113 protein-coding genes, 2 tRNA genes, 1 pseudogene and 1 riboswitch (1 of these 117 only partly in view) are annotated in these 114,828 nt (G+C 67.0%); of the genes and pseudogenes, 36 read left to right on the top strand and 80 right to left on the bottom strand.

The genetic code is table 11. The features are described from left to right. The 3 genes from N2652_11370 to N2652_11360 form a co-directional block, all read left to right on the top strand. A protein-coding gene (locus N2652_11370) for a DUF1080 domain-containing protein (protein ID MCX7819784.1) crosses the window boundary here: on the top strand, positions 1–273 show its end. The gene continues 357 nt to the left of window position 1, outside the view; 273 of the gene's 630 nt are visible here — the last part of the coding sequence; its start codon lies beyond the left edge, outside the window; it ends in the stop codon at positions 271–273. A 9-nt stretch (positions 274–282) separates the two neighbouring features. Next, positions 283–564 carry a DUF503 domain-containing protein gene (locus N2652_11365; GenBank protein ID MCX7819783.1) on the top strand — a complete coding sequence of 94 codons (282 nt, stop codon included), beginning with the start codon at positions 283–285 and terminating at the stop codon, positions 562–564. Positions 565–652: 88 nt separating this feature from the next. Further along, positions 653–1,681, top strand: a complete 1,029-nt coding sequence (locus N2652_11360; protein ID MCX7819782.1) for an NAD-binding protein — start codon at positions 653–655, stop codon at positions 1,679–1,681. Here the strand turns inward: N2652_11360 and N2652_11355 are convergent. From N2652_11355 to N2652_11345, 3 genes are all read right to left on the bottom strand, one after another. Further along, entirely contained in the window at positions 1,669–2,700 is a 1,032-nt protein-coding gene (locus N2652_11355; protein ID MCX7819781.1) for a sugar phosphate isomerase/epimerase, read from the bottom strand. The two genes, N2652_11360 and N2652_11355, sit on opposite strands and share 13 nt — an antisense overlap. 91 nt (positions 2,701–2,791) lie before the next feature. Beyond that, positions 2,792–3,484 carry an endonuclease III gene (locus N2652_11350; protein ID MCX7819780.1) on the bottom strand — a complete coding sequence of 231 codons (693 nt, stop codon included), beginning with the start codon at positions 3,482–3,484 and terminating at the stop codon, positions 2,792–2,794. Continuing rightward, on the bottom strand, positions 3,481–4,755 hold the full coding sequence (locus N2652_11345; GenBank protein MCX7819779.1) for a DUF362 domain-containing protein: 1,275 nt from the start codon (positions 4,753–4,755) through the stop codon (positions 3,481–3,483). The genes N2652_11350 and N2652_11345 overlap by 4 nt, the downstream gene beginning before the upstream one ends. A gap of 231 nt (positions 4,756–4,986) precedes the next feature. Between N2652_11345 and N2652_11340 the strand changes: the two genes are divergently transcribed. After that, positions 4,987–6,093 (top strand): putative porin, encoded by a 1,107-nt coding sequence (locus tag N2652_11340; GenBank protein MCX7819778.1) that lies wholly within the window; start codon positions 4,987–4,989, stop codon positions 6,091–6,093. A gap of 29 nt (positions 6,094–6,122) precedes the next feature. Continuing rightward, the gene (gene phoU, locus N2652_11335) at positions 6,123–6,803 is read left to right on the top strand and encodes a phosphate signaling complex protein PhoU (GenBank protein ID MCX7819777.1); all 681 of its coding nucleotides are present in this window, start codon (positions 6,123–6,125) and stop codon (positions 6,801–6,803) included. Positions 6,804–6,854: 51 nt separating this feature from the next. Here phoU and N2652_11330 read toward each other — a convergent pair whose 3' ends face one another. Further along, positions 6,855–8,171 carry a PQQ-binding-like beta-propeller repeat protein gene (locus tag N2652_11330; protein ID MCX7819776.1) on the bottom strand — a complete coding sequence of 439 codons (1,317 nt, stop codon included), beginning with the start codon at positions 8,169–8,171 and terminating at the stop codon, positions 6,855–6,857. 292 nt (positions 8,172–8,463) lie between these two features. Between N2652_11330 and N2652_11325 the strand changes: the two genes are divergently transcribed. The 5 genes from N2652_11325 (at position 8,464) to N2652_11305 (ending at position 13,552) form a co-directional block, all read left to right on the top strand. Next, on the top strand, positions 8,464–8,919 hold the full coding sequence (locus N2652_11325) for a thioredoxin family protein (GenBank protein ID MCX7819775.1): 456 nt from the start codon (positions 8,464–8,466) through the stop codon (positions 8,917–8,919). A gap of 43 nt (positions 8,920–8,962) precedes the next feature. Beyond that, entirely contained in the window at positions 8,963–9,190 is a 228-nt protein-coding gene (locus N2652_11320; GenBank protein MCX7819774.1) for a DUF2905 domain-containing protein, read from the top strand. Between the two features lie 302 nt (positions 9,191–9,492). Then, positions 9,493–11,052 carry a sulfatase gene (locus N2652_11315; GenBank protein ID MCX7819773.1) on the top strand — a complete coding sequence of 520 codons (1,560 nt, stop codon included), beginning with the start codon at positions 9,493–9,495 and terminating at the stop codon, positions 11,050–11,052. Between the two features lie 41 nt (positions 11,053–11,093). Further along, on the top strand, positions 11,094–12,362 hold the full coding sequence (locus N2652_11310) for a PQQ-binding-like beta-propeller repeat protein (GenBank protein ID MCX7819772.1): 1,269 nt from the start codon (positions 11,094–11,096) through the stop codon (positions 12,360–12,362). A 296-nt stretch (positions 12,363–12,658) separates the two neighbouring features. Continuing rightward, entirely contained in the window at positions 12,659–13,552 is an 894-nt protein-coding gene (locus N2652_11305; GenBank protein ID MCX7819771.1) for a hypothetical protein, read from the top strand. Positions 13,553–14,428: 876 nt separating this feature from the next. On the opposite strand, the gene N2652_11300 is transcribed toward N2652_11305, so the two are convergent. After that, positions 14,429–16,798 (bottom strand): DUF1080 domain-containing protein, encoded by a 2,370-nt coding sequence (locus N2652_11300; GenBank protein ID MCX7819770.1) that lies wholly within the window; start codon positions 16,796–16,798, stop codon positions 14,429–14,431. Positions 16,799–16,955: 157 nt separating this feature from the next. Beyond that, a riboswitch (TPP riboswitch) is annotated at positions 16,956–17,066 on the top strand. A 43-nt stretch (positions 17,067–17,109) separates the two neighbouring features. Here N2652_11300 and thiC point away from each other — a divergent pair. The 3 genes from thiC (at position 17,110) to N2652_11285 (ending at position 19,690) form a co-directional block, all read left to right on the top strand. After that, the gene (gene thiC, locus N2652_11295; GenBank protein MCX7819769.1) at positions 17,110–18,411 is read left to right on the top strand and encodes a phosphomethylpyrimidine synthase ThiC; all 1,302 of its coding nucleotides are present in this window, start codon (positions 17,110–17,112) and stop codon (positions 18,409–18,411) included. Between the two features lie 51 nt (positions 18,412–18,462). Then, on the top strand, positions 18,463–18,906 hold the full coding sequence (locus tag N2652_11290) for a universal stress protein (protein MCX7819768.1): 444 nt from the start codon (positions 18,463–18,465) through the stop codon (positions 18,904–18,906). A gap of 94 nt (positions 18,907–19,000) precedes the next feature. Next, on the top strand, positions 19,001–19,690 hold the full coding sequence (locus tag N2652_11285; protein MCX7819767.1) for a hypothetical protein: 690 nt from the start codon (positions 19,001–19,003) through the stop codon (positions 19,688–19,690). A 5-nt stretch (positions 19,691–19,695) separates the two neighbouring features. Here N2652_11285 and N2652_11280 read toward each other — a convergent pair whose 3' ends face one another. The 4 genes from N2652_11280 to N2652_11265 form a co-directional block, all read right to left on the bottom strand. Next, positions 19,696–20,967, bottom strand: a complete 1,272-nt coding sequence (locus N2652_11280; GenBank protein MCX7819766.1) for an ROK family protein — start codon at positions 20,965–20,967, stop codon at positions 19,696–19,698. Between the two features lie 202 nt (positions 20,968–21,169). Then, a complete protein-coding gene (locus tag N2652_11275; protein MCX7819765.1) occupies positions 21,170–21,733 on the bottom strand; it encodes an NAD(P)H-dependent oxidoreductase in 564 nt (187 codons plus the stop codon). Between the two features lie 74 nt (positions 21,734–21,807). Continuing rightward, positions 21,808–23,049, bottom strand: coding sequence for a type II secretion system F family protein (locus tag N2652_11270; protein ID MCX7819764.1), 1,242 nt, complete (start codon positions 23,047–23,049; stop codon positions 21,808–21,810). A gap of 13 nt (positions 23,050–23,062) precedes the next feature. Then, complete coding sequence (locus N2652_11265; GenBank protein MCX7819763.1) at positions 23,063–24,820, bottom strand: GspE/PulE family protein; 1,758 nt, start codon at positions 24,818–24,820, stop codon at positions 23,063–23,065. Positions 24,821–25,010: 190 nt separating this feature from the next. On the opposite strand from N2652_11265, the gene N2652_11260 reads away from it, so the two are divergent. Beyond that, positions 25,011–27,131 carry a glycoside hydrolase gene (locus N2652_11260; GenBank protein ID MCX7819762.1) on the top strand — a complete coding sequence of 707 codons (2,121 nt, stop codon included), beginning with the start codon at positions 25,011–25,013 and terminating at the stop codon, positions 27,129–27,131. Between the two features lie 929 nt (positions 27,132–28,060). On the opposite strand, the gene N2652_11255 is transcribed toward N2652_11260, so the two are convergent. From N2652_11255 to N2652_11235, 5 genes are all read right to left on the bottom strand, one after another. Beyond that, positions 28,061–30,256, bottom strand: coding sequence for a hypothetical protein (locus tag N2652_11255; GenBank protein MCX7819761.1), 2,196 nt, complete (start codon positions 30,254–30,256; stop codon positions 28,061–28,063). Continuing rightward, positions 30,253–30,993 (bottom strand): ATP-binding cassette domain-containing protein, encoded by a 741-nt coding sequence (locus N2652_11250; GenBank protein ID MCX7819760.1) that lies wholly within the window; start codon positions 30,991–30,993, stop codon positions 30,253–30,255. Before N2652_11250 ends, N2652_11255 begins: the two co-directional genes overlap by 4 nt. Positions 30,994–31,015: 22 nt before the next feature. Then, a complete protein-coding gene (locus N2652_11245) occupies positions 31,016–31,831 on the bottom strand; it encodes an ABC transporter permease (GenBank protein ID MCX7819759.1) in 816 nt (271 codons plus the stop codon). A 15-nt stretch (positions 31,832–31,846) separates the two neighbouring features. Next, a complete protein-coding gene (gene mfd / locus N2652_11240; protein MCX7819758.1) occupies positions 31,847–35,125 on the bottom strand; it encodes a transcription-repair coupling factor in 3,279 nt (1,092 codons plus the stop codon). 143 nt (positions 35,126–35,268) lie between these two features. Then, the gene (locus N2652_11235; protein ID MCX7819757.1) at positions 35,269–36,495 is read right to left on the bottom strand and encodes a hypothetical protein; all 1,227 of its coding nucleotides are present in this window, start codon (positions 36,493–36,495) and stop codon (positions 35,269–35,271) included. Positions 36,496–36,653: 158 nt separating this feature from the next. Here N2652_11235 and N2652_11230 point away from each other — a divergent pair, with 158 nt between their 5' ends. The 7 genes from N2652_11230 to N2652_11200 all read left to right on the top strand — a co-directional run bounded on the left by N2652_11230 (position 36,654) and on the right by N2652_11200 (position 43,179). Next, positions 36,654–37,607: an NAD(P)-dependent oxidoreductase gene (locus N2652_11230; protein ID MCX7819756.1), complete on the top strand. Its 954-nt coding sequence runs from the start codon at positions 36,654–36,656 to the stop codon at positions 37,605–37,607. Between the two features lie 186 nt (positions 37,608–37,793). After that, positions 37,794–38,747: a GDP-L-fucose synthase gene (locus N2652_11225; protein MCX7819755.1), complete on the top strand. Its 954-nt coding sequence runs from the start codon at positions 37,794–37,796 to the stop codon at positions 38,745–38,747. Beyond that, positions 38,744–39,550, top strand: coding sequence for an NAD(P)-dependent oxidoreductase (locus N2652_11220; GenBank protein ID MCX7819754.1), 807 nt, complete (start codon positions 38,744–38,746; stop codon positions 39,548–39,550). The genes N2652_11225 and N2652_11220 overlap by 4 nt, the downstream gene beginning before the upstream one ends. Beyond that, positions 39,547–40,533, top strand: a complete 987-nt coding sequence (locus tag N2652_11215) for a hypothetical protein (protein MCX7819753.1) — start codon at positions 39,547–39,549, stop codon at positions 40,531–40,533. Before N2652_11220 ends, N2652_11215 begins: the two co-directional genes overlap by 4 nt. A gap of 5 nt (positions 40,534–40,538) precedes the next feature. Beyond that, positions 40,539–41,549 carry a glycosyltransferase gene (locus N2652_11210; protein ID MCX7819752.1) on the top strand — a complete coding sequence of 337 codons (1,011 nt, stop codon included), beginning with the start codon at positions 40,539–40,541 and terminating at the stop codon, positions 41,547–41,549. 59 nt (positions 41,550–41,608) lie between these two features. Continuing rightward, a complete protein-coding gene (locus tag N2652_11205; protein MCX7819751.1) occupies positions 41,609–42,400 on the top strand; it encodes a class I SAM-dependent methyltransferase in 792 nt (263 codons plus the stop codon). After that, the gene (locus N2652_11200) at positions 42,397–43,179 is read left to right on the top strand and encodes a sugar phosphate nucleotidyltransferase (GenBank protein MCX7819750.1); all 783 of its coding nucleotides are present in this window, start codon (positions 42,397–42,399) and stop codon (positions 43,177–43,179) included. The genes N2652_11205 and N2652_11200 overlap by 4 nt, the downstream gene beginning before the upstream one ends. A 41-nt stretch (positions 43,180–43,220) precedes the next feature. Here the strand turns inward: N2652_11200 and N2652_11195 are convergent, their stop codons facing one another. The 5 genes from N2652_11195 to N2652_11175 all read right to left on the bottom strand — a co-directional run bounded on the left by N2652_11195 (position 43,221) and on the right by N2652_11175 (position 48,260). Further along, a complete protein-coding gene (locus N2652_11195) occupies positions 43,221–44,216 on the bottom strand; it encodes a retroviral-like aspartic protease family protein (GenBank protein ID MCX7819749.1) in 996 nt (331 codons plus the stop codon). A gap of 55 nt (positions 44,217–44,271) precedes the next feature. After that, entirely contained in the window at positions 44,272–45,348 is a 1,077-nt protein-coding gene (locus N2652_11190) for a hypothetical protein (GenBank protein MCX7819748.1), read from the bottom strand. Next, complete coding sequence (locus N2652_11185; protein ID MCX7819747.1) at positions 45,345–46,367, bottom strand: NAD(P)-dependent glycerol-3-phosphate dehydrogenase; 1,023 nt, start codon at positions 46,365–46,367, stop codon at positions 45,345–45,347. The genes N2652_11190 and N2652_11185 overlap by 4 nt, the downstream gene beginning before the upstream one ends. Before the next feature lie 3 nt (positions 46,368–46,370). Further along, a complete protein-coding gene (plsY, locus tag N2652_11180; GenBank protein ID MCX7819746.1) occupies positions 46,371–47,012 on the bottom strand; it encodes a glycerol-3-phosphate 1-O-acyltransferase PlsY in 642 nt (213 codons plus the stop codon). 66 nt (positions 47,013–47,078) lie between these two features. Next, positions 47,079–48,260, bottom strand: coding sequence for a M20/M25/M40 family metallo-hydrolase (locus N2652_11175; protein MCX7819745.1), 1,182 nt, complete (start codon positions 48,258–48,260; stop codon positions 47,079–47,081). Between the two features lie 242 nt (positions 48,261–48,502). Between N2652_11175 and N2652_11170 the strand changes: the two genes are divergently transcribed. From N2652_11170 to N2652_11160, 3 genes are all read left to right on the top strand, one after another. Further along, the gene (locus N2652_11170; GenBank protein ID MCX7819744.1) at positions 48,503–49,654 is read left to right on the top strand and encodes a hypothetical protein; all 1,152 of its coding nucleotides are present in this window, start codon (positions 48,503–48,505) and stop codon (positions 49,652–49,654) included. Between the two features lie 81 nt (positions 49,655–49,735). Beyond that, positions 49,736–50,482: an SDR family oxidoreductase gene (locus tag N2652_11165; protein ID MCX7819743.1), complete on the top strand. Its 747-nt coding sequence runs from the start codon at positions 49,736–49,738 to the stop codon at positions 50,480–50,482. Positions 50,483–50,488: 6 nt separating this feature from the next. Next, positions 50,489–51,025, top strand: coding sequence for a Mut7-C RNAse domain-containing protein (locus N2652_11160; protein MCX7819742.1), 537 nt, complete (start codon positions 50,489–50,491; stop codon positions 51,023–51,025). Between the two features lie 39 nt (positions 51,026–51,064). Here N2652_11160 and N2652_11155 read toward each other — a convergent pair whose 3' ends face one another. Further along, positions 51,065–52,189: a hypothetical protein gene (locus tag N2652_11155; protein MCX7819741.1), complete on the bottom strand. Its 1,125-nt coding sequence runs from the start codon at positions 52,187–52,189 to the stop codon at positions 51,065–51,067. 146 nt (positions 52,190–52,335) lie between these two features. Here N2652_11155 and N2652_11150 point away from each other — a divergent pair, with 146 nt between their 5' ends. From N2652_11150 to N2652_11140, 3 genes are all read left to right on the top strand, one after another. Next, entirely contained in the window at positions 52,336–53,394 is a 1,059-nt protein-coding gene (locus N2652_11150) for an acetylserotonin O-methyltransferase (GenBank protein MCX7819740.1), read from the top strand. 107 nt (positions 53,395–53,501) lie between these two features. Further along, complete coding sequence (locus N2652_11145) at positions 53,502–56,588, top strand: tetratricopeptide repeat protein (protein ID MCX7819739.1); 3,087 nt, start codon at positions 53,502–53,504, stop codon at positions 56,586–56,588. Between the two features lie 63 nt (positions 56,589–56,651). After that, on the top strand, positions 56,652–57,740 hold the full coding sequence (locus N2652_11140; GenBank protein MCX7819738.1) for an LptF/LptG family permease: 1,089 nt from the start codon (positions 56,652–56,654) through the stop codon (positions 57,738–57,740). Positions 57,741–57,837: 97 nt separating this feature from the next. Here the strand turns inward: N2652_11140 and rplQ are convergent, their stop codons facing one another. From rplQ to N2652_10915, 45 genes are all read right to left on the bottom strand, one after another. After that, complete coding sequence (gene rplQ, locus N2652_11135) at positions 57,838–58,236, bottom strand: 50S ribosomal protein L17 (protein ID MCX7819737.1); 399 nt, start codon at positions 58,234–58,236, stop codon at positions 57,838–57,840. A gap of 21 nt (positions 58,237–58,257) precedes the next feature. Then, complete coding sequence (locus N2652_11130) at positions 58,258–59,313, bottom strand: DNA-directed RNA polymerase subunit alpha (protein MCX7819736.1); 1,056 nt, start codon at positions 59,311–59,313, stop codon at positions 58,258–58,260. Positions 59,314–59,392: 79 nt separating this feature from the next. Further along, positions 59,393–60,031 (bottom strand): 30S ribosomal protein S4, encoded by a 639-nt coding sequence (rpsD, locus tag N2652_11125; protein MCX7819735.1) that lies wholly within the window; start codon positions 60,029–60,031, stop codon positions 59,393–59,395. A gap of 20 nt (positions 60,032–60,051) precedes the next feature. After that, positions 60,052–60,501 (bottom strand): 30S ribosomal protein S11, encoded by a 450-nt coding sequence (gene rpsK, locus N2652_11120; protein ID MCX7819734.1) that lies wholly within the window; start codon positions 60,499–60,501, stop codon positions 60,052–60,054. Positions 60,502–60,552: 51 nt separating this feature from the next. Continuing rightward, positions 60,553–60,954, bottom strand: coding sequence for a 30S ribosomal protein S13 (gene rpsM / locus N2652_11115; protein MCX7819733.1), 402 nt, complete (start codon positions 60,952–60,954; stop codon positions 60,553–60,555). Positions 60,955–60,974: 20 nt separating this feature from the next. Further along, positions 60,975–61,088: a 50S ribosomal protein L36 gene (rpmJ, locus tag N2652_11110; GenBank protein MCX7819732.1), complete on the bottom strand. Its 114-nt coding sequence runs from the start codon at positions 61,086–61,088 to the stop codon at positions 60,975–60,977. Next, positions 61,085–61,306, bottom strand: a complete 222-nt coding sequence (gene infA, locus N2652_11105; GenBank protein ID MCX7819731.1) for a translation initiation factor IF-1 — start codon at positions 61,304–61,306, stop codon at positions 61,085–61,087. Before infA ends, rpmJ begins: the two co-directional genes overlap by 4 nt. Further along, the gene (map, locus tag N2652_11100) at positions 61,296–62,057 is read right to left on the bottom strand and encodes a type I methionyl aminopeptidase (GenBank protein ID MCX7819730.1); all 762 of its coding nucleotides are present in this window, start codon (positions 62,055–62,057) and stop codon (positions 61,296–61,298) included. The genes infA and map overlap by 11 nt, the downstream gene beginning before the upstream one ends. Further along, the gene (locus tag N2652_11095) at positions 62,054–62,707 is read right to left on the bottom strand and encodes an adenylate kinase (protein MCX7819729.1); all 654 of its coding nucleotides are present in this window, start codon (positions 62,705–62,707) and stop codon (positions 62,054–62,056) included. The genes map and N2652_11095 overlap by 4 nt, the downstream gene beginning before the upstream one ends. Positions 62,708–62,728: 21 nt before the next feature. Next, positions 62,729–64,078, bottom strand: coding sequence for a preprotein translocase subunit SecY (gene secY, locus N2652_11090; GenBank protein ID MCX7819728.1), 1,350 nt, complete (start codon positions 64,076–64,078; stop codon positions 62,729–62,731). A gap of 13 nt (positions 64,079–64,091) precedes the next feature. After that, positions 64,092–64,538, bottom strand: coding sequence for a 50S ribosomal protein L15 (gene rplO, locus N2652_11085; protein MCX7819727.1), 447 nt, complete (start codon positions 64,536–64,538; stop codon positions 64,092–64,094). Then, positions 64,535–65,056 carry a 30S ribosomal protein S5 gene (gene rpsE, locus N2652_11080; protein MCX7819726.1) on the bottom strand — a complete coding sequence of 174 codons (522 nt, stop codon included), beginning with the start codon at positions 65,054–65,056 and terminating at the stop codon, positions 64,535–64,537. Before rpsE ends, rplO begins: the two co-directional genes overlap by 4 nt. Positions 65,057–65,073: 17 nt before the next feature. Then, positions 65,074–65,436 carry a 50S ribosomal protein L18 gene (gene rplR, locus N2652_11075; GenBank protein MCX7819725.1) on the bottom strand — a complete coding sequence of 121 codons (363 nt, stop codon included), beginning with the start codon at positions 65,434–65,436 and terminating at the stop codon, positions 65,074–65,076. A 14-nt stretch (positions 65,437–65,450) separates the two neighbouring features. Further along, on the bottom strand, positions 65,451–65,987 hold the full coding sequence (rplF, locus tag N2652_11070; protein MCX7819724.1) for a 50S ribosomal protein L6: 537 nt from the start codon (positions 65,985–65,987) through the stop codon (positions 65,451–65,453). Positions 65,988–66,002: 15 nt separating this feature from the next. Next, entirely contained in the window at positions 66,003–66,410 is a 408-nt protein-coding gene (rpsH, locus tag N2652_11065) for a 30S ribosomal protein S8 (protein MCX7819723.1), read from the bottom strand. Positions 66,411–66,429: 19 nt separating this feature from the next. After that, the gene (locus N2652_11060; GenBank protein MCX7819722.1) at positions 66,430–66,615 is read right to left on the bottom strand and encodes a type Z 30S ribosomal protein S14; all 186 of its coding nucleotides are present in this window, start codon (positions 66,613–66,615) and stop codon (positions 66,430–66,432) included. A gap of 4 nt (positions 66,616–66,619) precedes the next feature. Further along, a complete protein-coding gene (gene rplE, locus N2652_11055; GenBank protein ID MCX7819721.1) occupies positions 66,620–67,168 on the bottom strand; it encodes a 50S ribosomal protein L5 in 549 nt (182 codons plus the stop codon). Between the two features lie 21 nt (positions 67,169–67,189). After that, positions 67,190–67,477 (bottom strand): 50S ribosomal protein L24, encoded by a 288-nt coding sequence (rplX, locus tag N2652_11050; GenBank protein ID MCX7819720.1) that lies wholly within the window; start codon positions 67,475–67,477, stop codon positions 67,190–67,192. A gap of 1 nt (position 67,478) precedes the next feature. Beyond that, positions 67,479–67,844 (bottom strand): 50S ribosomal protein L14, encoded by a 366-nt coding sequence (gene rplN, locus N2652_11045; GenBank protein MCX7819719.1) that lies wholly within the window; start codon positions 67,842–67,844, stop codon positions 67,479–67,481. After that, entirely contained in the window at positions 67,841–68,140 is a 300-nt protein-coding gene (gene rpsQ, locus N2652_11040) for a 30S ribosomal protein S17 (protein MCX7819718.1), read from the bottom strand. The genes rplN and rpsQ overlap by 4 nt, the downstream gene beginning before the upstream one ends. Then, complete coding sequence (gene rpmC, locus N2652_11035; protein MCX7819717.1) at positions 68,137–68,334, bottom strand: 50S ribosomal protein L29; 198 nt, start codon at positions 68,332–68,334, stop codon at positions 68,137–68,139. Before rpmC ends, rpsQ begins: the two co-directional genes overlap by 4 nt. Positions 68,335–68,353: 19 nt before the next feature. Then, positions 68,354–68,776, bottom strand: coding sequence for a 50S ribosomal protein L16 (rplP, locus tag N2652_11030; GenBank protein ID MCX7819716.1), 423 nt, complete (start codon positions 68,774–68,776; stop codon positions 68,354–68,356). Continuing rightward, positions 68,760–69,440, bottom strand: a complete 681-nt coding sequence (gene rpsC / locus N2652_11025) for a 30S ribosomal protein S3 (GenBank protein MCX7819715.1) — start codon at positions 69,438–69,440, stop codon at positions 68,760–68,762. The genes rplP and rpsC overlap by 17 nt, the downstream gene beginning before the upstream one ends. A gap of 27 nt (positions 69,441–69,467) precedes the next feature. Continuing rightward, positions 69,468–69,812, bottom strand: coding sequence for a 50S ribosomal protein L22 (gene rplV / locus N2652_11020; GenBank protein MCX7819714.1), 345 nt, complete (start codon positions 69,810–69,812; stop codon positions 69,468–69,470). Positions 69,813–69,898: 86 nt separating this feature from the next. Next, entirely contained in the window at positions 69,899–70,183 is a 285-nt protein-coding gene (gene rpsS, locus N2652_11015) for a 30S ribosomal protein S19 (protein ID MCX7819713.1), read from the bottom strand. Positions 70,184–70,186: 3 nt separating this feature from the next. Next, entirely contained in the window at positions 70,187–71,011 is an 825-nt protein-coding gene (gene rplB / locus N2652_11010; GenBank protein ID MCX7819712.1) for a 50S ribosomal protein L2, read from the bottom strand. Between the two features lie 10 nt (positions 71,012–71,021). Further along, a complete protein-coding gene (gene rplW / locus N2652_11005; protein ID MCX7819711.1) occupies positions 71,022–71,303 on the bottom strand; it encodes a 50S ribosomal protein L23 in 282 nt (93 codons plus the stop codon). Continuing rightward, positions 71,300–71,947: a 50S ribosomal protein L4 gene (gene rplD, locus N2652_11000; GenBank protein ID MCX7819710.1), complete on the bottom strand. Its 648-nt coding sequence runs from the start codon at positions 71,945–71,947 to the stop codon at positions 71,300–71,302. The genes rplW and rplD overlap by 4 nt, the downstream gene beginning before the upstream one ends. A 2-nt stretch (positions 71,948–71,949) precedes the next feature. Continuing rightward, complete coding sequence (rplC, locus tag N2652_10995; protein MCX7819709.1) at positions 71,950–72,585, bottom strand: 50S ribosomal protein L3; 636 nt, start codon at positions 72,583–72,585, stop codon at positions 71,950–71,952. A 3-nt stretch (positions 72,586–72,588) separates the two neighbouring features. Further along, positions 72,589–72,897, bottom strand: a complete 309-nt coding sequence (gene rpsJ, locus N2652_10990) for a 30S ribosomal protein S10 (GenBank protein ID MCX7819708.1) — start codon at positions 72,895–72,897, stop codon at positions 72,589–72,591. 11 nt (positions 72,898–72,908) lie between these two features. Further along, positions 72,909–75,047: an elongation factor G gene (fusA, locus tag N2652_10985; protein MCX7819707.1), complete on the bottom strand. Its 2,139-nt coding sequence runs from the start codon at positions 75,045–75,047 to the stop codon at positions 72,909–72,911. A 9-nt stretch (positions 75,048–75,056) separates the two neighbouring features. Further along, positions 75,057–75,530, bottom strand: coding sequence for a 30S ribosomal protein S7 (rpsG, locus tag N2652_10980; GenBank protein MCX7819706.1), 474 nt, complete (start codon positions 75,528–75,530; stop codon positions 75,057–75,059). A gap of 16 nt (positions 75,531–75,546) precedes the next feature. Beyond that, a complete protein-coding gene (rpsL, locus tag N2652_10975) occupies positions 75,547–75,936 on the bottom strand; it encodes a 30S ribosomal protein S12 (GenBank protein ID MCX7819705.1) in 390 nt (129 codons plus the stop codon). 58 nt (positions 75,937–75,994) lie between these two features. Further along, positions 75,995–80,236 carry a DNA-directed RNA polymerase subunit beta' gene (gene rpoC, locus N2652_10970; protein MCX7819704.1) on the bottom strand — a complete coding sequence of 1,414 codons (4,242 nt, stop codon included), beginning with the start codon at positions 80,234–80,236 and terminating at the stop codon, positions 75,995–75,997. A gap of 34 nt (positions 80,237–80,270) precedes the next feature. Next, positions 80,271–84,227 (bottom strand): DNA-directed RNA polymerase subunit beta, encoded by a 3,957-nt coding sequence (gene rpoB / locus N2652_10965; protein MCX7819703.1) that lies wholly within the window; start codon positions 84,225–84,227, stop codon positions 80,271–80,273. A 71-nt stretch (positions 84,228–84,298) separates the two neighbouring features. Continuing rightward, positions 84,299–84,718 (bottom strand): 50S ribosomal protein L7/L12, encoded by a 420-nt coding sequence (rplL, locus tag N2652_10960; GenBank protein ID MCX7819702.1) that lies wholly within the window; start codon positions 84,716–84,718, stop codon positions 84,299–84,301. A 78-nt stretch (positions 84,719–84,796) separates the two neighbouring features. Further along, the gene (gene rplJ, locus N2652_10955) at positions 84,797–85,345 is read right to left on the bottom strand and encodes a 50S ribosomal protein L10 (GenBank protein ID MCX7819701.1); all 549 of its coding nucleotides are present in this window, start codon (positions 85,343–85,345) and stop codon (positions 84,797–84,799) included. A gap of 13 nt (positions 85,346–85,358) precedes the next feature. Next, positions 85,359–86,051 carry a 50S ribosomal protein L1 gene (rplA, locus tag N2652_10950; GenBank protein ID MCX7819700.1) on the bottom strand — a complete coding sequence of 231 codons (693 nt, stop codon included), beginning with the start codon at positions 86,049–86,051 and terminating at the stop codon, positions 85,359–85,361. A gap of 1 nt (position 86,052) precedes the next feature. Beyond that, positions 86,053–86,475 (bottom strand): 50S ribosomal protein L11, encoded by a 423-nt coding sequence (gene rplK, locus N2652_10945; GenBank protein MCX7819699.1) that lies wholly within the window; start codon positions 86,473–86,475, stop codon positions 86,053–86,055. Positions 86,476–86,497: 22 nt separating this feature from the next. Then, positions 86,498–87,046, bottom strand: coding sequence for a transcription termination/antitermination protein NusG (gene nusG, locus N2652_10940; GenBank protein ID MCX7819698.1), 549 nt, complete (start codon positions 87,044–87,046; stop codon positions 86,498–86,500). 15 nt (positions 87,047–87,061) lie between these two features. Beyond that, positions 87,062–87,268 carry a preprotein translocase subunit SecE gene (gene secE / locus N2652_10935; protein ID MCX7819697.1) on the bottom strand — a complete coding sequence of 69 codons (207 nt, stop codon included), beginning with the start codon at positions 87,266–87,268 and terminating at the stop codon, positions 87,062–87,064. Positions 87,269–87,293: 25 nt separating this feature from the next. Then, a tRNA-Trp gene (locus tag N2652_10930) sits at positions 87,294–87,369 on the bottom strand. Between the two features lie 19 nt (positions 87,370–87,388). After that, on the bottom strand, positions 87,389–87,541 hold the full coding sequence (gene rpmG / locus N2652_10925) for a 50S ribosomal protein L33 (protein ID MCX7819696.1): 153 nt from the start codon (positions 87,539–87,541) through the stop codon (positions 87,389–87,391). Between the two features lie 24 nt (positions 87,542–87,565). Next, positions 87,566–88,774, bottom strand: a complete 1,209-nt coding sequence (gene tuf / locus N2652_10920; GenBank protein MCX7819695.1) for an elongation factor Tu — start codon at positions 88,772–88,774, stop codon at positions 87,566–87,568. Between the two features lie 78 nt (positions 88,775–88,852). Then, a tRNA-Thr gene (locus tag N2652_10915) sits at positions 88,853–88,928 on the bottom strand. 1,465 nt (positions 88,929–90,393) lie between these two features. On the opposite strand from N2652_10915, the gene N2652_10910 reads away from it, so the two are divergent. The 3 genes from N2652_10910 (at position 90,394) to N2652_10900 (ending at position 94,274) form a co-directional block, all read left to right on the top strand. Further along, a complete protein-coding gene (locus tag N2652_10910; GenBank protein ID MCX7819694.1) occupies positions 90,394–91,593 on the top strand; it encodes a cation:proton antiporter in 1,200 nt (399 codons plus the stop codon). Positions 91,594–91,697: 104 nt separating this feature from the next. Continuing rightward, positions 91,698–93,161, top strand: coding sequence for a decarboxylating NADP(+)-dependent phosphogluconate dehydrogenase (gene gnd / locus N2652_10905; protein ID MCX7819693.1), 1,464 nt, complete (start codon positions 91,698–91,700; stop codon positions 93,159–93,161). 30 nt (positions 93,162–93,191) lie between these two features. Then, positions 93,192–94,274, top strand: coding sequence for a PfkB family carbohydrate kinase (locus N2652_10900; protein MCX7819692.1), 1,083 nt, complete (start codon positions 93,192–93,194; stop codon positions 94,272–94,274). Between the two features lie 370 nt (positions 94,275–94,644). Here the strand turns inward: N2652_10900 and N2652_10895 are convergent, their stop codons facing one another. Beyond that, on the bottom strand, positions 94,645–95,469 hold the full coding sequence (locus tag N2652_10895; protein MCX7819691.1) for an endonuclease/exonuclease/phosphatase family protein: 825 nt from the start codon (positions 95,467–95,469) through the stop codon (positions 94,645–94,647). Positions 95,470–95,546: 77 nt separating this feature from the next. On the opposite strand from N2652_10895, the gene N2652_10890 reads away from it, so the two are divergent. The 3 genes from N2652_10890 to ppk1 are packed head-to-tail and all read left to right on the top strand — an operon-like array spanning position 95,547 to position 100,346. Then, positions 95,547–96,536, top strand: a complete 990-nt coding sequence (locus N2652_10890; protein ID MCX7819690.1) for an ROK family protein — start codon at positions 95,547–95,549, stop codon at positions 96,534–96,536. Continuing rightward, positions 96,533–98,131 (top strand): Ppx/GppA family phosphatase, encoded by a 1,599-nt coding sequence (locus tag N2652_10885; protein MCX7819689.1) that lies wholly within the window; start codon positions 96,533–96,535, stop codon positions 98,129–98,131. Before N2652_10890 ends, N2652_10885 begins: the two co-directional genes overlap by 4 nt. After that, positions 98,121–100,346 (top strand): polyphosphate kinase 1, encoded by a 2,226-nt coding sequence (gene ppk1 / locus N2652_10880; protein ID MCX7819688.1) that lies wholly within the window; start codon positions 98,121–98,123, stop codon positions 100,344–100,346. Before N2652_10885 ends, ppk1 begins: the two co-directional genes overlap by 11 nt. A 260-nt stretch (positions 100,347–100,606) precedes the next feature. On the opposite strand, the gene N2652_10875 is transcribed toward ppk1, so the two are convergent. Then, on the bottom strand, positions 100,607–101,869 hold the full coding sequence (locus N2652_10875) for a Gfo/Idh/MocA family oxidoreductase (protein ID MCX7819687.1): 1,263 nt from the start codon (positions 101,867–101,869) through the stop codon (positions 100,607–100,609). A 121-nt stretch (positions 101,870–101,990) separates the two neighbouring features. On the opposite strand from N2652_10875, the gene N2652_10870 reads away from it, so the two are divergent. Together N2652_10870 and N2652_10865 are read left to right on the top strand one after the other, a co-directional pair. Beyond that, complete coding sequence (locus N2652_10870; protein ID MCX7819686.1) at positions 101,991–102,908, top strand: sugar phosphate isomerase/epimerase; 918 nt, start codon at positions 101,991–101,993, stop codon at positions 102,906–102,908. Between the two features lie 242 nt (positions 102,909–103,150). Beyond that, the gene (locus N2652_10865; protein ID MCX7819685.1) at positions 103,151–104,005 is read left to right on the top strand and encodes a PEP-CTERM sorting domain-containing protein; all 855 of its coding nucleotides are present in this window, start codon (positions 103,151–103,153) and stop codon (positions 104,003–104,005) included. Positions 104,006–104,056: 51 nt separating this feature from the next. On the opposite strand, the gene N2652_10860 is transcribed toward N2652_10865, so the two are convergent. From N2652_10860 to N2652_10835, 6 genes are all read right to left on the bottom strand, one after another. Then, positions 104,057–106,153, bottom strand: coding sequence for a hypothetical protein (locus tag N2652_10860; protein MCX7819684.1), 2,097 nt, complete (start codon positions 106,151–106,153; stop codon positions 104,057–104,059). After that, complete coding sequence (gene larC / locus N2652_10855; GenBank protein ID MCX7819683.1) at positions 106,150–107,373, bottom strand: nickel pincer cofactor biosynthesis protein LarC; 1,224 nt, start codon at positions 107,371–107,373, stop codon at positions 106,150–106,152. The genes N2652_10860 and larC overlap by 4 nt, the downstream gene beginning before the upstream one ends. Continuing rightward, positions 107,370–108,125, bottom strand: a complete 756-nt coding sequence (larB, locus tag N2652_10850) for a nickel pincer cofactor biosynthesis protein LarB (protein MCX7819682.1) — start codon at positions 108,123–108,125, stop codon at positions 107,370–107,372. Before larB ends, larC begins: the two co-directional genes overlap by 4 nt. A gap of 66 nt (positions 108,126–108,191) precedes the next feature. Beyond that, complete coding sequence (locus N2652_10845; protein MCX7819681.1) at positions 108,192–109,484, bottom strand: nucleotide excision repair endonuclease; 1,293 nt, start codon at positions 109,482–109,484, stop codon at positions 108,192–108,194. Next, positions 109,481–110,809, bottom strand: coding sequence for a GDSL-type esterase/lipase family protein (locus N2652_10840; protein ID MCX7819680.1), 1,329 nt, complete (start codon positions 110,807–110,809; stop codon positions 109,481–109,483). The genes N2652_10845 and N2652_10840 overlap by 4 nt, the downstream gene beginning before the upstream one ends. Further along, positions 110,806–111,258: a TlpA family protein disulfide reductase gene (locus N2652_10835; GenBank protein MCX7819679.1), complete on the bottom strand. Its 453-nt coding sequence runs from the start codon at positions 111,256–111,258 to the stop codon at positions 110,806–110,808. Before N2652_10835 ends, N2652_10840 begins: the two co-directional genes overlap by 4 nt. A gap of 170 nt (positions 111,259–111,428) precedes the next feature. Between N2652_10835 and N2652_10830 the strand changes: the two are divergent. Then, positions 111,429–111,581 (top strand): annotated as a pseudogene (locus tag N2652_10830) (DUF2147 domain-containing protein). Positions 111,582–111,838: 257 nt separating this feature from the next. Here the strand turns inward: N2652_10830 and N2652_10825 are convergent. From N2652_10825 to N2652_10795, 7 genes are all read right to left on the bottom strand, one after another. Then, the gene (locus N2652_10825; GenBank protein MCX7819678.1) at positions 111,839–112,348 is read right to left on the bottom strand and encodes a DNA-deoxyinosine glycosylase; all 510 of its coding nucleotides are present in this window, start codon (positions 112,346–112,348) and stop codon (positions 111,839–111,841) included. 62 nt (positions 112,349–112,410) lie between these two features. Then, entirely contained in the window at positions 112,411–112,869 is a 459-nt protein-coding gene (locus N2652_10820) for a phosphate-starvation-inducible PsiE family protein (protein ID MCX7819677.1), read from the bottom strand. Continuing rightward, positions 112,866–113,387 (bottom strand): hypothetical protein, encoded by a 522-nt coding sequence (locus N2652_10815; GenBank protein ID MCX7819676.1) that lies wholly within the window; start codon positions 113,385–113,387, stop codon positions 112,866–112,868. The genes N2652_10820 and N2652_10815 overlap by 4 nt, the downstream gene beginning before the upstream one ends. Further along, the gene (locus N2652_10810; protein MCX7819675.1) at positions 113,384–113,839 is read right to left on the bottom strand and encodes a hypothetical protein; all 456 of its coding nucleotides are present in this window, start codon (positions 113,837–113,839) and stop codon (positions 113,384–113,386) included. Before N2652_10810 ends, N2652_10815 begins: the two co-directional genes overlap by 4 nt. A gap of 149 nt (positions 113,840–113,988) precedes the next feature. After that, positions 113,989–114,156 carry a hypothetical protein gene (locus N2652_10805; GenBank protein ID MCX7819674.1) on the bottom strand — a complete coding sequence of 56 codons (168 nt, stop codon included), beginning with the start codon at positions 114,154–114,156 and terminating at the stop codon, positions 113,989–113,991. Positions 114,157–114,198: 42 nt separating this feature from the next. Further along, positions 114,199–114,504, bottom strand: coding sequence for a M48 family metallopeptidase (locus N2652_10800; GenBank protein MCX7819673.1), 306 nt, complete (start codon positions 114,502–114,504; stop codon positions 114,199–114,201). Further along, the coding region (locus N2652_10795) for a type I restriction endonuclease subunit R (GenBank protein MCX7819672.1) at positions 114,501–114,828 on the bottom strand (328 nt) is incomplete at its 5' end. The genes N2652_10800 and N2652_10795, both read right to left, overlap by 4 nt.

The raw sequence follows: 114,828 nt of genomic DNA, 5'->3' as shown, positions 1-114,828 counted from the left end.
GACCTGCAGGCGCCGACGCGGAACGCAGCAAAGGACGGTTGGAACCGACTGCGCATCGTCGCGCGCGGTAGCCGGCTGCAGGTGGAACTGAACGGCGAACCGATCATCGATATGGACGTGGACCGCTGGACGGAGGCGGGACGCAATCCCGACGGCTCGAAAAACAAATACAAGCGAGCGTTGAAGGACTTCGCCCGTAGCGGACACATTGGCTTCCAGGATCACGGCGCGACCGTTGCGTTCCGCAACATCCGCATCCGTCCGCTGAACTGAGGTGCCGCCATGGTTGTCGGGCTGCTCACTGCGCGGCTCAGCATCCCGGAGGCTCACTCCCTCAAAGACAAGCGCTCCGCGCTGCGAAGCCTGAAGGACCGCCTGGTCGCGCACATGAATGTGAGTGTCGCCGAGGTCGGAGATCAGGACCTGTGGCAGTCTGCCGAAATGGCGTTCGTGACCGTGGCCGCGACGCGCGACGTCGTGGAGCGGCGTCTTGCGGACGTGCGAAACTTTCTGGCCTCCACCCCTCGGTGGGTGCTGCTGGACACCGAAACACAACTGCTATGAACCGGCGGCCGGCCTGTCTGTGGCGGGGTGTCCCGCTCCAGCGGGCTGGTCCGCGCAGGCGACTGCCCCGGCATCCGTGAGCAGTCCTTTGACATCCGACGCTGTTCGCCGGCTCGGTCGGCGCGTCGCGCTGCTCGCCGCCCTGACCCTGGGGGTGCTGGTCGCGGGGACGCTGGGCTACCGTCGGCTCTCCGCCGGCGCGGCATCATGGCTGGACTGCCTCTACATGACAGTGATCACCGTAACGACGATCGGCTACGGTGAGGTCCTCGACCCGGCGGTGTACGGGCCGGGTCTGCGGGTGTTCAACATGCTGATTGCGGCCACCGGCATCGGCATCATCACCTATACACTGAGCAGCGTGACCTCATTCGCAGTGGACGGCGAACTGAGGGCGCTATGGCGGAGGCGAGCGATGCAGGCACAACTGAATGCGCTGACCGGCCACTATCTGATCGCCGGCTGGGGTACGCTGGCGCCGGCGGTCGCGCGCGAGCTGCGACGAACCGGGCGGACCGTGGTGGCGATTGTTCCGAGTGAGGACACGCAGGCAGCCGCCGTGCGCGAGGGCGTGGAGCTGACCATCGTCGGCGATGCCACAGACGACGAACGTTTGACCGAGACCGGCATCACACGGGCGGCCGGCATCTTCGCGGCCACCGATGATGACCATCTCAACATCATCATCTCGCTCTCCGCACGGCGATTGAACTCCTCCATTCGGGTCGTCGCCGCTGCCCGCGACGAGGCCAACGCGGCGAAAATGCGCCGCGCCGGCGCGGACGCGACCGTCACAGTCAGCTCGATCGCGGGGTTGCGCATGGCCTCCGAGATGGTTCGGCCGGCCGTCGTCAGCTTTCTTGACACGATGCTGCGCCAGAGTGATCCGCCCCTACGCGTCGAGGAGGTCGCCGTGGGCAGTCGCGCGGAAGGGCGGCGACTGGCCGATGTGCCTGTGTCGGAGCGGCGCGACTCGCTCGTGCTCGCAGTTCGACGCGGCGACGGATGGACGTTCAACCCCCTCCCCACCTGGCCACTGCAGCGCGGCGATGTGGTGGTGCTGATGACCACGCCGGCGGACCTGGCCGCCTGGCGCCGCGAGCTTCAGGGCGATTGATACCGGCGCAGATACTCCAGGAACGCCTTCGCGGTGCGGTCGAGGTTCTCGATACTGCCCCCGCCCTCCAGAACCTCGCACATTTCGTACACCACCCAGCCGCGGTAGCCGATCGATCGCAGCGCCTTGAAGAACCGATCGTAGTCAATCACGCCCTGTGGGTGGTTGACCGGCACCGCACGCATCACGGGAGTGTCCGGAACATACTGCGTGTACTCGGCCGCGTAGCGGAATCGGGGATGGCGCACATACTGCGCGACAATGGTGTGCACCAGCCACGGTTTCATCGTGTGGACGGCCGCCTCGATCTCGGCCGGCGTCAGCCCCTGCAACGTCGGCGCCCACGCGTCGAACGTCGCCATCACGTTCGGGAGATTCACCTCAGCAAGCAGCCACGCCATCTGATCGTGATGAATCGCGATGTCGTGGTGGTTCTGCACCGCGAGCGTGACACCGTATTTCGCTGCCTCGCGGCCCGCGAGCTTCAGCCCCTCGGCCACCATCGCGTACTGCCGGTCATAAGGGATTCCCGGCCGCTCGTATCCGGTGAACACACGCACCATGTCGGTGCCGAGATCGCGTGCAAGCTTCGCGAGCTCGCCCACGTAGAGCGCCTGCTGTTCGACATTCGGGATACCCGCCTTGTCGCCGCCGGCGACAAAGTCCGTGTACCCGGCCAAACACACCAGCGTCAGACCCAGCTCCTCAATCCGCCGGCGCAGCCGAGCGCGCGCCTCAGCATCATAATCCAGCGGGGACACATGCGGCCGCTTCGCGACCAGCATCACCCCCTCGAAGCCCAGCTCCTTCGCCTTGACGAGAAACTCATCCACCGATAGCACCGCCTGCCCACGCCAGATTCCCGAATAGCTGATCGAGTGCAGACAGGGGCGAAAGCGTGTGTCCGCCGGGTTCCCGGAAGGCGGCGGAGGAGCCGCCACCGCCTCCCACGCTGCCATCGCCAACGCCACGCCAAACCAACCCGCCAGCTTCGTGCGAATGCCCGCGCCCCCGTTCATCGCTCAAGGATCTCCCGCTTGGCATCGGCGCCCATCGCCGTCGCCCCGCAACGATAGTTTAACCGCGATCCGCAGCCCCACAAGCGCAGCATCAATTTCGCGCCGCCGCACTCGGACATCTCGGCGCGAGCGGACACTCCCCACAACGCGGCCGGAGCGCTCGGCAAACCTCGCGCCCGTGCCGAATGAGGTTGAGGTGCAGCTCCCCCGCCCGTCCGCGCGGCATGTGACGCGCCAGCCACGTCTGTGTCTCCGCCGGCGACGCCCGGCGATCCACCCAGCCCAACCGCCGCGCGAGACGGTGGACATGGGTGTCGGCCGGGCAGACATCCCGCCCCAGACCGAACAGCAGCACACAGGCGGCCGTCTTTGGCCCCACGCCGGGCAGGGAGGTCAACAACTCCAACGCGCGCCCGTCCCGCCAGCGACGCAGCGGTGCAAGCGTTGGCCGCCCGAAGACCGCCGCGAGACGGCCGAGGATCCCGAGAATCCTGCCCGCCTTCGCCCGCGCAAGCCCGCTTTCCCGAACTGCCGCAGCAACGGCCGCCTCTGGCGCGCCGACGACATCCCTCCATCGGGGGAAGCGCCGGCGCAGCTCGCGAAACGCCCGCTGCGACGTTCGATCCGTCGTGCGCTGGGACAACACCGTGGCGATCAGTACATCCAGCGGCGCACGTCGCGGTATTCGCGGCCGCCCATAGCGCGCCCGCAAAATGTCCGCGACCTCACGAACCGCGTTGCGGCCCACTTCAGTGGCCCCCCGTCCCTGCCCTTCCAACGTCATCGCCGGGGGCTCCGCTGACGCTCCGGCGCCTCGCGCCACGCGGCCCGCAGCACCGCGAAGGCGGTCTGCCAATGGCGGCGACGCCGCACATACGGCGAGGACGGAGGTGGTCCCACGTGCGTCCAGCCGGCCGCGTCCAGATCGTCGGGAGGAATCGCCAGCGTCTCCCAGTTCGCAAACAGCCGCCCCCACTCGCTGTGCAGTGCCGCCTCCACTGCCGTGCGATGTCGCGGATACCATAGAAAATCGTGGTACAGCACACTGGCGAAATAGGACCATGGCGCCAGCGGGCTGCGCAGCGTCCACTCAAGCGGTCGACGCAGCGCACCCCAGTAGATCGCATGCTGCATCCGAGCCGCAAACGTCATACGACGGAACGGTCCCTCGAACCGCCAGTTCTCCGCGGCAGCGTCTTCGTCGCCCGCAATCCGGATCTCCCGCGGGTCGCCGCAACCCAGCCCCGCCTCGTGGGCCAACCGCACGTACTTCAGATCGCGCAGCGGGTCGAATCCCATCATTCGGGCGCTCACGGCATCAATCGCGACCATATCGGCGGACGCCAACACCACGTTCTTCACGTGCGGCGTCATGCAGCGCGGACCGGGGCCGTCCCCCGCAAACGTGCCGTCCATCACCGCAAAGAGACCCGCGTGAATGTGGCGCTGGATCCTCAACAGGTCGACCAGCGTCTCGTGAATCACCGGATGCGTCCAGTGCCGCCGCTCGTTCAGCAGGCCGCCGAACGCATTTTTCATCGCGCCGGTCGTCGTCGTGAACACATGGGTCTTCACCGTGGGCAGATGCACGATGTTTGCGCCCAGAAACCGGCGCGGAATGTGGAAGCCGTCGGGATAAACACGATGCAACGCGAGAAACTGACCGGTCAGGTCGCCGACTGCGTCGCGAATGTGGATCCACTCGGTCTCCGGCTCGTAGAGATGCACGTTCTGGATGCGGTGCGCGGTCACCACTGGGAGATGTCGGTTCTCGCGCTCTCCCAGCCGTGCGTCCACAACGACCGTCCGGTTGTGACACGCCCAGAGCCGGTCCCTCGCGTGTCCGAAGTGGCGCAGCGCACGGATAACGCCGTCCAGCTGCCAGGGAGTCGTCGAACAGGCGGGGAAAAAATAGTGCCAGCTGATATTGACCTTCAAAGCGGTTTCGGAACTCGGCCGCAACACGTCCGGCGCGCGGGCCAGCTCCATCGCCCGGCGGATGTCGTGCAGCACCGTCGCCGGCGATGTGCGAACCACAGCCACTACACTGCGCATACCCGCATCATAGGCGCCCCCTCTCGGGAGCACCAACCCTCTGCCTGATCTCGCGGCGCCACGGGCGCAATCAATAGCTAATGCAACCCTAACGTTGCCATTACGCCATCTCAACATTTTCAAAGCAGAATCTGAACCCAGAACGTGCCCCGCCGCGTTGAGAAGGGTCGAGCTGCACGGTTGCCGCGACCGGATCGCGTCCGCCGGCAGCGGGGGTGCTGGGGAGAGTCGATGATGCGCAGTCCAGGGGTGGTTCTGTACGGTTTCCTCGCGGCGGCTTCAACGAGGGCGGCATGGTATGACAGCATCCAGCCGTCAGCGGATCTGCGCTACCGAATTGAGTACATTGACGAGCAGCACAAGGAGCCGCGGCAGTCGGACCGCGTCCGCGCGCGGGTGGGATTCACTGCCCCGGCGCACGAGGAGGTGACGCTGGGCTTGCGACTGACCACCGCCGAGCAGGTCAACGGGGAAGGTGATCCCATCTCCGGCAACAAGGCGCTTTCGAATTTCGGGACGAAGAAGGGAATTTTCCTCGATCTCGCCTACCTCGAGTGGACGCCCTCGAAGATCCCGGGCCTCAAACTCACGGGCGGCAAGATGATCAATCCCTTCCTGTGCGTCGGTGACTACCTTTGGGATATGGACTACACACCCGAAGGTATCGCGGCGAACTGGAGCCTCGGTGAGCAGTGGAAGCTGCTGGCGAATGCCGCGTACCACTGGATTCAGGAACGACCCGCGGACGAGGATTCAAAAATGCTCGGTGGTCAGCTCGCGCTCAGCGGGCCGGTTGCCGAGCCGATCACGGTGACGGCGGGCGGCACCGTGTACGGTTTCACCGAAATGCAGGATCGGCCGGTTCTGGATTGGCGGCAGCAGAACCGCCCGTATGGCAACACCACTCGCACCCGCCTGAACGGTACGCAGTCGAACCAGGTATATGCGACCGGTTTCACCACGGTGGAAGGCTTCGCGCTGGTAAAGTGGGACAGTTCGGTCCCGGTCGCCGCGTTCGCGGCCGCCGCTGTGAACACCGAGACGGACGAGCACAACACCGGCTGGATGGCCGGCGTGCGGATTGGTCGGTTGGCCAAACCTGGCTCGATCCAGTTGGGCTACGACTACCGGCGGCTGGAGGCGGATGTGTCGCCCGGCGCGTTCGCGGACTCCGATTCCTTCGGTGGCGGCACCGACGCGCAGGGACATCGGCTGCAGCTAGCAGTCCAGCTGTTGAAGAACGTGCAGGGCGCCATCACCTACTACCTCAACGAAAAACATCTTGCGGACCCGCACGATTACCATCGCCTTCAGGTGGATTTCATGGCAAAGTTCTGAGGTGATCCCAGCCGCGGGAGTGCCTGAACATGTCGGTGCATCTGGAACGTGAGACCGGGCGGTTGAAGCAGCGCATTTTGGACATGTGCGCCCGCACGGAGCGCGCCGTGCAGGAGGCCGTCCAGTCCCTCGCGGAACGCGATGTGGACCGCGCCGCCCGACTGGTGGACGAGGATGACGTGCTCGATCGCTGCGAGGTCGAGATTGAAGAAGAATGCCTCAAGGTGCTCGCGCTGTATCAGCCCGTCGCAACAGATCTGCGGTTCATCATCGCGGTGATGCGCCTCAGCGGCGACCTCGAGCGAATCGGCGATCTGGCGGTGCACATCGCCGAGCGCGTGATCGAGATCTGCCGCGAGCCGCCGGTTGGCCCGCCGCTCGACTTCCGGCCGCTCGCGAGCCGAACGCTCGCGATGCTCCACCAGAGCATTGACGCGCTGATTGAGCTCGATGGCGCAAAAGCGACCGCAGTGATCCGCTCCGATGACGAGGTCGACGCCGAGAACCGCGCGCTAGTGGACCAGATCAAGGCTCGCATCCGTGCCCGTCCCGAACAGCTCGACGTCGATCTGAACCTGATGGGCATTGCGCGGCATTTTGAGCGGATCGCGGACCACGCCGTTAGCATCGCGGAGGACGTTCTATACCTGCTGGAAGGGCGCATTGTGCGGCACTCGAAGCTGGGGGGCGCGGACAGCGGCGGCGCCTGATTCCGCACCGGCGGTCGCCCCCAACACCCCGGATGCGGCGTGCTGCGAAGCTCAGCGTGCGGCCGCGCGGTCGCCGCGCACATCCCGGCATTCCATCTGGTCGTGGTGCCTCAGGTAGAGGTGCCCGTCAACCAGAACGGGATGTGCCCAGGCATCGCGCGTGGCCGGACCGGCAATTCTGAACCGGCCCCGAATCCGGAAGTCGCTGCCGGTCGGCTCCACCAGCAGCACTTCGCCGGTTTCCGACACAATCACCAGCCGACCGTCGGCCCAGATCGGGGCGCCGCGCTGCCAGTCCCGTGCTTCGTACCGGATACGACCGGTGGCCGGCTCCATCGCGATCCACCGCCGCGGCTCCCGATAGAACGAGGCGAACAACTCGTCCCCCGCGACCACCGCACCGTGCTGACCGGTATCAAGCGGGCTTCGCCACATGTCCTCCACCATCAGCTCCCCGTTGGCCGTCCGCATCCGCACCATGAGGCCCCCCTCCCCATCTGGACCGGTGACAAACACCGCATCGCGCCAGACGACCGGCGTGCAGGCGAGCACCTGAAAGCGCGTCGGTAACGGCCGGGTCCACAGCAGCTGGCCGGTTTCCGCATCCGCACCGAACGCATGTCGATTCGAGCAATTCACAACCACCCGCCGCTCGCCCACCCGAAGCAGAACGGGCGATGTGTAGCCCGCCGGATCCGCCTCGCCCGCCGGATCTGCCAACCGTTGATGCTGCGCCGACGGTGATGGCCCCAGTCGAAGAGGTGGCGAAGCCCAAACCGTGGAGCCATCACGCAGATCCAACGCGGCAATCAGCGCCCGCGCGCCCCCGGCGGTCACCAACACCCGGCCGCGATCGACAAGCAAGCACTCGCTGATCGCCCAGCGGATGTTGGGCGCCTCAAAGCGCTCCAGCACGTTCACCGCCCACAGCTCCCGACCGTCGCGCACGTCGTAAGCGGCGCACCGCCCGTGCGCGTTCAAGTGAACCACGCGCTCTCCTGCGATCGCGCAGGAGGCCCGGGCACCGGGATAGGGCCCCTTCCAGGCCGCGCCGTTGGTGGCCCGCCAGAGCACACGTCCCTCCATATCCAGCGCGTGAATCACCAGCACATCACCGAGATCACCGGTCACAACGATCCGTCCCCCCGAGACCACCGGTGACGACCACCCCCGACCGAGGCCGTGGACCGTCCACACCAGCGGGGGGCCGTTCTCCGGCCACTCCCGCAACAAGCCCGTCTCAGGGGAAATGCCATCGCGACGGCGTCCGCGCCATTGCGGCCAACCAGGCTCGGGCGACTCGATCAACTCGGCCGTTGCTAGCGTGGCGCTCGCGCTCACAGCCACCAGCGCGCGCGCCCAACCCATAGCGTACCCACCGCCCCAAAACCGCAGACGGCCAAACATGTCCGCCCCCGCACCTACCTTGTCAGCGCGAACTCCCGCTCTTCGCGGCTCCCCGCGCCACCCATACCCTTGCGACGGAGTCTGCCCGCCCCGCCGACACCTGACAAGCCGGCTCCCGGACCCCCATCACAACACTTCCGCCGCCACGAAGAGAGGGATCGAAGCTTCCGACACACCCGCCGTTGCGCTACAGGGCTCCGACGCGTAAGCTTTTTTTATGACCGCGAAACAAGCGATGGGAAAGGAGCCTGATATGTCCGCAAATCGATGGGCTGTTGTTGTGTGCGCCGCCCTGGCGGTCGCTGCGCAGGGCGCAACCGGATGGGAGGACGATTTCGAGAAGGCGATCGAGCGCGCCCAGAAAGAGAACAAGTACGTGCTCGTCGACTTTTCCGGCTCTGACTGGTGTGGCTGGTGCATCAAGTTGGACGAGGAAGTGTTCTCCAAGAAAGCGTTCAAGGACTACGCGAACGAGAACCTGGTACTGGTCCTTCTCGACTTTCCGCGTCGCAAGGAACTCCCGAAAAAAACCCGCGAGCAAAACGAGGCGCTTCTGAAAAAATTCGGCGTGCGCGGCTTTCCAACGGTGCTGATCCTGAACCCGAAGGGCGAGGAGGTCGCCCGAACCGGCTACAAGCCGGGTGGTGCTGAAGCGTACGTCGAACACCTCAAGGAGCTGATCGGGAAGGCGAAGGCCGCGCAGAAATAAAGGGTGCACGGAGACCACTTCCCTCCATACTGTGGGATCGAGCATGCGGGGTGCATTGGTTCTCCTCAGCACGATCTCGATCGTGGCGGTGTTGGTCGTTACGGCGCTGACCGGGCGCTGGCCACCGGTGCCGGGACGCCTGCCGGGTGACATTCGGATCGAGGGCCAGTCCGGGTCATTTTACTTTCCGATCACCACTTGCCTGCTGATCAGTCTGCTGCTCACGCTCGCCTTGAACTTGTGGCTTCGCTGGTTTCGCGGCGGACGGTAGCCCGTGGCTTGTTCGCCTACGGCCGGCTCCTCGGGCGAAGAGTACGGCGAGGCAGCGCCGTGCCGCTCGGCGTGCTCATTCGCGGCCCGTGTTTCCGGCAAACAAACGTGCGAGCCGAGCGCACAATGTGGTCGTCATTTCTTGCTTCTCCGCAAACCAATGACCCACGATGCGGCCGCCGCCTCGCTGCGGAGACGGCCCGCGGCAAATGGCGGCCGGCTCTTGGAGGGTGGGATGGTCCCCGCTAAAGTATGCGGTAACGCGAATGGGCGCGGAGTCGCCGGCGCTACGGAGGTACAACCGTGAGGACACTCCTGAAACATGCGATCCGTCTCGGGTTTGTCGGCTGCATGCCCCTGTTCGCCGGCCCGTCTGAATCTGCGACCACCGAGGGACTGCGCTTACCGCGCATCGAGGGAACGCGGCCTCGAAGCATTGTGCTGATTCTCTCCGACGACCACCGTTACGACGCGATGAGTTTCATGGGTCATCCGTTCCTGCAGACTCCACACCTCGACTCCCTCGCGCGCGACGGGGTTCACTTTCGCAATGCGATGGTGACCACTTCCCTGTGTTCTCCCAGTCGCGCCTCGATTCTGACCGGCCTCTACACCCATCGCCACCGCGTCATCGACAACAACCGACCCTTGCCGGAGGGGGTTCGAACGTTCCCTGAGTATCTGCAAGCAGCGGGCTATCAAACCGCGTTCATTGGCAAGTGGCACATGGGAGGAGATCGCGACGACCCCCGTCCCGGCTTTGATCACTGGGTCAGCTTTCGCGGCCAGGGCTCGTATCTCCCCACCCCGGCCGGTCTGAACGTGAACGGCCGACGTGTTCCGCAGAAAGGCTACCTCACCGACGAGCTGACCGATTATGCGATCGATTGGCTAGAGCGGGTAGATCGCTCCCGCCCGTTCCTGCTGTATCTCTCCCACAAGGCGGCACACGCGAACTTCCTCCCGGCGGAGCGCCACGCTGGCTGCTACCGCGACGCGGCCTGGCGGCCGCCGGCCAATGCCGCCGATGCCTACCCGGGCTATCGTTCGCAACCGCGATGGATGCGGGACCAACGCAATTCCTGGCACGGCATCGACTTTCCGTACCACTCTGAGCTCGACATCGCACGCTTCTACCGCGACTACTGTGAAACGCTGCGCGCGCTGGACGACAGCGTCGGCCGGGTGCTGGAGTGGTTAGATCGCCGAGGGCTTCGCGAATCTACGGCGGTGATCTACCTCAGCGACAACGGCTTCCTTTTCGGCGAGCACGGACTGATCGACAAGCGCGTCGCGTATGAGGAATCCATCCGCATTCCCCTGCTGATGCGATGCCCGGAGCTCATCCGGCCGGGCAGCGTGGTGACTCAAGTGGTCGCGAACATGGACATCGCACCCACGATCCTCGAACTGGCCGGCCTTCAACCTCCGGCCGATTGGGACGGACGCAGTTTCCTCCCTTTGGCGCGCGGTGAACCGATCGCGTGGCGCACCGAGCTTCTGTATGTGTACTACTGGGAGAAAAACTTTCCGCATTCACCGACCGTCTTCGCGCTCCGCGGCGATCGTTACAAGTACATCACCTACTACGGCATCTGGGATACCGATGAGCTTTACGATCTGCACACAGATCCGGGCGAAACGGTGAACCTTATCAACAGCGCGGCACATCGCGAGATCGTTTCGTCAATGGAGCGCCGCCTCTACGAGATCCTCGCGGAGCGTGGTGCGATGGCGATTCCGTTGAACGCGCCGATGGGGGGGTCGGCCAACAAACGTCTGGGACCGCGGGGCGGTGCGCGCGCGGCCGACTTTCCGCCGCATCTCGTTGTCCCCGCGCCACTGAACCGGGGCGCCCAATGAGCCGCCCACACCCACACCGCGCCCGACGCCATACTAGGGGGGTGTGCCGCGCGTCGATTGCCGCGCTGGCGCTCGCCCACGCAACCCTTGCCGAAGACTGGCCGCGCTGGGAGGGGCCCTCGGGGGACGGTCACATCCCCGCGAGCATGCCGCTGCCGGCCGGTATCCCCAGCGATCTCCGGCCCCGCTGGACCATCCCCATCGGCGGGGGCATGGCTTCACCGATCGTTGCTGCCGGGAGGGTGATCTTGCCCGAGGCCGAGGGGGAGCGCGAAGTGGTGCGCGCGTATGACGCAACGACCGGCCGGCGCCTCTGGCAGGCCGATCTCGATTCCGTCTTTCGCGACCATCTTCCGACCGGCCCCCGAGCCACCGCGCTCGCCGATGAGGATCGTGTCTACGTTCAATCCTGCCGCGGCGAGTTCCGCTGTTTGCGGGCCGCGGACGGCACTGCGCTGTGGAGCGTCAACTTCGTCCGCGATTTCGGCGCCGAGTTTCATGGGGAGGTCGGCGAGGCCGTCGGCGCGGCCCGCCACGGCTACACCGCTGCGCCGTGGATTGTGGCCGACCACATCGTTGTTGCGGCCGGTGGCCGCCCGAACGCATCGGTGGTCTGCCTCGACAAACGAACCGGCCGCGTCGTCTGGCGTTCGCAAAACGATCCGGCCGGCTATGCGGCGCTCACCGTGGGCGACGTGGCTGGGCAGCCCACGCTCATCGCATTCACTGCGGAAGCACTGATCGGGCTCGAGCCCCGCTCCGGAGAGCTACTGTGGCGGTGTCCGGTGCAGACGTCGTTCGGACGACACATCACGAGCCCCCGCATCGCCGCGGATCGTGTGCTGGCTAGTTCGCACCAAGCGGGCCTCTTCGCGGTCCAACCGCCCGCCAGACCCAAGGGGGACACGCTTACGCCGATGTGGACGACACGCGCCCACGCGGTGAATGTTGCGCCCTTCGTGGTTGTCGGCCATCACCTCTACGGGCTGGGACCCTCCCGCCGGTTGATGTGCGTGGACGCCCGCACCGGCGAACGGATGTGGTGGCGCGAACAGTTCACCGGGGCGCCCCTCAAGAATGATTGGGCCGGCCTTCTCGTGAGCGGCGACCGGCTGCTCATTCTCGCCGGCAACGGCCGCCTGCTGATGGTGGCCGCGGACCCCTCCGAATTCAGATTGCTGGCGGGCCCGGTCGAAGTGTGCGGCCCCAACTGGTGCCTCCCTGCATGGGATGGGCGCCAGCTATATGTGCGCGACGACGCTACCCTGCGCGCGTTTGAACTGCCTGCCGTTTCAACCTCATCCCGCTGAAACGGCGCGACATCAGCGAATCGTGGATCGGCGCCTCGTCGGCCGGTTTGACGCAATTCGATCTGCTGTTTACCTTGCGCCGGCAGGGTTGGTTCATCGCGCACCGTTCCACTTGATCGCCGGGAAGCGGGGGTCTCGAGATGAACAACGAATCGAAGAGGCTTCATCCACACGCTGGCCTCGCGCCACCCGGCCTCGCTCTCACCGTCGCAACCGTGCTCGGTGTCGGCGCAACGAGTTTTGCCTCTCCTCTCCCCCAGCCTGACTCAGGAGGGCTGCTCCGCACGGACAACAGCATGGTCACGGTTGGAATTCACCGGGGGATGGGCGGCGCGATCGCATGGCTGAGTTGGACCGGCCACCCTCAAAACGTCGTGAATCACCACGACCCCGGGCGGCTGATCCAGCAGTCGTATTACGCTGGCCATCCACTCGATCGCAAGCGGGATGGTCAGTCACCCCATTGGAGTCCATGGCCTTGGAACCCCGTACAAGCAGGGGGAGTCGGGGCTTGGGCGCTCGCCAGAGAGCTTCGTCGGCTGCAGGACGGTGCGCTCTATAGCGAAACCGTTCCGAAACTGTGGGACATGCCCAACGAGGACGCCTCGGCGCTGATGCGCCAGTGGATTCACTTCGAGCCGGACCTGCGCAACGTCGTCGCGGTACGATGCGAGTTCCTCGCGTGCCGCGACGGTGAGGCCGATCGTTGGGGACGGGTGGCGAACAACGGCCAAGAGATCCCCGCCTGTTACTTTGTGAGGAAGTTCGATCGTTTTCGCACATATCTGGGAGACGGTCGCTGGCGTGCGGAGCCCACCGCACCTGGGCCGCCGTGGGGCAGAGCGCGACCGCCGCTCAACGCGGTCGCGGTGTTCGATGATGATGGGCAGGGCGTCGCGGTCTTCAGCCCCGCTGCGACGCAGCCCTGGAACTACGGACCGCATGGTGCCGACCGCGCCGCCGGCCCGGCGGACGCGCCATGCGTTCATCTCGCGCCGATCGACGTGGTCCCGATGGGGCCGCACTCCACATATCGCTATCGTTTTTGGCTCGTCGTGGGCACAGAGAACGAAATTGCCACCTCTCTCGATGCACTGCGCGCCCGCTATGGCGACCATCACGCAGATTTTGAGCCAGCCGGCAAGCTCGCCGCTCCAGCAACCTCATCTCCCCCCCCAACCTCACGATAAACACCATCGCGGCCGCTCGCTCGCTTCGCACTCCTCCCCTCTCTCATCAGCGCCATCGCGCTCACGCGCTTCCAGCGCCGCTTTGCGTCTCCCGCTCAACCTCGGCCACGGTGAGCGTCCGATGCGACAGCGCCGAACGTGGCAAGATCCCTCTGCCTCACATAGCCGCCCGGCCACCGCGGGTATCAGGTTTATGGATCGGCACTGATCGTCGGCGGTCTGCTCGCTAGATACACCTGGCTCAGTTGCCGCTCCCACTCATGGACGTGTTTGCAAAAGGGGATCCTCGACCACCTCGACCCACCGCTCCCGCCGCGTGACGATGGGCAGGGTCGCGCGGCAGCACGGCCAACGCCCCTCGACGATCGGCAGGTGGCAGACCGGCTGAGAGTGGGACACTCCGAGCGCACCGTGGCAACTCTCCGCTCGCTCGCCAGCACTGGTCCCCCCTGTCACGAAAGCTCACCGGCGCGCATGGTGTTCCCTCCTTTTCAACCCGTGGAGAGGTCTCGCCCAATGCGGCCGTGACGAGCATCTGCCCAGCCAAGCGCCAAGCCGCACGCTGCGCGGCTCGGCGGAAGGACCGAGCAGTCGGAATATCCGACCGGTTTCTCCCTCCCGGCTTGCTGAGGCCCCACCTTGCAACTCTGCCGGGCCCGTCGCTCTGCGAGCGGAAACGCAGGGAGATGCTGAGCACGCTCGTTCGTCGAGCCGCAAACATCATTGAACGAAGCACAGCCGCAAGACTGCCGGACCTCCACAATCAAACGAAGATCAGGTTCTCCGCCATTTAGACGCTGTGCGGCCCGTCGTCGGGCCGGAGCACCATCGCCTCCCTCTTGCACAACCCGCGGTGGCTCTTGCGACAGGATCGTCTCACTGGCCGTCGAACAACAGGACGCCGGCCGACAGTGCGGGCATTTGAAACCGCGCCGCGCCCTCCCGAATCTCCACTGCCGCATCGCAGGGCGCCACCGCGTTAGGCTGCTCCAGTGTGTTCCGTGCCCGAAGATGCCCGGGTGCAATCAGCACCAGCCGGCCTTTTTCCACGGGGCCGCTGCGCAAACGAACCGAAATGTCCTGCGGCTCTGCGGCGGGATTGACCAACTTCACCACGATCTTCCCGTCTTCCCTGCGGACGGCGACGGCGTCCACCGAAGGCCCATCGACAGAGATCGCGAGACGTTCGCGGGCCGCATGTTCTCGCCAGAGCCGCATTACGACCCAGTTCGGAGCCGGGAACCAACCACAACTGTCAAAATTGATCAGCGCATTGTCCCACGCCCGAGCGGACACGTGGCGCAACAGAAGCGCGGGTGACGCCATCGTCACCACGTCCCCGCACCGCTCCATCGCGTTGAGCAGACCCGCCGCATACAGGCCGGTCCGCCAATCTGTGCTCTGCGCGTTCCACTCCGACACGAACACTTTCAACCTGGGGTTCTTGGATCGCCGGATCAGCTCGCGCAGATCCGCGAACCATCGCTCTGCCTCCGCGGGACCCCTTGCGAAGCGATCGGGATGTTCGTAGTGGTGGATACTGATCGCGTCCACCAGCTCCGCACATGCCTCGATCAGTCGTGGATCCCAGCGCCCATGCCGTTCTGTGGACAGGCCGCTGCCCCCGCAGGCAATCAGCAGCCCCTCCGGGCATGCCTTCCGCAACGCCGGCGCGAACTCGCGAACGATCTGGATGTAGGTCTCCACGTCATTGATGATCCACGCCTCGTTGTCGATTTCCCACATGCGAACTCGATACGGTTCCGGGTGACCGTTGCGGGCTCGTTCGCGGCCCATCGGCGAGTCGGCGGGACCGTTGCAGTACTCAATCCACTCCAACGCCTCTTGCAGGTACGTCGCACGCGGAGTCGCCGGGTCGTGGCGGCCCGTATTGATCACGAGCACCGGTTCGGCCCCCAATCGGCGGCAGAGCGCAAGGAACTCATCGGTACCGAACGCGTTCACGTCGAGGTCATCCCAGAGCGGCCGAGCATTCGGCCGGCGCTGGATTTGGGGGCCCACGCCGTGTCGCCAACGGTAGTGTTCCGCATAGGCACCGCCGGGCCAGCGGATCAACGGCGGACGGAGCTCCGCGAGTGCCCCCAGCAGGTCGGGGCGAAACCCGCCGGTCGCACGCGCGGAATCCGGCATCAGCACCACCTGGTCCAGCCGCACATCGGCCGGTCCACGAACCAACAGTTCCACCGCCGCGTTGCGCGCACCCCGCGCCGGCGTGAGCGCGATCGGTAGCTCGATCCATTCGTCCGAGTTCGTTGGCGCCAGCGCCGTCTCGCCGAGGAGCCCTTCCCCATCCACCAGCCGCACACACAGTCCCGAGGGCAAACGGCCCGACAGCCAGAGACTACCCCGAAGCACGTCGCCTGCTCGCACGCAAAGGTTCGACTGGCGTACCCCACCGGCGGCGGCGGGACCCTCCCCGCGAACGCGAACATGTCGGCGGCCATTCGCCGACTCGCCGCTGACCGACGCCACCTGGCACGACTCACCGAACGCCCCCCAGTGCCGTGCCGACAAAAGCGGGATGGGAGGCAGGCCCTCCCACAATGGTTGTCCTTCCGGCGTCGTCACGCGGAGGTTGCGGAACTCTGCACGGGTCTCCCACGTCCCGATACCCACGCACCCGGCAGAAATCGGCGATGGATCCAACCACTCCAAAATCGGTTGATCATCGAGCCAGGCCTGCAGTCGGCCGCCCTCCACGCGCACTCGCACACGATACCACCGCCCCGTATCGATGCTGCCCAGCGTGGCCTCCCCCACCGGCGCCTGACGGCCGGCGGTGGGGGCACACTTTTCGAACTGGTGGCGAACGTTGCCCCAACCGCCGAGATTCGCCCAGTAAAACTGGTCGGGACCCGCCGCTCTCACTATCGCGAGAAAACCCTCCCGCCCTCCGAGCTTCCGTGCCTCGAACGAAAACTCCACATCGGTCCAGCCAGGATCGCCAAAGACCAATCGCTGGTCCGGCTCGTTCGAGGACTGGCGGATCACGTCTCCTTCCACGCTCCACTCGCCCTGCCCCGCCTCTTCAAAGCTCCGATTCAACAGGATCTCGCCCCACAGGCCCCCGTGGCAGGAGTGATAAATGTGCTCAAGAAAGTGTCCATACACGCCCCTCTCCACCGTGTTCAGCACCACGGCGGGATCCACGGTCAGCGTTGTGGTGCACCGGCCCACCCTCACTCCGAACGCGGTGGCCAAAAGGACAACCGCCAGCGAACGCATCCGCCACCTCCGTGTTCGATCCGCGGGCCCTCGAAAGCAGCCCTTCCGCAGACTCAGACTGGGCCATCGCCGGCCCCGTCGCAAGCTCGGCAAAAGCAAGCGGGGTCCCATCGCAACGGTGTTGGTTGACCCCCCGCCCGCCATTCCGTAGCTTGGGTTTGGTCGCTGGGGGAGCTCCGATGGGCGGAGCTGAGACCGCCGAGGGCGGCGGAAACCCCGCGAACCTGATCCGGGTCATGCCGGCGTAGGGAAGCGACCCGCCCCTCGGACGGTCCCCTTTTCCCCGCGCGGCAGACGTTCTGGAGGTGCCCATGTCCGAGCGCACGCTGTTGGAGTCGGCCCGCGCTGGCGAGACGCCGCCAGAGGTGTTCGAGGTCGCCCGCAACGAGGGACGTTCGGCGGAGGAGATTCGAACGGGGCTGGCGATGGGCAGGATTGTGATTCCCGCAAATCGGCGGCACACCCATTTGCAGCCCGTCGGGGTGGGCCGCACGCTCCGCACCAAAGTCAATGCGAACATCGGAAGCTCCCCGCTGGCGGGTTCACTCGAGGGCGAGATCGCCAAACTTCAGGTCGCTCTGGAAGCCGGAGCCGATGCAGTGATGGACCTGAGCACCGGACCGGAATCCGCGAGGATTCGCCGCGAGCTCCTCGCCCGATGCCCCAAACCGTTCGGAACTGTCCCGCTGTACGAGGCGGCGGCTGCAGCGGACGACCCGGCTGATCTGGAACCGGAGGACTGGCTTCGGACGATCGAGCGCCATGCGGCCGATGGCGTGGACTTCATGACGGTGCACGCCGGTCTGCTGCGCGCGCACATCCCGCTGGCGCGCCGTCGGCTCGTCGGGATTGTCAGCCGCGGCGGCGGCCTGCTCGCGCACTGGATGAGCCGTCGTCGCGAAGAAAACCCCCTCTACACCCGGTTTGAGGATGTGTTGGCAATCTGCCGCACGTACGAAGTTACGCTCTCGCTCGGCGACGGTCTGCGGCCGGGCTGTCTGGCCGACGCTTCCGACGAGGCGCAGATGGCCGAACTCACCGTGCTCGGCGAACTCGTCCGGCGCGCCCGCAATGCCGGCGTGCAGGCAATGGTGGAAGGTCCCGGTCACATACCGCTCGACCAGATCGAATTCAACATGCGCCGCGAACGGGAACTCTGCGACGACGCACCGTTCTACGTTCTGGGACCGGTCGTGGCCGACTGCGCGGCCGGCCGCGACCACATCGCCGCGGCGATCGGCGGCGCCTGGGCGGCACTCCATGGCGCCGCGATGCTCTGTTACGTCACGCCAGCCGAACACCTCGGTCTTCCGGACGCGGACGACGTGCGCGAAGGTGTCGCGGTGTTTCGGCTGGCCGCCCATGCGGCGGACACCGCCCTGCGTCGGCCGGGAGCACGCGAGCGTGACGACGCGATGTCACGAGCGCGACATCGCTTCGACTGGCCCGAACAGTTTCGGCTCTCACTCGATCCGCCTCGCGCGCGCGCGGTTTGGGAGCGCACACGCGCCGCCGCCGGGCTTCCGCCGGAGCCGGGCGCGGCCGAGCCCTGTACGATGTGCGGCCCGAAGTTCTGCCCGATGCGGGGAGCCGGGATCGTCACCGGGGAATGATCGGACGGAATTTGGCTTGGCCGGTCCGCTTCCCAGTGCGATGCTTTCCTCGTGAAACGGATCTTGGCGGCGGTGGACTTCTCGCCGGTCACCGGCGATCTGATCCGAGTGGTCGCCGCGCTCTCGCGCGCGTTCCACGCCGACGTACGGCTGATTCATGCCGTCCCTCCGGAGCCCGATTTCGTGGGTTACGAGGCCGGTCCGGCGACGGTGCGCGAGCGCATTGCCGCTGAATATCGGGCTGCGCGGCAGCAGCTCCATGCCATTGAGGAAAGCCTCCGCGACGAGACGCCCGCAGTCAGTGCGCTGGTCGTGCAGGGCGACCCGGTCCAGAAGATCCTTGCGGCCGCTCAAGAGTTCGGCGCCGACCTTCTCGTGATGGGCTCTCACGGGCATGGAGCGCTCTACGATCTGCTGGTGGGGAGTGTCGCCTCCGGCGTGCTCAAACATGCACGGTGCCCCGTGCTGGTAGTTCCGTCGCGACGGCCCACGTGACCGGCAAGCCCGTTCAACGCGGGGGTTTGCGTCCCGGCTCCGCCACCCGTAGAGTGACATTGGATACCGTGATCGCCGCAGTGGAGTCGCAACCATGACGCCCAAGCTCCGAGAGCAGGCCCGTGTTATGTTGGTGGCCGGCGCGCTAATGGCCGCCATCGCCGGCTGCGAAATCGGCTCGCCCGACGAAGTAGTCCGTGAGGTCGGCATCAATATCGCGGGATTCTACGCGAATGGGAACGGCCGACTCGTCTCCCAGAACAGCGGGGCGCCGATCGTCAACATGAACCTGATTCAGAACGGAGATCAGCTGCAGGGAATCGACAACAACGGCAGGGTTTTTCGGGGTCGCGTCATTGCCTCGTCACCTTCCTCCGCAACGATCACGCTGGAAGGTCGCACCAGCTCAGGTGTCTCCGGGGTGATCCAGGCTACTGTCGACGTCAGCGGAAACCTGGCCACGATGCGCGGCACGTGGATCGAAGCCACTCTATACGGGACTGTTTATGGTCAGGCCACCGTGCCGACCAATCAGGGTGGCGGCGGTGGTAACCTCGCCATCAGCCCAGCGGGCACGATCACCGTGGCCCGCAACAGCACCACCACTTTCACTGCGTCGGGTGGCACAGGTTCCTACTCGTGGTCGGTCGCAAACCCCTCGCTTGGCTCGATCAACGGCAGCGGGTCGTCGGTGATCTACCAGGCTGGCAACATCGCTGGCACTCAGACCGTCCGGGTCGCGTCGGGCGGTCAGACCCGTTCGACCACAGTCGTCCAGCAGTAGACCCCTCAGGCCGGTTCTGTCGTGGCCGTCTGGCCGGGAACGAGGGCCCCGACCGCGGGCGGCTCCGTCGGCGGAGTGATCGCTCGCCGGCGCCGGTTCCGACGGCGACGATGGCGCCGGCGCGCTTGGACTGCCATTTCACGCGCGGCAGGAGTGCCGAACAACTCGTCACCGGGCACTTCATCCATCGCAAGCAGCGCCGCACCGTAGGCCGCGCCGGCTGCCGGCACTTCCGCACATTCCACCCGTATTCGCCGTTCCGCATACCATGGCCGGATGCGCTCATTCAGGCGCGCCTCGAGCACATTCAGAACCGTTCGGTTCCGCCAATCCACTGTGCCCCCAAGCACCACCGTATCCGGATCCATAAAACCTGCCAGAGTCGCTGCAATCGGGGCCAGCGCCTCCACCACCGCCTCCACGTGGTCATTGATCGCCGCGTCTGGCGTCTCAATCATTCTCAACTCCGCCATGGTCACTGGCGGCGGCAGAGCCGGGCGTAGATCTCCCCAAATCTCACCGGCCCCGCGATGACTGCCGCGGAACACTCGACCGCCCAGCACAATCGCGGCGCCCACATCCGTGAATTCAACCCGATCGCCGACCTCTCGGTGCCGAAGATACAAAAACAGCAGATCTGATCCCGTCGGCACGGTCGGCTGGTTCAGGTGCGCGATCGCCTCCGCCCGCGCGTCATTGTCAATGGTTGTGCGCGCGCCAAACACCTCCCGAACGGCAGCGGCCAACGGATGATTCCGCACCCGGAAGCCCTCGGAGTAGATCACAACACCCGAGTCCGGATCGGTAATGCCGGTCACTGCGACCCCAACCCCGAAAAAGCGTCCCGCCGGGGTCGGGTGCGAAGAGAACCACTCGTCCGCCCGCACTTTCAGCGTCGCCGGCACCTTCGCCAGATCCCGCTCAATTTCGAACTGGGTCGAGCCCACCAACCCACCGGCGACATCCACCACCGCCATTTGCGCAAAACCGGGACTCAACCCAAACCCCAGTGTCCAGCCCGCCTCCCCGCAAAGCTCCACATGAATCTGCCGCTTGCCAACCCTTCGCCTCGGCGGCTGTACGGGGCCCACTTCGCGCGCAAGCCCGCTCGACAAAAACTCGGCCATGATCTTCGAGAGCGTCGATCGATGCAGACCCGTGATTTCAGAGATTTGTTGACGTGAAGCTCTCCGGAACCTTCTCAAGATTTGAAAGACAAGCTTGCGATTGTGCTCGCCCGCCATTCGAAGCGTTGCCTTGCCTTGCCCAAACGTCATCGCTGCGGTCCTCCGCGTACATTTGAACATATCGTAACGTTGCTGGCAAGGCGGAGGACTACAAAAAGTTGATGCCCCCGGACAAAAAAGCGGAACAGAATGACAGCCGGACTGAATTTGTCCCTCTGCCACAGGCGCAACGCAAGGGAGATGAACAAGAAACTCAGCCCCTTTGGGGCCCCACACCCGGGATCTGAGACGTTCAGCCGCCCAGCAGACGAGCCTTGCTCACTGCCGCCGCGACCCGTGCGACATTGGCCCCGTGCCGTCGAGCCGTCTCCAAAGCTTCCGCGGACAGCTCGCCAGGGGTCATCGTCTCAGACGCCGAACGCCCGTACGGCCCCCAGTGCAGACCGCCCCGCGCGTATCCCGGCGTGTTTTTGGGCAACGGCACGATGATCATCCCGAGTTCCGCAAAATTGGACAGCAGCGCCAGCATCGCCAGCTCACAGCCGCCACCTGCATTGCCGAAGCCGCTGCCGGTGGCAAACACCGCGCCGACCTTGCCCACCATCGCGTCCTTCAGCCAGAGCGCACTACACGCCTGGTCAATCCACCGTTTCACGCGCCAGTCGGGGCTGCCCATGTGGACCGGGGTACCGACCACAACCGCATCGGCCGCGACCAGATCGTCTGCGGTTGCCGCCTCTGCACTCTTCACCTCCACCCGTGTCCCGGACACCGAGAGAACGCCCTCTGCGACCGCTTCGGCCATTCGTTTCGTATGCCCCCAATCGGATGCGTACACGACCAGCACCTGGCACATGCTCTCCGTCCTTTCAGTTCATTGGGTTGCACACTACGTCAATTTTCGCGGCTTTCAAGAACGCATCCCGGTGCTCAGGTGCGCAGGCCGCTGGTCAGGTCGAACACGGCGGCCAGCATGCTGATGGCAACAAACCCCACCAGGGTCGCGATCGCCACGATCAGCGCGGGCTCCAGGATCGTAATGAAGAGCTTCAACGTGCGGTCGAGTTCCGCCTCGTAGCGCCGCGCGATGTGCGCGAGGGCGCCAGGCATGTCGCCGGTCCGCTCGCCGACCGCGAGCATGTCCGTCAGCAATGTCGGAAACACCTTGCCCGCGGCCAGCGGGCGGGAGATAGTGGAACCGTCCGTCACGCGTTCCCGTGCCTGACGGATTTCACGCGCGATTACCCGGTTGCCGATCGTGCGCTCCACGATCGTCAACGCTGAGAGCACTGGCACTCCATTCGCCAACAGCGAACCGAGTGTCTGTGCGAACTGTGCAAATGCGGCGGCGCGCACCACCCGCCCGATCACCGGCAATCGCAATTGCGTTCGATGCCACCATTCACGGCCCGCCTCGGTGGCCAGCCCGCGTCGCGCCGCGATCACCGCCAGCAGAATGGCCGCAATCAGGATCAGTCCCCGCACACCCGTCAGCGAGCGGCTGAGGCCAATCAAAATCCGCGTGGGCAACGGCAATGTACTGCCCAGCTCGGCGAACATGCTCGCAAACCGCGGAATGACGAAGACCATGATGAAGACCACCGTGAGACTGCCCACCAACAGCACAATGCCGGGATAGGTCAGCGCCATCAGAATCTTCTCGCGTGTCTCCTGCGCACGTTCAAAATGCGCCGCCAGCCGCTCCAACGAAGCGGCCAGCGTTCCCGCCGCCTCGCCCGCCCGAACCATGCTGACGTACAGCGGGGGGAATGTGGCAGGGTGGGCCGCCAGCGCATCGGAGAGGCTCCGGCCCTGCACGATCTGGTCACGCAGATCGCTGATCACCGCGGTGGCCGCCTCCCCGCCACCGCCCCGCCGCGCGAGCGCGTGCAACGCCTCCCCCAACGTCATCCCCGAGCCCACAAGGTCGCTTAGCTCTCGCGTAAACTGCAGCATCTGGCGCGTTGCCATGCGCGGCGGACTGGCCCGACGACGCAGCCGAAACCGCCCCGCGGATGGCGCCAGTTCCACCGCAGCGGCCTCCTCCACTCGGACCGGTACACAGTCCATCCGGGCCAGCTCTGCAAGCGCAGCGTGACGGTCCGCCGCCTCCAGACAACCCTCCAGTCGGCGCCCGTCGCGCGCCCGCGCCAAATAGCGGAAGGTCGCCATCGTCGCGCTGCGCTCAGCCCTCCGCCAGCGCCTCGTCCTCCTCCGACACGCGCAGCACTTCCTCGATGGTTGTCACCCCGTCCAACACCTTGCTCCAGCCATCGTCGCGCAGTGTGCGCATACCCCGCCGAATCGCCTCGGCCTTGATCTCGTTGGCGGACGCGCGTGCGGTGACCAGCGCACGAATCGCGTCGTCCACCACCAAAATCTCATAGATTCCCGTTCGGCCGCGAAATCCCGTGCCGCGGCACTCCTCGCAGCCGACCGGCTCCCAGATCCCTCCCTCCCCCAGCCGCGCGATCGGAAACCCCACCTTTCGTAAGAATTCCGGCGCCACCGATGCCGGCCGGCGACAGCTGGTGCAAAGCCGCCGCACCAAACGCTGGGCCACCAGCCCTTCCACCGACGATGCGACCAGAAACGGCTCGATCCCCATGTCGAGCAGCCGTGTCACCGCGCCGGCCGCATCGTTCGTATGGAGGGTGCTAAACACCAGATGCCCGGTCAGCGCCGCGCGGATCGCGATCTCTGCGGTCTCCTTGTCACGAATCTCACCGACCATGATCACGTCCGGATCCTGCCGCAGAATGTGCCGCAGCCCCACCGCGAACGTGAGCCCGATCTCGGGACGAATCTGCACCTGGTTCACCCCCGGCATCTCGTACTCTATCGGATCCTCAACGGTGATGATGCGCAGATCCGTCTTATTGATCGTGTGCAGCCACGCGTACAGCGAGGTGGACTTGCCCGAGCCGGTCGGACCGGTCACCAGCAGGATCCCGTGCGGCCGGGTGATCAGCCGACGGAGAATCTCCTCATCCCGCGGCGAGAGCCCCAGTTTGTCCATTCCCAGCAGTCCGCTCGAACGCATCAGCAGCCGCAGACTCACGCTTTCTCCGTAAACGGTCGGCATCGTCGAGACGCGCACGTCGATTTCTTCGCCGCGGATTCGAAGGCTGATCCGGCCGTCCTGCGGCAAGCGTTTCTCCGCGATGTCCATCCCCGCCATCACCTTGATGCGGGAGATCACCGCCGATTGAAACCGCTTCAGCTGCGCCGGCACCGGCGTCTGGTGCAGCACGCCGTCGATCCGATACCGCACCCGCAGGTCGAACTCCTGTGGCTCGATGTGGATGTCCGTTGCACGATCCTGGTAGGCCTCCCAGATGATCTGGTTGACAAACTTGACGACGGAAGCCTCCTGATCGAGCGAACTGAGGTCCACCTTATCGAGCGTTTCTTCCGGCGCCACCTCGATCCGATTGTCCTGGATCATCCGTTCGAGCGTGTCCGCGCCCACCCCGTAGAGTCGCTTCGCCGCCGCCTCGATTTCCGCCGCGGGGCTCAGCGCAAACCGCACCCGACGTCCGCTCGCCAAACGCAGCGCATCGGCCAGCCCGGGCACCCATGGATCACTCGTAATCACCCGAAGTGCGCCATCCTCGATCCGCCACGGTAGCACCCGAAACTGCATCACCGCCTTCGCCGGCAGCGCCTCCAGCGACTCGCGCGGGATCGTCACCTCCGAGGCTCGGACATACGGCACCTCCATCGCCCGGGCGAGCGCCTCCAACAGCACAGTCTCCCTCACCAGTCCCGCCGTCAGGGCGGCCTGGATCACGGTCGTTCCACTCTCCCGCGCGCGGCGGAACACCTCCTCCACCTGCGCAGAATCCAACAACCCACACTGTTCCAATAGAGCACGGACGCGGCCGCCGCGCGCCGCGACGGGCGCCCGCGCCGAGGCGGAGTGGCCCTCTGGCGTGTTCATCCGCTCAAAAATGCCCGCAGGTAGCATAGGCGCGGCCGCGCGTGGCCGTCAATCATTCACCTCCCACTCGCCGCCCATTGCACCGATCGTTGGTTTACACCGTCGGCGGTTCGCCTCATCACCCTCGAGAACCCGCCACCCGTGCTTGCAGCAGCACGGAAACCATTTACCTTGGAGCCGGGATTCCCTCATGAACTGCGTCCTCCTGTTGTCGATCGCGCTGTCTAGCACCGCGACCGCTGTGCTCGCCCAGCGGCCACCACCTCCTCCCGACGACGGGCCTTGGAACCGCGACATCCAACTCTGGCGTTGGGGAGATCCACACCAGACCGAAAAGGTGGCGACCTTTGAGCGGGCGGGAGTGGTCACGCTCGCTCGCCTTGGAGACGGGCGACTGATCGCCGCTCATCAGCACTTTCCCGCCGATGATCCGCAGAATTTCGACACTGTCGCCGTGCGGTTCTCTTCCGACGAGGGACACACCTGGACGCCGCCGCGCGTGATCCAGATGGCCGGCCTGCCCGAGTGGATGCGATTCCCTTTTGACCCCACCCTCGTCCCTCTGCCGGACGGCCGCCTGCGACTGTATTTCACCGGCAACCGTCGGCGGCCCGCGGGCGGGCAGTCCGTGCCCGCGATCTATTCTGCGATCACCACCGACGGGGTCGCCTATGTCTTCGAGCCCGGCGTGCGGTTCGCGATCACGAACCGGCCCGTGATTGACTGTGCGGCAGTCGGGTATCGCGGCGTGGTGCACCTGTACGCACCGGACAACGGGCCCTCAGAACCTCTGGGTGAACCCCCCTCCCCGAGGCAGGGCATCGCGTATCACGCCGTCAGCCGAGACGGCCTGAACTTCGTGCGTGCGCCGGATGTACGAATCCCCGGCAACCGGCGATGGCTGGGCAACGTCGTCGTCGACGGCGGCCGTCTGGTGTTTTTCGGAACCGCGGACGCTGGGATGCCCGCCGAAGGGCCCGGCGCCCTCGTCTGGATGGCCAGCAGCAGTGATGGTGAGCGATGGTCGGCGCCAGTGAATCTGCCACTTCGCGGCGCCGATCCCGCCGCAGTCCGACTGCGCGATGGCGCCTGGCTGATCGCAGTTACCAGCGAACCGGTTCGACGCGAGGCTCCTCCAACCACCCCACCGCGGGAACGAGGATCGACACCAGCGGCCCCACCCCGCCTCTCCCGGACGGTGCCGCAGGACGCCGGCTCCACCAATGCGCCGCTGCTCATCGGCGTTGGCCTCCACATCGAACCGTTTGGTGCGGTGCGCGCGCCGCCGCCTCCCGCCGACTGGTTGCCGCGCTCTCCCGCTCGCCCTCCACCATCGGCACCGCACCGTCTCGACTACCGCGATCCGGAACTCTTCCGACGCCATGTGACGGACATCCGCCAGCTCGCCAACCTTGTCGAAAGATTCGGGGGCCGCCTCACCGTCCAGGCGCAGACACCGTTCACACGCATCGCCGCCGAAACCGGCGAAACGATTCTCCTGGAGCTCGAACGCCGGGGACACGAAATTGCGCTGCACTTCCACGAGGACGCGCACCTCGGCCCCGACTGTAACACCCTCGACGTCGCCGACTGGGCGGCCGCGATGCGCAGCGAGGTCGAATGGATCCGGCGAGCCGGCGCTCGCGGACCCATTCGCTGCTGGAGCGGCGGCAACCTCTACACCGGCGTGCTCGCCGCGGCCGCCACCGCCGGGCTGGAAGTGATGTGCGACCACAAAAACCCACGCCGCCAGAGTACCGACATCCGCTTGCTCGGCATCCATCCCTGGCGACCTGCCGGAGGCCCGGCCGATGACGACATCAACGCGTTCGCGCACCATGATCCCACCGCCAGAATCGTCTACCTCCCCGACGGCCTCTTCTCGCGGCCCGATCACGCGGGGATGCGGCGCGCTGAACTCGCCGGCGGCGACTGGCGCTACTTTGACATGCTGACCGAAGGCCTCGAACTCTCCCTGCGCGCCGCCCGGGCCGACCGCGTGAACGTGTTCCACATCACCCTCCATCCAGGTGAGTTCCGCGGCCGCCCCGACCATCCCTTCGCCGTCATCGAGGCATGGTTCGCGCAGGTCGTCTCTCCGCTCGTGAAGGAGGGCCGTGCGCGGTGGGCCACCTTTTCACAAATGGCCGACGCTTACCTCGCCTGGGAACGCGCGAACCCCGGCACCTCGCCACGTCCCGAGCAAAGACCGGCGGCCACCTCAGCAGCCCCCGCCCTCGCGTCACTTCTGTGGTCTACGCGCACGACTGGGGCTGTGTCGACCCGAGCACCGACACCCTGCTTCGACTGATCGGCACGCTCGAACACCATCGCGAGGGGGGTGCTTTGATTTGACCGCGCCACTTCTCGAGCGATACCTCTCGCGCCGGCCGGACGGAGGCCGCCGCCTGCGCGACAGCGGAGTGACGATCAGTGGTCACGTCCGCTCGCTCCACCCGCTCGGGCGCGGTTTCTCTTTGCCTCTCCGCGAGCAGTCCGAAGCCGCGCTCGCCGATCTGCTGCGCGATTACAAAAGGTATGCCCTCGAACCTGACCAGCGGCGCGCTCGATCGATCGCGCACGCCTGGAATGCGGCTGATCTCGAAGACATTCAGTCCTTTACCGGTCGCGATCGGCACCTCGCACGACCCAGCCCCGGTCGCGGAAACTCAAGCGCGCGCTTGCGCAGAACTCGACGCGGCAGTCCGCGTGGTCTGCCACAACACCGGCACTGCGCCAGACTGACCTTTTGAATACCGCGGCACCCTGCTGGTGTGCCCGAGCGATTTCAGCGTCTCCGGCATGCCGACACCGGACCGGGCCGCGGAGCTTTTCTGGTCCAATGGCATTCTCGAGAGACCGAAGCGTGGGCGGTTCGATCCCGTGGCCTTGTACGATGCGCTTTGCGCAAGATGGTCAGGACCCCGAGCACCATTGGTGACCGTGCTAATCCGCGAAAACGATTTCTATCGACGCAACGGCCCGGGTTTAGAACCCCAACTATTCTGAGGGCGGCGCCCGGACCGCGTGGCCGAAATCTCCGCCGTTCCATATCCGCGCAAGCCCCGTGGAGTGATTCCTCACCGAGACGGAGCGGGAAACAATCTTTCGAGCGCAGGAACGACTGGTCGTGCACGTGTCGACCAATGCGGAGATCGTCACTTCCGCCGACATTGCAGAGATGCCCGACCGCGGCGACCACGGCAGTATGCTCTGGAAAGCCCAGCCATCGAGGTGCGGTCACTGTTCGGCGGGCGGGGACGCCACCGCAGAAAGCATGAGCCCGATCGCGCGGACCCGGAAGAACCCCCGAGGGGAGAGCGGCGGTACACATTCAAGCTCCACCTCCGCCCCCGAGCCGGGTTGAAGCTCCGTCGTCCACGCGACTGTCCCCCCCTGCCTGCCCATCACGCGCCTGGCAAGTTGCCGTCCGTTCCCTCGCACGCTTATCGTGGTGCCGGTGAGGGTACCGACGGGCGCGAGTTCCAGCGTCACCGCCAAGCGCGCCGCCCTTCCCGCGGTTCCCAATGCCATTGGCGGCAATTGCAGCCGTCCGCCCTCGAGCAGTGCGGCGCCGTGCCGCTCCGCCGTGCTGCCGGTCACAAATGGGGGCTGAAACCAACGCTGCGCAGACAACCAGCGCATGGGGCCCATCTCAAACCACACCACCTCGGAGCCCTGCTGAATTGCGGCGATCGGATCGGCCGGCACGGGCCCGTCGGCGCGGAGCCACCATTCCCCTTCGCGCTCCGCGGTGACCGCGTCGATGAGAAGCGAATGCAGACCGCACCCCTCCCCGCTCCACATGAGCAGCCCCCCATCGACCGAACGCCAGGCAAACATCCACCGACCAACGGGCGCTTTGCGCAGATCGAGCCATACCGCCTGCGATCCACCGGGCAAACGCATGCGCCCCGAAGCACTGGCGGGCACTCCGTCCGTCCAGGCCGTGAACCGGAGCAACCGATACCGCCCCTCGCCGAGTACGATTGTTGAGCCGCCGGGCGTTTTTTCCGCAGGCACGGAAAGCCGCCCCGCCTGCAGGAGCCACTCCTCCACGCGGACGCCGCCCCGCCGAACACGCGCCGGCGTGTAACACGCGGCGTTCAACGGTTTCGCAAAGACCGCTCCGGACGGAGCCCCCTCGCCCGCCGTCTCCGGCCACCGGAGCGGCGCATTCGCATGATGCAACACCAGTGATTCGATCGCACGACAGTCCCGCTCGATGAACAAGGGGCCGCCCGCACACACCGCATCAATCGCGGCCGCCGCGCGCCGGGTCTCCTGCCAGCCGAACCGGGGCCCGAGCGTCAAGGACGGCTCCATCATCGTGCGGCCGGCTGTCGCCAACAGCGCCGCCAGCACCGCGAGGGCGGTTGACGGACCGCGATAGCGCGGCGATCGCGCACGAAACCACTCGAGCACCTCCGCCCATCCCTCCGCCGCCATCCACGCGGCTCCCAGCCAGGCAATCGTCAAATATCGCGGCGCCGCAAGATACAGCGCATAGAAGGGAATCGTGATCACCGTTGCCGCCGCCAGCCATGCCGCAGGGTCACGACGTCGCACCGCCCGGGCCAGGCCGATCGCCGCGCCAATGCTGCCCAGCAGCCCCAGGCCGCCCACCCACCATTGCCACAGTTGCCACAGATTGGCCGCCGCCCGTCGCCACCGCTCCAGCTCGAACATTTCGTGGCGAAAGCCGTGCAGCTGGCCCGTCCATTCTTCCAGCCCCGTCACGGTGCGAGTGAACCACCATAGTGCAGCCGTAACCGCAAATGGCGCCGCAAACGCGGCGATTGCGCGGGCGCGCCCGCTCCACGGTTCGTCCCGCGCGGCAACCGCAACGCACACCGGACCGGCCAGCGCCAGCGCTGTCGGCTCTCGCGCGAGCGTGGCGAGCAGCCCGAGCGTGCCCGCGCCCAGCCACCGGCCCGCGGCCCGCGGCACATCCGGCAACACCGCCCAGAGCGCCGTCAGAAACAGCATGGCGGACATTTCGCGGTAGGGATGCAGCAGCCACTCCAACTCCAGCGGATGGGCGCGAACGACGATCGCAGGAACCGCGGCCAGCACAAACGCTCCCGTCCCGCCCGCCGCCCATCGGCGCGCGATCAGCAACCGCAGTGCGACCAGCCAAAGAAGCCCCAGCCCCCAATTGAGCCAGTACGGCGCCCAGGCCCCCAGCCACCGCCAGCACAGAGCCAGCATGACAGGCCACAGAGGAGAAATCTGCGCGAACGCGGTTCGCCACTCCGAGGATCCGATGGGCGAGCTCGCCAGTGTGCGGGCGAGCGTCAAATAAAGTTTCGGATCACTGGTGACCACATAGCTGACCACACGAAACTGCGCGAGCGTCCACAGCGTAGCCAGCAGCACTGCGATCGCAGTGAGCGGCGTGATCGGGCGCCGCGGGGAGCTGATCGGCCCCTTCACGCGCCCCCCTCATACGCCCGGATCACGTCCGCCATCGGTCCGTCCGCGCGCACCTGCCCGCCCTCAAGCCACACCGCCCGAGCGCAGAACCAACGGATGCGCTCCAGCGCATGACTCACCACGATCGCGGCGCCGCCGCGCCGGGTGAACTCCGCCAGCCAGTCAAAGCAGCGTGCCTGAAACTTCTGGTCTGCGGCGGCGAGCACCTCGTCCACCGCCACAATGTCCGGATCCGTGTGGATCAGCACCGCAAATGCGAGCCGCAGCAGCATCCCCGACGAGTAGGTGCGCAGCGGGGCGTCCAGAAACTCCGGGATGTCCGCGAACGCTTCAATCTGGTCGGCCCGCGCCTGAATCTGCGCGCGGCTCAGCCCCAGCAGCGAACCGAGCAGCCAGATGTTCTCACGCCCGGTGAGGTCGGGATGAACACCTGCGCCCAGATCCAGCAACGCCGCCACCCGGCCGCGCACCTCCACGGTTCCCATCGTCGGCCGCGTGGTGCCGGCCAACAATGTCAACAGCGTGGACTTCCCTGCGCCGTTCGGCCCCACCAGCGCCACCCGCTCCCCCCGCCGCAACTCCAGCGAAACCCCCCGCAGCGCCCACAGCATGGCCGGCCGCTCCCGCCGCGTAAGTCGCCGCCACAGCGCCTCGGCCAACAGCGGCGGATGCCGGACCGTCCGAAACGCTTTGCCGACACCGTCGAACCGCGCCAAGACGTCCGCCGTCGCTTGCAAGTTGGATCCACCCCCAGCGTCGTTACAGCTCGTCCGCACAGGTCGGTCCAATCCAGCGCGCCGCCAGCGAGGCCGTCGCGAGAGTCAGTGCGGTCACCGTCGCCGCGACCGACAGCGTCGAGAAATCCGGGGGCCGGCCGTCCAGAACCGCCCTCCGAGCGCCCTCGATGATTCCCACCAGTGGATTCATCGAGTAGACATGCCAGAGCCATCGGGGGGCGCGTAGGCGAACCGCGTCCGCCGAGTAAAAGACAGGGGTGAGCCAGAACAGGACCACCAAACCCGACTCGACCAGGTAGCGCATGTCGCGGACCCGCACGTTCAGCATGCACGCGAGCGTCGCCGCACCCGCGACCCATGCCAGCTCCAGTCCCGCTAGCAACGGCAACCAGAGCCAGTGCGCGGTCGGCGGTACGCGCCAGAAAAGAACGAACAGCCCCAACAGCGCCAGCTGCACCGCAAAGTGCAGTGCTTGGGAACACACCGTCGCGACCGGCAGCAGCACACGAGGAAATGGTACCCGCTTCACAATCGCGGCATTGAACTGCAGCGAGGGCGTCGCGGCCGCCAACGAAAGCGAAAAGAAATTGTAGGGCACGATCCCCAGCAGCAGGAACACCGGGAAATAGGGCCGATGAACGCCCTGCACCCCGTAGGTAAACACGAACGCGAACATGCCCAGCAGCACCAGCGGGTTGAGGAGCGACCACGCGACACCGAGCGACATGTTCCGGTATCGCGCGCAAAAATCCGCCCGCATCAGATTCGCGATCGCAAACCGCCAGCGCCAGACTTCGGCGAGAGTTTCCCGGGGCGGTGTCGCTTGCGCGTGGTGCATGAAGCCGTGCGGAACCTAGCCAAGACGACGCAGATCGGCAACTCCGACCGCCGACGATGAGGCGTCGCGAGCGAGCCGCCGCAAGAGCGACACGATTTCCGCAATCCGCGCCTCGGTGGTTTCCCCCCGCAGACGCGGTGCGCGCCCGTCAGGCATCCACGGTTCGCCCTCTCGGTAGAGCAGCAACCGATCGCCGTCGGTCTCCACTCGTTCAAAGCCGGCGCGGCTGGCCAGCAGGCGCAACCGCGTCAGCTCGAGCAGACGTGCCGCCGGCCGCGCCAGCGGGCCAAACCGGTCGCGCAGCTCCTCCGCGAGGTCGTCGATTTCCTCCTCGGTCAGTGCACCCGCGATGCGGCGGTACAGCTGCAGCCGCAGCGACTCATCCTCCACGTAGTCGGCCGGCAGGGCGGCGGCGGCATCCGCGAACACCGGATCGGGCGTATAGCGGATGAACTCAAGCTGCACCTGTGCGGTCGCCGGCGGCGGCGGCGCCTCCCCTCGAAGCTGTGCGATCGTCCGGCGCAGCAACTGACAATACAGATCAAAACCGACCGCCGCGATGTGCCCGCTCTGCTCGGCCCCCAGCAAGTTGCCCGCCCCACGGATCTCCAGATCGCGCATCGCGAGCCGGAATCCTGCGCCGAGGCCGCTGTGGCGGCGCAGCGCGGCGATCCGCTGCCGCGCGGTGTCGAGCAACCGCCCATGGCGCGGTAACAGCAAATAGGCGTACGCCTGATGCCGATACCGGCCCACGCGGCCGCGCAACTGGTACAGATCCGCGACGCCGAACCGGTCCGCCCGCTCGATCAAAATCGTGTTCACCCGCGGCATGTCGAGGCCGCTCTCGATGATGGTCGTGCAGAGCAGCACGTCCAGCGCGCCTTCCCCGAACCGCCGCATCACGTCCGCGAGCTGCCGCTCGGGCATCTGGCCGTGCGCAATGCCAATGCGCGCCTCCGGCACCAGCTGGCGCAGCGTCTCATGGCGGTGCGCGATCGTCGCCACTCGATTGTGGAGAAAGAACACCTGCCCACCCCGATCCAGTTCCCGCAAAATTGCCTCGCGGACCAGCGCGTCGTCCCACGGGCGAATGATCGTCTCGATCGGCAGCCGGTCCTGGGGGGGCGTTTCAATCACACTGAGGTCACGAGCGCCGATCAGGCTCATGTAGAGCGTCCGAGGGATCGGCGTCGCACTCATCGCGATCACATCCACCGTCGGCCGCCAACGCTTCAGCGCCTCCTTGTGCTCCACCCCGAAGCGCTGTTCCTCGTCCACGATCACCAGCCCCAGATCTCGGAACATGACGTCCGGCTGCAACAAGCGGTGAGTGCCGATGACGATGTCCACCGTCCCTTCCCGAAGCCGGCGAAGGGTCTCGCGCTGCTGCGATAGCGCACAAAACCGGCTCAGCATCGCGATCGTCACCGGAAAGGCGGCCATGCGCTCCCGGAAGGTGTCGAAATGCTGCTGCGCGAGCACCGTCGTCGGCGCGAGGACCGCAACCTGCCGCCCGTCCATCACCACTTTGAACGCCGCGCGCATCGCGACTTCGGTTTTTCCATAACCCACATCCCCGCAGATGAGCCGATCCGCTGGCCGCGGCGCCTCGAGATCCCGTTTCACTTCGGCGATTGCACGGGCTTGGTCCTCGGTTTCCACATACGGAAACGCCGCTTCAAATTCGGCCTGCCACGGTGTGTCCGGGCCGACCGCGTGCCCCGGCAATATCTGCCGCAGCGCCTGCGTCTCGATCAGCCGAGCGGCGAGATCGCGAATCGCCTTTTCCGCCGCGCCCCGCTCCCGTGCCCAGCGGCGGCTACCCAGCCGGTGCAGCGCCGGTGGGCGCCCTCCCACGCCGATGTACCGGCTCAACAGGTGGGCCTGATTCAGCGGCACATAGAGCCGCCCGCCCTCCGCGTACTCTACGGCGAGGACTTCCTGCAGCTCCCCACCCACCCGCACGTTCGTGATGCCTAAATATCGGCCGATACCGTGCTCGACGTGCACCACCAGCTCGCCCGGCTCCATCCGCCCCGGGTCGAGCAGACGCTCGCCCTCCACAGCAGCGGCCGTCCGGCGGCGTCCACCCGCCAACCGCGCCGCCGTGGGACCGCGCCGCGGGAACAGATCCGGCTCCGCGACCACCGTCAACGAGCCGTCCTCGAGCTCAAACCCTCCGGACAGCGGCGCGACACCCAGAACAACACCGGCCGGCCAGTGCGCCTCCTCCACGTACAGCTCCCGGAAACGAGCGAGCGATCCCTCCGTCGCCAACAGGAGCCACACCTCGCCCCCCCGCCGCGCTCGCGCCAGCCACATTTTCACTCGCTCCGCGCGGACCGCCGCCACCTGGTCGCTCGCGGTGTCCTCCCTCGCAGTCCACGGATCGAGCGCCCGCACACCGAGCGTCCAGGAGGCGCCTCCGCTCGACTGCGGCGCAAACACAAGGTGGCGCCCCCACCGACTCCGCACGTCCTCAAAGTCCGATCCCGTCGCAGCCTCCAGACGCTGATGCGCCTCCGCATGTTCGCGCAACAGCGGTTCGTCGTGCCAGACGAGCACCGCATCCGCCGGCAGATGATCCATCAACAGCGCCCCACCGGCCGCCTCGCGGGCCGGACCAAGTGTGACCGCCGTCACCCGCTCGATGGACCGCTGGCGGACCGGATCGAACGTGCGCATGGACTCGATCCGTTCACCCTGCCACTCCACCCGAACCGGCCACGGTTCAGCCGGCGGCCAAACGTCCAAAATCCCGCCCCGACCCGCCGCCTGCCCAGGTCCATCCACCTCCGCCACCCACTCGTAGCCGCCCTCCGCCAGAACCGCCCGAACGCTCTCCAACGGGATCGCCAGGCCGGTCGCAAGCTCCAAAAACGCGCCGAGCGCCTCCGCCGCCACGGTGGGCTGAAGCAGCGCCGCGATGCACGTGACGATCAGATCCGGCGGCCGCTCCCGCTGGCATTCCCACACCACCCTCAGCCGTTCGCCCTCAATGCGCCGACGCGCCTCCATCGAGATCATGCGGTCCGCCGGTTCGCGACGGCGAAACACACACCATCGCCGGCCCTCGGGCGCGAGCGCCGCCACATCGTCGGCGAGGGTCTCAAGCGAGTGCGGCGTATCGGTCACCCACACCACCGGCGCAGCGGCCAACTCCCTCAGACACCACGCCACATAGGCCTGCGCTGCCGCGGGCAGCGGGTCAAACTGGCACGTCCCTCCGGCCAGCGCCCGCAAAAGGGCTTCCTGATCGTTTGGCAACAGTTTCAGTGGTGGGCGCTCACGCATTCAAACGTCCAACGTAGACCTGCCCGCTGGGAGCGTCAAAACCCAGCACTCTCTAGCGTTCCATGCCGATGTTCTCGGACTTGCGGCCGCTCGCGCCCTCCCGCCCACCTGGGCAGAACCCCAGCGCGGCATGACCCCCTCGTTCACCGCCCGATCGCCGCGGCGTCCCCCTCTGGCCCCCATGCACTGGCCACCTCGGGCACCCCAAGGCAGCGCCGCAGTTTCGCCGCCAACCAGCGCAGTTCCTCCTCCGACAAGTGGGACATGCATCCCACCTTCGGCCGATTGTGAAAATGGAACTGCAACTCCATCACTGGCCGTTTGTTCACCTCGATGCCGCTCGGCCCGCACCGAACCGCTGCCAGATCGGTACGCGGATACCGCTCCTCGCGATTTCGAAGGGGACCACGACGACGTACCGCCAACACCGACGCGTTTGCGGCAATCAAGACGCGCTGCCGACCAAGCTGCACCGACCAGAGCAACAGCGCCACGCCCACGCCGCCAAAAAGCAGTACAGGAAGGAACATTCGCCCCATCCCACCGCCCGCGGCCAGCGCGGCCCAGGCCATCAGTCCCCAGAACACCAGCCACATGGCTGCAAAAATGATCAGACCGTGGCTGCCACGTAACAGCCCCGCCGGCGGCGCGTCGATCGCAATCCCCTCCGGCCCTTCGACCACGGTCACCTTGGTGTGGACCGGCGGGGGCGGCTCCGGTTCGATGGCCGCCGCTCCTCTCACACCATCACTGCAATCCGCCGCCTCGGCACCCCCCGCAACGGGCCGCCCCGTCATCTGAGCCAGCGCCTCCGCCAAAGGCCGCAACAGCCCCGCCGGATAGAACGGAGCGACGCACAACGGCTTTTCGCCCACAACACCCGCCAGGAGCGCTACCGAGCCGGACAGGCGAGCCGGCGGTCTCGAGGCGGAGGTCCCCCCGCCGACACTCTCCCAGGAAAAGCCGCGAATTCGCTCAAGCCGCCGGCTCCACGTGTGGCGGAATCCAAGAAACTCCTCCGTCAGGCGAAGATGACCACGACCAACCTCAAGAATGGTCCGCGAACGCCCCTGATAAATCGCGACACCCGCCGCGATGAGCGCCGCTCCGAGCAATAGCCCCGGCAGCGCGAGTATGCCGAAGAATACCGCAACCCACCGGACGGAGCCCTCGCTGGCCAGCGCCGCGCGAAGAGGAGCGATGATCCACATCAGCATGAACGCGGCAACGACGATGCCCGCCCCCACCAGCAGGAAGCCCACGACCGGCTTCGGCCGGCGGAAGGGCAGTTCGATCCGCCCCCCGTCGAACGTCTCCACGACGTTCGCCCCCTGCTGGACCAACGCTGCACGGATGTCGACGCTCAACATGGCCATCTCACTCTACCCCGGCTCAGCTGCACCTCCAATCGCGCCCCCCACCGACGAGGGAGCCCTCACGGTCGCTGCTTCCGACCCCAACCCGGCCGGCGGTTGCGATCCAGCCAAGCCGGTTGAAGAGCAGCGCCACGGCCGCTACTCTGGCGCGCATGAGCGCGCCTCGCTTTCGCCACGTGCTCGTCACCGGCGGCGCCGGTTACATCGGCTCAGTACTCGTGCCGATGCTGTTGGCCACCGGCCGACGCGTCACCGTGCTCGACAATTTCCTCTATCAGCAAACCTCGCTGCTCGATTGCTGCCACCATCCGAACTTCGAGCTCGTCCGCGGCGACGCGCGCGATGAGCCGCTGCTGCGACGGCTGCTCGACTCGGACGTGGAGGCCATCCTCCCGCTCGCCTGCATCGTCGGTGCGCCCGCCTGCGACCGCTGGCCGGCGGAAGCCCGAGCGATCAACCTGGACGCGATTGCCGCGCTGATCCGCCTGCGGCGCTCCGACCAGTGGATCGTCTTCCCAAACACGAACAGCGGCTACGGCATCGGCGAGACCGGAATCGAATGCACCGAAGAGTCACCGCTTCGTCCCGTCTCGTTGTATGGCCGGCTCAAGGTCGAAGCCGAACGTCTCGTGTTGGAGGCCGGCAACAGCGTCTCACTTCGGCTCGCCACCGTGTTCGGCATCAGCCCCCGCATGCGCCTCGACCTTCTCGTGAACGACTTCACCTGGCGCGCCGTCACCGACCGTTTTGTGGTGCTGTTTGAGGCGCACTTCAAGCGCAACTACATCCACGTACGCGACGTCGCCCGCGCATTTCTGCACGCGCTGGAGAACATCGACCGCATGGCCGGGCAGGCCTACAACGTGGGCCTCAGCGATGCGAACCTCTCCAAGCTCGAGCTCTGTCTCGAAATCAAGAAGCAGGTGCCGGAGTTCACGATCATGGAGGCCCCCGTCGGCCGGGACCCCGATCAGCGGAACTACATCGTCAGCAATGCGAAAATCGAAGCCACCGGCTACCGCCCAGAGGTGTCGCTCCAGCAGGGCATCGCTGAACTGATCAAGGGATACCAGATTCTCCGTGGCCCCCGCTTTTCCAATGTCTGAGCGGTTTTTCACCACGCTCGAGCGGCCGCAACGCGCGACGGCGCCGGCGCTCTGGCCGTCCCACCGCTCCGCCGGCCGCACAACCGGCGCCTGCCGGCCAGCGCGAATTGGCCAGCGACCCGCGCGAGCAAGCGACAAAGAACGTCACTGCAGGCTCGCGAGCAGCCGATCTCACCGCGCGCGACAATGAGCACTCCCTTTCAGCGGATCCTCGTCACCGGTGCCACGGGCTTCCTGGGCCACCACATCGTACCGGCACTGCGCAGCAGCTTTCCGACCGCCGACATCATCGCCGTCGGCCGGCGCGACTGTGACCTGCTGCAGCCCAATGCCGCGGATCGGTTGCTGGCCGATGTCCGGCCCGACGCCGTCGTCCACCTCGCCGCGAAATCCGGCGGCATCGAAGACAACCGCCTCCGACCAGCGGACTATTTTTACGAGAATCTGGCGATCAACACCGCAACCTTCCATGCCGCGTTCCGTGTGGGTGTGCGAAAGTTCCTCACGTTGATCGGCGGCTGTTCCTATCCCGCTCGTGCGGTTTCACCGATCAGCGAGGATCAGATGTGGAACGGTTTTCCTCAGATCGAAAGCGCCGGCTACTCGGTCGCGAAGAAAGTGTTGCTCGTCCAGTCGTGGGCCTACCGTGCACAGTACGGCTTCAATTCCGTCGTGCTGATTCCCGGCAACGTGTACGGCGAGCACGACAACTTCAACCTCACCCAGGCGCACGTGATCCCGGCGCTAATCCGCAAATACATTGAAGCTCGGGACCGCGGTGACGCGGAAGTCGTCGCGTGGGGCACCGGCCGACCAACCAGAGACTTCGTCTACGCCGGCGATGTCGCGGCGACCATCCCCTGGTTCCTCGCCCATTATGACTCCAGCGAACCGGTCAACATCTCGACCGGCACGCGAATCTCAATCCGCGAACTGGCGGAGACGGTCGCGCGCGTCGTCGGGTTCCAAGGCCGGATCCGTTGGGACACCTCGAAACCGGACGGGCAGATGGACAAAATCTTTGACGTGTCGCGGTTGCGCGCGCTAGGGCTGAGCTGTTCCACCTCGCTGGAGGAGGGGTTGCGGCGCACCGTCGCCTGGTTCGAACGGGCCCGTCGGGAGGGTAACGTCCGCTTATGAAAGGGGGCCGACGATGCGTCGTGCTCGGCGCGCACGGCTTTGTTGGCTCCGCGGTGGCGGCGGAGGCTGCCCGGCGGGGATTCGAATTGCTGGCGGTGGACAAGGACAACTACGACGCCGCCCGAGGCGCAACGAGCGAGCTGCTCATCAACGCAAACGGCAATTCGAGAAAATACCTCGCCACGCAGGATCCTGCGCTTGAGTTCGATCTTTCCGTCCGCAGCGTGCAGCGATCGCTCCACGAATTCCGCTGCGCGCAGTACGTGCACCTGTCTTCCTGTGACGTCTATCCCGATCCGTCCTCACCGGCGACGACGGCGGAAGACTCGCCGATCGAATCCTCACGGCTCTCCCAGTATGGGTTTCACAAGTGGCTTGCGGAACAGATCGTGCGTCACGATGCGCGCCGCTGGTTGATTCTACGCATGGGGGGGTTCGTCGGGCCCCGACTTTGGAAGAACTCCATCTACGACCTGCTGACCGGTGCCCCGTTGCGCGTGGATCTGGCCTCGGCGTATCAGTACTTGGACACCCGCGATTTCGCCCGGATTTTGTTCGACCTGATTGAACGGGGCGTCGAGGAACGCGTGATCAACGTGGCCGGGGAGGGCATCGTCACGCTCCGGGAAGTCGCCGAGTGGCTGGGCCGCGACGCTCCGGCACACGTCGGCGGGATGCTGCCGGTGGAGCGATATGAAATCTCTCTCGATACGCTGCGGCGCTACTGCCCGCCCCCGTCCACCCGCGAATCGGTCCGGCGGTTTCTCGACGAGTGCCGCCGCACGGGGGGCATCCCACGATGATCATCGCGCGCGCGCCGTTCCGCATTAGCTTCTTCGGTGGCGGCACGGACTTTCCGGAGTTTTACCGCGCGCACGGGGGCGCGGTGCTGGGCGTTACGCTGGACCGCTACGCCTACATTGCGCTGCACCGTCTGAACCCGATCTTCGCCCACCGCTACCGCGCCAGCTACTCGAAGACCGAGCTGGTGGACGTGCCGAGGGAGTTCCAGCACCCCTTGATTCGAGAATGCCTCGGGCTGGTGCCCACGCGCGGAGGGGTCGAGATCGCGCACGTCGCCGACCTGCCCGGCCGCACCGGCATCGGCTCTTCATCCGCGTTCACCGTGGCGCTGCTCTATGCGCTGCATGCGTTCCGCGGCGACCGGGTGGGCCCGGAGGATCTCGCCCGCGAGGCGATCGAAGTGGAACGGGTGCGCGTGGGCGACGCGGGCGGCCATCAAGACCAGTACTTCGCCGCCTACGGCGGCCTGCTGCGGCTCGACTTTGGTCCCGGCGATCGGGTGCGGGTGCACCGCGTCGGTCTGCCCGCGGCGGCGCTGACGGAACTCGAACAGCGGTTCCTCCTTTTTTACCTCGGGCGCGAGGACTCCGCGCAGCACATTCTCGCCGAACAGCGCCGACGGATGCCCGGCAACACGCGTTCGCTGCGGCGCCTCACCGAGTTGGTCGAGCTTGGCGAGGCCGCATTGCTGGCGGCCGACTGGACCTCCTTCGGGCGTCTCCTGCACGAAGGTTGGACCTTGAAACGCGGCCTTGCCACCGGCATTTCCAACCGCGAGATTGACGCCGCCTATGCCGCCGCCCGCGCCGCCGGAGCACTCGGGGGCAAGCTGCTGGGTGCCGGCGGCCGGGGCTTCTTGCTGATCATGGCCGAACCCGCCCGCCACCGCCGGATCCGGAACTCCCTCGCCCGCCTCCAGGAGGTCCCCGTCCGGCTGGGGCAAACCGGCGCAACCCTCGTGCTGCGGGAGCCCGAACTCTGATGGCAATGTCCGAAGCTCCCGCCCCCGCAATCTCCATCGTCATTCCGTTCCGTAACGAGGCCACCACGCTGCCCCTCGCCCTCGACTCGCTCGCGAGGCAACAGTTCGACCGGCCGTTCGAGGTGATCTTCGTGGACGGGCATTCGACGGATCCCTCGGTGGAGGTCATCCGCAGCCACCCGCTCGGTCGGCGCGCCGAGGTCCGCATTCTTTCATCCCCGGCCGGTCGCACGGGCATGAACCATGCCCGCAACGACGGCGCGCGCGCCGCCCGCGCGCCGATCCTGCTGTTCATGCAGGCGGATGTCCGCATCCGCGATCCGCAAGCACTCCTGAAAGTCCTCCGCGCATTCGACGACCCCACCGTGGTCGCGACGACCTTCACGGGGTTGGGCGCCGGCGAGGACTTTTATCGCTACGACTTCTGGGGCCAGGTGTTTCTGGCCCGCTATCAGCGCCTGCGCTGCGAACACGACCTCGATACGAAGTTCAACGGCGTCCGCCGGGAGATCTTCGAGAAAATCGGCGGCTTTGACGAGGCGAGGTTCCCGTTTGGCGGGGAGGACTTCGACTTCCGCGTGCGCCTGCTGCGCGAAGGGCGGCTCGCGGACACGGGCGTGGAGGTCGAACATCTCCACGGCTACGGCCGCCGCCACACACCGCTCGGCCTGCTACGGAAGTACGCGCGAAACGCGGAGTGCATGGGCGCAACCGTGCCCGTCTACCTGCGGCATCTCGAACACGAGCCCGGCTATCTGCGGCACCTGGTGGCGCGGACGATGCTGTGCGTGGCCTGCCTCGCGACACTGGTGCCGCCCGCCTGGCCGTGGGCACCTCTGGTGGTCCTGGCGTTCGCGTCGCTATGGAGCGCCCCCGTCTGGCGCGAGGTCCGCGGCTGGCGCCTCATCGCGGTGCCGCCTTTTGCGATCGCAGCAATGTACGTGTTCACAGTGTACTACCTGCGCGCTCTGATCGCGGGACGCACCGCCGTGCGCCTGACCACCACCACCGGATGAAAACTCCGCCCCCCCAACCTTGCCGACCGCCGCGAATCTGCGCCGCGGACGTGCGGCGCGTGCACGCGCTGTGCACCCGGCTGGATCCCACCTTGCGCACCGTCCGTGTACACCCGGAGGCCTACCGCGGAATGTGGAACCGGTACCGGGCGATCATCACCGCATTCCAGGACCTCGAACTGCCGGCCCCGACGGGCCGGGGCCTCGAGGTCGGCGTCGGCGAAGGAACACTGTTGCTGCTGCTGCAGGAGTTCGTGCCGCAAATTCAGTGGCACGGCCTCGACATCCCCCGCCGACACGCCCTCTACCAGGCGGACTTCGACGCCCTGCTCCGCGAGCGAAAGGTCGAGCTCACCGAGGCCGATCTGACCCGGCAAGGCATCCCGTTCCCGGACTCAGGGTTCCTCGCGATATCGTTTTCCGAAGTCGCCGAGCATCTGCCTCCCAATGCCCTTCTGCCCACACTGCACGAGATCCGGCGCGTGCTCGTGCCTGGTGGATTGCTCGTCGCCACCTCTCCCAACCTCACGTCGTTGCTGAACCGCTTCCTCATCGCGGTGGGCCGCAGCCCCTTTCACCTCCCCGTGCCGGAGGACGTCGGCGGATGCGCAACGTACCCCTATATTCATCTGTTCACCGCCGGCGAATTCGAGGCGCTGTGCCGGCTGGCCGGCCTCGAGCCGCTCCGCCGCGAACACATCACCTATCTGGCCAACGCGTTCTTCTCCGCGGGCCGCCCGCTGCGCAACGCGGCGATGCGTGTCTACCTGCTCCTCGAACACTTGCTCGGCACACTGCTGCCAGATTTGCGCGACGGCTGGCTCGTCGCTGCCCGCCGTCCCCCGCCGTGAGCTGCCCACTGATCATTCTCTGCGGAGGACGTGCGACGCGCCTGGCCCAGCTTTTCCCCAACACCCCAAAGGCGCTGGTGCCGGTGGCAGGCCGGCCGTTCCTGATGTGGCAGCTGGAATGGGTCGCCCGCCAGGGGGTCCGTCGGATCCATCTGGCTGCCGGCCATCTCGCCGACCGCCTTGTTGCGTGGCTCGACGCAACGGCCCAGCGCGTCGCGGGCTCCAACGCAACGCCCGCGCGCTGGCAGATTCCGGTCGACCCCGAAAGTCCCCCGCTCGACATATCACTCTCGGCGGAACCCGCACCGCTGGGCACCGGCGGCGGCCTCCGGCATGCGGCCGGAGCGCTCGCCGCCCTCACGCCATTCGAACGGGTGCTGGTGCTGAACGGCGATTCGCTCTTGCCCAATTTCAACCTCCAATCCTTGGAGCGCGAACTGGTGCGGATGCCCAACCCTTGGACCGCGATCGCCATCACACCCGTGTCCGACGCCACCCGATTCGGTACCGTGCGCCGCGACGGTCCATTCATCAGCGGCTTCGCCGAAAAAGGGGCGGGGGGCGCCGGCTGGATCAATGCCGGTGCTTACGCAATGACCCAACGCGCGGTCGCCTCCATCCCGGCAGACCGCCCCAGCTCCATCGAGCTGGACTGGTTTCCCCGGTGGGCTGCTGCGCGTTGTCTGCTCGGCATCGAAGCACCACCGCCCCTTCACGACATCGGCACCCCTGAGGGACTCGCAGAGCTGGAGCGCACAATGAAGTCCAACGGCGTCTGACCACAACGGCGCCATGCGGCCGGCGCGGCGACGACGGCCACTTATTCCCGGCCCTCACGAACCACCCACAACCGCCCTTGTTCGAAGTCGAGCACCCACCGCCGGCGCTCAAACGCCCCCCGCCCGATCAGCGCGAACGGCAGGTTAGCGTGGCCCTGACCCGTCGCGCCAATCCATAACGGGACTCTCCCCCAGCCCATCCCCCCCACCGAAAGCTCCACCTCCCCCGCCGCGTGAGCGACCACGCGCCCCCCCATCCCGTGGGCGAGCACCGCCCGCCCGCGGGGAGGCGGCAGGCCGACCGTCCGGGAAAGCGGACCCGGCACGTACAGCGCGAACTCGCTCCCCGTGTCCAGCACCGCATGCATCCGATAACGACCGTCCACTTCGATCCTCAACACGGGCAGCCACGAGTTCTCGACCAGCGGGATCGCCACCGCGGTCTCCGTCTCCCTCAATACCGCAGCGCCGCCCAGAACGATTGCGCCGCGTCGTCCATCCCAACCCAGCCGTCCCGCACCTCTGACCACGTCCACTCCCAGAATCAGCTCCGCCGCCCGGCTGCGACCGCCCGCAAACGGCCGCGTCGGATCTCCACCGGCATCGGCGATACCGACCGGCACGTTCGTCAGCAGCCAGTCGCCCAGCCGGAGCTCTCGGATTCGTGCGGCCGTCGCGCAAAAGGAAGCGCCAAGGCCCTGTCCGCTCCACGGAGTCAGCTTGTTGGTCGCGCCATTCATCGGGTCGGCCGCAGCCGCCACACCACACCGCCGCGCTGCCGAAGATTCCAGGAGCGTGATCGTTGAACCGGTATCCACCAGCGCCAGCACGAGCCGACCGTTCACCGCTACGCGGACCACCGGCGCGTCGGCGCCGTTCGGCCCGCCCTCCCAGTAGAGCACGACGCCGTCGGCCGCCGGCCCCCTCGCCCCGCTGCTCCCCGCCATCACCCTCGCGCCGCGGTCGGCGTTCGGCCCCCGCATCCACGGCGCCGCCGGTTCCCCAATCTGCCGGCATGCCGCCAGCGCCGTCAGCACGCCGCACGCAAGCCAATAACACGGAAACCGGCACCGCACGGATCGACCGTCGGCCTCAGGGTTCGGCGGACGGCTCCGTCACTGGGCGCTCGATGCGAATTTCGTTCCGGTGATTGTCCAGCACAATCACATACCGACCGAGCGCTCGAAGCCCCAGCCGTGTCAGCTCCGGAAACCCCAGACCCAGGTCGCCGAGCGCCGCCGGCCGCAGCTCACGCAGCACCAGATCCCCGACGGTCACCTGGCGCAGCGGAGCGGGCGGCGGTGCCGCCATCGCGATCTCAAACTCTCCGGCGAGATCCAGCAACAGCAGCCGCGTCTGCCCTTCCACCGTCCCCTTGACCACTGGCGCGTTGTAACCGGGCTCGAGCCGCAACCGTGCCAGCGTCGCGCCAGAGGCGCCTTCCGGCTCGCTCTCCGGCCGCGAGGAGAACAACATCCGCCGGGCGGGAAATTCCCAGCGGACCCACTCAAAGGCACGCAGAAAACTCCAACCCAACACCACATCGGCATCTTGGGCATCCGCCGAACGGCTGAGCGGCCACAGCGGTCCCCGCAGCGGCCTCGCATAAAAGAGCACCGCGTTCACCGGCACCAGGTCCACCACCAGCGACCGCGCCGCACACAGCGCGCCCCGGCTCGAATCCGGCACATGCTCCGGCACCCCGTACACCAGCGGCGGACCCAATGGCAGCAGCCCGTACGCGCGCGCGCGGTCCAATGAGGTCCAGTTGGCCGACGAGGTCGGATCCACCAGCAGCTTTGCGGCACGCCCCTCCAACGATCCCTCGATCAACGGGAGCCGCGAGTACTCGGGCGAGATGAACACCGCCACCGCGTCAAGCCCCGGTTGCGGCCGATGTGCATTGATGAAAACGGGCACGTCGCCCTCACCGATCACCACCGACACCGCCAGCTCTCGCGGATCCACAGCGCGCCGAACAAAGGCCTGCACCTCCCGCTCGGAGTTCTGCAGACCGGAAATCGGCCGCCCGTCGGGGGTCGTCCGCAGCAGCCTCCCGCCTCCCCCGCAGCCCCCCGCGCACAGCACCACCGCCGCAATCTCCGCGATCCACGCCCACCGATACCGTTTCGCCAGCACGTTGACCTCCCCGTATCGTCCCTGCGTCACCGCCCTCCACCCGCGAACGACACCATCGACTGCTCGGGCTTCGGCTCCCGACGCAGCAGCCGGTCGACCGCCTCGCGGCACGTCAGCACGCCCTCCACCACATCGCGCACCGCCTCCGCGATGGGCATCTCCACTCCATGCTCGCGAGCCAGAGTCGCCACCTGCCGGCAGTTCAGTGCGCCCTCCACCGTCGGCGCGGCGCCGCGCAGCAGATCCACCGCTCGCTCACCGCGCCCGAGCCGTTCACCAAATGTGCGATTCCGGCTGGCCCGCCCGTAACACGTCAGCATCAGGTCCCCGACGCCACTCAGGCCCGCGAATGTCTCCGGCCGCGCCCCCAGCACAACCCCGATGCGAATCATTTCAGCCAACCCGCGCGTGACCAACGCCGCCTTCGCGTTCTCGCCCAGCCCCAGACCGTCACAAGCCCCCGCCGCGATCGCCACGACGTTCTTCAGCACCCCTCCGAGTTCCACACCCGCGACGTCATCACTCGTATACACGCGAAAAGTCGGCTGCGCGAACCACCGCTGCACCGTCTCCGCCACCTGCCGCTTGGCCGCCGCGACCACCACCGCAGTCGGCACGCCGCGCGCCACCTCGTCCGCAAAGCTCGGTCCGGACATCACCGCGATGTCAACCTCTCCCATCACCGCCGCAATCAGCGCACTCATCGTGCGCGCCCGCTCCGGATCTAGCCCTTTCGTCACACTCAACCACAACGGACCGGCCGGGCCGGCCGGGCGAAAGCGTGCGAGCACCGCGGCGGCAAAACGAGAGGGCACCGCGAACACGACCACGTCCGCTTTTTGCACTGCCTCGGCGGGCTCGGCCGTCCACTCGATCGCATCCGGTAGCGGCACCCCCGGCAAAAACCGACGGTTTTCCCGACTCTTCCGTGTGTCCGCAATCAGGTCGGGGTCGGGCCCCCAAACGCAAACGCGGTGACCGTTGCGACACAGACACAGCGCCAGCGCGGTCCCCCACGCCCCATCACCAATCACCGCTGCCCGCGCCATGAGTTACTGACCCCCCTCGCCGGCCCGTTTCACACCGATCGCCGGCTCCGTCCCCTCCAGCAAACGCCGAATGTTTGAACGGTGCCGCCAGACTACCAACGCGCCGAGCACCGTCAGCGCCCAGGGACGCCACACATCAACCCGCGCATAGACCACCCAGGCGGCCAGCGGCACTGCCAACGCCGCCGCCAACGAGGCGAGTGAAATTATCCGGCGCATCGCGAACACCACCGCCCACGTCGCCACCCCCACCACCGCCGCCGCCGGCGCTACCCCCAGCAACACCCCCGCACAGGTCGCAACCCCTTTCCCTCCGCGAAATCGCAGCCATATCGGCCAAATGTGCCCCGCGACCGCCGCCGCCCCGCACAGCAGCCCCAACCATGGCGGCGACGCAGCCGCGGCCATCCGCTCGCCGACCCACGGCGAACCGACCGCCGCCACCCACCCCTTCGCCGTGTCCAACACGAATGTCAGCACTCCCCACCCCCACCCCAAGGTCCGCCCGACATTCGTTGCCCCCACATTCCCACTGCCGACTCGTCGGATGTCCACTCCATGCGCGCGCCCGATTAGGTACGCGAACGGCACCGACCCCAGCCAGTAGCCGGCCAACACGCAACCTGCCACCCAGTACGCATCCATCCCGCCCATCATCCCGTCCCCGAACAACGGCCTCAAGCGGCGCCGCGCCACCGGGCGAACGGCCGCTCAGCCCGGCTGCCTCATCAGCTCGAACACCAGCCGGCAGCCCGCCAAATATTCCGACAGCTCCACGTACTCCTCGACACTGTGCGCGTTGTGCTGGCCGGCGCCCAGCGTGACCGTTGGAATCCCCTTCTCGACAAGAGGATTCGCATCCAAACCACCATTGACCACCTCGGTGACCGGCGAAAGACCAATCGCCCGAACCGCGCGGATGGCGGTCCGGACCGCCGGATGACTGCGCGAAAGACGAAACGCGCGATAGTCCGACCGCTCGGAAAACTCAACGCTCGCCCGATCGCCTTGCACGTTGCGGACCGACGCCGCCGCGCGCTCGAATGCGCGGCGCCACGCCGCGACAATCCGGCGGAGAAACGCGGCGCTGTGACTCCGACACTCACCATGAACGTCGACCCGGTCCGTCACCTGGTTTGTCGCCTCCCCCCCGGCAATGATGCCCGCGTTCGCGGTGCCGCGCCCCCTGCGCCGCTCGATTTTTCCAAACCACCCCTCCGCTGCCGCCCGCTCGATCGCGCGGGCCGCTGCCAACATCGCCGACACCCCCCTCTCGGGCCACATGCCCGCGTGACTCGACCGGCCGCGCACCACCGCGGTCCACCGTGAAGCACCAATCGCGCCAACAATCACTCGAGCCGGATCGCCCGCATCCAGATTGAAGCCGATCGCCGGCCGCCCCAGATCGGAGGGCCGCACCGCCTTCGCCCCATACAGGCCGATCTCCTCTCCGATCGTGAACAGCAGTGTGATCGGCCCGTGATCCGTACCGCTGCGCAAAAGCGCCTCCGCGGCCGTCACCAGCGCCGCCACCGCCGTGCGGTTGTCTGCCCGTACCGCGCTCGCACCCCGCGCAACAATCCGGTTGCCCCGTCGAACCGGCACCGCACCACGACAGAGCGGAACGGTGTCCATGTGACCCAAAAACAATCGCCGCGGCCCTCTCCGTGTGCCCGGCAGCCGCACGATCAGGTTTCCCTGCCGAAACCGCCCACCCAGGCGTCGCGCCGCGTCGTCCTCGAGAATTGCCGCCCGCGGACAGCCCGCCGCGAGCAGCCGCCGCCGAACCTCCTGCGCAACCCTCCCCTCGTCACCGCTGAGCCCTTCGATCCGCAGAAACGACATCAGATGCTCGATCGCGCGACTGTCCACAATGTGCCTGTCCGTGCTCATCGGGTTTCCTCTCAACGCACCAGTACTGAATCCCCTTCACCCGTGCTTCGCAAGCCACCCCCACCGCCGCCACTGCGGGGGTGGCTCTGCGGCGGCCCGTCTCGCACCGGTTCGGATGCGACGCTGCGCGGCGCCCACTCCCTGCGGCCGAAGGGTTCACCGCGCGGAATCATCGTCCCGTCCCCTTGACTCAGCAGCCGGCCGCTCGTTAGTGTCAGCGGCCAGGTCGGAGGAACGCGCAAGTGAAGCCAGCCGCGGCCAACACCTCACTCGGAACGATCGCGGTCGCGGCCGCGATCATCACCGCGGTGCTCGGCTGGAACTGGCAGGTCACGTTCCGCGGCGAGGTGTTGGGCTTCTATCGAATCGGCAGCCAGCGCCCCCACTCTCCCTTCGTCACGCCGCCCCCCCACGTTCTGGCCCGGGGAGAAGTCGGGTACGACGGCCAGATGTACCTCGCCATCGCACTCGATCCGGCGTTGCGCCACCCGGGCAGTCGCGCCGCGCTGGATAATCCGAGATTCCGCTACCGCCGGATTCTGTTCCCACTGCTCGGCCATCTGGTGACTTTCGGTCACCGCCCCGCGATTCCGTACGCGCTGATCGCGATCAACGCCGTCTGCTACGTCGCGATCGTAGCGATCGTCGCCCGGCTGTTGCACGCGCAATCCGTCGCGCCGTGGAGCGCACTGATGGTGCTGGCCTCGCCCGGCCACTGGATTGCCCTTCTGTTCACCACCGCCGACCTGCTCGCCGCAGTGTTCTTGCTGCTCGCAATCACCGCAACCGTGCGCCGCCGCGCCGCGCTGTTCTCGTTCTGCTACAGCCTGGCGGCCCTCGCACACGAAACGATGCTCCTCACGGCCGGGATCCTCGTCCTGCCGTGGCTGGCTGAACGCCGCTGGCGGCACGTCGCCATCGCGCTCGCCGGCGCAACGCCGCCAATCGCATGGAACCTGTTCGTTCTCGCCCACCTGCCGGCTCACCGCAGCTCGCTCGGCGTGACCGAAAGCTTCGGCCTGCCGTGCGCCGGTATTTTCGCGAAGTTCGCGGACATCATCGCAAGCCCGGTGAGCGCAAAATGGCTGTTCGATGCCGTCGCCTTCGCCGCGATCAGTGCAACTTTCGTGCTGCTGGTCACCGCTGCAGTGAGCCAACGGCCAGTCTCCCCCCCCACGCTGTGCGCACTCGCCTATCTGGGATTCTTCCTCCTGTCCCGGCTGCACATCCTCGGCTATCACATCGACTTTCTGCGGGTGTACGCGAACGTGGTGCCGATGGCGGTGCTGGCGCGCCCACACTTTCCGTGGCCGCGGCTTGGCTCGGCCCTCTTGACGGTCTGGGGCGTCTTGAGCGCCGGCTTCGTCACTGCGTTCTCCCTCGGACTGGTCTGAATGCATCAGCCTCGACGGCCAGAGGCGGCCGGTGCGCTTGCCAGTGGACTGCCTACGTCCGATAGTTCGGCCGAAACCCCGATGATGACGGAGCTTGCTGGCCATACGGCGCTGGTGACCGGCGGAGCGGTCCGCATCGGCCGTGCCGTTACCCTTGCGTTGGCCCGGGCGGGCGCTCACGTGGTCATCCACTACCGCCGGTCGGCTGACGCAGCTCGCGAACTGGCCGCGCAACTTCACCACGAAGGCGCGCAAGCCTGGACGATCCCCGCAGACCTCGCCGATCCCGCCGCCCCCGACGATCTCATCCGCGAAGCGCTCGCCCGGGCCGGCCAGCTCACAATTCTGGTCAACAACGCGGCCGTGTTCCACAAACATGGCTGGGGGGCGGTCACGGACTCTGCACTGGACGCCGAGCTGCAGGTTAACCTTTGCGCGCCTGTACTGCTGATGCAGGCCTTCGCGCTACGCGTCCGCACCGGCGTGATCGTGAACCTCTTGGACCGGCGGATCGCGAGTGTCGACCCGACATGCGTACCCTACGAGCTCTCAAAAAAGGCGCTGGCAGCGGCAACCCGGTCGGCGGCGCTCGCGTGGGCCCCCAGCATCCGCGTCAACGCGGTCGCCCCCGGCGCGGTGCTGCCGCCGCCGGGTGAGGGCGCCCACTACCTGCGCGATCGCGCCGGCCGCATCCCCCTCGGTGGCCCCATTCCACCGGAGGCGGTCGCGGAGGCGGTACTGTTCCTCGTTCGTGCCCGCTATATCACCGGCCAAGTCCTTTTCGTCGATGGCGGACAGCACCTCCTGGGGGCCGAGCCATCGGCCTGAGCCCCAATGCCGTCGCCTTGCCACGCTGCGCCACCGCATCCGACCATATCCTCTCCACCCGCATTTGTGATCGACCACATGCTAATCCGGCTCGGCCGCTGGCTGCGTCTGTGCGGCTATGATGCCGTGTGGAACCCCGCACTCCGCACGCGGGACCTGATCCGACTGGCAAACGCCGAGCAGCGAGTGTTCGTAACCTGCAACAGCCACATCCGCGATAACTTTCCAGCCCCCACCCAGTGGGTCCGCCTGACCGCCTCAACGCCGCTCCCGCAGTTCCGCGAGCTCGTCAGCCGGCTGCGGCTGGATCCTTCGGCGCAGGCGTTCAGTCGTTGCGCAGTCTGCAACCACCCGCTCGTACCCGCCGATCCATCCCCTGCGATGGAAGCGCGGCTACCGCCCCGAGTGCGCGAACGTCACCCCTCTCTGTGGCGGTGCGAGAGCTGCGATCGCCTCTACTGGCGCGGATCCCATGTCGAGCGAACCGCCCGCCTCCTAGGTCTTGATCCGCGAGAACCCAACGGGGCGCCCCAGCCCCCCTGACGACATCCGCCCCTCTCTCCCCTCGGCGCCATCCCTCGCTCAAGCACCGCCCGCCCCCCCCTCCTCGAAGTCCGGTGGGCGACTGTAACAGTACTCCACAATGCGAGGAATGTCTTCGATACGGACTCCGCGCCAAAATATATGCCATCGCGCACCCCGTAGCCGTCCCTCTGCCTGCTGGTCATACCATCCGTTGATGGGATTGTCGGCGCGCGAACGCCAAAACAACGCGGCGTGTTCGCGCCGGAGCCGATGCCACAGCTCCTGCGCAAGACCCTCCCCCCGTGCGGCCATACCGACCGCAAATTTCGACACATAGCGCCCTGCGGGATGGCGCTCGAGCACCGCCGCCCCGCGGTACTGCTCCTCGTAGTACACATCGCTGACCGCTGCCAACCATTCTCGGCGGATCAGCCGCCGCCCAAACGCTTCTTCGAGCACAGCCACCAGCCGGTGCACGTCAACCCCCTCCAAACAGCATGCGTGAAGGATCCGACTGCCGCGCCGGATCACCGTTCCGCGGCCCCGCACTGTGAACAGCTCCCGCAGAAGGTCCAGCGGCGACGCAACCGAAAAATGCAGTGACGGATATCGGTCCAGCGCCGCGCTCGCCACACACAGCGCCTCGTCGGCGGCATCGTCGGCCGAAAGCTCCTGATCATTTTCGCCCTGCAACAGGTGCAGTGTGACCGGAGTACCGTCCACCGCGCGGAACATGCCGCGGCTCCGGAGCCACTGGACGCGGCGCACGAGGTCCGGAATCATGGGCAGCAGCGCTTCGAGCCGGCTTCGCGCCGGCATCTCCAGGATCAGCCCCCCGCGCCGCGCACGACACTCCGCCAGACGGTCCGCCGTGCCGCGCGTCCAACCTTCCCCAGCGGCCGGCGCCCATCGCATCAGGGCAGGCACTGCCGACTCCATCGCGCGCGCCGCCGCCGCCGCCTCACGGCCGCACAACAGCACAATCGGGGTCAACTCCAGCTTCAGCAGAAACTGCAGGTCAAACTCCACCGCCTGCAGAAACTCCGCGACTGCGGTGTCATCCGGCACGATCGCCGCAAAACACGTGCCCGGTGCGGTCTGAAACTTGCGCAGATAGTACTCGTACTCTTCGCGGCGCCCCAGACCGTCGAGAAAAAGTCGCAGCGTCGTGGACAACAGCATGCCCTCTTATACCCCTCCCCACGGTCGCTGTCACACGATTGGAACGGGCCGGCCGTGACGCCGCCCCTTTCTGGCAGAGCATCACGAACCTTCACACTCAACCAACCTGTTTGGAGCCCCGACGGTAGGCCACTAGAATGCGGGACGTGACGACGACCCACCGCCCCACCAACGCCCGTGCCCTCGACGGAACCGACGAGGGCCTCACCCGTCTGATGAACCTCGCCACCGGTTACTGGGCGTCTGCCGCGTTGGTCGCCGCAGTCGAGCTGGGCGTTTTCGAGGCGATCGCCGCCGGCGCCCGAACCACCGCCGATATCGCCGACCGATGCGGGTGCAGCCGGCCGCACCTGGAAGACTTGCTCCGCGCCCTGGCGGCGCTGAGCGTCGTCCACACCACACCGCTCGGATGGCAACCGGCTCAGGAACTCCAGGTCTATCTGAACCCGGACTCGCCGCGTTCGCTCCTGCCTGCGCTCGCAATCAATCGCGATTTGTTTCCGCTGTGGGCCCGGCTCGCGCACGCAGTCCGCACCGGCCGCCCCCCCTCGGAGCCGGGACGTCATCTGGGTGGCGACACGGACCAGACCCGCCGCTTCGTGCTGGCGATGCATAGCCGCGCCATGGCGCTCGCCGACCAGCTGCTGCCGCTGGCCGACCCCGGGCCCGTCGAAACCCTCCTGGATGTCGGCGCCGGCCCCGGTACGCTGAGCCGTCTGCTCGCCGAACGCGATCCCCGCCTCCGGATCACCCTCAGCGACCTTCCGCCCGTCCTCGAAATCGCCCGCGAACTCCATGCCGCCTCCCCCGCCGCGAGCCGCCTCTGCTTTCTTCCCGCCGACTACCGGCAGCATCGCGAGTGGGGGGGGCCCTATGAGGCGATTCTCTTCTGCGGCACGCTGCATCAGGAGTCGCCAGAGAGTGCCGCCGATCTGTTCGACCGTCTCCGCGTTCATCTCGAACCCAACGGCCGGCTGATCATCGTGGACCTCATGAGCAGCGGAGACCGTGCTGATCCGATGGCGGCACTCTTTTCGCTGAACATGCGGCTCACCAGCCCGCAGGGACGGGTGTGGAGCGTGCAGGAAATCGCCGGATTGCTTGAACGTCTGGGATGGAACATCCGAGAACGGCGTTGCGCGACCGCCCTCCCCTACTGGCGCATCGAAGCGGCTCTCCCTGCAGCGCGGAGCACGGCCCTCTGATGTCGGTGAACACCGGCGCGAGCATTCCACCGATCGCTGTTGCCAATCCCGTAACACGACTACCCCCACGACCATTGCCACCGCACCACGGCGCATGGGTGGCGGCCGTGGGCGGCACTGCACTGGTGTTGTTGGCCTGCGTGATGTGTCCCGGACTGTTCCCCGGTGAACCGGCGGAGACCATCGCCGTGATCGGCGGACGGGGACCGCTGCCATCACTCACGCACCCGCTGTGGGAAAGCGTCGTCCGGATCGCCCAGCGTCTCCCTTTCCCACTCTTCATTCGCACACTGAACGGATTCAACGTCGTGGTCGGAGCCGCCGCCGCCGCGCTGTTGTTCCACCTCGCCGCGATGTTTCGAACCAGCACCGCGGCATGCCCGCCTCCCCAGACCGCTCCGGACGACTCCAGCGACAAAGAATCCCCCGCTCCGCCGCTGGACACGCCACAACTGGCACATGTGCCGGCCATCCTGGCGGTGCTGTTGGGAGCCGGATCGTTTCCCTTTCTGTTTATTGCCACTCGTTGTCACCCCGCCGCGTTAACCACAGTGCTCTGGCTGGGAGGTGTGGGTCTGGCGGCCGCCTACGGCCGCAGCGGGAAACGCCGGCGACTGTACGCGGCCGCCGCGCTGCTCGGATTGGCCTCCGCTGAATCCCCCGGCACATGGTTCCTGTGGCCGGTGCTCCTCCCGTGGCTGACGCTGCTTCTGCTCGCCCATCGGGATCTCGTGCTGCCGTTCATGCCGGATGCGTCCCGGGGCCACCTCGCCATCCGCGTGCCGCTGATCGCGGGCGCCATCCTGCTGGGCGCATTGCTGGCGCCCTGGGTCGTTCGCGCCGCAATTTTCCAGCGCGAAGCCGCTGCAGCTTGGGCGGACGCCGAATCGTTCGGCCCCGCGTTGCGGGAAGTGTTGCGGGCTCAACTCCGTGCGGTACGGACCGCGATCCCCCCGGTCGGCTGGCTGCTACCGGCGCTGTGCGTGGGTCTGCCCGGCGCGTTGGTGGTCGCCGCCTTCGCCGGCGAGCGGCCCGAGCGACGCGGGCCGGCCGCAGCCTCACTGTTGCTGGTGTCCGCCGTCGCGGTCTCCGTCGCCTTCGATGCACCCTTCGCACCCTGGCCAATTTTTCAGGCCTCGCCGCTGCTCGTCGTTCCCTACGGGGTGATGGCACTGTGGACCGCCGCCGCCGCCGCCGGTCTGATCCGCCTTTTCCTGCACGACCTCGACCGCCGGGATCTGCCCGGCCCGCTCGCCCGCCTCGACCTCACGCCCGCGCGCCGCCGCAAGGCCGCGGTCGCTTACACGGCGGCAATGGTGCTTTCGTTCGGCGCCGCAGCCGGTCGCCACCTACGGCAGGTCGCCCTCTGTGACTCCACGCCGTTCGACCAGTTTGCGAGCAACGTGCTCGAGGAGCTCGAAGGGTCCGAACGGGTCGTGTTGGCATCGCCGCTCGAGCCGTTACTCACCGTGCGCGCCCGCAGCGAACGGCCGGACCTGCGATTCCTCAACGTCCAACTGGGCCGCCATCCAGTGTACCTGCGCTATGTGGCGGACATCTTCGCCGACGACCCCCGCGCTCGCGGACTCGCACCCGCCGGTCTCGACGCGCTCCTCGCGGACTGGTTCGTTCGGGACCCCTCGGTCACCGGCCGCGTCGTCACACTGGATCTGCCCGAACTCTGGCGCCTCGGCGGATGGACCGCGCTGCCCGCTCGCCTGTCCTACCGCGGCGTCGCCGCACTGGATGCGTCCACACTCGCCGCGCGATGGGCCGGCTTCCCAGCATGGACCTCACAGTTGGCCGCCGCCTTCGCACGGCTGGACCGGCTGCCCCGCGCGTTCGAACCCTACGCGGTTTGGTTGCGGCGCCATTCGAGCCGGCTGCTGAACGACTTCGGATTCATGCTCGAAGAGATCGGCCGCTCCGCCGAAGCGTTGACCGCGTTCGACGCCGCTGCCGCCCTCGATGCGGAGCAGTTCAGCGCCCGGCACAACCGGGCCAGATTGGCCCGCGATCTGGGACACCCGTCGGCGGAAAGGGCCCAACAGGATCTCGAGCGTTGGCTCGCACAACGCCCCGCCTTTGATCGGGTCGCGGCCGCGCGGTGGAACGGCCTCATCCGCGATCCGAACCTTCAATACCGCAGAAGCGCTTTGGCGGCTCGCTCCGGCCTGCTCGACTTCGCGCTGTCGGATCTCATTGACCTGCGCCACGAGTCAGATGCCCCTGCCGTTCAGCTTGCGATGGCCGCGGTCCTCGAGGGCCGCGGCAACGTGGCGCAGAGCCGCGCATTGTTCCAACAGCTGGCCGAGCAACACCCGGATCGCATCGAGCTGCAGCTCGCCGCCGGGCTTGCCGCGCTCAACGCCGGCGACGTGACATCCGCGGTCGCAGTGGCGCATTCGTTGCGCAACCGGCAACCACCAACACTGCCGGTCTACGAGGCGCTCCTCGCTGCGATGACGGGCGATGTCGCGACCGCCCGCGGCATTCTCACCCGCCGCCTCGCCGATTCACCGGACGACCGCGCCGCGCACATCGCAAACGGCTTCGTCGCGGCAAAAGCCGGCGACATCGCCGCCCTCCGCCGAACCGTTGACAGTCTTCGATCAAGAAATCTGCGCATCCCGTGGCTGGAAACGGTTCTCGCGGACGCACTCGCGGGGGAAGGCCGTACCGCGGAAGCCCGGGAAATCATCGAGCAGGTCGTCGCGCGTCATCCCGCCTTCGGGCCCGCCTGGGATGTGCTGCTCGCCCTCGATGTCGCCGAACGGCGTTCAGACCGCGCGCGGGAGCACGCGGCCCGACTTCTCCGCCTCCGGCCGGGCCATCCCCGCGCCAACCACATCTGGGCAAGCCTGCTGATCGCGGAAGGCCGATGGGAAGACGCCGCGGCAGCGCTCGAGGTCGCCCGGCGCAGCGCGCCCGACGACGCCGCGATCCTCAACGATCTGGCATGGTGCCGCCTCCACCTCGGCGACACCGGCAGGGCGCTGGATCTTGCCACGCGCGCGGTGGCGCTCGAACCAAACTCAGCAGTCCACCTCGACACGCTGGCCCGCGCACTGCTCGCGGCGGGACAGACCAACCGAGCCGCGGAGGTGGTGCACCGTGCGCTGAGGATTGCGCCGGACGACGCCGAGCTGCGGGCGCTGGCGACCCAATTGCGCACCGTCGAAAGTCCGCGCTGACGTGCGCCGCCGTTCTCGCCCCGTCCTTGCCAGCGTCGCCGCCGCCCCCGTATGCTCGCGCGCGTGAAGCTGCTGGATCGATATCTTCTGCGTCGGTTCTTTGCGCCGCTCGTGGTCTGCTGCGCAGCGTTCACGATGGTTTATGTCGTCTTTGACCTCTTCAACAACCTCTCAGACTTTCTTCAAGGCCGCGCATCGCTGCCCAGCCTCCTCCTCTACTATCTGCTGCTCATCCCCGCCTCGCTGAACTACATCGTGCCGGTCTCAATGGTGCTGGCGACTCTCTGGTCGCTCTCCCAGCTCACCCGTCACAATGAGATCACCGCGATGCGCGCCTGTGGTCTGAGCCTCGTGCGGTTGATGCTACCGCTGATGGTGATCGGGCTGGTGGCCAGTGGCGTCGTTCTGGCGGTCAATGAGACGATGGGCTCCGAGGCCGCGTATCGCACCCGACAGTTTGTCCGGGTCCAAGGCCGGTCCGACGCAGACGAGGCGCACATCGCTGGACCGCTGCCCTACCACAACCCCACCGAGCGCCGGTCCTGGCTGATCGGACGCTTCGATACCCTCACGCACCAGATGCAGAACATTCAGGTGGTTCAGCAGTCCGCCGCCGGCCGCGACATCTGGAAGGCGTTCGCGGACGAGGCTGTATGGACCGGCGGGGCGTGGTGGTTCTACAACGTCCGCCTCCAATACTACGACGCGAACGGCCATCCGCTCGGGCCGCCGCGGATTCTCCCCCTCCGACCGATGACCGAATTCACCGAAACCCCCCGCGAGTTCCTCAACGAGATCAAAGACCCGGAATTCCTGACCGCCGCGGAGCTGGTCCGGTTCATCCGCACACACCCCCAGTTGGACGCCCGTGCAGTTCAACGGCTGCGTGTCACGCTGCACAGCCGGCTGGCCCTGCCCTGGGGATGCCTGATCGCCGTACTGTTTGGAATCCCATTTGGCACCACCACTGCGCGCAAGGGTGCGTTCCGCGGCATCGTGTTGTGCCTGGCGCTGTTCTTCTCCTCCTGGGCGATGGTCAGTTTGGGACTGTGGGCCGGCAAAATGGGCTTGATACCCGCATGGGTGGGCGGGTGGGGCCCGACGCTGCTCTATCTGGCGATCGGCTTACGCCTGGCACTGCGCGATCGGTGAAGGGCCGGCGCCGCCTTCCGCGCGAGACACGCTCATCTCCCTGCCGCCGCTCCCCCCGCCCGCCGGCGATCCTACAGGCGAGGGGAACCCGACCGGCTCAGCCGGCCGTCGCGGCGGAAGCCTCTCGGGCAGCCTCGCCGATTGGCCGAACCCATTCCAGTACCGCCATCGTTGAGCTGTCTCGCCGGCGGCCGGGAAGCCGGGTAATGCGGGTATAGCCGCCGTTGCGATCGCTCATCGCCGGCGCAATCTCCTTGAACAGCCGACTGACCGCCCGCTTTTGGCGCAGCACCGCCAACGCCCGCCGCCGCGCCGCCAGCGTCCCCGCGCGCCCCCAGGTGACAGACCTCTCCGCAAGCCGGCGGGCCGCTTTCGCCTTCGCCAGCGTCGTGCGGATTCGGCCATGCAAAATCAGGCTGCACACCAGCGACGCCAGCAACGCGTTGCGGTGCGCGGTCGTCCGCCCCAGCTTGATGGTCGTCTTGCGATGGCGCATGCCGGTCCTCCCGCCGTGATCCTAACTCTTCTTCTCCGACCGGACGCCGACCGCCCGGCCCTTTTCCGCCGCCGCGGCACGGTCGGCCTCGCTCGGCAACAGATCGGCCTCGAACGTCATGCCGAGCGAGAGGCCGAGCTCCTGCAACCGCTGCTTGATCTCGTTCAACGATTTCTTGCCAAAGTTGCGGAACTTGAGCAGCTCCGCCTCGCTCTTCTGCACCAGCTCGCCGACCGTCAGAATGTTCGCATTGTTGAGACAGTTCACCGCGCGCACGCTCAGCTCAATGTCGTTAATGCTCATCGCGAGCTTGCGCCGCAGCTCCTCGCGCTGCGCATCCACCTGCCGCTCCGTGGTATCAAACTGGATGAAGTCGCGGTCGTAGTGCACAAAGACATCCAGGTGATGTCGCAAAATGGATGCGCTGATCGTCAGCGCCTCGTCCGGCTCCACGCGCCCGTCCGTCCAGATCTCGAGCACGAGGCGGTCATAGTCGGTCCGGCGCCCCACGCGACAGTTCTCGACCGTGTACTTCACACGTCGAACCGGCGAGAAGAGACAGTCGATCGGGATCACGCCGATGTCCTGGTCCGGCTTCTTGTTCCACTCCGCCGGCCGGTACCCCCGCCCGATGCACACCTCCATCTCCATGTCCAGTACGCCGTCCGGCGCAAGGGTCGCAATGTGGTGCTCACGGTTGAGCACCTCAATCATCGCATCGCCCTCGATGTCGCCGGCGGTCACCTCGCCAGGGCCCTTCTTCCGGAGCCGGATCTTGCGAGGTTCGCGCGCGAACATCTTCAACCGCACGCCTTTCAAGTTCAGCACGATGTCGGTCACGTCCTCGACCACACCCGGAAGGCTGCAGAACTCGTGCATCGCACCCTCAATGCGGACGGATGAAATCGCCGCGCCCTCAATTGAGGACAGCAACACCCGGCGCAACGAGTTGCCCAGCGTCCGGCCGTAACCGGCCTCAAACGGCTCCGCCACATACTTTGCATAATGCTGAGACGGATCGCTCTCGACGGCGGCAACCGCCTTCGGCATTTCGAATCTCGCCACTCGGATCGGCATCGACGAACCTCCCAGGACCGGACGTTACCCGGCCCGTATGGTGAGGGGACCGGCGGCCGCTGCGGGCCGCCACCCCGTATCATTTCGAATACAACTCCACAACCTGCTGCTCGTTCACGATCGGCTGGATTTCATCCCGGCTCGGCACATACCGCACTTCACCCCGCAGCTCCTCGCGATGCAGCGCCAGCCACGGCACGACCTCGTCGCTCTTGCGGACGCTCGCGATCTGCTCGAGGCTTGCTGTCGCCAGCTGCCGGCTGGCCTCCCGACCACGAACCTGCACCTGGTCGCCCGGCCGGAGCTGACAGGAGGGGATGTCTACCTTCCGGCCATTCACCTCGATGTGGCCGTGCAGCACCATCTGCCGCGCCGCCCGCTGCGACACCGCAAAGCCCAGCCGCCACACCACCGTGTCCAGCCGCAGCTCGAGCATCTGCAGCAACCGCTCTCCCGTGACACCGCGCCGCTTCAACGCCTTCTCGAAAAACACCCGGAACTGCTCCTCCTGCATCCCGTAGATCCGGCGAAGACGCTGTTTCGCCCGAAGCTGCTCTCCGTAGTCCGAGAGCTTACGCCGTCGAGCCCCATGCTGCCCCGGCGGGTTGCGCTCCTTGTCGATCGCGCACTTCGCCAAGTAGCACCGGGTGCCCTTCAAAAACAACTTCATCCCCTCGCGGCGGCACAGCCGGCACGCAGGTCCGATGTATCTGCCCATCGCTGGTACTCCTCGACGCCTCAGACGCGCCGCCGCTTCGGCGGCCGGCAGCCATTATGCGGAATCGGCGTCACGTCCCGGATCGCGGTCACCTGCAGTCCCGCCGCCTGCACCGCCCGAATCGCCGACTCCCGCCCGGCGCCGGGACCCTGCACGCAGATCTCTACCTCCCGCATGCCCGCGTTCGCCATCGCCGCCCGCGCCGCCTCCTGCGCGACCACCGTGGCCGCATACGCGGTGCTCTTCCGCGATCCCTTGAATCCGCACCGGCCGGCCGTGCTCCAGGCGATCACATTCCCCTTCGGATCCGTGATCGTGACACAGGTGTTGTTGAAGGTCGCCCGGATGTGCACGATCCCCACCGGGCAGTGGCGCGCCCCCTTCCCGCGCGCCTTCCGCACAGGCTTCGCCGCTGCGTCTGCCGTCCCCGCACCCGTCTCCGGCGCCACGGGCTCGGATGCCCCGTTCATCTGTTTGTCATCGGCCATAACGACGCTCTCCGGAACTCCGACGGCCGCACCTTACCCTTTCGCCGCCTTCACCGCCGCTCGCGCCTCTTTGCCGCGCACCGCACCCACCGTCTTCCGCGGCCCCTTGCGCGTCCGCGCGTTGGTCTTCGTCCGCTGCCCGCGCACCGGCAATCCGCGCCGGTGTCGGATGCCGCGATAGGCGTTGATGCTGATCAGGCGGCGGATGTTTTGCTGCACGTCACGCCGCAGATCGCCCTCGATGCGGTACCCCTGCAGCACCTCGGAAATCCGCGTGATCTCCTGATCGGTCAAATCGTCCGCCCGCTTCGCGACGTCAACGCCGGCCTTCTGACAAACCTCGCGGGCCCGGCTCAATCCAATTCCGTAAATGTACCGTAGCGCGTACTCGATCCGCTTGCGCCCCGGGATGTCCACGCCCATCACTCGCGGCATAGCCCACTCCTCTCCATGCGTCAGCCCTGACGCTGCTTGTGCCGCGGGTTCGTGCAGATCACCCGCACAACTCCGCGGCGGCGCACCACCTTGCACCGCTCGCAAATTCGACGCACCGAGCTGCGCACTTTCATCTCCGCATCACCTCGTCCAGCGGTCGGATGCGCCCCTTGCTCATGTCACAGGGCGACATCTCCACTGTGATCCGATCACCCACCGCCAACGGGCGCACGTCCGCCGCACATGCAAAGAACGCGACGAACTCGTGGCCGTTTCGCAGCCGCGCCCGAAAAGCTTTAGATGATATCACATCCACAACCACCGCGTCCAGCACAAACCAGTCACGATCCATCGCCCAGATCCGTCAGCACTTCCGCGACAGCTCGCCCCACCGCAACCGTGTTCTCCACGTGCGCCGCACGGCCGCCGTCGCAGGTCCGCACCGTCCAGCCGTCCGGATCCACCCGCACCGGCGAGCCCCGCTCGTTCACCATCGGTTCGATCGCCAGCGTCATTCCGGCCCGCAACACCGGACCCGTGCCCGGCCGCCCGAAGTTCGGAATCTGCGGTTCCTCGTGCAGCGATCGGCCGATGCCGTGGCCCACATAGTCCCGCACCACCGAATATCCTGCCGCCTCCACCGTCTGCTGGATCGCCGCGCACACGTCGCCGAGACGCCGTCCCTCGACCGCGGCCGCCGTCGCCGCCGCCAGCGCTGCCTCCGCGACGCTCACCAGTCGCCACGCCTCCGGCTCCGCGGAGCCCACCACCACCGTCCGTGCCACGTCTCCGTACCACCCGTCCAACACCACCCCGCAGTCCACGCTCACCACATCGCCCGCCGCGATGCGGCGCCGACCGGGGATCCCGTGCACCACCTCGTCGTTGATCGAGACACAAATGCGCGCCGGAAACCCCCGGTAGCCCAGAAACGCGCTCTGCGCACCCTCCCGCTCGAGCGCCTCCCGGGCCACCTCATCCAGCTCGCCCGTCGTCACCCCCGGCGCCACGCGGGCCAACACCGCCGCCAACACCCGCGCCGCCGCCCGGCCGCTCGCACGCATCCGCTCCAGCTCGGTCTCGCTCTTGATCGGAATGCTCACGGCCACGCCGCCAGCACCTGCGCGATCCGATCGCGCGTCGCCTCCGGCGTGCCGGTCGCGTCCACCTCGTATAGAATGCCGCGCGCGCGATACAGATCGATGAGCTCGCGCGTCTGTCGCTCGTAGACGTCCAGCCGGTTCGCGACCGTCGCCTCGTTGTCGTCCGGGCGCTGATAGGTCGACCCACCGCAGCGGTCGCACACCCCCGCCACCCGCGTGGGCAGGTTCACCACGTGATACACCGCGCCGCACTGCCGGCAGACGCGTCGCCCCGCAATCCTCGAGATCAGCACCTCTCGCGGTACCGCAAGCAAAAATACCCCGTTGAGCTTCGCCCCAAACCCCGCCAGCAGCGCATCCAGTCCGTCCGCCTGCGCGCGGGTCCGCGGAAAACCGTCGAACATGTATGCGGCCGACGTTCCCTCCCGCTCGATCCGCTCCCGAACGATGCGCAGAATCACATCGTCCGGCACCAGGTCCCCGCGCTCCATGTAGGCGCGCGCCTCCAACCCGACCGGCGTCCCGGCCTTCACCGCCTCGCGCAACATGTCGCCGGTCGACACATGTCGATACGGCGTCGTCGCGGCCAGCCGCGCCGCGACCGTCCCCTTCCCCGCACCCGGCGCCCCCAGCAGCAGAATTGCCTTCATCCCGACACACCTCCCCGCCGCTCAGGTCCGCCCCCGCAGACGGCCCTTCTTCAGAAAACCGTCATAGTGCCGCGTGAGCAAGTGCGCCTCGATCTGCCGCATCGTGTCCAGCATCACGCCGACCACGATCAGCAAACTCGTGCCGCCAAAAAACGACGCGACCAGCCACGGAATGCCCAGATGCTTCTGCATCACGGTCGGAATCACCGCAATCACCGTCAGAAACACTGCGCCCGCCAACGTGATCCGCGTCATCGTGTGGTCCAGATACTCGGCCGTCGGCGTGCCAGGCCGGATGCCGGGCACATACCCACCATACTTCTTCAGATCGTCCGCGATCCGCACCGGGTTGAACTGCGTCGCAACCCAGAAGTAGGAGAAGAACAAAATCATCAGCGCGTACAGCACCATGTGCGCGCCGGAGCCGTAGTCAATGCTGGCGCCCAGATCCTTCGCCCAGGTCCACGGCAACGCCTTCAACAGCCGCGGCGGAAACAGCAGAAGGGACTGCGCAAAAATGATCGGCATCACACCCGCGTAGTTCACGCGCAGCGGCATGTATGTGCTCTGCCCCCCGTACACCTTCCGCCCGACCACCCGCTTCGCGTACTGCACCGGAATCTTGCGCTGCGCCTGCGTCACCGCGATGGTGCCCGCGATCACCAGGAAGATCATCAACAGCATCAGCGCCAGATGAAACGGCGTGTACGGCCGCTCCCCACCCACCGGTTCGAACATCCGCATCGTTTGCGCGACCGCGCCCGGCAACCGACTGACAATGTTGATCGTGATGATCAGCGAAATGCCGTTCCCGATGCCGCGCGCGGTAATCTGCTCACCCAGCCACATCTGCACCATCGTGCCGGTCATCATCGTCAGCACCGCGAGCGCCACAAATCCAAAGTGCGACTGCATGTGAACGATCGGCCGGTGAATGCCGAGCGCGGACGGGTTCAACAGCGCGCCCGCCAACGCGCTGCCCTGCACCACGCACAACCCCACCGTCAGATAGCGTGTGTACTGCGTGAGCTTCTGCCGCCCCGCCTCCCCCTCGCGCGCCAACCGCTCCAGCGCCGGGATCACCGCGGTCATCAGCTGCAGAATGATGGACGCGCTGATGTAGGGCATGATGCCCAGCGCGCCCACCGCACACCGGTCCATCGCTCCGCCCGTGAACAGGTCGTACAGCCCCAGAAACCCGCCGCCGGCCTGGCGCTGCACCTCCGCAATCACCTCGCGCAGCGCGTTGTAGTCCACACCGGGAACCGGCACCACCGCGGTGATCCGAACCGCGAAAATCAGGCCGAGCGTGAACAGAATGCGGTCGCGAAGCTCCGGAATTTTGAACGAGTTCGCAAAGGCCGACAGCATCGCCGCCCCTCGATCAGCGGATCGTTTCCGCGGTGCCACCCGCGGCGGCGATCTTCGCGGCGGCCGAACGGCTGAACGCGTGGGCTCGCACCGTCAACGCCTTGGTCAGCTCACCGTCCCCCAACACTTTGATCCGCATCCGCGCCGGTCCTCGCGCCAGCCCGCGCTCGCGCAGCACCGTGGGGTCCACCACCGCTCCGTCTTCGAACACCTCCAGCTGGCCCACGTTCACCGGCTGGTACTCCACCGGGTTGGGCGAGCTGAACCCCACCTTCGGCAACCGGCGGATCAGCGGCATCTGCCCACCCTCAAACCGCAAACGCCGACCACTGCCCGCCCGCGCATGTTGCCCTTTGTGACCTCGCCCCGCCGTCTTGCCATGCCCGGACGATTCACCCCGCCCCACCCGTTTGCGGGGCCGGCGGGCGCCCGGTGCATTCTTCAGCTCGTGCAGTCTCATGTGGTCACCACTCCCTCCGACCGCATCTCCCGCAGCGCCTCATACGGACGAAGCTGCTCCAGCGCCTCCATTGTCGCCCGTGTCACATTCAGTGCGCTGTCGCTACCAAGCGACTTCGCCAGCACGTCCTTCACTCCGGCCAGATCCAGCACCGCCCGCACCGCGCCGCCCGCAATGATGCCGGTGCCGCGCGACGCCGGTTTCAACAGCACATGCGCACCGGCAAACCGGCCCTCCACCTCGTGCGGAATGGTGCGGTCGCGCAGCGGCACCGTGCGAAGGTTCCGCCGCGCCATTTCGCCACCCTTGCGAATCGCATCCGCCGCTTCGCGCGCCTTGCCCAACGCAAATCCGACATGCCCGGCCCGGTCGCCAACCACGACCAGTGCGCTGAAGCTGAACCGACGGCCACCCTTGACCACCTTCGCGCAGCGATTGATCTGAACGACCGCCTCGTCCAGCCCGGAGTCGTCCCCCGCCCGGTCCACGCGATCGGCACCAATCCGCTTTCGATTCATCCGTTTTGCCCCCGACCTCAGAACTTCAAGCCGCCCTCGCGTGCCGCGTCGGCCAGCGCCTTCACCCGGCCGCCGTAACGAAAACCACCACGGTCAAACACCACTTCAGAAATCCCGACCGCGCGCGCCGCCTCCGCCGCCGCCCGGCCGATCTGCCGCGCCGCCTCGACCGTCACCCGCCCGGCGAACTCCTTCAGCGGACCGGCATAGGTCGATACCGCCGCGAGCGTCCGCCCCGCATCATCATCCACAAACTGCACCTGTGCATGCCGCAAACTGAAGTGCACGCACATCCGCGGCCGCTGCGCGCTGCCCCGCACCCGTCGACGAATCCGCCGGTGCCGCCGCTGCCGATACTCCGCACGTGTTCTCGGTTTCATCCGCCCAATGTGCCCTACGCCACGGTCTTTCCGGCCTTCCGCCGAACCTGTTCACCCTTGTACCGGATTCCCTTGCCCTTGTAGGGTTCCGCCCGGTAAAAGGATCGAATCCGCGCCGCCACATCCCCCACCAGCGCCTTCGAACAACCGCTGACCCGAATCGTCGTCGCGTCCGGCGTCTGAATGTCCACTCCCGGCGGAATGGGGAACTCGATCGGATGCGAGAAACCCAGCGTCAGCGACAATGTCGAGCCCTGCCGCTGCGCCCGATAGCCGACCCCCTGCACCTCCAGCTCGCGGACGTATCCCTGGTGCACCCCCGTCACCATCCCCGCGATGATGGACCACGACGTGCCCTGCAACCGCCGATGGTCCGCGCTTTCCCCCAGCCGCCGCACCACGATGCCCTGAGCGCCAACCTCCGCCACCACGCCCGCCGGCAACGTCCAGCTCAGCTCTCCTTTCGGCCCACGAACACTGATCCGAGGCCCGTCCACCGCCGCGGTCACCCCCGAGGGCAGCGCAATCGGTTTCTTTGCGAGTCGTGACATCGGCCGTTCTCCGCACTACCAGACCTGACAGATCACCTCGCCGCCGAGTCGCCGCCGGCGCGCCTCGCGGTCGGTCATCAACCCCGCGGACGTCGTGATCACCGCGATGCCGGTGCCGCTGCGAACAGGTCGCAGCTCGTCCACCGCCGCGTACCGCCGACAACCCGGTGAACTCACCCGACGCAACCCGCGAATCACCGGCACGCGATTCGGACCCGACCCGTGATACTTCAACGCAATGTGCAACATCCGCCGCGCCCCCCGGGGCTCCACCGCGTAGTCGGCAACAAATCCCTCCTGTTTCAACACCCGGCAGATCTGCTCCTTCAGCCGAGAGTGCGGAGCGTCCACCGAGGGCAACCCCGCCGCACAGGCCGTGCGGATCCGGTTCAAAAGGTCCGCGATCGGATCGTTCAAACTCATCGTCAAAACTCCCGCCGGCTCACCAGCTCGCCTTGATGACGCCGGGCAGCCGCCCCGCCTGCGCCAGCTCCCGCACGCAGATCCGACACATCCGGAACTTGCGCCAATACGCCCGCCGTCGCCCGCACCGCTCACAACGGTTGTACGCGCGAACCCGAAACTTCGGCGGCCGTTGCTGCTTCGCTCTCCACGCTTTTGTCGCCACGGTCTTACGCCCCCTGTTTCGCAAATGGCATGCCCAGCCGCTCCAGCAGCTCGCGAGCCTCGTCGTCGGTGCGGGCGCTGGTCACCAGCGTGATGTCCATGCCCTGCACCCGCTTGATGTGATCGGGATTGATCTCAGGAAAAATCGTCTGCTCTCGCACACCCAGTGAATAGGAACCCCGCCCATCGAACCCGCGCGGCGACACACCCCGGAAGTCCCGAATCCGCGGCAGCGCCGCCACAATCAGACGGTGCAAAAACTCGTACATCCGGTCACCCCGCAGCGTCACCTTCGCGCCAATCGGCATGCCCGCGCGCAACCGGAAATTCGAAATGCTTTTGCGCGCATGTGTAACCAGCGGACGCTGACCGGTGATCTTCGCCAGATCCTCCGTCAGCGCCTTCATCGTGTCGCGGTCGGTGTCCGCATCAAACCCCATGTTCACCACAATCTTCCGAAGCCGCGGCACCCGCAGCGGGTTCGCATAGCCGCGCGCCTTCGCCATCTCCGGCACCACCCGCGTCCGATACAACTCCTTCAGATACGCCGCCATGGTCACTCCTGCCGTTCGCGATCAGCCGGTCTTCTTCGACGCGGACGCGCGCTCCGGATCAAACCGCCTCAACTTGCAGGCCGGCAGCGGCGCTTCGACGCTCACAATCGCTCCCTTCGGGTGCTCGGGTGACTTCCGAAGGTGTTTGCGCACAAGGTTGATCCCCTCCACCACCACGCGCCCCTCACGCCGCAGCACCTGCAGCACCTTGCCGGTGCGGCCACGGTCATCGCCCGAAATCACATACACCACGTCACCCCGCTTGAACGGCACGGGCGACGGAGTAGACCGCCGACGCCGTCCCCTCATCTCACACCACCTCCGGCGCCAGCGACACGATCTTCATGAACTCGCGCTCCCGCAGCTCCCGAGCCACCGGGCCAAAAATCCGCGTACCACGAGGGTTCATTTGGTCATCCACCAGCACCACCGCGTTCGAGTCAAACCGCACTGTAGAACCGTCCGGCCGACGCGTCGGCTGGCGCGTCCGCACCACGACCGCCCGAACCACGTCGCCCTTTTTCACCATCCCACCCGGTGTCGCCTCCTTGATCGTAACGCGGATCACATCGCCCACCCGCGCATAGTCGCGCACGTGGCCAAGCACCCGAATACACTGCGCGCGCTGCGCGCCAGTGTTGTCTGCGACTTCCATCGTCGTCCGCAACCCAATCATCGCGCGTCCTCCCCGCTCCGGGGCGCCCGCTCGATCACCTCGACCAGACGCCATCGCTTCAGCCGGCTCAGCGGCCGCGTTTCCACGATCCGCACCCGGTCGCCCACCCGGGCGAGACCGGCCTCGTCATGCGCGTAAAACTTCGAATAGGCGCGGATCTCCTTCTCGTACAGCGGATGACGCTGGCGACGCTCCACCCGCACGACGATCGTCTTCGCCATCCGGTCGCTCACCACCTCGCCAATCCTCTCCTTGCGGCGGCCGCGCGCCGGCGTCGCTGTGCCGGTCGTCGTCATGTTTTCGCTTTCCTCCGTTCGGTCCGCACCGTCTCCATCCGGGCCAGGTCCCGCCGCACCTCGCGAATGCGCGAGGGGCGCTCCAGCCGCCCCACTGCCGGCTGCATCCGCAGGTTGAACAGCTCGCGCCGCGCTTGCTCGATCTGCACGCGCAGCTCATCGTCGGTCCATTCGCGGATCGCTCGCGCCTTCATTGCCGGTTCTCCGTGCGCCTTACCGCACCAACGCGTGCCGTGACACAAAGCGCGAATGCACCGGCAGCTTGAACGCCGCCAGCCGTAGCGCCTCGCGCGCGGTTTCCGCGGGCACACCGTCCATTTCGAACAACATCGTGCCCGGCCGCACCACCGCGACCCATGCCTCGACCGCGCCCTTTCCCTTCCCCATGCGCGTTTCAAGCGGCTTCTTGGTCACCGGCTTGTCGGGAAACACCCGCAACCAAACCCGGCCCTTCCGCTTGATGAACCGGTTGATCGCCACCCGACACGCCTCCAGCTGCGTCGCGGTCACCCACCCGCGCCCGAGCGACTGCAGCCCATACTCCCCAAACGCCAGCGTATTGCCAGACTGCGCAATGCCTCGCCGTGAGCCGCGCTGCTGCTTCCGATACTTCACCCGCTTAGGCATGAGCGGCATACGCACGCTCCTTTCGCCCAGCCGGCGCGGTCCGGTCGTCCGTCCGGTTGCAGATCCACACCTTCACGCCGATCTGCCCCGCCACCGTCCGCGCCTCCGCAAAGCCGTAGTCAATGTTCTCGCGCAGCGTGTGCAGCGGCACCTTGCCGCGGCGTAGCCCCTCCGTGCGCGCCAGCTCCGCACCGCCCAGGCGGCCGGCCACCTGGATCCGGATACCCTCCGCCCCGGCCTCCATCGCCAGGTCCGCCGCCCGCTTCATCGCACGCCGGAACGACACCCGCCGTACCAGCTGCGCCGCAATTCCTTCCGCGACCAACTGCGCATTGCGCTCGGGATGGTGCACCTCCTGCACGTCCACATACACGTCCCGCTTCGTGCGCTCCGCCAGAAGCTTCCGAAGTTCCTCGCGACGGTCCTCGCTGCCCCGCCGCCCCACCACCACCCCCGGGCGCGCCGTGTGGATCGTCAGCCGCACCAGATTCCCGTGCCGCTCAATCTCAATCTCCGAAATCGCCGCGTCTTTGAAACGCTCCAGCGTCCATCGCCGGATCCGGTCGTCCTCGACCGCGAACAGCCCGTACATTCGCCGGTCCGCAAACCACCGGGACCGCCACGCCTTGGTGACGGTCACCCGCATCCCGATCGGATTGGCTTTCTGACCCACCGAACACCCCTTTCCCGTGTGGCGGCGCTACTTCGAGCTTCCCGCCTCCGTCAACACCACCCGCACATGGCTGAACCGATGCTGGATCGGGTGCGCCGCGCCGCGCGCGACCGGCATCCACCGCTTCAACCTCGGCCCCTCCTCGATCACCGCTTCCTTCACCACCAGCCGCTCCGCATTCAGATTGCGATTGTTCGTCGCGTTCCCGATCGCCGACCGCAGCGTCTTGCCCAGCCAGTACGCGGCCCGCCGCTCGCTGGCGCTCAGCAACGCGAGCGCGACCGACACCGGCCGCCCCTTCAGCTCGCGCGCCAAATCCCGAGCCTTCCGTGGCGACAGCCGCACGTATTTCGTCGTCGCGACAATGTCCATAATCCACTTCCCCGCGGAACCCGTCCCGCGCAGACGCGGCCGGCCAGTATAGGCAACCGCACCGCCGCCTGCAACTGGCGCCGCCGCTACTTCAACGCCACCGTCTTGTCCGTTGCCACGCCGTGCTTGCGGAACGTGCGAGTCGGCGCAAACTCGCCGAGCCGGTGGCCCACCATGTTCTCCGTCACATACACGGACACAAAAGTACGACCGTTGTGCACCAGAAACGTCTGCCCGACGAACTCGGGGGTGATCATCGACCGGCGCGACCACGTCTTGATCGGCCGCCGGTCCGCCGTCGCGCGCGCCCGCTCCACCTTGCGACGCAGGTGCTCATCCACAAACGGCCCCTTCTTCAAGGATCTCGACATCGCTCAATCTCTCCGCTTCACAATGAACCGGCTCGAGGGCTTCCGACGCCGCCGGGTCCGCTTGCCCTTCGTCTGCACACCCCACGGCGACACCGGCGGCCCACCGCCCGACGTGCGCCCCTCACCACCGCCCATCGGATGGTCCACCGGGTTCATCGCGACGCCCCGCACCGTCGGCCGAATGCCGAGCCAACGCCGCCGCCCCGCCTTCCCGAGCGAGACGTTCGCATGATCGAGATTGCCGACCTGACCGATCGTCGCCATGCACGTCTCAGGAACCCGCCGAATTTCACCCGAGCGCAGCTTCAACAGCGCGTATCCCCCCTCGATCGCCGTCAGTTCCACCATTGCACCCGCCGCGCGAGCCAGCTGGCCGCCGCCGCCCGGCCGCAGCTCAACATTGTGCACCGGCAGTCGCAACGGAATTTTGTTCAGCGGAAGCGCATTGCCGATCGCCGGCTCCGCATCCGGGCCGCTCATCACCGTCGCCCCCGGCCGCAGCCCCTCCGGCGCCAGAATGTAGCGTTTTTCGCCGTCCGCGTAGTGCAACAGCGCAATGCGCGCCGAGCGGTTGGGATCGTACTCGATCGCGACCACTTTCGCTGGGATCCCGATCTTGTCCCGGCGAAAGTCGATCACCCGCAACCGTCGCTTGTGACCGCCGCCGCGGTGCCGCACCGTGATGCGGCCGTACATATTGCGGCCACCGGTGCTGCGCCGCGGTCGCAGCAGCGACTTCTCCGGACGGTCCTTGGTGATCTCCTCGAACGTCGGCAGCTCGGCGAACCGGCGGCCGGGCGTGACTGGTTTACAGCGTTTCAGCGCCATGGTGCTCGCCTCACGTCATCTCGATTTTCTCGCCCTCGCGAAGCGTCACAATCGCACGCTTTCGTGACGGCGTGCGGCCCGCCTGTAGCGTCCGCCCCCGCTTCAGTTTGCCCCGCCGCCACATCGTGTTCACCGCGGTCACATGCACCTTGAACAGCTGCTCGACCGCGCGGCGGATCTCGATCTTGTTCGCGTCCGGCGCAACCTCAAACACGTATTGACGGCCCTCGCGCAACCGCGTTCCCTTCTCGGTCACCAGCATGCGACGAATGATCGTCTCGGCCGGCTTCATTGCGCACCTCCCGCCACCACCGGCGCGATCCGGCCGGCCAGCACGTCCATCGCCGCCGGCGTCGCAACAATCCGCGCGGGACGCAGCACCGCCTCCACGCCGACGTCCCTCGCCGCCGCCACCTCCACCCCCGGCAGGTTCCGCGCCGCCAGCCGCAGATTCCGCCCCACCGGCTCGGCCAGCAACAACAAGCTCCTCGGCGAACCCAGCGAGCGCACGAGTTCGGCGACGTGCCGCGTCTTCGGCTCCGGAATCTCCAGCGACTCCACCACCACCCCCTCGCCGGCAGCGATCCGCTCGCTCACCGCCCGAGCGAACGCCAGCCGCGCCGCCTTCCGGTTCACCCGCATCGCATAACTGCGCGGATGGGGACCGTGAGCCACCCCCCCGCCGCGCCAGATCGGCGACCGGCGGTACCCCGCCCGCGCCCGGCCAGTGCCCTTCTGCCGCCACGGCTTCCGGTTGCTGCCCGCCACCTCCCCCTTGCCCCGCGTGTTCGCGGTGCCGGCCCGCCGCGTCGCCTGTCGCGCCACGACCAGATCGTGTACCGCCTGAACCCCGCGATCGGTCACCAGACGGTGGTCGTCCCACTCGTAGTGACCAACTGTCTCGCCCTTTAAATTCCGTACCTCCAGCTTGCTCATGATCACTTCGCCGCCTTCTTCAGCGCCCGCCGGATCATCACCAGGCCCCCCACCGGGCCGGGCACCGCGCCGTGCACCAGCACCAGGTGATCCTCCGGCCGGACGTCCACCGCGCGCAAATGCTGCACCGTCACACGCACGTGCCCCATGTGCCCCGGCATCCGCTTGTTCTTCAAAATGTGCCCCGGCAGCTCGCGCATGCCCACCGACCCCGGACGCCGATGCATCGTATGACCGTGCGACGCCGGCTGCCCCGCCATCCCGTGCCGCCGCATCACCCCCTGGAAGCCCCGCCCCTTTGTCACACCGGTCACATCCAAGAGCTCGCCCTTCGAGAAAATCGCCGCCGTGACCGTGTCACCCGGCTTCGGGTCCTCACCAGGATCCAGCGGCACCTCCCGCAGCACCCGAAACGGTCCCACCCCCGCCGCCTTCGCGTGCCCCACCGCCGCGCGCGTCGCCCGCGATGGCTTGCACGGCTCAAAGCCCAGCTGCGCGGCGTCGTACCCATCTCGATCCGCCCGCTTCCGCTGAACCACCACGCACGGCCCCGCCTGAAGCACCGTCACCGACAGCTGCCGCCCGTCCGCATCAAAGACGCGCGTCATGCCGATCTTCCGCCCGATCAGCGCGTTCATTCGTCACACCTTGATGTTGATGTCGACGCCAGCCGGCAGGTTCAGCTTCTTCAGCTCGTCCACCGTCCGCGCCGTCGGCCGGATGATGTCCAGCACTCGCTTGTGCGTCCGAATCTCAAACTGGTCCATCGACTTCTTGTCCGCGTGGGGACTCCGGTTGACCGAAAACCGCTCGTGTCGGGTCGGCAGCGGAATCGGACCGGCCACCCGCGCGCCCGTGCGCTTCGCGGTCTCGACGATGTCCGCCGCCGACTGGTCCAACACCCGGTGATCGTAACCCCGCAGACGAATCCGTATCCGTTGCCCCGTCATGTTCGCCTCGCTTACCGCCGTATCATGGCATCCTGCTGCGCCGCCGGCACCCGCTCGAACCGCCGCGGCTCCATGCTGTGGGTGGCACGGCCGCGCGTGAGCGACCGCAGCGTCGTCGCATACCCGAACAGCTCGATCAATGGCGCCTCCGCACGAATGGTGGTCAGGCCCTCGCGCGCCTCCACCTGCCGCACGCGGCCGCGCCGCGCATTCAAATCGGCCAGCACGTCGCCGAGATGCGCATCGGGCGTAACGATCTCCAGCGCCATGATCGGCTCCAGCAACGCCGGCTCCGCGGCGGCCATCGCCTCGCGCACCGCCAGCATCGCCGCGGTCCGAAACGCGATCTCGGTCGTGTCCCCCTCCCGCCAGGCACCCCCCGTGATCCGCACCGCGGTGTCCACCACCGCATACCCCGCCAGCGGGCCGGTCGCCAGCGCATCCCGCACGCCCGACTCCACCGCACCGCGAAACATCTCCGGAATCTCGCGCTCGCCGGCCTCGACCGCAATCGTGTTCCCCTCGCCGCGCGCCCGCGGCGCCACTGCCGCCCGCACCCGCGCAAACTGCATCGCACCCGCAATTTCGCGGTGAAACTCATGCTCCGACTCCGCCGGCCGCGTCACCGTCTCCCGATACGACACCATCGGCCGGCCCGCGTTCGCGGGCACCTTGAACTCCCGCACAAGCCGCTCGCGCAACACCTCCAGGTGCAGCTCGCCCATCCCGCTGATCAGCGTCTGGCCGGTCTCCGGGTCGGTCGATACGCGGAAGGTCGGGTCCTCGTCCGCCAGCGCCGCCAGCGCCGCGTCCAGCGCTGCACGGTCCGCCTGCGACCGCGGCTCGATCGCCATCGAGACCACCGGCTCCGGAAACGCGATCGGCTCCAGCAGAATCGGATGCGATTCCGCACAAATCGTGTCCCCCGTCGCAAACGCGCGCAGCCCCGGTATGCCGCCGATGTCCCCCGCGCGCAGCTCCTCGATCTCCTCCCGCTGGTTCGCGTGTAGCCGCACGATCCGCGCCACCCGCTCGCGGCGCCGCAGCCGCGGGTGGTACACGTTCGTACCGCGATGCAGCACGCCCGAGTACACCCGCACGTACGCGAGCTTCCCGACAAACGAATCCGTCGCGATCTTGAACACCAGCGCCGCCAGCGGCTCCGTGTCGTCCGCGCGCCGCTGGATCTCCGCCCCCGTCTTCGGGTGATGACCGCGCACCGGCGGCACGTCCAGCGGCGACGGCAACAGGTCCACCACCGCGTCGAGCAGCGGTTGCACACCCCGGTTGCGCAGCGCGCTGCCGCACAGCACCGGCAGCAGGCGGCCCGCGATCGTCGCACGGCGCAGACCGGCCAGAATCACCTCCGGCGCGAGATCCGGATTTTCCAAATACAGCGCCAGCGTCGACTCGTCCGCCTCCGCGACCCTCTCGCAAAGCTCCGCGCGCGCCGCCTCCACCGTCTCGACGTACTCCGACGGCACCGGCGACTCCACTACCCGCGCGCCGAGCGCCGCCTCGTCGAACTCGAGCGCGCGCCGTCGTACCAGATCCAGCACCCCTCGAAACTCCTCCTCCGCCCCCCACGGCAGCTGCATCACCGCCGGCGCCGCCCCCAGCCGCTCCCGAAGGCTGCGCACCGCTGCCGCGAAATCCGCCCCCTTGCGATCCATCTTGTTCACAAACGCGAGGCACGGCACCCCGTACTGCCGCGCCTGCCGCCAGACCGTCTCCGACTGCGGCTGCACGCCCGCAACGCCGCAAAAAACGCCGATCGCCCCGTCCAGCACCCGCAGCGAGCGCTGGACCTCCGCCGTGAAATCCACATGGCCGGGTGTGTCGATCAGGTTGATCTGGCAGTCCCTCCAGCGCAACGTCGTCGCCGCACTCGTGATCGTGATGCCCCGCTCCTGCTCCTGGTCCATCCAGTCCATCACGGTGGTGCCGTCGTGCACCTCGCCCATCCGATGCACACGGCCCGAATAGAACAAAATCCGCTCCGACAGCGTCGTCTTGCCCGCATCAATGTGCGCGACGATGCCGATGTTCCGCACCCGCTCCAGCGGCCAGCGGCGCGCGGTGGCCGCGGGTGCGGCGTCCGGTGAGCCGGACGTCGGACGGGTGGGCATCGGTTCGAGCACGGCGGCCATCGGTCAGCATCACCAGCGATAGTGCGCAAACGCCTTGTTCGCCTGCGCCATCTTGTGCGTGTCGTCGCGCTTCTTGATCGCGGCGCCGGTGTTGTTGTAGGCGTCAAGAATCTCCAGCGCCAGCGCGCGCTCCATCGGCACGCCGCGCCGCGCGGACGCAAACTGCCGCAGCCAGCGCAACGCGAGCGCGAGCTGACGGCGCTCCGGCACCTCCACCGGCACCTGATACGTCGCCCCACCCACCCGGCGCGACTTCACCTCGAGCCGGGGCTTCACGTTCTCCACCGCACGCGCCAGCACCTCCAACGGCGACTGATCCGGCACCTTCTCGCGAAGCTGCGCGAGCGCGCCATAGACGATCCGCTGCGCGACCGATTTCTTGCCGCGCCGCATCACCGTCGTGATCAGGTGCGCGACCAGCTCGCTGTTGTACTGTGCGTCCGGCGTGACCGGCCGCGGTTCCGCTCTGCGACGTCGTGCCATGGTAGCTCGGGTCCCCTCAGCCCTTTGCGGCGGCGGCCTTCGGCCGCTTCGCTCCGTACTTCGACCGGCTGCGACGCCGGCTCTCCACGCCCAACGCGTCGAGCGTGCCACGGATGATGTGGTAGCGGACGCCCGGCAGGTCCTTCACCCGCCCGCCCCGCACCAGCACCATGCTGTGCTCCTGCAGATTGTGACCCTCGCCGGGAATGTACGCGGTCACCTCGTAACCGTTGGTGAGCCGCACCCGCGCAATCTTGCGCAGCGCGGAGTTCGGCTTCTTCGGCGTCATCGTCTTCACAACGAGACACACGCCGCGCCGCTGCGGGCATCCGGTCAGCGCCGGTGACTTGCTCTTGCGGCGGGGCCTCGGCCGCCCCGCCCGCACCAGTTGGTTGATCGTCGGCATCGCGTTCGATCCTCGGGGTAAACCTCTATTCTAACCGGCGCTCCCGCGCCGCGCAACGTCAGCTCTCCATGTCCTCCTCGGGAATCGCCGAGGCCAGCATCGCCGCGTCCGGCGCGGCGGTCTGCAGCCGGTCGCCCAGCAGGTCTTCCACCGCGATCGGCTCGGCCAGCGGCACCAGTTTGATGTTGCGATACATCGGGAAACCGGTCCCCGCCGGAATCAGATGGCCCAGAATCACGTTCTCCTTGAACCCGTGCAGGTAGTCGCGCCGGCCCAGCGTCGCCGCATCCGCCAAAACTCGCGTCGTGTCCTGGAACGACGCCGCCGAAATGAAGCTCTCCGTTTCCAGCGCCGCCTTCGTGATCCCCAGCAGCACCGGCTGCGCCTCCGCCGGCCGCTTGCCCTCCGCCACCGCGCGGCGGTTCACCTCCTGGAAACGGTACTTCTCGACCAGCTCGCTCCAGAGGAATTCGGTATCCCCGGGGTCGGTGATCCTCACCTTCCGCAACATCTGGCGGACGATGATCTCAATGTGCTTGTCGTTGATCTCTACCCCCTGCAGACGATAGACCTCCTGAATCTCATTCAGCAGGTACTCCTGCAGCTCCTTCGGCCCGCACACGTCCAGCACTTCCTGCGGAACGACCGGGCCCTCTGTGAGCTGCTGCCCCTTTTTCACCCGGTCGCCGCGAAACACGACGATGTGCTTGCCCAGCGGGATCAGATGCTCTTCCACATCCCCGGTCGTGGGATCGCGCACCAGCAGGCGGCGCCGCCCGCGAACCGTGCCGCCAAAGTCCACGATGCCGTCGATCTTCGCGATCTCGGCGGCGTCCTTCGGCTTGCGGGCCTCGAACAGCTCCGCCACACGCGGCAGACCGCCGGTGATGTCTTTCGTGCGGACCACCTTGCGCGGCGTCTTCGCCATCATCGCCCCCGCGTGCACCCGCTGGCCGTCCGCCACCGTCACATGCGCTCCGGCGGGGATCGCATAGCTGCCGAGCACCTCTCCGCCCGGCTCCGCGCGGATCAGGATCTGAGGATGCAGATCCTCCCGATGCTCCGTCACCACCGTCTCTTCCGCGCCGATCTCGTTCTTCTCGCGCCGGACGGTCACCCCCTCAATAAAGTCCCGAAACTCGACGACACCGCTGTGCTCAGACAGAATCGGCACACTGTACGGGTCCCACTTCACAATCTGCTGACCCTTCGTCACGGTGCCGCCGTCCGGCACACTGATCACCGCGCCGATCACCGGCGTGTGATGCTCCAGCTCGCGGCCGTCCGCGTCGTACACGATCAGCGCGCCGTTCTTGTTCAGCACCACGAACCGCGGCTGCTCTCGACCATCCACCAGCTCCACGGTCTGCACCGTGCGCAGATCCTGGTAGCGCAGGATCCCGTCATGCCGCGCAACGATCTGCGGTTGCTTGAACACCGAGCTCGCAGTCCCGCCGATGTGGAACGTCCGCATCGTGAGCTGCGTACCCGGCTCGCCGATCGACTGCGCCGCAATGATGCCCACCGCCTCCCCCAGCGCGACGGGACGGTTGGTCGCCGGGTTGCGGCCGTAGCACTTCGCACACACCCCGCGGACCGACTCGCACGTCAGCACGCTGCGGATGCGCACCCGCTCGAAGCCCGCCTGCACAATTCGGTTCGCAGCGCTCTCGTCAATTTCCTGTCCGGCCGCGACGATGAGCGCGCCCGTCTGCGGATCCCGGATGTCGTCCAGCGCGGTGCGGCCGTCAATGCGCTGCACCAGCGGCAGCCGCTCGTCCTCCCCTTCAATGATCGCGGCGACCTCGATTCCGTTCAGCGTTCCGCAGTCCTCCTCGACCACGATGATGTCGTGCGCGACGTCCACCAGCCGGCGCGTCAGATAGCCCGCGTCCGCGGTCTTCAGCGCGGTGTCCGCCAGCCCCTTGCGCGCGCCGTGCGTGCTGATGAAGTACTCCAGCACGCTCAACCCCTCGCGGAAGTTGGACAAAATCGGCCGCTCGATGATCTCACCGGAGGGCTTCGCCATCAGACCGCGCATGCCCGACAGCTGCCGGATCTGCTGCCGGCTGCCGCGCGCCCCGGAGTCCACCATGATGAACACCGGGTTGAGCTCCGATCGCCGCTCGCCGTCCTCCCCGATGTTCCGGTCGAGCGCGCTGTACATCACGTTCTCAACTTCCTGGTTCGCGTGCGTCCAAATATCGATGATCTTGTTGTACCGCTCGCCGTCGGTGATCACCCCGCGGTTGTACTGCGCCTGCACCTCCGCGATTTGACGGCGCGCTCGGGCCAGGATCTCCGCCTTCTCCTGCGGAATGATCATGTCCACCATGCCGATCGAAATGCCCGCCCGCGTCGCGAACTCGAACCCGAGCTGCTTCAGCCGGTCCAGCACCCGCACCGTCTCCTGGTGGCCGGCAAGCCGGTAACAGTGCCGGATCATGTCGCCGAGGTCCTTCTTCTTCACAACCGAATTCACGAACCCCAGCTCGGGCGGCCAGATCTCGTTGAAGAACACCCGTCCGACGGTCGTCACGATCACGTTCGCGTTCGGATCGCCATACACCACGCCCGACCGCCCCCGGCACGGGTTCCGCAGACGGATCCGGTCGTGGATCCGCACCGCCCCCTCGTCGTAGGCGGTGTGCACCTCGTCGGGACCCGTCATCAGCGGCAGGTGCTCGTCAGGTGCCGCACCGCCCTTCTGCCGCTGCCGGATCCGCTCCGCCTGAGAGTCGCTGGTCAAATAGTAACAGCCCAGTGCGATGTCCTGCGTCGGTGTCGTGATCGGGCGTCCGCTGGATGGCGAAAAGATGTTGTTCGGCGCCAGCATCAACAGCCGCGACTCCAGCTGCGCCTCGACCGACAGCGGCACGTGCACCGCCATCTGATCGCCGTCAAAGTCCGCGTTGTACGCGGTGCAGACCAGTGGATGAATCCGAATCGCCTCGCCCTCGATCAGCACCGGCTCGAACGACTGGATGCTCAACCGGTGCAGCGTCGGCGCGCGGTTCAACATCACGGTGTGGCCACGCGTCACCTCCTCGAGGATGTCCCACACTTCCGGCGCTTCGCGCTCGATCATCTTCTTTGCGCTGCGCACGGTGTGGACGATGCCGAGTTCTTTCAGCCGCCGAATGATGAAGGGCTCAAACAGCACCAGCGCCATCTTCTTCGGCAGGCCGCACTGGTTCATCTGCAAGTCCGGCCCCACCACGATCACCGCGCGCCCGGAATAGTCCACCCGCTTGCCCAACAGATTCTGGCGGAACCGACCTTGCTTGCCCCGCAGCATGTCCGATAGCGACTTCAACGGACGGTTGCCCGCACCGGTCACCGGGCGACCATGCCGGCCATTGTCGAACAGCGCGTCCACCGCCTCCTGCAGCATCCGCTTCTCATTGCGGATGATCACGTCGGGCGTCTTCAGCTGCAAAAGGTTTTTCAGCCGATTGTTCCGATTGATCACACGCCGGTACAGATCGTTCAGATCCGACGTCGCAAACCGCCCCCCCTCCAGCGGTACCAGTGGGCGCAGATCGGGCGGAATCACCGGCAACACTTCCAGCACCATCCATTCCGGCCTCGATCCGCTGCGCAAAAAGCCCTCCAGCAGCTTGATCCGCTTGGTCAGCTTCTTGCGCGTCGGCTTGCTGCGGGTGGTCTCCATTTCCTCCGTCAGCAGCGCGATCTCCTTTTCCAGATCCACCTGCTTCAGCAGATCGCGAATCGCCTCCGCGCCCATCAGCGCACGGAACGTCCCCTCCCCGTACGCATCGATCGCTTCTCGATACTCTCGCTCGGTGAGCAGCTGCTTCGGCCGCAGCGCGGTGTCGCCAGGATCAACGACAATGTAGTCTTCGTAGTACAGCACCCGCTCGAGCTGGTTCCCCGTAAGGTCCAGCACCAGCCCCATCCGGCTCGGCGTGCACTTGTAAAACCAAATGTGCGAGACCGGCACGGCCAGCTCAATGTGCCCCATCCGCTCGCGGCGCACGCGGGACTCCGTCACCTCGACCAGGCAACGGTCGCACACCACGCCCTTGTGCTTCACCCGCTTGTACTTGCCGCAGGCACACTCCCAGTCCTTCGTGGGCCCGAAAATCCGCTCGCAGAACAACCCGCCCTTCTCCGGCTTGAAGGTCCGGTAGTTGATCGTCTCCGGATTTTTGACTTCGCCCTTGCTCCAGGAACGGATGGTCTCCGGCGAGGCCAGCGTGATGCTGACCGAGTCGAAGTCGCTCTCGGGGGCCAACCCCAGAGCCTGCTGAACGACGCTGGTCAACGAATCGGCCATGGTGTCTTCCGTCCTAAACCGGGGTTCGCGCCGCTCATCCCTTGCCGGTGCGGTGCACCTTGATGTCCAGCCCGAGACTCTGCAGCTCCTTCATCAGCACGTTGAACGACTCCGGAGTGCCCGCCTCGAGCACGTTGTCACCCTTCACAATCGCCTCGTAGATCGCAGTCCGACCGCGGATGTCATCGCTCTTCACGGTCAGCAGCTCCTGCAGCGAATAGGCGGCGCCGTAGGCCTCCATCGCCCATACCTCCATCTCACCAAAACGCTGACCGCCATACTGCGCCTTCCCACCCAGCGGTTGTTGCGTCACCAACGAGTACGGCCCGACCGCTCGCGCATGGATCTTGTCAGTGGCCAGATGATGCAGCTTCATCATGTAGATCACACCCACCACCACCCGCTGCTCGAACGGTTCGCCCGTCCCGCCGTCGTACAGCACCGCCTTGCCATCCATGCCCACCGGCGAACCGCGCTTCCGCGCCTCCGCGAGCAACGCGTGAATGTTCGGCTCCGGCGCACCGTCGAACACCGGCGACGCGAACCGCACGCCGTCCGCATACGACTCGGCCAGCTCGCGGATCTCCGCATCGCTGGCGCCCGCAATCTCCGACTGACGCCCCGCGGCGCCATAAATGCGCTCCAGACACTTTCGCAGCTCCGCGGTCGCCGCACCGGTGCGCACCATTCGCCCCAGCTCGTAGCCGAGATACCGCGCCGCCCACCCGAGGTGCGTCTCCAACACTTGACCGACGTTCATCCGCGACGGCACCCCCAGCGGATTCAACACAATATCCACCGGTGTGCCGTCCTCCAGGAACGGCATGTCCTCCTCGGGCACGATCTTCGCAATCACGCCTTTGTTGCCGTGCCGGCCGGCCATCTTGTCGCCAACGCTGATCTTTTTCTTCGTCGCGACGTATACCTTCACTTGCTTGATGATGCCCGGATCGTACTCGTCGCCGCTCTCCACGCGGTCCAGCGCGCTGGCCTCCTCCACGTCCAAATCCGAAAATCGGCGGTTGTATTCGGCCAAAATCGCCTGAATCTTCGCCTGGACCGGCCCCGCATCCATCTCGACGTGCTCGCGGGCGGCCGCGAGCTTCCGCAGCAGCGTCTTCGTGATCTTGCGGTTCGCGGGAATGATCGTCTCGCCGTTCTCGAGATTCACCACGTCGACCGGAATCTTCTCGCCCAGGAGAATGTTCGCGAGCGACTCGATGCAGCTCTCCTGAAGCTTCTGACGCTTCTCCCGGAACTCGTCCTGCAGCTGCTTGATCTGCTGACGGCGCTCCCGGCTGCTCAGCTTCGTGCGCTTCACCGCATTGCGCGCGGACACCTTCACATCCATCACGATCCCCCAGGTGCCGCTCGGCACCCGCAACGAGGTGTCCCGCACGTCCGCCGCCTTCTCCCCAAAAATCGCCCGCAGCAGCCGCTCCTCCGGCGCCAGCTCCGTTTCAGTCTTCGGCGTCACCTTGCCAACCAGGATGTCCCCCGGTTTCACTTCCGCGCCGATCCGCACCACCCCGCCGTGCGTGAGGTTCTTCAGCGCCTCCTCGCCCACGTTCGGGATGTCGCGCGTGATCTCCTCGGGCCCCAGCTTCGTGTCACGCGCACCACACTCAAACTCCTCGATGTGGATCGAGGTGTAAACGTCGTCTCGCACCAGCCGTTCGCTGATGACAATCGCGTCCTCGAAGTTGTAGCCGTGCCACGGCATGAATGCGACCAGCACGTTGCGACCCAGCGCAAGCTCTCCGCTCGAGGTCGATGGGCCATCCGCCAGCACGTCCCCGCGCCGGACTCTCTGACCGACGCGCACCACCGGCCGCTGGTTGAAACACGTACCAGCGTTCGTGCGCATGAACTTGCGCAGCTCGTAGATCTGAACCTCCGGGCCGTCCTTCAGATGCCGCTTGTCCGGCAGCCGTCCGTCGGGCGTCACGATGATCCGGCTCGCCGACACGTACGCGACCCGTCCCGGTTCGCGCGCCAGCACCAGCACCCGTGAGTCCCGCGCAATCCGTTCCTCGTTGCCGGTCGCCACCAGCGCGCTCTCCGCGCGCAGCAGCGGCACCGCCTGGCGCTGCATGTTCGAACCCATCAGCGCCCGGTTCGCATCGTCGTGCTCCAGGAACGGAATCAACGCGGCGGCAACGCTCACCACCTGCCGCGGCGACACGTCCATGTACTGCACCGCCTCGCGCGGCACCTCCTTGAACTCGCCGCCCTTTCGAACCATCACCAGCTCGCTCGCGAGGCGGCCCCGCTCGTCCAGCGGCGCGTTCGCCTGCGCGATGATGAACTTCTCCTCCTCGTCGGCGGTCAGATAATCGACCTCGTCCAGCACACGACCGTTCTGCACCCGCCGGTACGGACTCTCGATGAAGCCGTACGCGTTCACCCGCGCATACATGCTCATCGAGGAGATCAGCCCGATGTTCGGCCCCTCCGGTGTCTCGATCGGGCAAATCCGGCCATAGTGGCTGGAGTGCACGTCGCGCACTTCGAAGCCCGCCCGTTCCCGGTTCAGACCTCCCGGTCCCAGCGCGCTCAGCCGCCGCTTGTGCGCCAGCTCGGAGAGCGGATTCGTCTGATCCATGAACTGGCTGAGCTGGCTCCGCCCGAAGAAATCGCGGATGACCGTCGAGAGCGCTTTCGGATTGATCAGCTTCTGCGGTGTCGGCTTCTCCACCGCGAGGTCCACCATCGACATCCGCTCCCGCGCCAGCCGCTCCAGCCGCGCCAACCCCACGCGACACTGGCTCTCCAACAGTTCACCGACCGTCCGCACGCGCCGGCTGCCCAGGTGATCGATGTCGTCCACCGTGCCCTCGCCGCGACGCAGATTGATGAGGTAGCGAATCCCCTCGATGATGTCTTCCTTGCAGAGAATCACGCAGTCGTCCGCCCCTACGTGCGCACCGAGCTTCTGGTGGATCTTGTATCGACCGACACGCGTGATGTTGTAGCGGTTCTCATCGAAAAACAGCCGCTTCAGCAACTGCCGCGCATTCGACAGCGTCGGCGGATCGCCGGGACGAAGCTTCGTGTAGATGTCTTTCAGCGCATCCTCCGCGGTACGGTTCTGCGCATCGCGACGCACATTGGCAAGGAACACCCCCTCGTCCCAGCGGATGTTCACCACCTGCGCCTCCCGATGGCCGGCCGCCTGCATCTGCCGGGCGAGGTCCGGCGTGAGCGGATCGTAGGCGCGCGCCAGAATCACCTGATTGTCCGGATCCAGCACGTCGTGCAGCAGCACCCGGTGCGCAAGGTCGGACGCGCGGTCGAGCCGCAGTGTCTCAATCGGATAGAACAGCCGCAACAGCTCCTCGTCCGTGCCGCGGCCGGCGTTCTCGCCATCGCCGCGGTCGCCCATGCCGATCAGCGCGCGCAGGAACGTCACCGCGAGGAACTTCCGCCGCCGCCGACGACTGTCCATGTAGACGTGCAGAATGTCGGACGTGTCGAACTGCACCTCGAGCCAGGAGCCACGGTCCGGAATCACCCGGAATGAGAACAGCGTCGAGCCGTTCGGATGGTCTTCACTCTCGAAGCAAATGCCCGGCGAGCGGTGCAGCTGACTGACCACCACCCGCTCCGCGCCGTTGATGATGAAGGTGCCCTGCTCCGTCATCAGCGGCACCTCGCCCATGAACACCTCCTCCTCGCGGACCTCTTTCGGGTCCTTCAGGCGGAAGGTCACGTAGAGCGGCGCGGTGTACGATTGCCCCTCGCGCAGGCACTCCACGGGCCCCATCTTCGGTTCCCGAATGTCGTACTTCACGAAGTCGAGCACGCACTGCCCGTCGTAGCTCTCGATCGGGAAGACCTCGCGAAACACCGCCTGCAGCCCCACCCGCCGACGTTTCGCGGGCGGCACGTCCCGCTGCAGAAACTCGCGGTACGACTCCGTCTGGACCTCGATCAGGTCCGGCGGAGCGATGACATCTTTCAGTTTTCCGAAGTTGATGCGCCTGGCCATTCCACGTCCTCAGTCGCGAACGCCTCCGATCCGCCCGGTTCCGTCCGGGCCCACCGCGCACCCCGCGCGAATCACTTGATTTCCACCTTCGCGCCCGCCGCCTCCAGCTTCGCCTTCATCTCTTCCGCGTCTTTCTTCGAAACACCCTCTTTGATCGTCTTCGGCGCGCCGTCCACCAGGTCCTTCGCCTCCTTCAGGCCCAGGTTCGTCAGCGCCCGCAGCTCCTTGATCACCGCGATCTTGTTCGCGCCCGCCGAAGCGAGCACCACCGTGAACTCCGTCTTCTCCTCGGCCGGCGCGGCCGCCGCACCACCGGCCGCCGGCGCAGCCGCCACCGCCACCGGCGCCGCCGCAGACACGCCGAAGCGCGCCTCCAGCGCTTTCACAAGCCGGGACAGTTCCAGTACGTTCAGCGTCTCCAGCCACGCAACGAACTCGGCCGCCTTGCCCTCCAACTGGGGCTGCTCCACCGTCTGTGTCGTCTCGCTCATCGCTCGTTTCCTCGTTCCTCGTTGGTTCTGTCTCTGTCGGCGGGCGGACCACCCGCCCGAAATCCTCCGGCCGCGCGATCAGCTAGCCTTGCGATCCGCAATCGCTTGCAGAACCCGCACAATGCCGGCCGTCGTCTCGCGCAGCACCGTCACCAGTCCTCTCACCGGCGCCGCCAACACACCGGCCAGCATGCCGAGCATCACCGGCCGCGGCGGCAAATTCGCAATCTCCGCCAGCTCCGCCGGACCCAGCACCTGGCCGCCGATCGCGCCCAACTTCAACACGTTCTCCAGCTTCAGTTCCCGCTGATACTGCACCAGCACCCGAGCAACCTCGGCGACATCCCCGCTGCCCACCACCATCGCGGTCGGACCGCGCAACGCACGCTCCAGCTTCGCGGCCCGGTCACCGATCGCCGCCCGAAAAATTCGGTTCGGCACCACCTGCATCCGCGCGCCCGCCGTGCGCAACCGTCCGCGCAGATCGGCGCTTCGCCCCGAATCCAACCCCGACGGGTTCACCAAAATCACGTACGCGGAGCCGTCCACCTTGCGGCGGATCTCATCGGCGATCGCCAGCTTCTCCGGCCGTATTCGCCGCGCTGCCCTCATCGCTGTCGCGCTCATGCCCACCTCGCGCTCACACGCTGTCCCGTACGTTCACGTGCAGACCCGGGCCCATCGTCGAACTCACCGTGCACCGCCGGATGTACACGCCCTTCGCGGATGGCGGCCGCGCCGCCCGAATCGCATCAATGACCGCCTGGCAGTTCTCCACCAGCGCCTGCGTCGGAAACGACCGCTTCCCGAACGGCACGATCACGTTGCCCGTCTTGTCCATCCGAAACTCCACGCGGCCGGCCAGGCACTGCCGCACCGCGGTCGCCGTGTCGTTCGTGACGGTGCCCGTCTTTGGGTTCGGCATCAGCCCGCGCGGCCCGAGCACCTTGCCAAGCTTCCGGACCTCCTTCATCGCGTCCGGCGTCGCAATCGCCACATCGAACTCCGTCCAGCCGCCCAGCACCCGCTCGACCAGATCCTGCAATCCCACCACATCCGCACCCGCCGCCCGCGCCGCATCCGCCGCCGGGCCGTCCGCAAACACCGCCACTCGAACTTTCTTGCCCGTGCCGTGCGGCAGCACCACGGTGCCGCGGAGCGTCTGATCCGACTTGCTGGGGTCCAGCCCCATCCGGAACGCCACCTCCATCGTCTCATCGAACGACGCGGTCGGATGATCCTTCAGAAACTGGATCGCCTCGGCCAGCTCATAGGTCTTCGTCCGGTCCACCAGCTTCGCCACCGACGCATACCGCTTGCCGTGCCGCGCCATGTCACACCACCTCGATGCCCATGCTGCGGGCCGTTCCCTCAATCATCTTCACCGCTTGCGCCAGGTCCGCCGCATTCAGATCCTTCGCCTTCGCTCGCGCGATCTCCTCCACCTGCGCCCGCGTCACCCGGCCCACCTTCTCCCGATTCGGCGCGCCGGACCCCTTCGCAATCCCCGCCGCCCGCTTCAACAGCACCGACGCGGGCGGACTCTTCGTCACAAACGTGAACGATTTGTCCTGGTAAACCGTGATCACCACCGGGATCACCAGCCCCGCCTGCGCCGCGGTCGCCGCGTTGAACTGCTTGCAGAACTCCATGATGTTGACGCCCTGCTGGCCCAGCGCGGGGCCGACGGGCGGCGCCGGATTCGCCTGGCCGGCCGGAATCTGCAGCCGGATCACACCTGTGACTTTTTTCGCCATAGCTCTCCCGCCCCGGGCTGGCTCACGCCCGCTCCACCTGCGAATACTCCAGCTCCACCGGCGTCGCGCGGCCAAAGATCGAAACCGACACCTTCAGCTTGCCGTGCGCCGGATCCACCTCCTCCACCACCCCCGTAAAATTCTGAAACGGCCCCTCGGTGATCGTCACCGACTCACCCGGCTCAAAGGTCACCCGCGGCCGCACCTTGTCCTTCTTCTCCTCCACCTGCGACAGGATCCGTTCCACTTCCTCCGGCCGCAGCGGCACTGGCCGGTCACCGCCAATGAACCGGATCACCCCCTGCGTCTCCTGAATGAACCGCCAGCTCCGCTCGATCAGCCGGTCCTCCTCGTCATACAGCGCCATCTCGATCAACACGTAACCCGGAAAAAACTTCTTCACCGTGGTCGTGCGCCGCGAGCCCCTCGCCTCGGCGACACGCTCGGTCGGCACCAACACCGTCCCGATCAGATCCCCCATTTCCTCGATCTTCGCGCGCCGCTCAATGCTCTCCTTCACCCGGTTCTCCTGCCCCGACAGCGTGTGCAACACGAACCACTGCTTCTTCATCCACCCCCACCTCCGTCAGCGCGGCAGGATCGCCTGCAGCACGAGCACCACCAGGCCGTCGCTCACCGCGACAAAGGCGGCCAGCAACACCACCGAAACGATCACAACCACCGTGGACTCGAACAGCTCCGTCCGCGACGGCCACGAGCACTTCCGAAGCTCCGCGTGCACGTCGGCCAGAAAGCCGCGTGAGCGACCGATCAGTGCCCGGATCTTCTCCATGCCGCCCGTGCTCTCCGATCACCGATGGCAGGCCAGGAGGGACTTGAACCCCCAACAACCGGTTTTGGAGACCGGTGCTCTGCCAATTGAGCTACTGGCCTGCCTGCCAAATCCCGCCCGTCACTTCGTCTCGCGATGCAGAGTGTGCCGCCGCTCCGCCGGACAGTACTTCCGCAGCTCCAGCCGCTCGGTCTGCGCTTTCTTGTTCCGCGTCGTCGTGTAGTTGCGCCGCTTGCACTCCGTGCACGCGAGCGTGATGATCTCCCTCGGCATCGCCGCGAGCCTCCACCCACCGCACTACTCGACGATCTCCGTCACGCGCCCCGCGCCGACCGTCCGGCCGCCCTCGCGGATCGCGAACCGCATGAACTTCTCCATCGCAATCGGCGTGATCAGCCTCACATCCATGCTCACATTGTCGCCCGGCATCACCATCTCCACCCCCTCCGGCAGCGCAATGTCGCCGGTCACGTCGGTCGTGCGGAAGTAGAACTGCGGCCGGTAGCCCTTGAAGAACGGCGTGTGCCGCCCGCCCTCGTCCTTCGAAAGCACGTACACCTCCGCCTTGAACCGCGTGTGCGGCGTGATCGTGCCCGGCTTCGCGAGCACCTGCCCGCGCTCCACGTCCTCCTTCTTCGTGCCGCGCAGCAGACAACCGATGTTGTCCCCCGCCTGCCCCTGATCCAGCAGCTTCCGGAACATCTCCACGCCGGTGACGGTCGTCTTCTGCGTGTCCCGCAGACCGACAATCTCCACTTCGTCACCCACCTTGATCACGCCACGCTCGACGCGCCCCGTCACCACCGTCCCTCGGCCCTCAATCGAGAACACATCCTCGATCGGCATCAGGAACGGCTGGTCAATCGGACGCTCCGGCTCCTCGATGAAGTTGTCCAACGCCTCCATCAGCTCCTGGATGCACTTCGCATCCGGGTGGTCCGGCGACGGCGCCTGCAGCGCCTTCAGCGCCGAACCGCGAATGATCGGCGTCTTGTCACCCGGAAACTCGTACTTCGTCAGAAGATCCCGGATCTCCATCTCGACCAGATCGAGCAGCTCCGGATCGTCCACCGTGTCCACCTTGTTCAAAAACACCACAATCGACGGCACCCCCACCTGCCGCGCCAGCAGGATGTGCTCGCGCGTCTGCGGCATCGGACCGTCCGACGCACTGACCACCAGAATCGCACCGTCCATCTGCGCGGCGCCGGTGATCATGTTCTTCACATAGTCCGCGTGGCCCGGACAGTCCACGTGCGCGTAGTGCCGCTTCTCGGACTCGTACTCCACGTGCGCGGTCGCGATCGTCAAAATCTTCGTCGCATCGCGCCGGCCGTGCGCCTCCGACGCCTTCGCAACCTGGTCGTAGGTCACGAACGTCGCCAGCCCCTTCGCCGCCTGCACCTTCGTGATCGCGGAGGTCAGCGTGGTCTTTCCGTGGTCGACGTGGCCAATGGTCCCCACGTTCACGTGCGGCTTCGTCCGTTCAAATTTTTCCTTCGCCATGGTCCTGTCTCCTTCGCCGCGCCTTTCGGCGCTGTTCTCGATCGATCCTCACCCATCCTCGCCCGTCCCGGCCCGGCATGGAGCCCACGAGCGGGATTGAACCGCCGACCTCGTCCTTACCAAGGACGCGCTCTACCGACTGAGCTACATGGGCATCCTCTGTCCACGCCGTTCAGCCGCCGCCCCGTCGCGCCGACCCGCGACACAACACCCCCGCGCTCTCGCACGAATGCGCGCTGTCCGCCGGCTCGACCCGATCGTTCGAACGGAAGCGAACCGACAGCATATCAAATTTTGTCCCTGCGTCAACACCCGACAAACCAGCCACACCACGCTCGCCCATCCACGACCGCGCAGTGACCCGATGGGCGGTCACCGCCGCGACGCAGCACCCCTACACAATCGCCCTCGCTGAGCGCCTTGCGGCTCGGGACGCCGTCTGACCGTGGTCCACCACGCGCCGACCCGAATGCTGACTCCGCTGGGCTCGGCGCGCCGCGCGCCTCGCCGCAAATACATCGGCTCAGCCGGAAAAGAATCGGCCGGGCATCGCGCGACTGAGTCACACGCCCTGCCGCCCGTAGGTCAACCCGATGGTCCGCCCGCCATCCACACCTAGGCCGTTTTGTACGGCGGGGCTCGCTCCCCCAAGCTGATCGGGACCGCACCGCGCACTCGGTCCTTCCGGGCTCTTCCGTGCCGCTCGAAACGGTTTTGCCGTTGTGAATCCCGCCTCGGAACGGAGGCTCCCCCACACGCCCCGACGGCCCCCACCGCACCCCGGACGCAGAACTCCTACGGCCGTTTCCGCCGCACCACAGCGACGGTACGCGACCTGCGGTCTGCCGAGGTCGCAGACCCTCGGCGCTCATCCAGCGCGCCTCGGTGAGGAGCCGGTCTGCGGTGGTCGCGTCTCCGTTTCGCCCCCGCCGCCGTGTTCCGCGTTGTGCCACATGGCGACGCGTGAGAGTCTCACCTGCGGCTCATTCTTCCATCGCAGAGGCATATGGCCCGGAATCACCGCGAGCCCGACTTTGCCCTGAATCTCGTGCCCCGCCGTGGCGATGTGACCGGAGATGGCCGCCCTCGAGTGGACACACGGATGTGTCGCGGGCAGCGCCATGCCGCCAACTTCCGCCGAAGACCTGCGGGGCGCAGGTGGCCACGGAGCCGAAGATCCCCCTCCCCAACTCGGTGGGCGAATCCGCCGGCACAGTGAGCCACGGCCGCGGCTCGGAAACGAGCCGCTGCTGGTGTACACTGAGGGATTCGTCGCCCAGCCGGAGGAGAAGCCGCCGGCTGATGCGACCGCGACGCTGGTCCCGCGAGACCGAGGAAACTGCGAACCGTGAATCGCAAGCATCAGCGTGGATCGCTGCAGCAGCGTGTGAACGCAAAAGTGCGTTGCGCCGGCTCGTCGCCCAGCCCGCCGCAGGCAGGCACGCCGACGGCGGCGCGCGACGCTGGAGAGCCCGCCGAGCTCGAATCCTGCGGCGAACGCACGCGCGCGATGGGCCACCGATTCTTGCCGGCCGAGGCGGCGACAACGTTCGGCCGGCGGCAAATCGCGCCCCAACGGTGAGGAGCGGACACCGCTGATCCGGAAAAGGAGCACCGCAATGGAAACCCTGTTTGCGCATGCGGCAGTCTGGCTGGGGCTGGCGCTGGTCGCCGCAGTGCTCGCACATCACCTCAGAGTGTCGATCGCGCTGATGGAGATCTGTGTGGGCGTTGTCGCCGCCGCGTTGACCACATGGATCGCGGGCGCCGGCGCGATTCGGAATCAGGAGGAGTGGCTGAAGTTCATTGCGGCGTCCGGATCGGTCCTGCTCACATTCCTGGCCGGCGCGGAGCTGGACCCCGCCGTGATGCGCACGAAGCTGCGCGAGGTTTGGGTGGTGGGCCTCGTTGGGTTCATGGCGCCGTTCCTCGGATGCGCGGCGATCGCGCGGTGGGTGCTGGGCTGGGACCCTCGGGCGAGCTGGCTGGCCGGCATCGCGCTGTCGACCACGTCGATGGCCGTCGTCTACGCGGTGATGCTGGAGACCGGCCTGAACCGCACCGAGTTCGGCAAGGGCATCCTCGGGGCATGTTTCATCAACGATCTCGGCACTGTGATCGCGCTCGGCGTGATTTTTGCGCCGTTCACCGTTCGCACCGTGGTGTTCATCGTCGCCAGCGCAGTGGCCTTCGTCGCGCTGCCGCCGCTCTCCCGGGAGATCACGCGTCGCTACGGCTTCCGGACCGCGGCCATTCGCACCAAGTGGATCACCTTCGTGCTCTTTGCGCTCGGCGCGCTGGCGCTGTGGTCTGGCAGCGAGGCGGTGCTGCCCGCCTACATCGCCGGCATGGTTCTGGCCGAGTTCGCCGACGCCGACGCCCACTTCATGCGTCGCCTCCGAACGCTGACGGTGGGCTTCCTCACCCCCTTCTACTTCCTGCGCGCCGGCTCCCTGGTGTCGGTACCGGCGCTGGCGGCAGCGCCGCTGGTGCTGCTCGCGCTGCTCGTTGGCAAGGTCGCATCGAAAATCTTCGGCCTGTACGGTGTCATTGCGCGGTTCCGACGTGACCGCGGCGAGCGATGGTACTACACGCTGTTGATGTCCACCGGACTGACCTTTGGCACCATCTCCGCACTGTACGGCTATTCGCACGGTATCGTGTCGCAATCGCAGTACTCGCTGCTCGTCGGTGCGGTGATCGCCAGCGCGGTGGTCCCAACGCTGATCGCAAACGCAGCGTTTCTCCCCCGGCATCTCCTGCCCTCCCCGCTGCCAACAGTCGAGCCGAAACCCGAAGAGGACGCCGCCGACGAATGACGCCAACCGACCGCTGCCGCTCCGGATCGCCGTTGACAACGTCACCACCCTCGGTACCCTAGCGCGCGGTCTCACGACTTCGATCTCAGAAAGGACCTCGGCAGATGAACCAGAACCAAAAGGCGGATATCGCGATGATTGGGCTGGCCGTGATGGGCGAAAACCTCGTGCTCAACATGGTCAACCACGGTTTCACCGTTGCGGTCTACAACCGCACCACGAGCAAGGTCACTGACTTCGTGAACGGCCGCGCGAAGGGGCTGAGCGTGATCGGCTGCATGTCGCCGCAGGAGCTCGTCGCATCCCTGAAACGGCCACGCAAGATCATGATGCTGGTGAAGGCCGGCAAGGCGGTGGACGATCTCATTGAACAGCTAATCCCGCTGCTCGAACCGGGCGATATCCTGATTGACGGCGGCAACTCGCACTTCCCGGATACCATCCGCCGCACGCAGTACGTCGAAAGCAAGGGGCTGTTGTACATCGGCACTGGCGTCTCCGGCGGCGAGGAGGGTGCGCTCCGTGGCCCCTCGATGATGCCCGGTGGCTCCCCCGCCGCCTGGCCGCATGTGAAGGACATCTTCCAGGCGATCTGCGCGAAAACCCCCGATGGCGAGCCCTGCTGTGACTGGATGGGGGAAAACGGCGCCGGCCACTTCGTGAAGATGGTCCACAACGGCATCGAGTACGGCGACATGCAGATGATCTGCGAAACGTACCACATGATGCGCGATGGTCTGCGCATGTCGAACGAGGAGATGCACAAGGTCTTTGCGGAATGGTACGAGGGCGAACTGAACTCGTACCTCATCGAAATCACCCGCGACATCCTGGCCTACCGCGACGAGAACGGCCAGGCCACGCTCGACCTCATCCTCGATGCGGCGGGCCAAAAGGGCACCGGGAAATGGACCGTGCTGGCCGCGCTGGACACCGGCCAGCCGCTCACGCTGATCGCCGAGGCGGTCTTTGCGCGCTGCCTCTCCGCGCTGAAAGAGGAACGCGTGGAGGCGTCAAAGGTGCTGCGCGGCCCTCGGGCCACACTGCCAAAGCGGGGTCGTGCCGCGATTCTCAACGACCTCCGCCAGGCGCTGTACGCCTCGAAGATCGTCTCCTATGCGCAGGGTTACCAGCTGATGCGCGCCGCCGCGAAGGAGTACAACTGGAACCTCAACTACGGCGGCATCGCACTGGTTTGGCGGGGCGGCTGCATCATCCGGTCGGTGTTCCTCGGCGAGATCAAAAAGGCGTTCGACCGCAACCCGAACCTCGTCAATCTCCTCCTGGACCCCTTCTTCCGCGAGGCGGTCACCCGCGGACTGCCCGCCTGGCGCCGCACCGTGACGCTGGGCATCCGGCTCGGCATCCCGATGCCGGCAATGTCCTCCGCGCTCGCGTTCTACGACGGCTATCGCACCGCACGGCTGCCCGCGAACCTGCTGCAGGCTCAGCGCGACTACTTCGGCGCCCACACCTACGAGCGGGTGGACCGGCCCCGCGGCGAGTTCTTCCACACCAATTGGACCGGCCGCGGCGGCACCACCTCGGCCAGCACCTACACCGTCTGAGTACCCAACCCGTTCCACGGAGGACCTCCCATGGCCAGTGAACTGAAAATTCCCGCCGGCGGCGCGATCGATTTGCTCTCGCTCGGCGCGCTCGTCCATCGGCTGGACCCGGACATCGTCCCGTTCCGCAAGGCCACCGTCTGCCGGATCCACGTCAGCGGTGGCGAGTACAACGTCGCCGCCAATCTGTCCGACTGCTTCGGCCTGCGCACCGCGATTGCCACCGCGATGGTGCGCTATCCGGTCGGCGACCTGATCGCGGAGCGCGTCCGCGCGATGGGCGTCCGCGGCATCTACAAGTACTTCGACCACGACGGTGTCCGCGGACCGAACATGGCGACCGTCTACAGCGATCGAGGATTCGGTGTGCGGCCTCCCGTAGTGTTCTACAACCGGTGCAATGAGGCCGCCGCGCTGCTGAAACCGGACGACTTCGACTGGCCGGCGATCTTCGGCGAGGGTGTCCGCTGGTTCCACAGCGGCGGGATTTTCGCGTCACTGTCGCCCAGCACCGCCGAAACCGTGATCGCCGCGATGAAGGCCGCCAAGGCGGCGGGCGCGGTGACGTCGTTCGATCTGAACTACCGTGCGAAGCTGTGGAAGGTGTCCGGGGGGGAGAGCCGCGCGGTGGAAACACTGCGGCGCATCGTCGAACATGTGGACGTACTGGTGGGCAACGAGGAGGACCTGCAGAAGGGCCTCGGGTTGAAAGGGCCCGAGGTGGCCGCCGCCTCGAAGCTTGATCCGAGCGCATTCGTGGCGATGATGCAGACGGTGGTGGAACGTTTCCCCAATGTAAAGGTGGTCGCCACCACGCTGCGGGAAGTGCTCAGCTCTAACCGCCACAACTGGAGCGCGGTCGCCTGGATCAACGGAGAGGTGATCCAGGCCCCCACTTGCCAGCTCGACGTGTACGACCGGGTCGGCGGGGGCGACGGCTTCGCGGCCGGTTTCTTCTATGGCCTGCTCACCGGCCGTCCGGCCGCAGAAGCGGTTCGTCTGGGCTGGGCGCACGGTGCACTGCTGACCACCTTCCCGGGCGACACAACCATGGCGACGCTCGCCGACGTGGAGGCGTTCGCAAAAGGCGGCTCCGCCCGGATCCAGCGCTGAGCCTCCGCCACGGTTGCGGCGCGCTCACGACGGGCGGACACGGCCGCCGGGGGCGTCGTCCTCCCGCGAGGACATCACAGCGGGGCCGCCGAGGGCGCGGGACCGCATCGCGACACCGTCGCGCGATCGAAGAGCACCGTCGCAATGGCTCCTCGAGCCGTCGCCGGGTGCCTCGTCACCCACTTCCTCGAGCCGGTGAACATGTCGCGACGTGCCACCTGGTCGGTCGGCGCTCCAGCGACCCCCTGCCTCGTCTCCATCTCTGCGCTCCAGCGCTCGACCGCGGTGTCCGCACGCCCCTGCAGGCAGATGAAGTTCGCCGGCGATCGGCCGCCGGTCCGCGCGATCGTGCACCCGCCGGCCGGATGCGTCAGTACATCTCACGCGCGGCGGTGACCGCCTGATGTAGGATTTCGGTCGAACGAGAACGGTGGGTGACTCGAAAATCACAGATCAGCGGCAGGTGGTCCGAAAGCAGCACGTGGCCGAGCTCGAAGCGCTCCACCACGATCTCTCGACTGTGCAGAATCACGTCGAGCTGTCGGCGGGGTCGCCAGCTGGGCCAGGTTGGCCGGTTTTCGGGATCCGCGCTCCGCAGACCGCACGCGGCGCTGAACAGTTCGATCTCGTGCCGACCCCAGAACGCGTTGAAGTCGCCCGCCAACAGCACCGGTTTCGTCGAGGCCCGAACGAGGTCATACAGCGTATGCATCTGCCGCAGCCGAACCCGTCCGCCCAGCGCAAGGTGCACCAGAAAAATCGCCACGTCGGGCAGCTCCAGCTCCAGCACCAGCCGCTTCACACCGCTGGTGAAGTAGTGGAATCGCACCGGCCGGTTCGCGTCCCGCACGATCAGCGCGTTGCCCTGGCGCCGCAGGATCGGCACGCGGTGCGCGAACGAGCCAATCGCGTATTTCGACCGGTACGCATGGTTGTGGCCCAGCGCCTCCGCGATGAGCCGGGACTGATCGCGGCGTCGCGAACGGACGGAGCCGGAATCGACCTCGAGCAGTCCGGCAACATCCGGATTCACCTGCCGGATGTAAGCGATCAGCTCATCGAGCAACTGCTTGGATGGTCGGAAAAACTGCAGCGGCCCCCGGCCGGGAAGACCGCCCGTCGCATACCGGATGTTGTAGAGCAGAAACCGCATCCGCGCGGCATCGAATCTACGGGGCAGAAACGCTCTCTTCAACTGCGACCCGCCCGCCGGTTGTAGTGACCCGGCGCCGACGGCCCGCTAGAATGCGACCGTCCCGGAGGACACCAGCGATGACTCGAACAGCGCCGCGGAGCTCGAAATGCTGGATCGGCTTCGATCTGGGTGGCACGAAGATGTTTTGCGCCGCGTTCGATACGGAGATGCGCATGCGAGCGTCGCTGCGGCAGTCGACCGCAGCGGAGGATGGAGACGAGGGGCTCACACAAATCGAGACGATGATCCGCCGCGTGATGCGGGAAGCCGGCCTCGCACGCCGCGACGTGGGCGGCATCGGCATTGGTACGCCGGGACCGCTGGACCTCGAGCGGGGCGTCCTCCTCGCCGCGCCGAACCTCGGCTGGCGCAACGTGCCGCTGCGGCGGCGCCTCGAGGCCGCCTTCGGCTGCCCGGTCGTTGTCGCGAACGACGTGGACGCGGGCACCTACGGAGAGTACGTTGCCGGCGCCGCGCAGGGCGCACGGACCGTGCTGGGCATTTTCCCCGGCACCGGCATCGGCGGCGCCTGTGTCTATGAGGGGCGCCTGCTGCGGGGGCGTCGGCGTTCTTGCATGGAGATCGGCCACATGAAGCTGCTGCCGCGCGGACCGCTGTGCGGATGCGGTCGCCGCGGATGCCTCGAAGCGATGGCGAGCCGCATTGCGATCGCCGCCGCCGCCGCGGCCGCCGCACTGCGCGGCGAGGCGCCCGCGCTGCGCAAACTCGCCGGCACCGACCTTGCCCGCATCCGGAGCCGCGCACTCGCCGAATCCATCCGCCGCGGCGACGCGACAGTCGAACGAATCGTCCGGCGCGCCGCCCGACACATCGGGCTGGCCGCCGCCAACGCGATCAACCTGCTGGCACCGGACGTGGTGGTGCTCGGCGGCGGGCTGGTGGAGGCGATGCCGAAGCTGTTCGTCGAGGAGGTTCTCGAAACCGCACAGGACGAGGTGATGGACGCGTTCCGAGGTACGTTCCGCGTGGTCGCCGCTCGACTGGGCGATCAGGCCGCCGTCGTCGGCGCCGCCGCGCTCGCGATGCAGGAGGCGGCCCGAGCGTGAGCCCGCGCCCCCCTTCCCCCGCCGCCACCGAGCCCCCCCGTCTGGTCGCGGTGCTCGACATCGGCTCGACCGCGATTCGCATGGAAATTGCGGAAGTCGCCGCGAATCGCCCTCCGCGTACGCTCGAGTCACTCTCCCAGCCAGTCGGCCTCGGCAAGGACACGTTCACGATCGGTTCGATCCGCCGCGAGACCATCGAGGAAAGCGTCCGCATCCTTCGCCGCTACGCGGACTTGATGCGCGAATATCGCATCACTGACCCCGCCTGCATCCGCGCAATCGCAACCAGCGCCGTGAAGGAGGCGGCCAACCGCGACGCGTTCCTCGACCGTGTGTATGTCGCCACCGGGATCCCCGTCGAGTGCGCGGAAGACGCGGACCTCGTTCGCCTCACCTACCTCGCCGTGCGCGACCTGCGCTGGACCCGCGCCGGAAGCGGCCGCGGACCGGTGCTCGTCGTCGAGGTCGGCGGTGGCAGCACCGAAGTGCTGCTGCTGGAATCCGGGCGTGTCCGCTTCTACGAGACCTACCCGCTCGGCGCGGTACGCCTCCGCGAGACGCTCGACGCCGGACGCGTGCCCGCCCCGCGGCAGCGGGCGACGCTCCAACAGGACATCCGCCGGACCGTTCAGCAGATGGTTCAGGCCTCGCCGGTGCAGCGCGTGAACACCCTGGTCGCCGTCTCCGGCGACGTCCGCTTCGCGGCGGAACACCTGACCGACAACTGGGACCGCGTGCGGGTCGGCTCGCTCTCCCCGGCGCGGCTGGCACGGTTCGCCGATCGGTTGCTCGAAATGTCCCCCGAGGAGATCGCGGCAGAACACGGCCTGTCGTTCGTCGAGGCGGAAACACTTGGCCCCTCGCTGCTGGCCTACAGCGAGACCGCGGCCGCGTTTCACGTGCGGCGAATCGTCGTGCCGAAGGCGCACCTGCGAACCGCGCTCGAGGTCGAAATGTCCATCCGGCCGGAGCTCGCGGAGGAGTTCCGCGATCACGTGCGGCACGCCGCGCGGATGCTCGCCGACCGTTACCGTGTCGATCGACGCCACGCGGACCAGGTTGCTGCGCTCGCGGTCACGCTCTTCCGGGAGCTGCGCGACTTGCACGGGTTGGGGGTGCGGCACGAGTTTCTGCTGGAGATCGCCGCGCGCCTTCACGAGGTCGGCCTGTACGTGAGCAATCGCAGCCACCACAAACACTCGATGTACCTGATCCAGAACAGCGAGTTGTTCGGCGTCTCGCAGGAGGACCTGGTGCTGATCGCACTGATCGCGCGCTACCACCGCAAGTCGCCGCCGCGCCCCGAGCACCCCGTGTACGGCGCGCTGCCGCGGCCGCAACGGGTCGTGGTGCAGAAGCTGGCCGCGCTGCTCCGCGTCGCCGACGCGCTTGACCGCTCGCATCAGCGCCGTGTGGACCGCGTTCGCGTGGAACGTCGCGACAACCGCGTGATTCTGTCGGTGCCCGGTGCCGGCGATCTCACCATTGAGCGGATGGCGCTGCGTGACAAGGGCGCGATGTTTGAGGAGCTGTTCGGCGTGACGCTCGAACTGGTCGGTGCGCCGGAGCGCGAGGAGACCGCCGATGAGCTCTGAGCGCCGCCCCGAGCGCAGCGCGCGCTACCTGAACCGGGAGCTCTCCTGGATCGAGTTCGACCGCCGAGTGCTGGAGCAGGCGTCCGATCCCGCAATCCCGCTGCTCGAACGGGTCCGGTTCCTCGCCATCAGCGCGTCCAATCTCGACGAGTTCTTCATGGTGCGCGTCGGCGGGCTGTGGATGCTGGCGCGGCAGGGCCGCGCGCAGCGCGACATCTCCGGTCGAACGCCACGCGAGCAGCTGGCCGCAATCGCAGAGCGCGTCCGAGACCTGGTGGAGCGCCAGTATGCGCTGTGGATACGGGACCTCGAACCGGCGCTCGGCCGCGCGGGCCTGGCCCGCGCAAAATGGGAGGAACTCGATGGCGAGGCCCGGCGACACGCGGAGCGAATCTGGCAGGACGAGGTACTGCCGCTGCTGACGCCGCGCGCGGTACCCGACGGCGAAGCCTGGCCGCAGCTGGCCGGCCTCACCCTCCACATGGTGGCCCGCCTGCGACGTCCGCCGGACGGGCCCTGGCCCGCCGGTGAGGGATGGGTGGTCGTCGCGATCCCTCGCTCGTTGCCCCGCTGGTTTGCGCTGCCGTTCGAGGGTGGCACGCGTCTGCTGTTCATCGAAGACCTGGTGCGAGGATTTGCGCCGCAGCTGTGGCCGGGCGCGGAACTGCTCGACACCGCGATGTTCCGGATCACCCGCAACGCTGATCTCGAACTTGCGGAGGATCAGGCCGCCGACCTTCTGGCAGGCATGGAGGACATCCTCGCCGCGCGACGCGAAAGTGACGTGGTGCGGCTCGAGATCGAGTCCGGCGTCCCCTCCGCGATCGCCGAATGGCTGCGCGCCGGTCTCGGAGTGCCCTCCGCCCACGTCACGCGCGCGCCGGGTCCGCTGGGGTTGGCCGACCTCATGCGGCTGGCCGACCTCCCGGGCGCGGAGCGGCTGCGGTTCGCCCCCTGGCCGCCGGCCGACCCGCCGGCGTGGCGCCGCGGCGAACCTTTGATGCCCCAAATTGCCCGCCGGGATATGTTGCTCTACGCGCCGTTCGAGAGCTTCGACCCCGTCGTGCAGTTCATCGAAGAAGCCGCCGACGATCCGGATGTGCTCGCGATCAAACAGACCCTCTACCGCACCAGCCGCAACAGCCCGGTGATCGCCGCGCTGATTCGTGCGGCAGAAAGCGGCAAGCAGGTGACCGCCGTCGTCGAACTGAAGGCTCGTTTCGACGAGGAACGCAACATCGAGTGGGCGCGCGCGCTCGAACGGGCCGGCGTGCAGGTGATCGCCGGCGTTCGCGGGTACAAGGTCCACGCGAAGTGCTGCCTGGTGGTCCGCCGCGAGGCCGGCGGCATCCGGCGGTATGTCCACTTCGGCACCGGCAACTACAACGAGCGCACCGCACGGCAGTACTGCGACATCAGCCTGCTGTCGGCCAGCGACGATTACGGCGCCGACGCCGCCGCCTTTTTCAATGCGGTCACCGGCCTCGCCCAGCCGGGAACGTTCCGCCGCATCGAAATGGCTCCGCTCGGTCTCCGCCGCCGGCTGCTCGAGCTGATCGAGGGAGAACGGCGGCACGCCGAGGCCGGCGGGCGCGGCCGCATCGTCGCGAAAATGAACTCCCTCTCCGACCGCGAACTCATCGACGCGCTCTACGCGGCCTCCCGCGCGGGTGTCTCCATTACGCTGCTGGTGCGCGGCATCTGCTGCCTCCGTCCCGGCGTGCCCGGCCTCAGCGAGCGCATCCGCGTGGTCAGCGTGGTGGACCGTTTTCTGGAGCACGCCCGGATCTTCTGGTTCCATCGCGGCGGCGACCCCGCGATCTTCATCTCCAGCGCGGACTGGATGCCGCGCAACCTCGACAAGCGCATCGAACTGCTCATCGAGGTCGTGGACCCCGCCGCACGTCGACGGCTCGAAACCATCCTCGATGTCTGCGCCGCAGACAACGTCCAAGCCTGGGAACTCCGCGGCGACGGCAGCTACGAACGTCTCCGACCGCCCGCCCGCGGCGCACGGGTGCGCAGCCAACAACGGTTGTACGAGCTCGCCCAGCGGGCGGCGCGGCTCGCCCACCAGGCCGACCGACGGCGCCTCTCCCCTTACCGGCTCAAAGGAGAGCGACCCTCGGACCTCGGACAGGCGCCCGGCTCTGAATCACAGCGACCGCGAAGTTCACACAGCCGGCAACGGGCCAGTGCGACCGCGCGGCGATAGTCCTCCGGGTCCGTCGAGTCGTACGCGATGTAGTTGTTCACGTAATCCTCGGCCTCGGGATAGCCGTCGTCCACGAAGATTGCGCCCGCCGGCCTTGGCCTCGATTTCATCGCTCTGGTCTCCGGCCGTCTGCCGAAACAGTACGCATCCCGTGTTAGGAACTGATTCGCCCCGCGTTCTCTTTCCGTGACCTCTCCGTGCAAAGCCGGAAGCGCGCCCTGGACGGGTCAAACCATCACACGGATCATCAACCGTTTGCGTCATGCCGTGCGCAGCGTCCGAGTGGCGGCGTCGTAAAGGACCTTCCGGCCGGTCTCGTATGACTTCATCGCCATGAGCACGGCGACCGCATGCGCATAGCCCGCCTCGATCGGTGCATTGGGCGTACCCCCGTTCCGAATGCACTGCAACCAGTTGAGGAAGTGGTCGGGGTGTTCGACCGGCGGCACGGGGTTTTCGCCCCGGATCTTCCCCTCTGCTCGCTTGGGTCCGCCCTCGGCGCTGTAGGTTGGCGCGGACCAGTTGTCAAACTTCAGCGTGCCATACTCGCCGTACAGCCGCTTCAAGTTCCCCGCGCCGTTGCCAAAGTTTGTCACATAGCTGACGAAAAACCCCTCGGGGTAGATCCACAGCGCCTGGCACTGGTCCGGCGCGGTGAACTCGTGCTCGTCCCGCCAGTAGAACGTCCCGCCCAAACAGACACAGCTCTCCGGCGCGGTCGCCCCCGTCATGAAATGCACCAGGTCAATGTAGTGGCTGCCCAGCCCCGGGACCGGCCCCTGTGAAAACTCATAGTAGCCGTACCATCCCGTAAAGACGTCGGCGCGAAACGGCCGGTGCGGACGGTCCGCAAGGAACTCCGCCCAGTCCACATCCTCCGCTTTTGCCTCCTTCAGATAGTGGTACCAATAGGGGCGCTCCGCATTGCGCACCTCCTCGATCCGAGTGATTTTGCCGAACGTCCCCGCCTGCACCAGCGCGCGACACCCGACCATCGTCGGCAAGCTCCGAATCTGCGTGCCGACCTGACAGACAATCCCCGCCGCTTTCACCGCGTCCACCGCGCGCACCAGCCGGTCGAATTCCGTCGCGAGCGGCTTCTCCACATACACGTGCCGCCCCGCCATCGCCGCCGCCTCCAGATGCGTCGTGTGCACGTGGTCGGGCGAGGCAATCATCACCGCATCCACCTCATCGTCCGCGATCAGGTCCCGATAGGAAACGTACATCTTCGGCTCGCGCCCGAACCATTCCTTCGCACAGGCAGCCGCCCGTTCCCGCGCAAGCCGCCAGGGATCGCTGACCGCTGAGAACTCCACGTTCATCTCCTTCGCGAACTTGCGCACCGTCCCCATGTGGGCGTCCACCCCCCGGCTTCCACACCCAATCAGCCCGATCCGCAGCCGCTCGTTGGCGCCGACCGAACGCGCGCGCACGGCCGCCGAAACCCCTCGTGCCACCGCCACCGCTGAGGCGATCGTCCCGGTGCGCACCAAAAAATTCCTGCGTGTGACCCGTGTCATTGTGTTCGCTCCTTGCTCGTGCGTTTCCCGTGGGGCCGCACGCCGCCACTATGCCGTATCACCCTGAGCGGAGACAAACCCCGCGCCCGTACCATCACGCCCACGCACGCGCGAGGTCGAAATGCGGCCCGGCGGTGGTCACCGGCGAGATTGCATGCGTCAGTCCATCCGCCTATGCTGCGAGAGTCAACCACAAGGAGCATGCCCGATGAACCTGTCGCGCCGATCGTTCCTTGCCCGTTCAGCCGCCGCGTCCGCGTTGGCCACACTCTCCCCGCGCCTGGTCGCCGCCGCAACGCCGCGCATCCGTGTGGGCACCTGTACACTCGGATTGAAAGCCGCCAAGGAGGCCGGTTTGGACGGCGTCGAAGTTCGCGCCGGCAACGCGGCCGACACACTGGAAATCGCGCGGCCGGAAAAGATCGAGGCGTACAAGGCCGAGATGGCCGAAACAGGGTTGCCCATCTGCTCGATCATGATGGGCCTGCTGAACTCTCACCCGCTGGCCAGCGACCCGCGAGCACCCGCCTGGCTGGAGCAAACCATCGCCGGCGCGGCCGCGCTCGGCGCGAAAAACATCCTGGTCGCGTTCTTCGGCAAAGGCAGTCTCTTGGAAAACAACCGGCTGAAGGAGGACGACTTCCGCGTCGTGGTCGAACGGCTGAAAAAGGCCGCTCCGCGCGCCGCCGACGCCGGCGTGATCCTCGCGGTCGAAAACACACTGACCGCGGAACAGAACGAGCGGCTGCTCGACGCGGTCGGCCACCCCGCGGTCCGCATCTACTACGACGTTTTCAACACCAAGAGCTATGGCGTCCCAGCCGAAATCCGTCGGCTCGGCGCCCGCATCTCACAACTGCACTACAAGAACGGCCCGAAATATCTCGACGAGGATGCCGCCTACTTCCAGGAGGTGACCGCGGCGGTCAAGGACATCGGGTTCTCGGGTTGGGTGGTGCTGGAAACCTCCAGCCCTTCGAAGGATGGCGTCGCCGACGCCCGCCGCAACGGAGAGTTCGTCCGCAAGCTGTTCGCGTGACACCCGCCCCACCGCTCGCACCCGATGCGGCAGCACGGCTTCGCCCGCCGACCACCCCGTGTGCGCAGTCAGCAGGGGGAAACTCGCAGATTTGCGGCCGGTGGTGCTCGGCGTTCCGCGATCGCGGTTCGCCGCCCCGCCCCGGCTCCATCATGGAAAACTAACCGGCGCTGTGCGGTACCGCCTCCGAAGCAAGGGTAGATTCTTCCGCGTGTCACTACGCTAGAAATCGAGGTGCGACCATGAGGACGTTCCGAACCGTTTTCCTACTGGCGTGGACGGCCGGGCTGTGGCTGGCCGTTTCGGCCCGCGCGCAGATCTCTTACACGGCGCCAGGTCTGATCTACAGTGAAAACTTCAATTCGCTCCCTTACACGCCCAACAACACCACCACCCCGTGGACCGATGGCGTCACCCTTCCCGGATGGTACCTCGTCAATTCACTGACGAACACGCCGGCGGACATCGGCATCCACCGCGGCGACACGACAACGGGCCGCTTCTATAGCTTCGGCCTGATCGACGACCCGGAGCGGGCTCTGGGTGGCATCGGGTCGGGTGGTACCTACTTCGGTTCCCCCTCCTCGGGAAGCGTCGCCGGCTACTGGGGCGTGCGAATCCAGAACAACACCGGCCTCACGCTGAGCCAGTTCCAGGTCGAGTACACGGTCGAGCAGTGGCGCGACGCAAATGTGAACGTGCAACCGCTGGTTGCCGAATGGGCGATCCAGCCGCCGAACTGGTTGAGCGGCTCCTGGAATAGCGGCACGTCGACGCCCTCGCCGGTGAACTTCAACGCCGCCTCGTGGCTCAATGGAAACCTCGCCTCGAACCGCGTCACCGGTGTCGGCTTCACGGTCACCGGCCTGAGCTGGACACCGGGGCAGGAGCTCTGGATCCGATTTCGTGAGTTGAACGACGCCGGCAATGACCACGGGCTTGCCATCGATGATTTCAGCTTTGTCGCGGTGCCGGAACCGGCCGTCGGGAGTCTCTTGCTCGCAACCGCGGCAATGTGGCTGCTCCGCCGCCGCCTGCGCGAAGAGGCGGTGACCTCTGGGCCCGGCGGTCCGCAGCCGCCCGCTCCGCCCGCGTAATCCCCGAAGGCTCCGCCGAGCGGTGCCCCCCGCGCAGCGCCGCAAGGCGCCTCATGCGCCCTCGAGCGGGAGCGGCCTGACTTCGCGCGGTGAGTCGGCAGCCGGTCTGGCGCTGATTCCCTCCGCCTCGTCCTCAAACGACAGCCGTCGGCCGATCCAATCGTTGGACGGCTCAGCGCCCCCGAGATCCAAAAGTTGGACTCGACCCGGGCTGAGCGGCGAGCGGGGTCCGTTGCTCGCCCGCACCTCCAGCGGCACCGGATCGATCCACGGCATGCACCCGTAAAGTTCGATGGAGTAGTCCTCCAGCCGAACGCTCGAGGGGCGCAACAAACGAAGCCGCGCCCGCCCCGCCTGAACCGGCCGTCCCCACAGCACGGTCGGTTTGACGACGTTATCCTCCGACGCGATCACCTGCCCTTCCGGATCGGCTAGCTCGGCCCGCACACCTTCCGTCCCACTGCCTCGAACCAACACCGCCCACCGGGCGGGTCCTGCCGGCACTTGAATCTCAAACTCGCCCGTCCACCCGAACAAATGAACCCTGCCCTCTGCCCAAAAACGGATGTGGCCGCGCGGATTCGCCACCACGAAGGCGGCCGTCTCACCCCTGATCTGCACCCGCCACGGAGCCAATTCCGCTGGGCCGAGCCGCCATCGCGTAACGGTCCCACGAGCAACGTTGGTGAGGATCACCACCGCATCCCGCCGGTCGAACACGCGCACCTCTACCTGTTCACATTCACCGACACGCCCCACCTCCAGCTCCAACTCCGCATCACCGCCACGGTCCGGCCAAACCAGCACGACGGCAGAATGTCGCAGGGGCCACCGACCGGCGCGCGGCTCGCCCCGCGGAGGCACTTCAGACGGTGATACGTTCACGCGCGGCAGGTCGGCCAAACCGAGCTCCGGTTGCCACGCGCGGAGCCGCTCCACGGAGAGGGGTTCCCCGCGCCGCCTGCCGTCGGGCTCCTCCACCATCACCGCGCCGCCGAGCTCGCCGAGCGGCCGCAGGGGTGGCTCATAGATCACTGCGACCGGCATCGTGCGGACGTCGGGCACACGCAGTGTCACCTCGCGCGCCGACACCCCACCCAGACAACCCGCAAAGCCGTGTTCGGCCACCAACGTCAGCGGTGGCCGCCCCACCACCGCGCTCTCGATGTGCACGCGCTCCAACTCGATCCTGACAGCCCCCGCATCCACATTGCGAAACTCCACCGGCGAGAACGAGTCGGACCGAAATTTGCAGTCCACGACCACCAGCTCGCCCCGCGTCGGCCCTTGCTCGCGCGCACCCGTCCACACCAGCGCAGGCCGCCCGTTGCGGTCTGCGCGGCACCGCTCCAGTCGGATCGACACCGGCGTGGACGTCGCGCCCAACTGCGCCAGATAGAACACGAAGCCGCCGCCGAGATTCTCCGCCGCCACGCAGTCGACGATCCGGCAGCCGGTGACCTGTTCCCACGGATGATTCGGCTCGACATCGAGCCCCGCTTTTGGGGCGGTGCCGCAGGTGCCACGCAGTTCTACGCGTTCGAGCAGCAGGTCGTCCACCGTGATCACGCTGATCCCCTGCCGATGGTTCCGTTCGCAAACGACGTCGCGCACCACCACTCTCCGACACGGCTCACGGCTCGGGCCGGCGCCGACGTAAATGCCATCACCGCCGCTGCGCTCGATGCGCAGTCCCTCAATCTGAACGTCCACCGCACCCCGCAGGTTCACTGCGTGTCGCCACTCAGAGGGCCGATAGTGCGGTCCCGTGTAGTCCTCCGGCCACATACGGAGGACGCCGCTCCCACGAATCGTCACATTCGTCACTGCTCGCACGGTGATCAGCGAATCGCCCAAGCCGTGAAAACCGCCGCGAAGCGCCTCCACCACCGCGCCGGCTTCGAGAACGATCTCACGATTGCCGCCCACAACGAGCGGTTCGGTACACCACGGTCCGGGCGCAGCGCGGATGATCACCCGCGACCAGGCGCCAGTGAGCGCCTCCTGCAGAACCGCAGTCGTGTTCGTGGGATTCCAAACCGCCGCATCCAGAACCCGGACACCGGCCGCCGGCGCCGACGCCGCGATCGCCAGCGCCACGAGCGCGCCGCGGCGGAACCGGGCCAACTGCAAGTCCGCTCCCGTCATGGCAGCGGCACAGGTTCGTTGGGTCCCCCCGAATCGGCCGCAATCGGCGTGCATCGCAACGCCTCCAGATACACGCAACGGGGCGGCACGTGGTGCTCATCCCCCCGCGCAATGCAGTCCTCCATCTCGGGCGCCCGCGTCACGACCTCGCCCTTCCAGACGCCGAGCTTTACCCGCACCGGCCCCCAACGCGTATTCACGGTGACATGCCGCCGCTCCAGCACCGCGCGATCCGCCCGGTACTCCCGAACGCCCAGCGTCGGGCTGTGCCGGAAGATCATCTCCAGCATCGCGTCCCGGCGCGCGGGCTCGCAAAGCACCGTCAGCAGCGTGCCGGGCCTCTGCTTCTTCATCTGCACCGCCGTGGTGTACACATCCAGCGCGCCCGCCGACAGCAGCCGCTCCACCAGCACGCCAATCCACTCGCCGGTCACATCGTCCATCTGCGTCTCGAGCACGAGGCACTCGTCCGGCGACCCGGCGTCGTCTCCCACCATTTCGTACAGCACTGCGCGCGCCACATTCGGCCGCCCCCGCAAGCGATGCCACCCCCACCCCAGCCCCGCCGCGCGAATCACACGCTCGCCGCGACGCGCCGGCAGCGACTCCGCCCATTCGGTGAGCAGCGCCGCCCCGGTGGGTGTGACGGTTTCCAGCTCCTCCTCGACCATCCTCACCGGCCACCCCTTCAACAGCTCGATCACGGCCGGCGCCGGGAGCGGATAGACGCCGTGCGCGCATCGAACCTCTCCCCGCCCCAGCGGAAACGGCCCCGTCTCCACCGCCTCCACGCCGAGCAGCTCAAGCGCAACACACGCGCCGACGACATCCGCGATCGAGTCCGCCGCGCCGATCTCATGAAACTCCACCTCGTCCGCGGTCACCCGGTGCACACGACCCTCCGCCGCGGCGAGCCGCGAAAACACCCGCAGCGCCAGCTCGCGGGCCCGCGCGGACAGCGGCGCGCGATCGAGCAAGCCGCGGATCTCCCGCCAGGCCCGATGCGCGTGCGGACCCGCCGGTGTTCGATCCCGGACCGCCACCCTCAGCCCCGCCAGTCCTGCCTCGGCCACCGCTTCCACATCTAGCGACACCTGCTCCAGACCACATGCGCGAACGGCCGCCTCGACGCGCCGACGATCCGCGCCCAGATCCAACAGCGCCGCAAGCGCAATGTCGCCGGAGATCCCCCCGACCAGATCCCATCGCAAAATCTTCATTCCCCTCTCTCCGCAAGCCGGTTGATCAGGCCCGCTGCGACGCCGGCACCGAACCCGTTGTCCACGTTCACGACCGTGACGCCCGGCACGCAGGAATTCAGCATTGTCAGCAGCGGCGCAAGCCCCCCCAGATGGGCACCGTAGCCAACGCTGACCGGAACGGCGATCACCGGCCGGTCCACCAGTCCGCCGACCACCGACGGCAGCGCTCCCTCCATCCCCGCCGCGACGATCACCGCATTCGCACGGCGCAGCGTCTCCAGATGGGGCAGCAAACGGTGCAGGCCCGCCACACCGCAATCCCAGATCCGATCAACCGCCGCGCCCATCCGCTCCGCGGTGATCGCCGCTTCCTCGCCCACTGGCAAGTCCGCCGTTCCGCCCGACACCACCGCGACCCGTCCGCGCGGCGGCGGCAGCGGATCCAGATCCGCGGTCACGCACCTCGCCGCCGAATGGTACACCGCACCGGGCAGCGCCTCGCACAACGCGCGCGCCTGCTCCGCCGAAACTCGGCTGGCCATGACGTGCCGTTCCCGCTCCAGCAGCTGTCGCGCAATTTCCACAATCTGCTCCACCGTCTTCCCCGGGCCGAACACCACCTCCGGCACGCCGCACCGCCGCCGACGATCCAAGTCGAGCCGCGCATAGCCGAGCCCCAGCTCCACACGCCGATTCAGCTCCGCAGCCGCTTCGCCCGGCGAGATCTCCCCTCGCGCCACCTGTTCCAACAGTTTGTGCAGATCCGTCATCCTTCACCTCGATCCATCTGCGTCGCTCGCTGTTCTTCGCCCGCTTACGACAACCCTGCCACAAGATCAACCCGTTACGTCGTGCCGGTGAGGCCCAGCCGGCACCTCCTCGCTATCCGTCCAGCGATATTCAACCCCCTCGGGAGGGCCGGCCTTCACCTCGCGAATCGCCACGCCGAACGCCGCCAGCCACGCCTCCGCATCCGGGAACGATTCCGGCCGCAACCATATCCATCGCGCGCGGCGCGCACGAAACATTCGCGCGGCCAACTCGGCGCCGATCCGGCCCCAGGCGGTGATCCCGTCGCCCCGCGGCATTCGCCGACGGCGACCCGTCAGCACCTCCCACAATGCCTCCAACCTCCGCCTCGGCATGCGCCCCTCCCGCACACGGAGCTGCCACAACGACGACCCCGGCCGCCAGCCAAACACTTCCACCGCCCCCTCCTCCGCCGACCGGGCCACAATCACCACCGCCCATGCGGCCCCTCGACCGCCGCGGCGGCGTCGTGTTCGCACCGCCACGTTCAGCGGTGGGCACCACCGGCGAATCCAACGGTCCTCGTACAGCCGCGCCTCGAGCTCCGACCCGACCCGCCGATATTCGATCGCACGCACTCGGCGGCCCAGCTCCACGGTCTTCGGCGTCGGCGCGTCCGTCGCCCGCAAATGCTCGGCGACCCGCCGCCGCAGATTGCCGGTCTGCCCGATGTAAACAACCCGACGCGCCGCATCCAGCAACCGATACACCGCCGGCGCCTCGGGCAGCTCCGTGAGCGCGTCCGGATCCAGCGCCACGCCGCCGGTCGCCTCGAGCGATCGCGGCGCCGAGGCCCGGCCCAGCAGCTCAGCCCACCCCCAGCCCCGCCGCTGCGCCTCCGCCAGTACCGCCCACAACAGGTCAATCACCCGGTCATCCATCGGAGACTCGGCGTCGGCCACCCCACCGACACCCATGGCCACCAGCAGCGCCTCACCGTCCGCCCGCGCGCGCGACTCCGGCCTCAGCACAAGCACCGCGCGCCGCAGGTCCAGAACCCGAAACGTGCCGAGCATCGCCGCGGTCGCGGCTCGCGCCAGCAGCGACCTCGCCGCACCGCCCCAGAGCACCAGTAGATGCGGCGGCGCGGCGACATCCATCAGCCCCTCATATAGCGCCCTCGCCAGATCGCTTTCCCCGCTCCACACATCCAGTTCCCCGCGCACGTCCGCGGCCACCCGTCCACCCTCTAGCCGCACCATCCGCGCGCGCATCTTCCGGCGAGTGGAATCCCAACCCGCGCCAATCAGTACAATTCGAAAGCCCTCCGCCAGCGCCGCGTCCAGAACACCCCCGCTGGCCGACCCGCTACCGCTCACTCCACCGGCCGACCGATCCGGCTCTCCAACCATCGTCGGACCAGCTCCATCCGATCCATCGCAGATGCGGTCCCGGCAGCCCCCTCCCTCCGCGCCGGCACAGCCCGGTCCAGCCAGACCACATCCGCGCCGGTGCGGCGGTGTTGCGCTTCCTCCTCCAAGCGGGCCCAGACCGTCTCCGCGCGCCAACGATCCGCCTCGGTTTCGAACGGTCCCAACAACACCGCGATCTCGAGACCCGGCCGCCCACACCGCCGCAGCGCCCGAATCGCATCGGCCAACTCCAGCTCCCGCCGCTCGCTCGTCAATCGGTACCACGAAAGACGAACGACCGCATACTGCAGCGCCGGCATGCGGGATAGGCCATCGAGCAATCGCCACATCACGTGTTCCGGCTCGTCGCCCGCAACCCCCATCCAGGCCGCAGGCGTCCCCGCCCACTCCGGCGCCGGTTCGTGCCGAGGCTCGAACCACGCATCCCCGACCAGCAGCAGCCGCACGCCCCGCTCGGCCGCGCCAGCCACTCGCTCCCGGTGAAGCCGCAGCCAGTCGTTGCCCTTCAGCGCTGCGGCCACGTTCGGCATGCCGTAGTCCCCCCACGGCCACAGCTCGCCCCACCGCGAATCCATCCCCCCCAACGCATCGCGATCGCTCTCCGGCAGGCCGCTGCTCAACAGCCGCGAGCGAAGCGCACCGTAAACCAGCATCGCCACCGCCAGCGAACCGTGCTCATCCGGATGTACACCATCGGGAAAACGGCTGCGCGCGGACCGCAGCGGCGTATGCAGATCCACCACATGCGCGCGGCATTCCGCAGCGACCTCGCACCAGCGCAGAACCACCTCTTCCCGCAGCAGCTCGCCGTCCACACCATGCGGGTTCTCCCACGCCGGCGTCGGCAACGCGACCACAACCACCGGCCGAGACGCCAGCCGCTGAAACCGCTGCACGAGATCCGCCGCGTCGCGCTTGAACTCCCCCAGCCGGCCCCGGTTCGGCGGGCGCGTGTCATTGGCACCCAGCAGAATGACCACCGCATCTGGCGCAAACTCGATCGCGGCACGAAACGCACCGTCGCGCACATAGGGCAGATCCCCCCCCCGAAGCAGGGTACGACCTGGCGCGCCAAAGTTCCCGACGATCACTCGGCCGGTTGGAAACAGCTCCGCCAGTCGCGCCGGATAGCTCTGCAAACTGGCGCTGGCCAGCCCCGCTCCAAAGGTGATGCTATCCCCTACACACGCGATCCGCAGCGGCGGTGACCCCGCAGAGCTCACCGCCGCCGCAAACGCGACGAATGCGCCGCACGCGGCGGCACCCCTCACGGAGACTCGGCCACCAAACGGGCCACCGCCTCCGCCAACGCCGCACCGGTCAGATTGCGTGCCCGGATCCGCCCCTCCCGGTCGAGCAGAAAACTCGCGTTTTCGCCCGGCACGCCGAGGCGTACAATCAGGTTGCGCGCGGCCCGCCCCTCCACCTGAGGCCAGCTCATCCCTCGATGCCGCCCGATGTACTCCCGGATCGCCGCCGCATCGAGGTTCTGGCAAATGCCGAGAATTTCAAACCCCTGTGCCGCATACCGTTCCCGCGCACGGATGCGGAACGGAATCTCGCGCTCGTACGGCACCGACCCCGCCACCCAGAAGTCGAGCAGCACCACCCGCCCCCGCATCGAGCCCGGCGAATACTGTAAACCGTCAATGTCGGTGAGCTCAAAGTCCGGAATGCGCGCGCCGGCCGACGCGAGCGCCGCGTCGAAATACTTCTGCATCGCCAACATCACCGGCGACTCGGTCTGCGGCGAGCGCGGACGAACCATCGCCACCACCGGCGCCGGATCCGGCGTCGCACTGTACGCAAAGGCCGGCGGATCGTACGCGGGACTCGCGCGATACTCCGACATCAACCGGCGAATCGCGTCCGCATCGCCGATGCGGGAAAGCATCTCCGCCTCGGTCAGGTACAGCTGCCGCACCTCCGGCCATGCCTGCGCTCCATGCCGCGCGCGCGCGGCCCGCAACAGCGACACCGCCCGCGCCGGCTCGCGGCGCAAATCCCCCCACGCCCGCGCCTGCGCGACCACCGCCAGCACCTCGATCCCGCCCTCGCCGGCCGCGCGCGCGCTCTCCGCCAGCGAGTTGAGATCGGAAATCAACTGCGACCATTGTGACTCCGAAATCACACGGTCGCCCATCGCCTGCAACCGAGTCTGCAGCCGGTTCAGTTCGCCCCGCAGGTCCTGCGCCTGTGCGAGCACCCCACCCGCCCACAGCGCGACCGCCAGCACGCTCACGATCACCGCCGCGAACTTCGGATGTCGTCGCGTCATGTCGTCGTCTCCCGCCCTCATCTTAGCACGCGCGCGCGACCGGCGCGACCCCCGCTCTCCGCATCGCCGCCAGCCAGATCGCCGTCTTCTGCGCCTCCGAACGACTGGCGTGCGCCGGACTCGTGGAGGGCAGCTGCATCAGCCGCAGCGCCCGACCGCGCGCGCCCAGACGCGGCTGCACATGCCGGCGAAACATGCGCGCCGCAAATTCTCCGTTGAACATCACCGTGTGCACGCTCGCATGCCGACACAGCCATCCAGCCACGTCCTGCAGACGCACACTGTCGTGGCGGATCTCGTGATCGGCGCTGCCCGCCCGCCGGCACTCCGCGACCACATCCCACAACGCAATGCCCGCCCGCACCAGACCCGCACACCGCTCCCGGTATGGCGCATCGGCCGGCACCCCCGTCACGCGCGCCATCACCCGCCAGAACGCGTTCCGCGCATGCGCATAGTACTCCCCCGCCGCCAGCGACGCCGGCCCCGGCATCGAGCCCAGCACCAGCACCCGCGGCCGCCCTCCGGCCACCGGACCAAACGCCCGCAGCCGCGGACCCGCGGAAGCTCTTCGACCTCTCTTCGGCGGGCTCTTCAGGGAGACGATTGACCGCCGACCGTTTTCGCGTCCCACCGGCGCGACCATCGCAAAAGAAACAGCGCCGCCGCCAGCGAAATCACGACCGCCGAAATGCCGAGCAGCAGCCACGGCTCGTTGCGTTCCAGATCAAACACCACCACTTTCCGCGCGATCGCGATCAGCGCAACCACCAACACGACCTCCACATCGAAATGCCGCTCCTCGAGGTACAATCGCACCACATACACCAGCTCGATCGCGATCAGCACCACCAGAAAAAGGCCGAGCACCCTCAGCAGCTCCGCCACCTCCATCCGGCCCACCGGCGGCGTCAACAGGTCCTGAACGAGCGTCGCCGCCAGATCGACCGCACCAGCCATCACCACCAGCGCCAGCATCCACATGAGCGCCGTCGCCACCCACCGAATCAGTCTGTCAATCCAACGCACACCGCCACACGCACTCGCACTCATACCCCCACCTCACGGCGACCGCAGCCAGATAAACGTCGCGCCCGACAACCACGCCGCCGGCCAATTCGTCGCCGATACGCTCTCCATCGCCGGCACATCCCCCCCCCCCCCGCCGCGCCCAGCCCGGCGGCGTTCGTCTGCTGCGTCCACCCCGCATACTCCGCTGGCCCCGACACCGCAAGACCCCACGTCGAGACGGCCGCGTGAATTCGCGGCGCGGCAGAAGGCGAAATCGGCGAGACCTCAATCTCGTCCACCGCGTGCTTCGTCGGATGGCCGAACATCGCGCGCCTGCCCCCGCCGCCCACCCGAATGCGGATGATCTTCACGTACTCCACCTCCCTCGTCCAACTCCGCTCCCCCACCACCGTCGCCGCGCTCTCCGGTTGCGAAAGATCCGGATTGACCCAGAACGTCACCCGCTCGGGCCCGCTCAGCATGTCCACTCGCAACACCAGCAGGGACGTCTGCAGCGGGCTCGCGCTGCTCACCAGCACGTTCGTCGAATACCGGGTCACGATTCCGCAACGCGCGTCAGCGTCCAGTTCGTAAACCGGCTCGCCGGGCCGATCAGCGCCCGCTCCGTGCCGCCGTCGAACCGCCCGATGCCGTGATACCGCACGTTCCCGTTCAGGTTGCGTGCGAGGACGCGAATGTACCACGTGCCCCCGCTCATCGGCGGCTGCAGGCCCCGGTCGGCGGTGGTCGTTGTTCCCGGGCCGGCCGGCCAGGCGACGCGCAACCGCCCTCCCGTGGACCCCACCTGCGGATGCATCAGCGAACCGCTCGCAATCGTCATCGTGCCGCTACTGCCCGCAAAACTCCACGCCCCCCAGCCGCTGCCCCTGGCCGGATTCGCCAGCGCCGTGCCGGTCGCATAATCGAATGGCTCGAAGTTCGGCACTGCGGCGCGAAGTGCGGCGCAGGCCATCCCGAGCACCGCGACGACTCTCAACAGCTCGCCCTTCATTCCGATGTATCCTTGGGAGGCGCCCCAGCCCCCGCGCTTTCCTAAGCGCGCCAACCGCCATTGTCAACTGCCCACCCATCTCCCCGTTGTGCAACATCCACCGAAGCCAGCACGCCCGCGCTGCAAAACTTGCACGCCGCTGCTCATGCTCAGGCTTCGGGTGGTTTGACCTCGACCAGCTCTCCCTCCCCCTCCCGCATCGTAAATGTCCGGCGCTCCGCGCTGTGCAAAGCCGCGATCCTCGATCTGTATCCCCTGCTGGAAAGCGTACGCGCCCTCTCCTCCACGACCTCGATGAGGACCAGCTTGCCCTTCACTCCCGGCCTCGCACCCCGTCTCCCTCGCGAGCGGCACGGGCTTCAACTGTCCAGACAGGCTTTCAACAGCGCTCGAAATAACTTGCCGTGGTTCGGCACCTTGACATGCAACAACTCGTGAACAATAACCTCGCGGCGAAATTCAACCGGTTCGCGCAAGAGCCCGGCGTCGAACGTCAGCCGGCCACCGGAGGTGCAGCTAGCCCATTTGCGTTTCATCGGCCGGATGCGGATCGCGCGCGGGGTGACGCCCAGGCGCTTCGCCCAGGCCTCGACCTCGGCGCGGAACAGGTCCGGCGGCACGGCCTGCTCCAAGGGTTGCCACTCCGGCACACCAGTCTTTTTCACTCAGCAGCCCTCCGCAGCAGGTTCAACACGGCATCAGCCCAGGCGACGACGGCGTTGCTGTGAACACCGGCGGCGATCAGTGCCTTGTATAGCCGGCCGCGTAGCTCCGCTTCTTGTCTCTCGTTGCTCATCCAATGTGGAAACTCTGCGAAGGCAGTTTCCATTGCTTGCGCAACCTGCTGGGCACTTTCGGGAGCGACCTCGCGCATGCGCAACCACCATTCCACAGCGAAGGCCTGCGTCGCGTAGGGGCGATGGGTCAAATCGCCCATGTTGCGACGTTCCTCCTCGGCATTCCGCAGTTGCTGCACCAACTCGTTCAAT

The organism is Kiritimatiellia bacterium (assembly GCA_026417735.1).
Taxonomy (GTDB): Bacteria; Verrucomicrobiota; Kiritimatiellia; order PWTM01; family PWTM01; genus CAACVY01.
Note: the sequence above shows the minus strand (reverse complement) of the source record. Positions and strands in the feature narration are given on the sequence as shown.

Excerpts from the sequence above, each read along its gene's own strand:
- rplC (MCX7819709.1), bottom strand. The coding sequence starts at position 72,585 with ATGAACGCGCTGATCGGGCGGAAGATCGGCATGACGCGCGTCTTTGAT.
- N2652_11155 (MCX7819741.1), bottom strand. The coding sequence starts at position 52,189 with ATGCTGTTGTCCACGACGCTGCGACTTTTTCTCGACGGTCTGGGGCGC.
- larC (MCX7819683.1), bottom strand. The coding sequence starts at position 107,373 with ATGAAGATTTTGCGATGGGATCTGGTCGGGGGGATCTCCGGCGACATT.
- tuf (MCX7819695.1), bottom strand. The coding sequence starts at position 88,774 with ATGGCGAAGGAAAAATTTGAACGGACGAAGCCGCACGTGAACGTGGGG.
- N2652_11340 (MCX7819778.1), top strand. The coding sequence starts at position 4,987 with ATGATGCGCAGTCCAGGGGTGGTTCTGTACGGTTTCCTCGCGGCGGCT.
- rplF (MCX7819724.1), bottom strand. The coding sequence starts at position 65,987 with ATGTCACGACTCGCAAAGAAACCGATTGCGCTGCCCTCGGGGGTGACC.
- rplE (MCX7819721.1), bottom strand. The coding sequence starts at position 67,168 with ATGGCGGCGTATCTGAAGGAGTTGTATCGGACGCGGGTGGTGCCGGAG.
- N2652_11355 (MCX7819781.1), bottom strand. The coding sequence starts at position 2,700 with ATGAACGGGGGCGCGGGCATTCGCACGAAGCTGGCGGGTTGGTTTGGC.
- N2652_11325 (MCX7819775.1), top strand. The coding sequence starts at position 8,464 with ATGTCCGCAAATCGATGGGCTGTTGTTGTGTGCGCCGCCCTGGCGGTC.
- N2652_11175 (MCX7819745.1), bottom strand. The coding sequence starts at position 48,260 with ATGAGCACGGACAGGCACATTGTGGACAGTCGCGCGATCGAGCATCTG.
- rpmG (MCX7819696.1), bottom strand. The coding sequence starts at position 87,541 with ATGCCGAGGGAGATCATCACGCTCGCGTGCACGGAGTGCAAGCGGCGC.
- rpsQ (MCX7819718.1), bottom strand. The coding sequence starts at position 68,140 with ATGACGACGACCGGCACAGCGACGCCGGCGCGCGGCCGCCGCAAGGAG.
- rpsL (MCX7819705.1), bottom strand. The coding sequence starts at position 75,936 with ATGCCGACGATCAACCAACTGGTGCGGGCGGGGCGGCCGAGGCCCCGC.
- N2652_11185 (MCX7819747.1), bottom strand. The coding sequence starts at position 46,367 with ATGGCGCGGGCAGCGGTGATTGGTGATGGGGCGTGGGGGACCGCGCTG.
- N2652_11210 (MCX7819752.1), top strand. The coding sequence starts at position 40,539 with ATGTCCGAAGCTCCCGCCCCCGCAATCTCCATCGTCATTCCGTTCCGT.
- rpsJ (MCX7819708.1), bottom strand. The coding sequence starts at position 72,897 with ATGACGGGGCAACGGATACGGATTCGTCTGCGGGGTTACGATCACCGG.
- rplD (MCX7819710.1), bottom strand. The coding sequence starts at position 71,947 with ATGAGCAAGCTGGAGGTACGGAATTTAAAGGGCGAGACAGTTGGTCAC.
- N2652_11130 (MCX7819736.1), bottom strand. The coding sequence starts at position 59,313 with ATGCCGATCCGAGTGGCGAGATTCGAAATGCCGAAGGCGGTTGCCGCC.
- N2652_11260 (MCX7819762.1), top strand. The coding sequence starts at position 25,011 with ATGAACTGCGTCCTCCTGTTGTCGATCGCGCTGTCTAGCACCGCGACC.
- rplV (MCX7819714.1), bottom strand. The coding sequence starts at position 69,812 with ATGGACATTGTCGCGACGACGAAATACGTGCGGCTGTCGCCACGGAAG.
- N2652_11215 (MCX7819753.1), top strand. The coding sequence starts at position 39,547 with ATGATCATCGCGCGCGCGCCGTTCCGCATTAGCTTCTTCGGTGGCGGC.
- mfd (MCX7819758.1), bottom strand. The coding sequence starts at position 35,125 with ATGCGTGAGCGCCCACCACTGAAACTGTTGCCAAACGATCAGGAAGCC.
- N2652_10865 (MCX7819685.1), top strand. The coding sequence starts at position 103,151 with ATGAGGACGTTCCGAACCGTTTTCCTACTGGCGTGGACGGCCGGGCTG.
- rplP (MCX7819716.1), bottom strand. The coding sequence starts at position 68,776 with ATGCCGCTCATGCCTAAGCGGGTGAAGTATCGGAAGCAGCAGCGCGGC.
- N2652_10910 (MCX7819694.1), top strand. The coding sequence starts at position 90,394 with ATGGAAACCCTGTTTGCGCATGCGGCAGTCTGGCTGGGGCTGGCGCTG.
- rpsM (MCX7819733.1), bottom strand. The coding sequence starts at position 60,954 with ATGCCGCGAGTGATGGGCGTGGACATCCCGGGGCGCAAGCGGATCGAG.
- rpmC (MCX7819717.1), bottom strand. The coding sequence starts at position 68,334 with ATGAAGGCGCGAGCGATCCGCGAATGGACCGACGATGAGCTGCGCGTG.
- N2652_11220 (MCX7819754.1), top strand. The coding sequence starts at position 38,744 with ATGAAAGGGGGCCGACGATGCGTCGTGCTCGGCGCGCACGGCTTTGTT.
- ppk1 (MCX7819688.1), top strand. The coding sequence starts at position 98,121 with ATGAGCTCTGAGCGCCGCCCCGAGCGCAGCGCGCGCTACCTGAACCGG.
- rplL (MCX7819702.1), bottom strand. The coding sequence starts at position 84,718 with ATGAGCGAGACGACACAGACGGTGGAGCAGCCCCAGTTGGAGGGCAAG.
- rpsG (MCX7819706.1), bottom strand. The coding sequence starts at position 75,530 with ATGGCACGACGTCGCAGAGCGGAACCGCGGCCGGTCACGCCGGACGCA.
- N2652_11285 (MCX7819767.1), top strand. The coding sequence starts at position 19,001 with ATGACGCCCAAGCTCCGAGAGCAGGCCCGTGTTATGTTGGTGGCCGGC.
- N2652_10820 (MCX7819677.1), bottom strand. The coding sequence starts at position 112,869 with ATGAGTGCGAGTGCGTGTGGCGGTGTGCGTTGGATTGACAGACTGATT.
- N2652_11245 (MCX7819759.1), bottom strand. The coding sequence starts at position 31,831 with ATGCACCACGCGCAAGCGACACCGCCCCGGGAAACTCTCGCCGAAGTC.
- N2652_11165 (MCX7819743.1), top strand. The coding sequence starts at position 49,736 with ATGATGACGGAGCTTGCTGGCCATACGGCGCTGGTGACCGGCGGAGCG.
- rpsE (MCX7819726.1), bottom strand. The coding sequence starts at position 65,056 with ATGAATCGAAAGCGGATTGGTGCCGATCGCGTGGACCGGGCGGGGGAC.
- N2652_10870 (MCX7819686.1), top strand. The coding sequence starts at position 101,991 with ATGCGGCCCGGCGGTGGTCACCGGCGAGATTGCATGCGTCAGTCCATC.
- N2652_11225 (MCX7819755.1), top strand. The coding sequence starts at position 37,794 with ATGAGCACTCCCTTTCAGCGGATCCTCGTCACCGGTGCCACGGGCTTC.
- N2652_11350 (MCX7819780.1), bottom strand. The coding sequence starts at position 3,484 with ATGACGTTGGAAGGGCAGGGACGGGGGGCCACTGAAGTGGGCCGCAAC.
- N2652_11270 (MCX7819764.1), bottom strand. The coding sequence starts at position 23,049 with ATGGCGACCTTCCGCTATTTGGCGCGGGCGCGCGACGGGCGCCGACTG.
- thiC (MCX7819769.1), top strand. The coding sequence starts at position 17,110 with ATGTCCGAGCGCACGCTGTTGGAGTCGGCCCGCGCTGGCGAGACGCCG.
- rplN (MCX7819719.1), bottom strand. The coding sequence starts at position 67,844 with ATGATTGGGTTGCGGACGACGATGGAAGTCGCAGACAACACTGGCGCG.
- rplW (MCX7819711.1), bottom strand. The coding sequence starts at position 71,303 with ATGAAGCCGGCCGAGACGATCATTCGTCGCATGCTGGTGACCGAGAAG.
- phoU (MCX7819777.1), top strand. The coding sequence starts at position 6,123 with ATGTCGGTGCATCTGGAACGTGAGACCGGGCGGTTGAAGCAGCGCATT.
- secY (MCX7819728.1), bottom strand. The coding sequence starts at position 64,078 with ATGCTGTCGGCCTTTGCGAACTCGTTCAAAATTCCGGAGCTTCGCGAC.
- N2652_11345 (MCX7819779.1), bottom strand. The coding sequence starts at position 4,755 with ATGCGCAGTGTAGTGGCTGTGGTTCGCACATCGCCGGCGACGGTGCTG.
- rplK (MCX7819699.1), bottom strand. The coding sequence starts at position 86,475 with ATGGCGAAAAAAGTCACAGGTGTGATCCGGCTGCAGATTCCGGCCGGC.
- rpsS (MCX7819713.1), bottom strand. The coding sequence starts at position 70,183 with ATGTCGAGATCCTTGAAGAAGGGGCCGTTTGTGGATGAGCACCTGCGT.
- N2652_11275 (MCX7819765.1), bottom strand. The coding sequence starts at position 21,733 with ATGTGCCAGGTGCTGGTCGTGTACGCATCCGATTGGGGGCATACGAAA.
- N2652_11160 (MCX7819742.1), top strand. The coding sequence starts at position 50,489 with ATGCCGTCGCCTTGCCACGCTGCGCCACCGCATCCGACCATATCCTCT.
- larB (MCX7819682.1), bottom strand. The coding sequence starts at position 108,125 with ATGACGGATCTGCACAAACTGTTGGAACAGGTGGCGCGAGGGGAGATC.
- N2652_11095 (MCX7819729.1), bottom strand. The coding sequence starts at position 62,707 with ATGAAGGCAATTCTGCTGCTGGGGGCGCCGGGTGCGGGGAAGGGGACG.
- N2652_11235 (MCX7819757.1), bottom strand. The coding sequence starts at position 36,495 with ATGTTGAGCGTCGACATCCGTGCAGCGTTGGTCCAGCAGGGGGCGAAC.
- N2652_10890 (MCX7819690.1), top strand. The coding sequence starts at position 95,547 with ATGACTCGAACAGCGCCGCGGAGCTCGAAATGCTGGATCGGCTTCGAT.
- fusA (MCX7819707.1), bottom strand. The coding sequence starts at position 75,047 with ATGGCCGCCGTGCTCGAACCGATGCCCACCCGTCCGACGTCCGGCTCA.
- rpsD (MCX7819735.1), bottom strand. The coding sequence starts at position 60,031 with ATGGGCAGATACATCGGACCTGCGTGCCGGCTGTGCCGCCGCGAGGGG.
- N2652_11320 (MCX7819774.1), top strand. The coding sequence starts at position 8,963 with ATGCGGGGTGCATTGGTTCTCCTCAGCACGATCTCGATCGTGGCGGTG.
- rplA (MCX7819700.1), bottom strand. The coding sequence starts at position 86,051 with ATGGCGCGGCACGGCAAGCGGTATGCGTCGGTGGCGAAGCTGGTGGAC.
- infA (MCX7819731.1), bottom strand. The coding sequence starts at position 61,306 with ATGGATCGTGACTGGTTTGTGCTGGACGCGGTGGTTGTGGATGTGATA.
- N2652_11305 (MCX7819771.1), top strand. The coding sequence starts at position 12,659 with ATGGTCACGGTTGGAATTCACCGGGGGATGGGCGGCGCGATCGCATGG.
- rplB (MCX7819712.1), bottom strand. The coding sequence starts at position 71,011 with ATGGCGCTGAAACGCTGTAAACCAGTCACGCCCGGCCGCCGGTTCGCC.
- rpsH (MCX7819723.1), bottom strand. The coding sequence starts at position 66,410 with ATGAGTTTGAACGATCCGATCGCGGACCTTTTGAACCGGATCCGCACG.
- nusG (MCX7819698.1), bottom strand. The coding sequence starts at position 87,046 with ATGAAGAAGCAGTGGTTCGTGTTGCACACGCTGTCGGGGCAGGAGAAC.
- N2652_10900 (MCX7819692.1), top strand. The coding sequence starts at position 93,192 with ATGGCCAGTGAACTGAAAATTCCCGCCGGCGGCGCGATCGATTTGCTC.
- N2652_10860 (MCX7819684.1), bottom strand. The coding sequence starts at position 106,153 with ATGACGGGAGCGGACTTGCAGTTGGCCCGGTTCCGCCGCGGCGCGCTC.
- N2652_11330 (MCX7819776.1), bottom strand. The coding sequence starts at position 8,171 with ATGGGTTGGGCGCGCGCGCTGGTGGCTGTGAGCGCGAGCGCCACGCTA.
- N2652_11300 (MCX7819770.1), bottom strand. The coding sequence starts at position 16,798 with ATGCGTTCGCTGGCGGTTGTCCTTTTGGCCACCGCGTTCGGAGTGAGG.
- rplX (MCX7819720.1), bottom strand. The coding sequence starts at position 67,477 with ATGAGGGGACGGCGTCGGCGGTCTACTCCGTCGCCCGTGCCGTTCAAG.
- rplJ (MCX7819701.1), bottom strand. The coding sequence starts at position 85,345 with ATGAGCGCGACAGCGATGAGGGCAGCGCGGCGAATACGGCCGGAGAAG.
- rplQ (MCX7819737.1), bottom strand. The coding sequence starts at position 58,236 with ATGCGCCATCGCAAGACGACCATCAAGCTGGGGCGGACGACCGCGCAC.
- gnd (MCX7819693.1), top strand. The coding sequence starts at position 91,698 with ATGAACCAGAACCAAAAGGCGGATATCGCGATGATTGGGCTGGCCGTG.
- N2652_10875 (MCX7819687.1), bottom strand. The coding sequence starts at position 101,869 with ATGACACGGGTCACACGCAGGAATTTTTTGGTGCGCACCGGGACGATC.
- rplR (MCX7819725.1), bottom strand. The coding sequence starts at position 65,436 with ATGAAACCGAGAACACGTGCGGAGTATCGGCAGCGGCGGCACCGGCGG.
- rplO (MCX7819727.1), bottom strand. The coding sequence starts at position 64,538 with ATGAGACTGCACGAGCTGAAGAATGCACCGGGCGCCCGCCGGCCCCGC.
- plsY (MCX7819746.1), bottom strand. The coding sequence starts at position 47,012 with ATGGATGCGTACTGGGTGGCAGGTTGCGTGTTGGCCGGCTACTGGCTG.
- rpmJ (MCX7819732.1), bottom strand. The coding sequence starts at position 61,088 with ATGAAAGTGCGCAGCTCGGTGCGTCGAATTTGCGAGCGGTGCAAGGTG.
- N2652_11280 (MCX7819766.1), bottom strand. The coding sequence starts at position 20,967 with ATGACGTTTGGGCAAGGCAAGGCAACGCTTCGAATGGCGGGCGAGCAC.
- N2652_10810 (MCX7819675.1), bottom strand. The coding sequence starts at position 113,839 with ATGAAGGGCGAGCTGTTGAGAGTCGTCGCGGTGCTCGGGATGGCCTGC.
- rpoB (MCX7819703.1), bottom strand. The coding sequence starts at position 84,227 with ATGGCCAGGCGCATCAACTTCGGAAAACTGAAAGATGTCATCGCTCCG.
- N2652_11230 (MCX7819756.1), top strand. The coding sequence starts at position 36,654 with ATGAGCGCGCCTCGCTTTCGCCACGTGCTCGTCACCGGCGGCGCCGGT.
- N2652_11265 (MCX7819763.1), bottom strand. The coding sequence starts at position 24,820 with ATGAACACGCCAGAGGGCCACTCCGCCTCGGCGCGGGCGCCCGTCGCG.
- N2652_11365 (MCX7819783.1), top strand. The coding sequence starts at position 283 with ATGGTTGTCGGGCTGCTCACTGCGCGGCTCAGCATCCCGGAGGCTCAC.
- rpsK (MCX7819734.1), bottom strand. The coding sequence starts at position 60,501 with ATGAACGGGGCATCCGAGCCCGTGGCGCCGGAGACGGGTGCGGGGACG.
- rpoC (MCX7819704.1), bottom strand. The coding sequence starts at position 80,236 with ATGGCCGATTCGTTGACCAGCGTCGTTCAGCAGGCTCTGGGGTTGGCC.
- N2652_10835 (MCX7819679.1), bottom strand. The coding sequence starts at position 111,258 with ATGCAGAAGTATTTCGACGCGGCGCTCGCGTCGGCCGGCGCGCGCATT.
- secE (MCX7819697.1), bottom strand. The coding sequence starts at position 87,268 with ATGGAGAAGATCCGGGCACTGATCGGTCGCTCACGCGGCTTTCTGGCC.